This window comes from Kitasatospora sp. NBC_01246 (assembly GCF_036226505.1).
Lineage (GTDB): Bacteria > Actinomycetota > Actinomycetes > Streptomycetales > Streptomycetaceae > Kitasatospora.
Genome location: NZ_CP108484.1, coordinates 6,456,401 through 6,571,743 on the forward strand (window position 1 = coordinate 6,456,401; position 115,343 = coordinate 6,571,743).

Annotated in this window: 46 protein-coding genes, 1 tRNA gene, 3 rRNA genes, 4 pseudogenes and 1 riboswitch (1 of these 55 cut by a window edge); of the genes and pseudogenes, 38 read left to right on the plus strand and 16 right to left on the minus strand. The window is 73.3% G+C overall.

Annotation, left to right across the window (positions count from 1 at the left end):
* From OG618_RS27625 to OG618_RS27675, 11 genes and pseudogenes are all read left to right on the plus strand, one after another.
* Positions 1-5,945, plus strand: the 3' end of a protein-coding gene (locus OG618_RS27625; protein WP_329490244.1) for a type I polyketide synthase. Its footprint begins 10,699 nt before the window's first position; 5,945 of the gene's 16,644 nt are visible here — the last part of the coding sequence; its start codon lies beyond the left edge, outside the window; its stop codon occupies positions 5,943-5,945.
* A 31-nt stretch (positions 5,946-5,976) separates the two neighbouring features.
* A pseudogene (locus OG618_RS27630) lies at positions 5,977-20,613 on the plus strand (SDR family NAD(P)-dependent oxidoreductase); the annotation flags it as partial.
* 210 nt (positions 20,614-20,823) lie between these two features.
* On the plus strand, positions 20,824-21,660 hold the full coding sequence (locus tag OG618_RS27635) for a hypothetical protein (RefSeq protein WP_329490246.1): 837 nt from the start codon (positions 20,824-20,826) through the stop codon (positions 21,658-21,660).
* 5 nt (positions 21,661-21,665) lie between these two features.
* Entirely contained in the window at positions 21,666-24,860 is a 3,195-nt protein-coding gene (locus tag OG618_RS27640; protein ID WP_329490247.1) for a condensation domain-containing protein, read from the plus strand.
* An 80-nt stretch (positions 24,861-24,940) separates the two neighbouring features.
* Entirely contained in the window at positions 24,941-25,807 is an 867-nt protein-coding gene (locus OG618_RS27645) for a 3-hydroxyacyl-CoA dehydrogenase family protein (protein WP_329490248.1), read from the plus strand.
* Positions 25,804-26,094: an acyl carrier protein gene (locus tag OG618_RS27650; protein WP_329490249.1), complete on the plus strand. Its 291-nt coding sequence runs from the start codon at positions 25,804-25,806 to the stop codon at positions 26,092-26,094. Before OG618_RS27645 ends, OG618_RS27650 begins: the two co-directional genes overlap by 4 nt.
* A complete protein-coding gene (locus OG618_RS27655; protein ID WP_329490250.1) occupies positions 26,087-27,202 on the plus strand; it encodes an acyl-CoA dehydrogenase family protein in 1,116 nt (371 codons plus the stop codon). The genes OG618_RS27650 and OG618_RS27655 overlap by 8 nt, the downstream gene beginning before the upstream one ends.
* Before the next feature lie 45 nt (positions 27,203-27,247).
* Positions 27,248-28,354 carry an HAD-IIIC family phosphatase gene (locus tag OG618_RS27660; protein WP_329490251.1) on the plus strand — a complete coding sequence of 369 codons (1,107 nt, stop codon included), beginning with the start codon at positions 27,248-27,250 and terminating at the stop codon, positions 28,352-28,354.
* A 243-nt stretch (positions 28,355-28,597) separates the two neighbouring features.
* A pseudogene (locus tag OG618_RS27665) lies at positions 28,598-48,427 on the plus strand (SDR family NAD(P)-dependent oxidoreductase); the annotation flags it as partial.
* A gap of 63 nt (positions 48,428-48,490) precedes the next feature.
* Positions 48,491-59,314, plus strand: a pseudogene (locus tag OG618_RS27670) (SDR family NAD(P)-dependent oxidoreductase); the annotation flags it as partial.
* Positions 59,315-59,380: 66 nt separating this feature from the next.
* Positions 59,381-62,551 (plus strand): non-ribosomal peptide synthetase, encoded by a 3,171-nt coding sequence (locus OG618_RS27675; RefSeq protein WP_329490254.1) that lies wholly within the window; start codon positions 59,381-59,383, stop codon positions 62,549-62,551.
* An 80-nt stretch (positions 62,552-62,631) separates the two neighbouring features.
* On the opposite strand, the gene OG618_RS27680 is transcribed toward OG618_RS27675, so the two are convergent.
* The 3 genes from OG618_RS27680 to OG618_RS27690 form a co-directional block, all read right to left on the minus strand.
* On the minus strand, positions 62,632-63,294 hold the full coding sequence (locus tag OG618_RS27680; RefSeq protein ID WP_329490255.1) for a response regulator transcription factor: 663 nt from the start codon (positions 63,292-63,294) through the stop codon (positions 62,632-62,634).
* Positions 63,279-64,604 (minus strand): sensor histidine kinase, encoded by a 1,326-nt coding sequence (locus tag OG618_RS27685; protein ID WP_329490256.1) that lies wholly within the window; start codon positions 64,602-64,604, stop codon positions 63,279-63,281. Before OG618_RS27685 ends, OG618_RS27680 begins: the two co-directional genes overlap by 16 nt.
* Before the next feature lie 212 nt (positions 64,605-64,816).
* Positions 64,817-65,263, minus strand: a complete 447-nt coding sequence (locus OG618_RS27690; protein WP_329490257.1) for a hypothetical protein — start codon at positions 65,261-65,263, stop codon at positions 64,817-64,819.
* 355 nt (positions 65,264-65,618) lie between these two features.
* Here OG618_RS27690 and OG618_RS27695 point away from each other — a divergent pair, with 355 nt between their 5' ends.
* Positions 65,619-65,837 carry a DUF5988 family protein gene (locus tag OG618_RS27695; RefSeq protein ID WP_329490258.1) on the plus strand — a complete coding sequence of 73 codons (219 nt, stop codon included), beginning with the start codon at positions 65,619-65,621 and terminating at the stop codon, positions 65,835-65,837.
* A 309-nt stretch (positions 65,838-66,146) separates the two neighbouring features.
* On the opposite strand, the gene OG618_RS27700 is transcribed toward OG618_RS27695, so the two are convergent.
* The gene (locus OG618_RS27700) at positions 66,147-66,935 is read right to left on the minus strand and encodes a thioesterase II family protein (RefSeq protein WP_329490259.1); all 789 of its coding nucleotides are present in this window, start codon (positions 66,933-66,935) and stop codon (positions 66,147-66,149) included.
* A gap of 235 nt (positions 66,936-67,170) precedes the next feature.
* Between OG618_RS27700 and OG618_RS27705 the strand changes: the two genes are divergently transcribed.
* Positions 67,171-67,464 (plus strand): hypothetical protein, encoded by a 294-nt coding sequence (locus OG618_RS27705; RefSeq protein ID WP_329490260.1) that lies wholly within the window; start codon positions 67,171-67,173, stop codon positions 67,462-67,464.
* A gap of 562 nt (positions 67,465-68,026) precedes the next feature.
* Positions 68,027-68,944 carry a ParB/RepB/Spo0J family partition protein gene (locus tag OG618_RS27710; RefSeq protein WP_329490261.1) on the plus strand — a complete coding sequence of 306 codons (918 nt, stop codon included), beginning with the start codon at positions 68,027-68,029 and terminating at the stop codon, positions 68,942-68,944.
* A 59-nt stretch (positions 68,945-69,003) separates the two neighbouring features.
* Here OG618_RS27710 and OG618_RS27715 read toward each other — a convergent pair whose 3' ends face one another.
* Positions 69,004-69,957 carry an ABC transporter ATP-binding protein gene (locus OG618_RS27715; RefSeq protein WP_329490262.1) on the minus strand — a complete coding sequence of 318 codons (954 nt, stop codon included), beginning with the start codon at positions 69,955-69,957 and terminating at the stop codon, positions 69,004-69,006.
* A 566-nt stretch (positions 69,958-70,523) separates the two neighbouring features.
* On the opposite strand from OG618_RS27715, the gene OG618_RS27720 reads away from it, so the two are divergent.
* Together OG618_RS27720 and OG618_RS27725 are read left to right on the plus strand one after the other, a co-directional pair.
* The gene (locus OG618_RS27720) at positions 70,524-72,020 is read left to right on the plus strand and encodes a sensor histidine kinase (RefSeq protein WP_329490263.1); all 1,497 of its coding nucleotides are present in this window, start codon (positions 70,524-70,526) and stop codon (positions 72,018-72,020) included.
* A 325-nt stretch (positions 72,021-72,345) separates the two neighbouring features.
* Entirely contained in the window at positions 72,346-73,161 is an 816-nt protein-coding gene (locus OG618_RS27725) for a 4'-phosphopantetheinyl transferase family protein (protein WP_329490264.1), read from the plus strand.
* Positions 73,162-73,178: 17 nt separating this feature from the next.
* Here OG618_RS27725 and OG618_RS27730 read toward each other — a convergent pair whose 3' ends face one another.
* Positions 73,179-74,111, minus strand: a complete 933-nt coding sequence (locus tag OG618_RS27730; RefSeq protein WP_329490265.1) for a LuxR C-terminal-related transcriptional regulator — start codon at positions 74,109-74,111, stop codon at positions 73,179-73,181.
* A 287-nt stretch (positions 74,112-74,398) separates the two neighbouring features.
* On the opposite strand from OG618_RS27730, the gene OG618_RS27735 reads away from it, so the two are divergent.
* From OG618_RS27735 to OG618_RS27745, 3 genes are all read left to right on the plus strand, one after another.
* The gene (locus OG618_RS27735; protein WP_329490266.1) at positions 74,399-74,668 is read left to right on the plus strand and encodes a hypothetical protein; all 270 of its coding nucleotides are present in this window, start codon (positions 74,399-74,401) and stop codon (positions 74,666-74,668) included.
* An 855-nt stretch (positions 74,669-75,523) separates the two neighbouring features.
* Positions 75,524-78,241 carry a helix-turn-helix transcriptional regulator gene (locus OG618_RS27740; protein WP_329490267.1) on the plus strand — a complete coding sequence of 906 codons (2,718 nt, stop codon included), beginning with the start codon at positions 75,524-75,526 and terminating at the stop codon, positions 78,239-78,241.
* 147 nt (positions 78,242-78,388) lie between these two features.
* Positions 78,389-79,336, plus strand: coding sequence for a hypothetical protein (locus tag OG618_RS27745; protein WP_329490268.1), 948 nt, complete (start codon positions 78,389-78,391; stop codon positions 79,334-79,336).
* 174 nt (positions 79,337-79,510) lie between these two features.
* Here OG618_RS27745 and OG618_RS27750 read toward each other — a convergent pair whose 3' ends face one another.
* Both OG618_RS27750 and OG618_RS27755 read right to left on the minus strand, forming a co-directional pair.
* Complete coding sequence (locus tag OG618_RS27750; RefSeq protein WP_329490269.1) at positions 79,511-82,081, minus strand: AfsR/SARP family transcriptional regulator; 2,571 nt, start codon at positions 82,079-82,081, stop codon at positions 79,511-79,513.
* A 121-nt stretch (positions 82,082-82,202) separates the two neighbouring features.
* Positions 82,203-83,141, minus strand: coding sequence for an AfsA-related hotdog domain-containing protein (locus tag OG618_RS27755; RefSeq protein ID WP_329490270.1), 939 nt, complete (start codon positions 83,139-83,141; stop codon positions 82,203-82,205).
* A 235-nt stretch (positions 83,142-83,376) separates the two neighbouring features.
* On the opposite strand from OG618_RS27755, the gene OG618_RS27760 reads away from it, so the two are divergent.
* A complete protein-coding gene (locus OG618_RS27760; RefSeq protein ID WP_329490271.1) occupies positions 83,377-83,985 on the plus strand; it encodes a DNA polymerase ligase N-terminal domain-containing protein in 609 nt (202 codons plus the stop codon).
* Positions 83,986-84,449: 464 nt separating this feature from the next.
* Here OG618_RS27760 and OG618_RS27765 read toward each other — a convergent pair whose 3' ends face one another.
* A complete protein-coding gene (locus tag OG618_RS27765) occupies positions 84,450-85,337 on the minus strand; it encodes a Rieske 2Fe-2S domain-containing protein (protein WP_329490272.1) in 888 nt (295 codons plus the stop codon).
* A gap of 302 nt (positions 85,338-85,639) precedes the next feature.
* Here OG618_RS27765 and OG618_RS27770 point away from each other — a divergent pair, with 302 nt between their 5' ends.
* Positions 85,640-85,876, plus strand: a complete 237-nt coding sequence (locus OG618_RS27770) for a DUF6296 family protein (RefSeq protein ID WP_329490273.1) — start codon at positions 85,640-85,642, stop codon at positions 85,874-85,876.
* 548 nt (positions 85,877-86,424) lie between these two features.
* Positions 86,425-86,997, plus strand: a complete 573-nt coding sequence (locus OG618_RS27775) for a type 1 glutamine amidotransferase domain-containing protein (protein WP_329490274.1) — start codon at positions 86,425-86,427, stop codon at positions 86,995-86,997.
* An 87-nt stretch (positions 86,998-87,084) separates the two neighbouring features.
* Here the strand turns inward: OG618_RS27775 and OG618_RS27780 are convergent, their stop codons facing one another.
* Positions 87,085-87,996 carry a SigB/SigF/SigG family RNA polymerase sigma factor gene (locus tag OG618_RS27780; RefSeq protein ID WP_329490275.1) on the minus strand — a complete coding sequence of 304 codons (912 nt, stop codon included), beginning with the start codon at positions 87,994-87,996 and terminating at the stop codon, positions 87,085-87,087.
* 1,152 nt (positions 87,997-89,148) lie between these two features.
* Here OG618_RS27780 and OG618_RS27785 point away from each other — a divergent pair.
* A complete protein-coding gene (locus OG618_RS27785; protein WP_329490276.1) occupies positions 89,149-89,790 on the plus strand; it encodes an HAD family acid phosphatase in 642 nt (213 codons plus the stop codon).
* A 184-nt stretch (positions 89,791-89,974) separates the two neighbouring features.
* Here the strand turns inward: OG618_RS27785 and OG618_RS27790 are convergent.
* From OG618_RS27790 to OG618_RS27800, 3 genes are all read right to left on the minus strand, one after another.
* Positions 89,975-90,048 (minus strand) — tRNA-Ile (locus OG618_RS27790).
* A gap of 260 nt (positions 90,049-90,308) precedes the next feature.
* The gene (locus tag OG618_RS27795; RefSeq protein ID WP_329490277.1) at positions 90,309-90,911 is read right to left on the minus strand and encodes an isochorismatase family protein; all 603 of its coding nucleotides are present in this window, start codon (positions 90,909-90,911) and stop codon (positions 90,309-90,311) included.
* A gap of 286 nt (positions 90,912-91,197) precedes the next feature.
* Positions 91,198-92,181, minus strand: coding sequence for a GlxA family transcriptional regulator (locus OG618_RS27800; RefSeq protein ID WP_329490278.1), 984 nt, complete (start codon positions 92,179-92,181; stop codon positions 91,198-91,200).
* Between the two features lie 822 nt (positions 92,182-93,003).
* Here OG618_RS27800 and OG618_RS27805 point away from each other — a divergent pair.
* From OG618_RS27805 to OG618_RS27820, 4 genes and pseudogenes are all read left to right on the plus strand, one after another.
* Positions 93,004-94,527: ribosomal RNA gene (locus OG618_RS27805) — 16S ribosomal RNA — on the plus strand.
* A 282-nt stretch (positions 94,528-94,809) separates the two neighbouring features.
* Positions 94,810-97,930, plus strand: a 23S ribosomal RNA gene (locus OG618_RS27810).
* An 85-nt stretch (positions 97,931-98,015) separates the two neighbouring features.
* Positions 98,016-98,132, plus strand: a 5S ribosomal RNA gene (rrf, locus tag OG618_RS27815).
* The 16S, 23S and 5S rRNA genes sit together here, the layout of an rRNA operon.
* 237 nt (positions 98,133-98,369) lie before the next feature.
* A riboswitch (cobalamin riboswitch) is annotated at positions 98,370-98,493 on the plus strand.
* 13 nt (positions 98,494-98,506) lie between these two features.
* Positions 98,507-99,284, plus strand: a pseudogene (locus tag OG618_RS27820) (NAD(P)-binding domain-containing protein); the annotation flags it as partial.
* Between the two features lie 328 nt (positions 99,285-99,612).
* Here the strand turns inward: OG618_RS27820 and OG618_RS27825 are convergent.
* Positions 99,613-100,845: an acyl-CoA dehydrogenase family protein gene (locus OG618_RS27825; RefSeq protein ID WP_329490279.1), complete on the minus strand. Its 1,233-nt coding sequence runs from the start codon at positions 100,843-100,845 to the stop codon at positions 99,613-99,615.
* A 19-nt stretch (positions 100,846-100,864) separates the two neighbouring features.
* The gene (locus tag OG618_RS27830) at positions 100,865-102,043 is read right to left on the minus strand and encodes an acyl-CoA dehydrogenase family protein (protein WP_329490280.1); all 1,179 of its coding nucleotides are present in this window, start codon (positions 102,041-102,043) and stop codon (positions 100,865-100,867) included.
* Between the two features lie 520 nt (positions 102,044-102,563).
* On the opposite strand from OG618_RS27830, the gene OG618_RS27835 reads away from it, so the two are divergent.
* The 11 genes from OG618_RS27835 to OG618_RS27885 all read left to right on the plus strand — a co-directional run bounded on the left by OG618_RS27835 (position 102,564) and on the right by OG618_RS27885 (position 114,133).
* Positions 102,564-103,724 carry an isopropylmalate synthase gene (locus OG618_RS27835; RefSeq protein WP_329490282.1) on the plus strand — a complete coding sequence of 387 codons (1,161 nt, stop codon included), beginning with the start codon at positions 102,564-102,566 and terminating at the stop codon, positions 103,722-103,724.
* Positions 103,725-103,797: 73 nt separating this feature from the next.
* Positions 103,798-103,983 (plus strand): lysine biosynthesis protein LysW, encoded by a 186-nt coding sequence (locus OG618_RS27840; RefSeq protein ID WP_329490283.1) that lies wholly within the window; start codon positions 103,798-103,800, stop codon positions 103,981-103,983.
* A 4-nt stretch (positions 103,984-103,987) separates the two neighbouring features.
* On the plus strand, positions 103,988-104,839 hold the full coding sequence (locus OG618_RS27845; RefSeq protein ID WP_329490284.1) for an ATP-grasp domain-containing protein: 852 nt from the start codon (positions 103,988-103,990) through the stop codon (positions 104,837-104,839).
* Positions 104,836-105,891: an N-acetyl-gamma-glutamyl-phosphate reductase gene (argC, locus tag OG618_RS27850; RefSeq protein ID WP_329490285.1), complete on the plus strand. Its 1,056-nt coding sequence runs from the start codon at positions 104,836-104,838 to the stop codon at positions 105,889-105,891. The genes OG618_RS27845 and argC overlap by 4 nt, the downstream gene beginning before the upstream one ends.
* On the plus strand, positions 105,888-106,691 hold the full coding sequence (locus tag OG618_RS27855) for an amino acid kinase family protein (protein ID WP_329490286.1): 804 nt from the start codon (positions 105,888-105,890) through the stop codon (positions 106,689-106,691). The genes argC and OG618_RS27855 overlap by 4 nt, the downstream gene beginning before the upstream one ends.
* A 12-nt stretch (positions 106,692-106,703) precedes the next feature.
* Positions 106,704-107,267, plus strand: coding sequence for a type 1 glutamine amidotransferase (locus tag OG618_RS27860; RefSeq protein ID WP_329490287.1), 564 nt, complete (start codon positions 106,704-106,706; stop codon positions 107,265-107,267).
* Positions 107,268-107,373: 106 nt separating this feature from the next.
* Positions 107,374-108,489: a Glu/Leu/Phe/Val dehydrogenase dimerization domain-containing protein gene (locus OG618_RS27865; protein ID WP_329490288.1), complete on the plus strand. Its 1,116-nt coding sequence runs from the start codon at positions 107,374-107,376 to the stop codon at positions 108,487-108,489.
* Positions 108,486-110,135: an AMP-binding protein gene (locus OG618_RS27870; protein ID WP_329490289.1), complete on the plus strand. Its 1,650-nt coding sequence runs from the start codon at positions 108,486-108,488 to the stop codon at positions 110,133-110,135. Before OG618_RS27865 ends, OG618_RS27870 begins: the two co-directional genes overlap by 4 nt.
* A 67-nt stretch (positions 110,136-110,202) precedes the next feature.
* Positions 110,203-111,516, plus strand: a complete 1,314-nt coding sequence (locus OG618_RS27875; protein ID WP_329490290.1) for a pyridoxal phosphate-dependent aminotransferase — start codon at positions 110,203-110,205, stop codon at positions 111,514-111,516.
* Between the two features lie 13 nt (positions 111,517-111,529).
* Positions 111,530-112,423 carry a fumarylacetoacetate (FAA) hydrolase gene (locus OG618_RS27880; protein WP_329490291.1) on the plus strand — a complete coding sequence of 298 codons (894 nt, stop codon included), beginning with the start codon at positions 111,530-111,532 and terminating at the stop codon, positions 112,421-112,423.
* A gap of 489 nt (positions 112,424-112,912) precedes the next feature.
* The gene (locus tag OG618_RS27885; RefSeq protein WP_329490292.1) at positions 112,913-114,133 is read left to right on the plus strand and encodes an MFS transporter; all 1,221 of its coding nucleotides are present in this window, start codon (positions 112,913-112,915) and stop codon (positions 114,131-114,133) included.
* Between the two features lie 347 nt (positions 114,134-114,480).
* Here the strand turns inward: OG618_RS27885 and OG618_RS27890 are convergent, their stop codons facing one another.
* Complete coding sequence (locus OG618_RS27890; RefSeq protein WP_329490293.1) at positions 114,481-115,191, minus strand: response regulator transcription factor; 711 nt, start codon at positions 115,189-115,191, stop codon at positions 114,481-114,483.
* Positions 115,192-115,343: the final 152 nt, after the last annotated feature.

Below are 115,343 nucleotides of genomic sequence, written 5' to 3' on the forward strand. Positions count from 1 at the left end.
CCCAGGCGCTGCGCTCCGGCGAGTGCTCGATGGCGCTGGCCGGCGGTGTCACCATCCTGGTGTCCCCGGAGGGCTTCGTCGGCTTCAGCGAGCAGAGCGGACTGGCGGCGGACGGCCGCTGCAAGGCCTTCTCGGCCGACGCGGACGGGATGGGCTTCGCCGAGGGCGCGGGCGTCCTGGTGGTGGAGCGCCTGTCCGACGCGCGGCGCAACGGGCACCAGGTGCTCGCGGTGCTGCGGGGCAGCGCGACCAACCAGGACGGTGCGTCCAACGGTCTGACGGCGCCGAACGGTCCGTCCCAGCAGCGGGTGATCCGGGCGGCGCTGGCGAACGCCGGCCTCACGGCAGCCGATGTGGACGCCGTCGAGGCGCACGGGACGGGTACCAGGCTGGGTGACCCGATCGAGGCGCAGGCGCTGTTGGCGACCTACGGGCAGGATCGTGGTGCCCAGAAGCCGCTGTGGCTGGGGTCGGTGAAGTCCAACATCGGGCACACCCAGGCGGCCGCGGGTGTGGCGGGTGTGATCAAGATGGTGCTGGCGTTGCAGCACCAGGAGCTGCCGAGGACGCTGCACGCGGACGAGCCGTCGCCGCACGTGGACTGGTCCGCCGGTGAGGTGGAGCTGCTGACGGAGGCGGCGCCCTGGCCGAGCAACGGCCGGGTGCGGCGAGCGGGGGTGTCCTCGTTCGGTCTGAGCGGCACCAACGCGCACGTCATCCTGGAGGAGGCCCCGGCGGTCGCCGAGCCGGCCGATGCCGGGAACGACGCCGGGAACGACGGCCGGGGCGACCTCCCGAACAAGGTGGTCGAGCCCGGTGCGGTGGGCGCCTGGCTGGTGTCGGGCCGCTCGGCCGAGGGCCTCACCGCTCAGGCGGGCCGGCTGTACGACTGGGCCGTGGCACGGCCGTCGGTGGAGCCGGCGGAGGTGGCGTGGTCGCTGGCGACGACGCGGTCGGTGTTCGAGCACCGGGCGGTGGTGGTCGGCGCCGATGGCGGCGAACTGCTGTCCGGCCTGCAGAATTTCGCGGCCGGTGTGCCGTCGGGTGCGGTCGTGTCGGGTGTGGCGCGGCCGGGTGCGCGGGTGGTGTTCGCCTTCGCCGGTCAGGGTTCGCAGTGGGTCGGCATGGGGCGTGAACTCGCCTCGTGCAGCCCGGTGTTCGCGGCGCGCCTCGCGGAGTGCGAGGCGGCGCTGGCGCCGTATGTGGGGTGGTCGCTGAGCGACGTCCTGGCGGGTGCCGAGGGTGCCCCCGCACTGGAGGCGGCGGATGTCGTCCAGCCGGCGTTGTGGGCGGTGATGGTGTCGCTGGCGGCGGTCTGGGAGGCCGCGGGCGTCACGCCTGCTGCGGTGGTGGGGCATTCGCAGGGTGAGATCGCGGCGGCGACGGTGGCAGGGATGCTGTCGCTGGAGGACGGCGCGCGCGTCGTGGCGCTGCGTTCGCGGTCGTTGAAGGTGCTGGCCGGGCTCGGCGGGATGCTGTCGGTGAGCCGGAGTGCTGCGGTGGTCGAGGAGCGGATCGCCCGGTTCGGTGAGCGGCTGTCGCTCGCGGCTGTCAACGGCCCTTCGGCGGTGGTGGTTTCGGGTGAGCCCGAGGCGCTGGATGAGTTGAAGGCGGAGTTCGAGGCCGAGGGCGTCCGGGCTCGGATGGTCGCGGTGGACTACGCCTCGCACTCGGCGCAGGTGGACCGCCTCGAAGCTGAGATCACCGAGGTTCTCGCGGCGGTGGCTCCGCGTCGGGGCCGGGTGCCGATGGTCTCGGCGATGACCGGTGAGACGCTGACCGGTGAGGAGTTGGACGCCGCCTACTGGTACGGCAGCCTGCGCGCCACGGTGCACTTCGACCGCGCGGTGCGCACGCTGGCGGGCCAGGGGCACCAGGTCTTCGTCGAGGTGACTCCGCACCCGGTGCTGCTGGGCGCGATGAACGACACGCTCGAAGAGGTCGCGCTGGACTCCGCCGCGCTGCCGGCGGCCGTCTGCGGCACGCTGCGCCGCGACGACGGCGGTGCCCAGCGCCTGCTGGCCTCACTCGCCGAGGCTCATGTCAACGGCGTGGCGGTCGACTGGACGACGGTTCTGCCCTCCGCCGACCTCGTCAAGCTGCCGACGTACGCCTTCCAGCACGAGCGGTACTGGCCGCGCGCGGCCGGACCGGCCCTGGGCGGGGACGCGGTGTCGCTGGGTCTCGGTGCGGTCGGTCACCCGCTGCTGGGTGCGGCGGTCGAGCTGGCCGGCGGTGCGGGCCTGGTCTGCACCGGGCGGCTGTCCGTGCGGACGCACCCGTGGCTGGCCGATCACGCGATCGGTGGGGCGGTGCTACTGCCGGGGACCGGCTTCGTCGAGATGGTGGTCCGGGCCGGTGACCAGGTGGGCTGCGGCCTGCTGGAGGAACTGACCCTCCAGGCGCCGCTGGTGCTGCCTGCCGACGGCTCCGGTGTGCAGGTCCAGGTCGTGGTGGCCGCCGCCGATGCGGACGGCCGTCGGACGGTCGAGGTGTTCTCCCGCCCCGACGGGCAGGAGGAGTGGACGCAGCACGCCGGTGGCGTCGTCGCTCCCGCCGGGGAGGCGCCGGTCGCGGAGGAGGACTTCGCGGTCTGGCCTCCGCGCGGGGCCACGGCGGTCGACGTGACCGGCATCTACGAGGCCGGCGCCGGGGCGTCCTACGGCTACGGCCCGGCGTTCCGGGGGCTGCGCGCGGTGTGGCGCCGGGGCGAGGACCTCTTCGCGGAGGTGGCACTGCCCGAGGGTGTGGCCGCCGATGCGGGTGCGTTCGGTCTGCACCCGGCGCTGCTGGACGGCGTGCTGCACGCCAGCGCCCTGGTCGCCGGGGCCGAGGACGAGGGCCAGGTGCGGTTGCCGTTCGCGTGGACGGGTGTCGAGCTGCACGCGGCGGGTGCCTCCGTGCTGCGGGCCCGGCTGCGCCGTGATGCGCAGGGCAGTCTGGTGCTGTCGGCGGCGGATGCCACGGGTGCTCCGGTGGTCTCCGTCGAGTCGCTGATCACCCGTCCGGTGTCGGCCGAGCAACTCCGGTCGAACGATGCCGGGGTGGCGGATTCCCTGTTCACCGTCGAGTGGGCCGCGGTGAGCGTTGCCGAGGCTCCGGTCGGGGCGTGGGCGCTGATCGGCGCCGATCGCTTCGGCCTCGCCGAGGCGCTGGCCGGGGCCGGGGTACCGGTCCGCTCGTTCACGGACCTGGCCGGTCTGACCGCCGCCGCCGAGGCGGGGGAGATCGAGCCCGCCCTGGTGCTGGCCTGCGCCGGTGACCAGGCGGAGGGCGACAACGCGGCCGAGGCCGCCCGCCGGGCGACCGGCGACGCCCTGGGCCTGGCCCAGACCTGGCTGGCCGAGGAGCGTCTGGCCGAGGCCCGGCTGGTGGTCGTCACCCGGGGAGCTGTCGCTGCCGCGGCCGGGGAGCGGGTCGCCGATCTGCCTGCCGCCGCCGTCTGGGGGCTGCTGCGCTCGGCGCAGTCGGAGAACCCCGGCCGGCTCGTCCTGGTCGACCTGCCGACCGGCGCGGGCGCCGAGCAGATCGCCCTCCTCCCGACGGCACTCGCCACCGGCGAGCCGGAACTCGCCGTTCGCGGCACCCTGGCCCACGCACGGCGCCTGGCGCGCCCGGCGGGCGAGCTGGCGGTGCCCGAGGGCCCGTGGCGGCTGGAGCCCGATGCCGGCGGCTCGCTGGAGGGCCTCGTGCTCGCGGCGGCGCCGCAGACGGGCGACGCGCTGGAGCCCGGGCAGGTTCGGGTGGCGGTCCGCGTCGCCGGGCTGAACTTCCGGGACGTGCTGATCGGCCTGGGGATTTACCCGGGCGGCGGTGTGATGGGCAGTGAGCTCGCCGGAACGGTGCTCGAAGTCGGCTCCGGAGTCTCCGGACTGGCCGTGGGCGACCGGGTGATGGGTGTCGCCGAGGGCGCGTTCGGGCCGGTGGCGGTCACGGACGCCCGGCAGCTGGTGCGGATCCCGGAGGGCTGGACCTTCGCCGAGGCGGCCTCCGTCCCGAGCGCGTTCATGACGGCCTGGTACGCCCTGGTCGAACTGGCCGAGGCCGAGGCCGGCCAGCGGGTGCTCGTGCACGCGGGTACCGGTGGCGTCGGCATGGCGGCGGTGCAGCTCGCCCGGCACCTGGGCCTGGAGGTGTTCGCGACCGCGAGTCCGGCCAAGTGGCCGGTGCTGGCCGCGATGGGCCTGGACGAAGCGCACATCTCCTCGTCCCGCGACGCCGGGTTCGAGGCGGAGTTCCTCGCCGCCACCGGCGGCGCGGGTGTGGACATCGTGGTGAACTCCCTGGCGGGCGAGCTGACGGACGCCTCGCTTCGGCTGCTGCCGCGCGGCGGGGCCTTCGTCGAGATGGGCCGCACCGACCTCCGGGACCCGGAGGCCCTGGCCGTCCAGTACCCGGGGGTCTTCTACCGGCCCTTCGACCTGGGCGAGGCCGGGCCCGAGCGGATGGGCGCGATGCTCGGCCGGATCGTCGACCTGATGGCCGCCGGCACGCTGACGAAGCTGCCGGTCCGGGCCTGGGACGTGCGGCGGGCGCGTGAGGCGTTCCGCTTCATGCAGCAGGCGCGCCACACCGGCAAGCTCGTCCTCACCGTCACCGCCGGCCCGGCCGAACCCCGCGAGCGCGGCAGGTCGGCGCTGGTCACGGGTGGCACGGGCACGCTCGGCGGCCTGGTGGCCAGGCATCTGGTGACCACCGGGCGGGCCGACGGGCTGGTGCTGACCGGCCGTTCCGGCCCGGCCGCGCCGGGTGCGGCCGCGCTCGCCGCGGAGCTGGCGCTGTCGGGCGCGTCGGTGGACGTGCTCGCCTGCGACGCGGCGGATCGCGACGCCCTGGCCGCCGTCCTGGCCGGAGTCCCGGCCGGGGCTCCGCTGACGACCGTGGTCCACACCGCCGGTGTCCTGGACGACGCGACCATCGCGTCGCTGACCCCCGAGCGGGTGGCCGCCGTGATGCGGCCCAAGGCCGACGGTGCCTGGAACCTGCACGAACTCACCCTGGGGCTGGACCTGGAGCACTTCGCCCTGTTCTCCTCGGCCGCGGCGACCTTCGCCAGCCCCGGTCAGGGCAACTACGTGGCGGCCAACGCGTTCCTGGACGCGCTGGCGGCCGACCGCCGGGCGGCCGGACTGCCCGCCACCTCGCTCGCCTGGGGCATGTGGGCCGAGGCCAGCGCACTGACCGGGCGGCTCAGCGACTCCGAGCGCGCCCGGATCAACCGCGGCGGCGTCGCCGCGCTCAGCGCGGACGAGGGCCTGGCGCTGCTGGACCTGGCGCTCGCCAGGGACGAGGCGGTGCTGGTCCCGGCCAAGCTGGACCTGGCCGGGCTCCGGGCCCAGGCCGGCCGCGCCGCCGACGTCCCGCCGCTGTGGCGGGCCCTGGTCGGCGGCGGGACGGGCCGGCGCCACGCCGCCTCGGGCGCCGTCGGTGCGGACTCGCTGCGCAAGCAGCTGGCCGGGGTGTCGGAGCCGGAGCGGCTGCGGCTGCTCGTCGACCTGGTCCGGGCCCACGTGGGCGCCGTGCTGGGGCACGCCTCCGTCGAGGCGGTCGAGTCCACCCGGGCCTTCACCGACCTGGGCTTCGACTCGCTCACCGCAGTCGAACTGCGCAACCGCCTGGGCACCGCGAGCGGACTGCGGCTGCCGGCCACTTTGGTGTTCGACTACCCCAACCCCACGGAACTGGCCGGGCTCCTGCTGGAGAAGCTGCTGCCGGAGCTCGCCGAGCACGGCGAGGCGGACGCGGCCGAGGAGAAGCTGCGGAAGGCCCTCGCGACCGTCCCGCTGTCCAGGTTCCGCGATGCCGGGCTGATGGAGGCGCTCATGCGGCTCGCCGACGTCCGGGACGCCGCGCTGATCGGCGACCAGGGCGAAGAGGCCGAGGCCATCGACGAGTTGGACGCGGACAGCCTGATCCGCCTGGCCCTGGACGGCGAGTCGGAGTGATGTTGATGATGCTCGATGCGTGGAGGCAGCGATGACCGGACAGGCCGACAAGCTCCTTGAAGCGCTGCGTGCCTCCGTGAAGGAAACCGAGCGGCTGCGACAGCGGAACCGCCAGCTCGTCTCGGCGGCCTCGGAACCGCTGGCGATCGTCGGCATGAGCTGCCGCTACCCCGGGGGCGTGACGACCCCCGAGGAACTGTGGGAGCTGCTCGCCGCCGGCGGGGACGCGATCTCCGGGTTCCCGGACGACCGCGGCTGGGACACCGAGGGCGTCTACGACCCCGACCCCGACCACCAGGGCACGTCCTACGTGGTCGAGGGCGGGTTCCTGCGGGACGCGGCCGGCTTCGACGCCGGGTTCTTCGGGATCTCGCCGCGTGAGGCGCTGGCGATGGACCCGCAGCAGCGGCTGCTGCTGGAGACGTCCTGGGAGGCGCTGGAGCGGGCCGGGGTCGACCCGGCCTCGCTCCGGGGCTCGCAGACCGGCGTGTTCGTCGGCGTCGCCCCCTCCGACTACGTCGCGCACCAGTCCCTGCAGACCATGGAGGGGCTCGACTGGCACCTCATGACCGGTGGTGCGGCCAGCGTGATGTCCGGCCGCATCTCCTACCTGCTCGGTCTGCAGGGGCCGGCGGTCTCCGTCGACACGGCGTGTTCGTCGTCGCTGGTGGCGCTGCACCTGGCCTGCCAGGCGGTGCGCGCCGGGGAGTGCTCGCTGGCGCTGGCCGGCGGTGTCACGGTCATGGCCACCACCATGGGCTTCGTCGGGTTCTCCCGGCAGCGCGGCCTGGCCGAGGACGGGCGTTGCAAGGCGTTCTCGGCCGACGCGGACGGCATGGGGATGGGCGAGGGCGCCGGCATGGTCGTCGTCGAGCGCCTGTCGGACGCGCTGCGCAACGGGCACAAGGTGCTCGCGGTGGTGCGCGGTTCGGCCGTGAACCAGGACGGCGCGTCCAACGGTCTGACGGCGCCGAACGGTCCGTCCCAGCAGCGGGTGATCCGCGCGGCCCTGGCCAACGCGCGGATCTCGGCCGCCGACGTGGACGCGGTCGAGGCGCACGGCACCGGCACCACGCTGGGCGACCCGATCGAGGCGCAGGCGCTGCTCACCACCTACGGCCAGGACCGTCCGGAGGGACGGCCGCTGCTGCTGGGGTCGGTGAAGTCCAACATCGGTCACTCCCAGCAGGCGGCGGGTGTCGCCGGTGTGATCAAGATGGTGCTGGCCCTCCAGCATGAGCAGCTGCCGAAGACCCTGCACGCGGACGTGCCGTCGCCGCACGTCGACTGGACGGAAGGCGAGGTCCGGCTGCTGACCGAGGCCGTGCCGTGGCCGGCCGGCGAGCGGGCCCGCCGGGCCGGGGTGTCCTCGTTCGGCCTGAGCGGTACCAACGCGCACATCATCCTGGAGGAGGCCCCGGCCGGGGGCGCCGAGGCCCAGGAGGGCGACACCCCGGCGACGGCGCCGGTGGTGTCGGGGGCGGACGCCTGGCTGGTGTCGGGCCGCACGGCCGAGGGCCTGACGGCGCAGGCGGAGCGGCTGCACGCGTGGGTGTCGGCGCGGCCGTCGGTGGAGCCGGCGGAGGTGGCGTGGTCGCTGGCGACGACGCGGTCGGTGTTCGAGCACCGGGCGGTCGTGCTGGGTGGCGGGCGCGGCGAGCTGGTGGCCGGGTTGGAGAGTCTGGCGTCCGGTGTGCCGTCGGGGTCGGTGGTGTCGGGTGTGGCGCGGCCGGGTGCGCGGGTGGTGTTCGCGTTCGCGGGGCAGGGTTCGCAGTGGGTGGGGATGGGCCGTGAACTGGCCCTGTCGAGCCCGGTGTTCGCGGCGCGGTTGGCGGAGTGCGAGGCGGCGCTGGCGCCGTATGTGGACTGGTCACTGGCCGATGTCCTCGCGGGTGTAACGGAGTTGAAGGCGGCGGATGTCGTCCAGCCGGCGTTGTGGGCGGTGATGGTGTCGCTGGCGGCGGTCTGGGAGGCCGCCGGTGTCAAGCCTGCTGCGGTGGTGGGGCATTCGCAGGGTGAGATCGCCGCGGCGACCGTCGCGGGGATGCTGTCGCTGGAGGACGGCGCCCGGGTGGTGGCGCTGCGTTCGAAGTCGTTGAAGGTGCTGGCCGGTCTCGGCGGGATGCTCTCGGTGAGCCGGTCGGCGGCCGTGGTCGAGGAGCGGATCGCCCGGTTCGGTGAGCGGCTGTCGCTGGCGGCGGTCAACGGGCCTTCGGCGGTGGTGGTTTCGGGTGAGCCCGAGGCGCTGGAGGAGTTGAAGGCGGAGTTCGAGGCGGAGGGCGTGCGCGCCCGGATGGTCGCGGTGGACTACGCCTCGCACTCGGCGCAGGTGGACCGCCTCGAAGCGGAGATCACCGAGGTCCTGGCCGGTATCGCGCCGCGCCGGGGCCGGATCCCGATGGTGTCCGCGATGACCGGGGAGACGCTCACCGGCGAGGAGCTGGACGCCGCCTACTGGTACGGCAGCCTGCGCGCCACGGTCCACTTCGACCGCGCGGTGCGCACGCTCGCCGGTCAGGGCCACCAGGTTTTCGTCGAGGTGACTCCGCACCCGGTGCTGCTGGGCGCGATGAACGACACGCTCGAAGAGGTCGCGCTGGACTCCGCCGCGCTGCCGGCGGCCGTCTGCGGCACGCTGCGCCGCGACGACGGCGGGGCCCAGCGCCTGCTGGCCTCACTCGCCGAGGCCTTCGTCAACGGTGCCCCCGTGGACTGGCGCACGGTGCTCCCGGCCGCCGAGTCGGTGGAGCTGCCCACCTACGCCTTCCAGCACGAGCAGTTCTGGCCGCCGGCTGCGGCGCCGTCCCTCGGTGGGGACGCGGTCTCGCTCGGCCTGGGCGCGGTCGGTCACCCGCTGCTGGGCGCGGCCGTCGAGCTGGCCGGCGGCGCGGGGCTGGTCTGCACCGGGCGGCTGTCGCTGCGGACGCACCCCTGGCTGGCCGACCACGTGGTCGGCGGGGTCGCGCTCCTGCCGGGGACCGGCTTCGTCGAGATGGTGGTCCGGGCCGGTGACCAGGTGGGCTGCGGCCTGCTGGAGGAACTGACCCTCCAGGCGCCGCTGATCTTCCCGGCGGACGGTTCCGGGGTGCAGGTCCAGGTCGTGGTGGCCGCCGCCGATGCGGACGGCCGTCGGACGGTCGAGGTGTTCTCCCGCCCGGACGCCGCCGACGCGCAGCAGGCGTGGCTCCAACACGCGAGCGGTCTGGTCGCCCCCGCCGGTGAACCCGCGCTCGCCGACGAGGACTTCGCGGTCTGGCCTCCGCGCGGGGCCACGGCGGTGGACGTCAGCGGTATGTACGAGGCGCTGGCCGGGACGCCCTACGGCTACGGCCCGGCGTTCCGGGGGCTGCGCGCGGTGTGGCGCCGGGGCGACGAGGTCTTCGCCGAGGTGGCGCTACCCGAGGGTGTGGCCGCCGATGCGGGTGCGTTCGGTCTGCACCCGGCGCTGCTCGACGGTGTGCTGCACGCCAGCGCCCTGGTCGGCGGTTCCGAGGAGGGCGATTCCGGGCAGGTGCGGCTGCCGTTCGCGTGGACGGGCGTCGAGCTGCACGCGGCGGGTGCGTCCGTGCTGCGGGCCCGGCTGCGCCGTGATGCGCAGGGCAGTCTGGTGCTGACGGCGGCGGACGCCACGGGTGCTCCGGTGGTCTCCGTCGAGTCGCTGATCACCCGTCCGGTGGCGGCCGACCAACTGAACTCCGCTGCCTCGACGGTGGCGGATGCCCTGTTCACCGTCGAGTGGGCCCCGGTGAGCGCTGCCGAGGCTCCGGTCGGGGCGTGGGCGCTGATCGGCGCCGACCGCTTCGGTCTGGCCGAGGCGCTGGAGGCCTCCGGCGTTCCGGTCCGCTCGTTCACGGACCTGGCCGGTCTGGCCGCCGCCACGGAGGCGGGGGAGATCGAGGCCGCCCTGGTGCTGGCCTGCGCCGGTGACCAGGACAGTGGAAACCCGGCGCAGGCGGCCGCGCGTGTGACCGGTGAGGCGCTCGGCCTGGCCCAGACCTGGCTGGCCGAGGAGCGTCTGGCCGAGGCCCGGTTGGTGGTCGTCACCCGGGGAGCCGTCGCTGCCGCGGCCGGTGAGCGGGTCGCCGATCTGCCTGCCGCCGCCGTCTGGGGCCTGCTGCGCTCGGCGCAGTCGGAGAACCCCGGCCGACTCGTCCTGGTCGACCTGCCCGCCGGTGAGTCCGGTGCGCCCGCCACGGTGCTGCCGTCGGCGGTGGGCAGCGGTGAGTCCGAGCTGGTCGTCCGCGCCGACCAGGCCCACGGGCGGCGTCTGGCGCGCCCGGCGGGCGAGTTGGCGGTGCCCGAGGGCCCGTGGCGGCTGGAGCCGGACGCCGGCGGGTCACTGGAGGGGCTGACACCGGCGCCGGCGCCGCAGACGGGCGACCCGCTGGAGACCGGACAGGTCCGGGTGGCGGTCCACGCGGCCGGGCTGAACTTCCGCGACGTGCTGATCGGCCTGGGGATGTACCCGGGCGGCGGTGTGATGGGCAGTGAGCTCGCGGGTACGGTGCTCGACCTCGGCCCCGAGGTGACCGGCCTCGCGGTCGGCGACCGGGTGATGGGCGTCGCCGCAGGCGGGTTCGGGCCGGTGGCGGTCACGGACGCCCGGCAGCTGGTGCGGATCCCGGAGGGCTGGACCTTCGCCGAGGCCGCGTCGGTGCCCGTGGCGTTCATGACGGCCTGGTACGCGCTGGTGGAGCTGGCCGAGGCCGAGGCCGGCCGACGGGTGCTCGTGCACGCGGGCGCCGGTGGCGTCGGCATGGCGGCGGTGCAGCTCGCCCGGCACCTGGGCCTGGAGGTGTTCGCGACGGCGAGTCCGGCGAAGTGGCCGGTGCTGGCCGCGATGGGCCTGGACGAAGCGCACATCTCCTCGTCCCGCGACGCCGGGTTCGAGGCGGAGTTCCTCGCCGCCACCGGCGGCGCGGGTGTGGACATCGTGGTGAACTCCCTGGCGGGCGAGCTGACGGACGCCTCGCTTCGGCTGCTGCCGCGCGGTGGGGCCTTCGTCGAGATGGGCCGTACCGACCTCCGTGACGCGGAGGCCCTGTCCGTCCAGTACCCCGGGGTCTTCTACCGGCCGTTCGATCTCGGCGAGGCCGGGCCCGAGCGGATGGGGGCGATGCTCGGCCGGATCGTCGACCTGATGGCGGCGGGCGAGCTGACGCGGCTCCCGGTCCGGGCCTGGGACATCCGGCGGGCGCGTGAGGCGTTCCGCTTCATGCAGCAGGCGCGCCACACCGGCAAGCTGGTCCTGACCGTCCCCGCCGAACTGCGCGCCCCCCGCCCATCCGGGCGGACGGCGCTGGTGACGGGTGGCACGGGCACGCTGGGCGGTCTGGTCGCGCGGCATCTGGTGACCGCGGCCCAGGCGGACGGTCTGGTGCTGACCAGCCGTTCCGGTCCGGCCGCCGCCGGGGTGGCCGTGCTGGCGGCGGAGTTGGCGCGGTCGGGTGCGTCGGTGGACGTGGTCGCCTGTGACACGGCGGACCGTGAGGCGGTGGCCGCGCTGCTGGCGGCGATTCCGGCCGGGCGTCCGCTGCGGAGCGTGATCCACACCGCCGGAGTGCTCGACGACGGGACCATCGCGTCGCTGACGCCCGAGCGGGTGGCCGCGGTGATGCGGCCGAAGGCCGACGGCGCCTGGAACCTGCACGAGCTCACCCGGGGTCTGGACCTGGACCGGTTCGTGCTGTTCTCCTCGGCCGCGGCGACGTTCGGCGTCCCGGGTCAGGGCAACTACGTGGCGGCCAACGCGTTCCTGGACGCGCTGGCGGCCGACCGGCGGGCGGCCGGACTGCCCGGCACCTCGCTGGCCTGGGGCCTCTGGGCGGAGGTCAGCGGCCTGACCGGGCAGCTCTCGGACTCCGACCGGGCCCGCCTGACCCGCGGTGGCGCCGTGGCACTGAGCGCGGCCGAGGGCCTGGCCCTGCTGGACCAGGGGACCGCCCGCTCCGAGGCGCTGCTGGTGGCGACCCGGCTGGACCTCGCCGGGCTGCGCGCGCAGGCCACGCGGAGCGCGGAGGTCCCGCCGCTCTGGCGGACCCTGGTCACGGCCGGGACCGGCCGGCGGACCGCCGCCTCGGGCGGCGTCGGCGCGGACTCGCTGCAACGGCAGCTGGCCGGCCTCTCCGAACAGGAGCGCACCCGGCTGCTCACCGACCTGGTCCGGACCCACGTGGCGGCCGTGCTGGGGCACAGCTCCGCCGAGGCCGTCGAGCCGGGCCGGGCCTTCACCGACCTGGGCTTCGACTCGCTCACCGCGGTCGAACTGCGCAACCGCCTGGGCACCGCGACCGGTCAGCGGCTGCCGGCCACCCTGGTCTTCGACTACCCCAACCCGGTCGCGCTGGCCGGTCACCTGCGGGCCCGGCTGCTCGGTGACGCCGAGCAGCCCGTGGACCTCCTGCCGGTCCGCCCGGCGGAAGCGGGATCCGACGAGCCGATCGCGATCGTCGGAATGGCCTGCCGGCTCCCCGGCGACGTGAACGACCCCGACGGGTTCTGGCAACTGCTCACCACCGGGGCGGACGCGATCTCCCGCTTCCCGGACGACCGCGGCTGGAACGTGGAGGGCCTCTACGACCCGGACCCCGAGAGTGTCGGCACCTCCTACACCCAGGAGGGCGGCTTCGTCGCGGACGCCGGCGGCTTCGACGCCGGGTTCTTCGGGATCTCGCCGCGTGAGGCGCTGGCTATGGACCCGCAGCAGCGTCAGCTGCTGGAGACGTCCTGGGAGGCGCTGGAGCGGGCCGGGATCGACCCCGCGACACTGCGCGGCAGCCAGACCGGCGTCTTCGTCGGCGGGTTCGCGTCGGCCTACGGGCTCGGACTGGCGACCGGCGGCGAGGGAGCCGAAGGGCACCTGACGACCGGCTTCGCGACGAGCGTGATGTCCGGCCGGGTGTCCTACACGCTGGGCCTGGAGGGCCCGGCGGTGACCATCGACACCGCGTGCTCGTCCTCGCTCGTGGCGCTGCACCTGGCCACCCAGGCGATCCGCGCCGGGGAGTGCTCGATGGCGCTCGCCGGCGGGGCCACCGTGATGGCGACCCCCGACGGCATCGTCGGGTTCAGCCAGCAGCGCGGTCTCGCGGTGGACGGCCGCTGCAAGGCCTTCTCGGCCGACGCGGACGGCATGGGCTTCGCCGAGGGCGCCGGCATGGTGGTCCTGGAGCGGCTCTCGGACGCGCGGCGCAACGGGCACCGGGTGCTCGCCGTGGTGCGCGGCTCGGCGGTGAACCAGGACGGTGCGTCCAACGGTCTGACGGCGCCGAACGGTCCGTCCCAGCAGCGGGTGATCCGCGCGGCGCTGGCGAACGCCGGCCTCACGGCCGCCGATGTGGACGCCGTCGAGGCGCACGGGACGGGTACCAAGCTGGGTGACCCGATCGAGGCGCAGGCGCTGCTGGCGACCTACGGTCAGGACCGTGGTGCCCAGAAGCCGCTGTGGCTGGGGTCGGTGAAGTCCAACATCGGGCACACCCAGGCGGCCGCCGGTGTGGCGGGTGTGATCAAGATGGTGCTGGCGTTGCAGCACCAGGAGCTGCCGAGGACGCTGCACGCGGACGAGCCGTCGCCGCACGTGGACTGGTCCGCCGGTGAGGTGGAGCTGCTGACGGAGGCGGCGCCCTGGCCGGTGGGGGAGCGGCCGCGTCGGGCCGGTGTGTCCTCGTTCGGGATCAGCGGCACCAACGCGCACGTCCTGCTGGAGGAGGCGCCCGCCGAGGCCGGTACCGCGACCGACGCGGAGCCGGTCGAGCCGGCCGCTGCCCCGTCGGTGGTCGAACCCGGCGGGGTCGGGGCCTGGGCGGTCTCGGGGCGTTCCGCCCAGGGGCTGACGGCGCAGGCGGAGCGGCTGCACGCGTGGGTGTCGGCGCGGCCGTCGGTGGAGCCGGCGGAGGTGGCGTGGTCGCTGGCGACGACGCGGTCGGTGTTCGAGCACCGGGCGGTCGTGCTGGGTGGCGGGCGCGGCGAGTTGGTGGCCGGGTTGGGGAGTCTGGCGGCCGGTGTGCCGTCGGGGTCGGTGGTGTCGGGTGTGGCGCGGCCGGGTGCGCGGGTGGTGTTCGCGTTCGCGGGGCAGGGTTCGCAGTGGGTCGGCATGGGCCGTGAACTGGCGGCGTGCAGCCCGGTGTTCGCGGCGCGGCTCGCGGAGTGCGAGGCGGCGCTGGCGCCGTATGTGGACTGGTCACTGGCCGATGTCCTGGCGGGTGTGCCGGAGTTGACGGCGGCGGATGTCGTCCAGCCGGCGTTGTGGGCGGTGATGGTGTCGCTGGCGGCGGTCTGGGAGGCAGCCGGTGTCGCGCCGGACGCCGTGGTCGGTCACTCGCAGGGTGAGATAGCGGCGGCGACGGTGGCCGGGATGCTGTCGCTGGAGGACGGCGCGCGCGTCGTGGCGCTGCGTTCGCGGTCGTTGAAGGTCCTGGCGGGCCTGGGCGGCATGTTGTCGGTGAGCCGGAGCGCCGCGGTGGTCGAGGAGCGGATAGCGCGCTTCGGTGAGCGGCTCTCTCTTGCGGCCGTCAACGGCCCTTCGGCGGTGGTGGTTTCGGGCGAGCCCGAGGCCCTGGAGGAGCTGAAGGCCGAGTTCGAGGCGGAGGGAGTCCGGGCCCGCCTTGTCGCGGTGGACTATGCCTCGCACTCGGCGCAGGTGGACCGCCTCGAAGCGGAGATCACCGAGGTCCTGGCCGGTATCGCGCCGCGCCGGGGCCGGATCCCGATGGTCTCGGCGATGACCGGCGAGACGCTGACCGGTGAGGAGTTGGACGCCGCCTACTGGTACGGCAGCCTGCGGGCGACGGTGCACTTCGACCGCGCGGTGCGCACGCTCGCCGGTCAGGGGCACCAGGTTTTCGTCGAGGTGACTCCGCACCCGGTGCTGCTGGGCGCGATGAACGACACGCTCGAAGAGGTCGCCCAGGAGGCCGGCCCGGGCATCGTGCCCGCCGCCGTCTGCGGCACGCTGCGCCGCGACGAGGGCGGCGTGACCCGGCTGGTCACCTCGCTCGCCGAGGCCTTCGTCAACGGCGCCTCCGTGGAGTGGACTTCCGTCCTCCCCTCCGCCGAGCGGGTCGAGCTGCCAACGTACGCCTTCCAGCACGAGCGGTACTGGCCGCGTGCGGCCGGACCGGCTCTGGGTGGGGACGCGGTGTCGCTGGGTCTGGGTGCGGTCGGTCACCCGCTGCTGGGTGCGGCGGTCGAGCTGGCCGGTGGTGCGGGCCTGGTCTGCACCGGGCGGCTGTCCGTGCGGACGCACCCGTGGCTGGCCGATCACGCGATCGGTGGGGCGGTGCTACTGCCGGGGACCGGTTTCGTCGAGATGGTGGTCCGGGCCGGTGACGAACTCGGTTGCGGCCTGCTGGAGGAGCTGACGCTCCAGGCGCCGCTGGTGCTGCCCGCCGACGGCGGAGGGGTGCAGGTCCAGGTGGTGCTGGCCGAGGCGGACTCCGAGGGTCGTCGGACGGTCGAGGTGTTCTCCCGCCCCGACGGGCAGGAGGAGTGGACGCAGCACGCCGACGGCGTCCTCGCTCCCGCCGGGGAGGCGCCGGTCGCGGAGGAGGACTTCGCGGTCTGGCCTCCGCGCGGGGCCACGGCGGTGGACGTCAGCGGTATGTACGAGGCCGCGGCCGACGGCCCGTACGGCTACGGGCCGGCGTTCCAGGGCTTGCGGGCCGCCTGGCGCCGGGGCGACGAGGTCTTCGCGGAGGTCGCGCTGCCGGACTCGGTGACCGCCGATGCGGGTGCGTTCGGTCTGCACCCGGCGCTGCTGGACGGCGTGTTGCAGGCCAGCGCCCTGGTGTCGGAGGCCGGGGACGAGGTGCGGTTGCCGTTCGCGTGGACGGGTGTCGAGCTGCACGCGGCGGGTGCGTCCGTGTTGCGGGCCCGGCTGCGCCGGGATGCGCAGGGCAGTCTGGTGCTGTCGGCGGCGGATGCGACGGGTGCTCCGGTGGTCTCCGTCGAGTCGCTGATCACTCGTCCGGTGTCGGCCGAGCAATTCCGGTCGAACGATGCCGGGGTGGCGGATTCCCTGTTCACCGTCGAGTGGGCCGCGGTGAGCGCTGTCGAGGCTCCGGTCGGGGCGTGGGCGCTGATCGGCGCCGACCGCTTCGGCCTCGCCGAGGCGCTGAAGGCCTCCGGCGTTCCGGTCCGAGCCTTCACGGACCTGGCCGGCCTGGCCGCCGCCACCGAGGCGGGGGAGATCGAGCCCGCCCTGGTGCTGGCCTGCGCCGGTGACCAGACGGAGGGCGACAACGCGGCCGAGGCCGCCCGCCGGGCGACCGGCGACGCCCTGGCCCTGGCCCAGACCTGGCTGGCCGAGGAGCGTCTGGCCGAGGCCCGGCTGGTGGTCGTCAGCCGGGGAGCCGTCGCTGCCGCGGCCGGGGAGCGGATCGCCGATCTGCCCGCCGCCGCCGTCTGGGGGCTGCTGCGCTCGGCGCAGTCGGAGAACCCCGGCCGGCTCGTCCTGGTCGACCTGCCGACCGGCGCGGGCGCCGAGCAGATCGCCCTCCTCCCGACGGCACTCGCCACCGGCGAGCCGGAACTCGCCGTTCGCGGCACCCTGGCCCACGCACGGCGGCTGACGCGTCCATCCCGTTCCACGGAGGCAGTTGAACAGCTGCCGGGCCGACAGACCGGGCGGACGGCGCTGGTGACGGGTGGCACGGGCACGCTGGGCGGTCTGGTCGCGCGGCATCTGGTGACCACGGGGCGGGCGGACGGTCTGGTGCTGACCAGCCGTTCCGGTCCGGCCGCCGCCGGGGTGGCCGTGCTGGCGGCGGAGTTGGCGCGGTCGGGTGCGTCGGTGGACGTGGTCGCCTGTGACACGGCGGACCGTGAGGCGCTGGCCGCGCTGCTGGCGGCGATTCCGGCGGGGCGTCCGCTGCGGAGCGTGATCCACACCGCCGGTGTCCTGGACGACGGGACGATTCCGTCGCTGACGCCCGAGCGGGTGGCCGCGGTGATGCGGCCGAAGGCCGACGGTGCCTGGCACCTGCACGAGCTCACCCGGGGTCTGGATCTGGACCGGTTCGTGCTGTTCTCCTCGGCCGCGGCGACGTTCGGCGTCCCGGGTCAGGGCAACTACGTGGCGGCCAACGCGTTCCTGGACGCGCTGGCGGCCGACCGGCGGGCGGCCGGACTGCCCGCCACCTCGCTCGCCTGGGGCCTCTGGGCGGAGGTCAGCGGCCTGACCGGGCAGCTCACCGACGCCGAGCGGTCCCGGATGACCCGGAGCGGGACCAGCGGGCTGAGCGCGGCCGAGGGCTTGGCCCTGATGGACCTGGCGCTCGGCCGGGACGAGGCGGTGCTGGTACCGGCCAAGCTGGACCTGGCCGGGCTGCGGTCCCAGGCGGCCCGCACCGGTGACGTCCCGCCGCTCTGGCGGGCACTGGCCGGCCGACCGGCCCGGCGCACCGCCGCCGCCTCCGACGGGGCGGGCGCGGACTCGCTGCGGCAGCGGCTCGCCGCACTGCCCGCCGCGGACGGCGACCGGATGCTGCTGGACCTGGTCCGGGCCCACGTGGCGGCCGTGCTGGGGCACAGCTCCGCCGAGGCCGTCGAGCCCGGCCGGGCCTTCACCGACCTGGGCTTCGACTCGCTCACCGCCGTCCAGTTGCGCAACCGCCTCACCACCGGGACCGGACTGCGGCTGCCGGCCACCCTGGTCTTCGACTACCCCAACCCGGCCGTGCTGGCCGGGCACCTGCGGGGCCGGCTCGGCGGCGGAGCCTCGGCGGCCGTGGCACCGCCGGCCCCGGTCGGGGCGGCGGCCCACGACGAGCCGATCGCGATCGTCGGCATGAGCTGCCGGTTCCCGGGCGGTGTGACGGGGCCCGAGGACCTCTGGCGGATGATCTCCGAGGGGCAGGACGCGATCTCGCCGTTCCCCGCCGACCGCGGCTGGGACCTGGACTCCCTCTACGACCCGGACGCCGCGCACATCGGCACCTCGTACACCCAGGCGGGCGGGTTCGTGCAGGACGCCAGCGCCTTCGACGCCGGGTTCTTCGAGATCAGCCCGCGTGAGGCGCTGGCCATGGACCCGCAGCAGCGACTGCTCCTGGAGCTGTCCTGGGAGGCCATCGAGGGGGCCGGGATCGACCCGGTGTCCCTGCGCGGCAGCCAGACCGGCACCTTCGTGGGCGGCTACACCTCCGGCTACGAGATGAGCGTGCTGGCGCACGGCGGCGCGGAGGCCGAGGGCCACCTGATGACCGGGATCGCGACCAGCATCCTGTCCGGCCGGCTGGCCTACACCTTCGGCCTGGAGGGGCCGGCGGTCACGGTCGACACGGCGTGCTCGTCGGCGCTGGTGGCGCTGCACCTGGCGGCCCAGGCACTGCGGTCCGGCGAGTGCACGATGGCGCTCGCCGGGGGCGTGACGATCATGGCCACGCCGGGGACGTTCGTCGAGTTCTCCCGCCAGCGCGGGCTGGCCCCGGACGGCCGCTGCAAGGCGTTCGCCGCCGCGGCGGACGGCACCGGCTTCGCCGAGGGCGCGGGCGTGCTGGTGGTCGAGCGGCTGTCCGACGCGCAGCGCAACGGGCACCGGGTGCTCGCGGTGCTGCGGGGCAGCGCGACCAACCAGGACGGTGCGTCCAACGGTCTGACCGCCCCCAACGGGCCCTCGCAGCAGCGGGTGATCCGGGCCGCGCTGGCCAACGCCGGCGTCCGCGCCGACGAGGTCGACGTGGTGGAGGCGCACGGCACGGGCACCAGGCTGGGCGACCCGATCGAGGCCCAGGCGCTGCTGGCCACCTACGGCCAGGACCGGCCGGAGGACCGGCCGCTCTGGCTGGGGTCGGTGAAGTCCAACATCGGACACACCCAGGCCGCGGCCGGCATCGCCGGAGTGATCAAGATGGTGCTCGCCCTGCGGCACGGCCGGATGCCCGCCACGCTGCACGTCGACGAGCCCACGCCGCAGGTCGACTGGACGGAGGGCCGGGTGCGGCTGCTGACCGAGCCGGTGCCGTGGCAGCCGAACGGGCGGCCGCGCCGGGCGGGCGTCTCCTCGTTCGGGATCAGCGGTACCAACGCGCACGTCATCGTGGAGGAGGCCCCCGCGCCGGCCGCGCCCGTCGCCCCGTCGGCAGCGCCGGCGGTGGTGCCGTGGGTGCTGTCCGGGCGGACCGAGGAGGCACTGCGGGCCCAGGCCGGGCGGCTGCGCGACTTCCTCCTCGACCGGCCGGACGCGGACCCGGTGGACATCGGGTTCTCCCTGGCCACCACGCGCACGGTCTTCGACCACCGGGCGGTCGTACTGGGCGCGGACCGGGACGGCCTGCTCGCGGGCCTCGCGGTGGCCGCCGCCGGCGTGCCCACCAGGGACGTGCTGACCGGCACCGCGACGGCGGGCCACCGGCCCGTGTTCGTCTTCCCCGGCAGCGAGTCCCGGTGGCTCGGCTGCGCCGCCGCGCTGCTGGACGAGGCGCCGGTCTTCGCGGACCGGATCGCCGCGTGCGAGCGGGACCTGGCCCCGTACGTCGACTGGAAGGTCACCGAGGTGCTGCGGGAGGGCCCGGCCGGTCCGGCGCTCGACCGCCCCGAGGTCCTCCAGCCGGTGCTCTGGGCGGTGATGGTGTCGCTGGCCGCGCTGTGGCGCTCGGCGGGCGTCCACCCGGCGGCCGTCGCGGGCCACGCGGTGGGCGAGGTCGCGGCCGCCCAGGTGGCCGGTGTGCTGTCACCGGCGGACGCGGCCCGGATCGCGGTGCTGACCGGCCGGTCGGCGGCCGGCGCGGCCGCCGACCGGGCGGAACTCGCCGCCGTCCGCCCGCGGGCGGGCACGGTGCCGCTGTTCTCCACCCGGGCGATGGCCTGGGCCGAGGGCGCCGGACTGGGCGCCGACCACTGGGTCCGGAGCCCGCAGGAAACCCTGCCGGCCGAGGAGTTGGCGGCGGCCCTGGCCGACGGCGGCTTCGGTGCGTACATCGAGGTCAGCGCCGACCCGGTGCTCACCGCGGCCCTCGCCCGGGCCCTGGACGACCGGGGCCTGCGGACCGGGGCGGGCGCCACCGTCACCGGGACGCTGCGCCACGGGGAAGGGGGCCTGCGGTCGTTCACATCCGGGCTGGCCGCCCTCCACGTCCTCGGCGTCCCCGTGGACTGGGCCGCGGTCCTGGGCGGCGGGCGCCGCGTCGACCTGCCGACGTACGCGTTCCAGCGACAGCCCTACTGGCCGCAGCCGCCGGCCCGCAGGCCCGGCGCGGAACCGGTCGCGGCCGGCTCCGCCACCCCGGGCGAGCAGCGCTTCTGGGCCGCTCTGGAGGGCGGGGACATGGCCGCTCTGGCCGAAGTCCTCGGCCTGGCCGAGCCGTTGCGGGAGGACATGCCGCTGGGCACGGTGCTGGCGCGGCTCTCGACCTGGCGTCAGCAGGAACGCGAGCAGGCGCAGCTCGACGGCCCCGACGGGCCCGCCGACGGCTCCGGTGACCTCGACTGGCTCCGGCAGCTGGCCGGCCTCGGCGAGGCCGAGCAGCGGGAGCTGGTGCTCGACCTGCTCCGCCAGGAGATCGCCACGATGCTCGGCTACGCGTCGGTCGATTCGGTCCGCCCGAACGGCGACGTGTTCGAGATGGGCATGACGTCCATGTCGGCCGTTCAACTGCGGGAAAGAATTACCGGGCTGACCGGCCTTAAGCTGCCGGAGGGCTTCATCTATGACCTCTATCTGCCGGAAGCGATCGCGGATTTCCTGCTCGGCGAGCTGACGGCGGTCCTCCGGGAAAGCGCCGACGGGCAATGAGCCGACGGGCCATGAGCCGGGGGCCGATGAGCGGCCCCCGGCGCTCCGGGGCCGTGCCGGTGTCCGACCGGTTCTTCGAGGAAATGTTCCACGGGCTGTGCCGCAGGGAAACCAGCCGTCCGACTCCGAAGATGGGATGAGAAAGTGCCGAACGAGAACGCCTGGAGCGTCATAACCGCCCCGACGTCGAAGTCCCTTGTTCTCGGAATCGATTTCCCCGCCGCCGGGCGGCGCGAGGCCGGATTCGAGGACCTCGCACGGAAGATGGGCCCGGCCTGGGCCGGGCACGGGTTCCTGCAGACCACGCCCCCGCCGGTCCGCCTGGCCGACCGCCCGGCCGGCGACTACTACACCGAGCACTGGCTGAACGCCGGCGAGTGGGAGAAGTACGAGGTGGTGGCCGTGCTCGGCTACTGCGTCGGCGGCGTCTACGCCGGTGAGATCGCCGACCGCCTGGCGCAGCGTCAGGGCACGGCCCCCAAGGTGGTCCTGTTCGACCCGCAGGTCACCGACCTGCAGCTGCTGGAGTCCGAGATCCACAAGATGATCGCGCTGGCCGGCCCGGTCTTCACCGCGGAGGAGGCGGAGCACGCCCGCGAGCGGGCCGCCGAGATCGTCGGGACCCCGTCGATCGGCCTGCTCGACGCCGCCGTAGAGATCGTCGGCCTCTACCGCGAGATGGCCTCCATCGCCTTCCGGCGGATCGGTCTCGCCGACGCCCGCCGGGACGAGGTCGTGCTGCTCTTCGAGTCGTACATGACGTGGCTCTCCGCCGCCTCCCAGATCGACCCGAGCCGGGCCTGGGGCGAGGCGCTCGCCGTCACCTCCTCCGACTACGCGGAGCTGGAGCGGACCGGCGCGGCGACGGTGGTCAACGCCAGCAAGGTGCTGGGTCGGCGGCTCTCGCTGGAGATCGGCCACGTCGACCTCCTGCGGGACGACTCGACGGTCCGGCTCCTCCTCGACAACGCCGAATTCTGAGGGCGATGAACTCCGACCTGGGCGCGTCCGGCCGGCCGCCGGAACCGGACCGCGCGAACGCACCGACGAACGCACCGACTACCGCGACGACGAACGCACCGACGACCTCGGCGCCGACCGCGACGACGAGCAAGGAGAAGGCCCTCTGGCTGCTGGAGCAGCTGGTCCCGGAGACCGGGGTCAACAACCTGGGGCTGGCCCTCCAGGTGAGCGGGCGGCTGCGGCCGGACGCGCTGCGGGCGGCCCTGGCGATCGTGGTCGGCCGGTACGAGGTGCTGCGGACCGTCTACCGCACCACCGGGGCGGACCTGGTCAAGGAGGTCGTCCCCGCGAGCGGGTTCGCCGTGGAGATCGAGCCGCTCGACCTGTCGGGCGACCCGGTGGAGCGGCAGCTGACCGCGTTCGCGGACCGGCCGTTCCGGCTCGACGGCCGGCCGCTGGTCAGGATCGGGCACGCCGTCCGTCCGGACGGCGACGTGCTCTGCGTGGCCGTGCACCACCTGGTCTTCGACATGGTCTCGGTGGCCCTGTTCCTCCAGGCGTTCATCCCGGTCTACGACGCGATCGCGGCGGGCCGGCCGGTGCCGCCACAGGCCACCGCACCGGCCCCGGCGCTCGCCGAGCCCGAGCCGCGGCCCGCCGACCTCGCCTACTGGCGGGAGACCCTGGAGGGCTTCGACCCGGCCGGGCTGGAGCTGTGGTGCGGCACCCCGCGCGACCGGCAGCCGCGGCTGCGGGGCGATACCGCGAGCCGCGCGCTCTCCCCCGGGGCGCAGCAGGCCGTGCTGCAGTTGCAGCGTGCGGTCAGGGCGCCGCTCGGCGCGGTGATGCTGGCCGCCTACGCGGCCCTCCTCGCGGCGCACGGCGCCGGACCGGACCTCGTCATCGGCTCCCCGGTCAACGTCCGCGGGGCGAACACCGCCGCCATCGGCTACCACGTCAACGTCGTGCCGATCCGGATCCGGGTGGACCTCGCCGAGGGCTTCCGGGCGCTGGCCCGGCAGGCCCGGGACGCGTTCCTCGGGGCGATGGCGCACGCCGACACCCCGGTCGACGAGCTGACCGGGGAGCTGCCGGGGATCGGTACGTCCTGGCAGACCCAGCTCTTCCGCCACCTGTTCAACTTCCTGCCCGAGGCGCCGGCCGGCGAGCTGTCGGTCGGCGGCATGGCGGCCCGGGTGCTGACGGTGGAGAACCCGCACAGCAAGTTCGACCTGGAGCTGGTCGGCTCGCCGTCCCGGGCGGAGATCGTGTTCCGCCACTCCGAGACGCTGGCCCCGGCCGAGGTCGAGGCGATGCTGGACCGGTTCGACGCCCTGCTGGTCGCGGCCGCGCAGGACCCGGACCGGCCGCTCGCCGGGACGGCGGGCTGGAGCGACGCCGACCGCCGGGCCGTCGACCGGGCCGACGGGACGGCCGCCCCGGCCGTGCGCCCGACGGTGCCCGCGGCGTTCCGGGCCTGGGCGGAGAAGACACCCGAGGCCCCGGCCGTGACCGACGGCGACCACGGCGTCGACTACCGGCAGGTGGACGGGGCGGCATCCGCCGTCCGCGCGCTGCTGGCCGGTGCCGGCATCGGGCCGGGCGACACGGTGGCGATCGCCGTGCCGCGGCGCGAGGCCGCGGCCGCCGCCCTCGGCGTCTGGCGGGCCGGCGCCGTCTGCCTGCCGCTCGACGCCGGACACGACCCGTCCTGGCTGACCCGGCAGCTCACCCACGCGCGGGCGAAGGCCGTCCTCACAGGGACGGGTGTCCGGCTGCCCGACGACGCCGACCTGCCGCCGGTCCTGACGTCGGCCGACGCCCCTGCGCCCGGTCCCGCCGGACCGGACGCGGACGGCGAACCGACCGCGCCCGCCTGCGTGTTCTACACCTGCGGGGAGGCCGGAGAACCGGTCGCCACCGTGCTCAGCCACGCGGGCCTCGCGGACGCGGTCGGCCACTTCGCGGCCGAGCTCGGCGTCGGGCCCGGCACCGGTGTGCCGACGCTCGCCGCGCCGGCCGGCTTCGACGCGCTCTTCGAGACCTTCCTGGCGCTGGGCGCGGGCGGCCGCTGCGTGGTCCTGCCCGATGGCGCCCGGACCGACGCGACCGCCCTCCGGGCCGCCGTCGACGGGCTCGACGCGACCGTCGCCGTCGTCCCGCCGGGCACCCCGGCCCGACTCCTGGCGGACCCGGCCGGGCAGCTGCCCGGACTGACGGTGCTGGCCAGGGGCGACGAGCTGACCGCCGAGGTGGCGGAGCGGCTCCTCGCGGGCGGCTGCCGACTGCACAGCGGCCTCGGCATTCCGGGGACCACCGGCTGGGTGCTGTCCGGCCGGGTGGAGAGGCCCGACGGGCTGACCCGGGGGCGGCCGGTGGCCGGCACCCGGGCCTTCGTCACCGCCCCCGACGGGCGCGAGCTGCCCGTCGGACTGCGCGGTGAACTCCGCCTCGCGGGAACGGCTGCGGCCCCGAGCGGGCCGGACGGTCCGGCGGTCGCGACCGACGCACGGTACGGGCGCCACCACCGCACCGGCGAACTCGCCCGCCGGCGGTCCGACGGGGCGATCGAGTGGCTCGGCCGGGCCGACCGCCGGGTCACCACCGAGGACGGCCCGGTCGACCTCGGCCGCGTGAAGGCCGACCTGCTCGGCCGGGCCGGGGTGACGGCGGCCGCCGCGCTGGCCGTGCCGCGGCCCGACGGCGGGCACACCGTCGTCGCCTTCGCCGAGACGACCACCGAGACGGCCACCGAGGCGTCCACCGACCCGACCACCGAGGCGTCCACCGACCCGACCACCGACCCGACCACCGGGACAGTCGCCGACCCGGCCGTTGCCCCGGGCTCGGCCACCGACACCGGCGCCCCCGCCGGGTCCCGGCTGTTCGTCCGCCTGGCCGCGCTGCCCAGGACACCGGACGGCCGCCCCGACCACGAGGCCCTCCGCGCGCTGGCCCGCAAGGCCGTCGAGCAGGGCGCCGACCGGCCGGACCCGGCGGAGGACGACGCGCTCGTCCGCAGCCTCGTCGGGATCTGGGGGCAGCTGCTGAGCACCGACGCCACGGCACAGACGAACTTCTTCGACTCGGGCGGCCACTCGCTGCTCGCGGCCGTCCTGGCGCAGCGGGTCGAAGAGCTCACCGGCAGGAACCTCGAACTCGCCGACGTGTTCAAGCACCCGACCCCCGCCGCTCTCGCCGCGCTGCTGCGCGCCTGAGCGGCGGACCACACCGGGCCGCGTCACCACGACCGGGCCGGCCGACAGGAACCGGCTCACGAAACAGCAGGGAAGAATCCATGAGCACTGCTCTTGAGGAGCACCGCCTCGCCATCATCGGCGCCGGTGTGATGGGTACCAACATCTCGGCGCTTGCCCTCGGCCACGGCGTCTCCGTCGTCCTGGTCGACGTCGACGAGACCGTGCTGGAGACGGCCCGGCAGACCATCCGGCAGAAGCTGCGGCACGCCCAGCTCATGGGCGTCCTGCCGGCCGACCGCCCGCAGGGCACGCTGACCACCAGCGTCAACCTCGACGACATCGCCGAGGCCACCACCGTGGTCGAGGCCGTCACCGAGGTCGACAAGGTCAAGCAGGAGGTGCTCTCCGCGGCCTCCCGGGTCGTGACGCCCGGCACCACCCTGATCTCCAACACCTCGTGCATCCCGATCGACGAGATGGCCGAGTGGATCGTGCGCCCCGAGGACCTGGTGGGCGTGCACTTCATGAACCCCTCCTACATGATCAAGATGGTCGAGGTCATCCGCGGCCCGCGCACCGACCCGGCCGTCCTGGAGCAGGCCACCGAGCTGCTCACCGTCCTCGGCCGCGAGGCACTCGTCATCGAGGACTCGGCGGGCTTCGTGATCAACCGCCTGCTCCACCCGCTGATCAACACCGCGGCCATGCTCGTCCAGGAGGGCGTCGCCTCCGTCGAGGTCGTCGACGGCCTGCTGGAGGGCTGCCTCGGCCACTCCACCGGCCCGCTGCGCACCGGCGACCTGATCGGCCTGGAGAACCTGGTCGACTCGCTCAACGTGCTCTACGAGCGCCGCGGTGACGAAAGCTGCCGCCCCTGTGACCTCCTGCTCGAAAAGGTGCGGGACGGCCACCTCGGCCGGAAGACCGGCCGGGGCTTCTACGACTACGGAAAGGTCGCGTCATGACCGTCCACGGGGACAACACTCCGCTGACCGCTGAGACCCTCCAGAAGGAGATCCTCGGCTTCCTCGCCGAGCGCATCAAGACCGACGTCGAGCTGGACCAGGACCTCTTCGCCTCCGGCGTGGTCTCCTCGATGTTCGCCATGCAGCTCGTCGTCCACCTGGAGGACGCCTACGACATCGCCATCGTCGGCGGCGACCTCAAGCTCGACAACTTCCGCACCGTCGGGGGCATGGCCGGCCTCGTGCTGCGCCTGCGCGGCGACGCGGTGGCGGCCGGGAATGCCTGACCGACCGGCCGACGAGCGCGCCCTCATCGGCGAGCTCGTCGGCTCCCGGGCCGGCTCCTGGGACGTCGCGGGCGAACTGCCCCTCGACGTGCTGCGCACGCTCGGCGCCAAGGGCCTGCTGTGCGCGCAGGTGCCGGCCTCCTACGGCGGCCTCGGGCTGAGCAGCCAGGACAACGGCGAACTCACCGCGTACGTGGGGAGCCTGTGCAGCTCCCTGCGGTCCATCATGACCTCGCAGGGCATCGCGGCCTGGACCATCCAGCGCTTCGGCGACCGCGAGCAGCGGCGCACCTTCCTGGCGGAGCTGACCGGCGGGAAGCTCACCGCGGTCGGCTTCAGCGAGCCGGGGGCCGGCAGCGACCTGGCGGCCATGCGCACCCGGATCAAGGCCGACGGTGACGGGTTCGTCATCGACGGCGAGAAGAAGTGGGTCACCGGCACCCGGTACGCCGACTTCGTCGTCGTCATCGGCCGGCAGGGGGACAGCGACGGCGCGGCCGCCGCGATCGTCCCCGTCGACGCGCCGGGCGTGCACATCGACCTGGTACCCCAGCCGATGGGCTGCCGGGCCGCCGGCCACGCCAACATCCGCCTGGACAACGTCCGGCTGCCGGCCACCCACGTGCTGGGCGGCGGCGGACAGCCCCTGTCGATGCTCTTCACCACGGCGCTCTCCTACGGGCGGGTGTCGATCGCGTGGGGCTGCGTCGGCATCCTGCAGGCCTGCCTGAGCGCCGCCACCCGGCACGTGAAGCACCGGCACCAGGCGGGCGTGGCGCTCGCCGAGCACCAACTCGTCCGCGGGCACCTCGCGGAGCTGCTCGTCGCCGAGCAGGTCTCGCGGCGCAGCTGCGAGCACGCCAGCCGGCAATGGGACTCCGCCGCCCCGGACATGGGGCTCACGGCGGTCCTCGCCAAGCACGTCAGCGCGAACCACGCGGCCCGCGGCGCCGCCACCGCGGTCCAACTGCTCGGATCGACCGGTGCCGAGGACGGCCACGTGGTGGCCCGCGCGTTCCGGGACGCCAAGCTCATGGAGCTCATCGAAGGCAGCAACGAGATCTGCCGGCTGATCCTGGCGGACCACGCCCTGTCGATTTCCGACTGACGTCCATCCGACCGAAGTCCGACCGAAAGCTGGTAGGAGACCCCCGTGGCTGAGAAGCCAACCCTCGTGAAGTGCCTGGTCTGGGACCTGGACAACACCGTCTGGGACGGCACGTTGCTGGAGGACCCGACCGTCGAACTGTTCCCCGGAATCCACGACACCATCGTCGAGCTCGACTCCAGGGGAGTCCTGCACTCGGTGTCGAGCAAGAACGACCACGACCTCGCCTGGAAGCGGCTCGAAGACCTGGGCCTCGCCGAGTACTTCGTGCATCCCCAGATCGGGTGGGGGCGCAAGTCCGACGCGGTCAGGCTGATCGCCGAGCGGCTGAACTTCGCGGAGACGGCCGTCGCCTTCATCGACGACCTGCCCACCGAGCGCGCCGAGGTCAACTACCACGCGCCCGACATCCGTTGCTACCCGGCCGAGCGGGCGGCCGAGCTGACCGCACTGCCCGAGTTCAGCCCCGAGATCGTCACGGTCGACGCCCGGCGCCGCCGGGAGATGTACCAGGCGAGCTTCCGCCGGGACGCCGAGAAGGACACCTTCAGCGGCCCCGACGAGGAGTTCCTGCGCACCCTCGACCTCGTCATGGAGATCAAGCGCGCCGACCAGGAGGACATCTCGCGGGTCGAGGAACTGACCCTGCGCACCAGCCAGATGAACGCGACCGGCGTCCACTACTCGGACGCCGCGCTGCGTGCGCTGCTGGTCGACCCGGACCACGAGGTCCTGACCGTCAACCTCACCGACCGCTTCGGTCCGCACGGCGCCGTGGGCGTGCTCCTCCTGGAGCGCCACGCGGATCTGTGGCACCTCAAGCTCCTCGCGACCTCGTGCCGCGTGGTGACCTTCGGTGCCGGCGCGGTCATCCTCAACTGGCTGATCGACCAGGCGGCCCGCTCCGGCGCCCACCTCGTCGCCGACTTCCGGCGCACCGAGCGCAACCGCATGATGGACATCGCCTACCGGTTCGCGGGCTTCGCCGACGACCCCTGCGCCTGCCAGGCCGTCCTCGGCGAGCCCGCCGGGGAGGGCGTCCAGCGCCTGCACCTGGTCGCGGACCGCCGCGAGGGGCCGACGACGATGCGGCTGGACTCGCCCGAACTCGCCGCGGCCGCCCCCGAGAAGGACGCCGTCGCCCGAGGGTGAGCGGTACCGGGACTCCCCGGCCGAACGGAAAGGCGCGCCGATCAACCGGCGCGCCTTTCTCGGTTGAACACGTGGTCCTCCGGACGGACCGGCTCATATCCTGACCGTCGGGGGCTCCGGCGGGCCATTTCCCGGATTTCCTCGCACAGCTCCAGTGCGGTTCTTCGACAGCTTTCTGTGCGGCCGTTCTGTTCAGCCCTTTTGCATTGCTGTTTCTCCTTGGCTGAAAGACATTCGACCAGGTATCGCACTCCCAGACTCCGGAATGCCGAGGGATTTGTGAACGAGACTGATGGGCCGGCCCTGACGGAACGTGCCGCAGCCGGTGCGGAGCCGTTGGCGATCGTCGGCATGAGCTGCCGCTACCCCGGCGGGGTCCGTTCGCCCGAGGACCTGTGGAGTCTGCTGGCCGAACGCCGGGACGCCCTCTCCGACTTCCCCGCGGACCGGAACTGGAACCTCGAATCCCTCTACGACGCCGACCCGGAGAGCGCCGGGAGGACCTACCTCACCCGGGGCGGCTTCCTCGACGACGCCGCCGGTTTCGACGCCGCCTTCTTCGGCATCCCGCCGCGCGAGGCGCTGGCGATGGACCCGCAGCAGCGGCTGCTGCTGGAGACCTCGTGGGAGGCCCTGGAGCGCTCCGGCATCACCCCGTCCGCGATCCGGGGCACCCGGACCGGCGTGTTCGTGGGCGCCGAGCCGAGGGAGTACGGCCCCCGGCTGCAGGAGGCGCCGGAGGGCGTGAAGGGCTACCTGCTCACCGGCACCACGACCAGCGTGATGTCCGGCCGGATCTCGTACCTGCTCGGGCTGCACGGGCCGTCCCTCACGGTGGACACCTCCGCCTCCAGCTCCCTGGTCGCCATCCACCTCGCCGTGCAGGCGCTGCGGTCCGGCGAGTGCTCGCTGGCGCTCGCCGGCGGCGTGTCCGTGATGGCCACCCCGGGGAACTTCGTCGCGTTCAGCGGGCTGCGGGCGCTGTCCTCGGACGGCGTCTGCCGCCCGTTCTCGGCCGCCGCCGACGGCACCGTCTGGTCCGAGGGCGCCGGCCTGATCGTCCTGGAGCGGCTGTCCGACGCCCTGCGTAACGGCCACTCCGTGCTGGCCGTGCTGCGCGGCTCGGCGATCAACTCCGACGGGACCAGCGACGGCCTGACCGCCCCGAACGGCCGCGCCCAGCAGGCGGTCATCCGCCGCGCCCTGGCGAACGCGAGCCTGTCCGCCGCCGACGTCGACGCGGTGGAGGCACACGGCACGGGCACCCGGGTCGGCGACCCGATCGAGGCGGGCGCACTGCTCGCCACCTACGGCCGGGAGCGCCCGGAGGGCCGGCCGCTGTGGCTGGGGTCGGTGAAGTCCAATATCGGGCACACCCAGGCGGCCGCCGGTGTGGCCGGGGTGATCAAGATGGTGCTGGCGCTCCAGCACGGCGAGTTGCCCGCGATGCTGCACGCGGAGGAGCCGTCGCCGCAGGTGGACTGGTCGGCGGGTGAGGTGCGGCTGCTGGCCGAGCCGGTGCCGTGGCCCGCCGGGGAGCACACGCGGCGCGCGGGCGTGTCGGCGTTCGGGATCAGCGGGACCAACGTCCACGTCGTCCTGGAGGAGGCACCGCCGGCTGTCGAGACCGCGGAGGCGCCCGACGTGGCGCCGGTCCTCCAAGGCGCCGGTGCGTGGCTGGTGTCGGGCCGGACGGCCGAGGGGCTGACGGCCCAGGCGGAGCGGCTGCGCGACTGGGTGACGGCCCGGCCGTCGGTGGAACCGGCGGACCTGGCGGCGTCGCTGGCGACCACCCGGTCGGCGTTCGAGCACCGGGCGGTCGTGCTCGGGACCGAGCGCGCCGAGCTGGTGGCCGGCCTGGAGAACCTGGCTGCCGGGACGCCGTCGGGTTCGGTGGTGTCGGGTGTGGCGCGGCCGGGTGCCCGGGTGGGTCTGGTCTTCGCCGGTCAGGGCTCGCAGTGGGTCGGGATGGGCCGGGGGCTGTACGAGGGCAGCGCGGTCTTCGCCGAGGTCTTCGACCGGGTGTGCGGGCTGCTGGAGCTGGAGTTGGGCGTCTCGGTCCGGGACGTCGTGCTCGGCGCCGAGGGTGTGGACGAGGCGCTGGCGAACCAGACCTTGTACGCGCAGGCCGGTCTGTTCGCCTTCGAGGTGGGCGTCGCGGCGGTGCTGGAGGCCGCGGGCGTGACGCCGGACGCGGTGGTGGGTCATTCGGTGGGCGAGGTCGCGGCCGCGTATGTGGCCGGGGTGCTGTCGCTGCCGGACGCGGTGCGGCTGGTGGCGGCGCGGGCTCGGTTGATGCAGGCGCTGCCGAACGGCGGGGCGATGGCGGCGGTCAACGTCCCGGAGGCCGAGGTGCTGGCCGAGCTGGTGCCCGGGGTGGTGATCGCGGCGGTCAACGGCCCGGAGTCCGTGGTGGTTTCGGGTGAGGTCGAGGCCGTCGATCAGGTGGTGGAGCTGTGGCGGGAGCGGGGTCGCCGGGTGCGGCGGCTGCGGGTCTCGCACGCCTTCCACTCGCCGGCGATGGACCCGGTGATCGACGAACTCACCGCCGTCTCGGCCGGGTTGGAGTACCGCCGCCCGAACATGATGTGGGCGGGCGCGCTCACCGGTGAACTGGTCACCGAGCCCGAGGCGGGCTACTGGCCGGCCCAGACGCGGGGAGCGGTTCGCTTCGCGGACGCGGTGGCGACGCTGGCCCGCGAGGGCGTCTCGGTGTTCCTCGAGGTCGGTCCGGACGGGTCACTCTCCTCGCTCGGCGCGGACATCGTGGCCGGCACCGCGAAGGACGAGCCCGTCTTCGTCCTGCTCCAGCGGCGCGACGACGAAGGCACCACGAGCCTGGTGACGGGCCTGGCCCGCGCCTTCGTGCACGGCGTGCCGGTGGACTGGCGTGCGGTCCTGCCCACCGGGAGGCCGGTGGAGCTGCCGACGTACGCCTTCCGGCACAAGCGCTTCTGGCTCGACAGCGGCCCCTCCGCGCAGGTGATGGAGCTGCCGCACGCGGCGGACGACACGGCCGGGGCGCCTCCCCTCGACGCCGCCGAGGGCTTGCTGCGCCGGCTCGCGGGCCTGTCGCGGCCCGAGCAGGACCAGGTGGTCCTCGACCTGATCGCGGCGCACGCCGCGGCCGTCCTCGGACACCCCTCCGCGCAGGCGCTCGACCCCGCGCAGACCTTCAAGGAACTCGGCTTCGACTCGGTGACCGGGGTCGAGCTGCGCAACCGGCTGAGCAGCGCGGTCGCCCTGCGGCTGCCCACCACACTGATCTTCGACTACCCGACCCCGGTGGTGCTGTCCGAGTACCTGCGGGCGCAGACGCTGGGGCACACCGACGACACCACGGCGGCGGCCCGGACGGCAGCGGCCGCCGACGAGCCGATCGCGATCGTGGCGATGAGCTGCCGCCTCCCCGGTGACGTCAGCGCCCCCGAGCAGCTCTGGGACCTGCTGGCCACCGGCGGCGACGCGGTCGGCGAACTCCCCACCGACCGCGGCTGGGACCTCTCGCAGCTCTTCGACCTGGACGCGGAGCGAGCCGGCACCTTCTACACGCGCGGCGGCGGATTCATCACCGGAGCCGGGGAGTTCGACGCCGGGTTCTTCGGGATCAGCCCGCGTGAGGCGCTGGCGATGGACCCGCAGCAGCGGCTGCTCCTCGAACTGTCCTGGGAGGCCTTCGAGCGGGCGGGCATCGACCCCAGGCGGCTGCGCGGCTCGGCGACCGGCGTCTTCGTGGGCGCCTCCTCGTCCGGCTACGGCGCCAACGCGCCCGAGGAGCTCGAAGGGCACCTCCAGTCGGGCATCGCGCCCAGCGTGATCTCCGGCCGGGTGGCCTACACGCTCGGCCTCGAAGGGCCGGCGCTCACCGTCGACACGGCGTGCTCGTCCTCGCTGGTGGCACTGCACCTGGCAAGCCAGTCGCTGCGGTCGGGGGAGTGCTCGCTGGCACTGGCGGGCGGCGTCACCGTGCACGCCACCACGGCGTGGCTCGCCTGGTTCAGCCGGCAGCAGGGCCTCGCGGCGGACGGCCGCTGCAAGGCGTACTCGGAGCAGGCCGACGGCATGGGTATGGCCGAGGGCGCCGGCATCGTCGTGCTGGAGCGGTTGTCGGACGCGCTGCGCAACGGGCACAAGGTGCTCGCGGTGGTGCGGGGTTCGGCGGTGAACCAGGACGGTGCGTCCAACGGTCTGACGGCGCCGAACGGGCCGTCGCAGCAGCGGGTGATCCGGGCGGCCCTGGCGGGCGCCGGGTTGTCGGCGGCCGAGGTGGACGTGGTCGAGGGCCATGGCACCGGGACCAGGCTGGGTGACCCGATCGAGGCGCAGGCGTTGCTGGCGACCTACGGCCAGGACCGGCCGCAGGACCGGCCGCTGCTGCTCGGCTCGCTGAAGTCCAACATCGGGCACACCCAGTGGTCCTCGGGTGTCGCGGGCGTGATCAAGATGGTGCTCGCCCTGCAGCACGAGCAGGTGCCCCAGACGCTGCACGCCGACGAACCCTCCTCGCACGTGGACTGGGAGTCGGGCGCGGTCCGGCTGGCGACATCGGCGGTGGCCTGGCCGCACTCCGAGGAGCGGCCGCGACGCGCGGGTGTGTCGTCGTTCGGCATCAGCGGGACCAATGCGCACGTGATCATCGAGCAGGCGCCGGAGCAGGACGCTCCGGTCGCCCGTTCCGGTGGTGTTGACCTGCCGGTGGTGCCGTGGTCCCTCTCGGGGCGGTCGGCGGAGGGTCTTGCCGGTCAGGCGGAGCGGCTGTCGGCGTTCGTTGAGCGCTCCGATGCTGATGTCCTGGACGTGGGTTGGTCGTTGGCGGTGTCGCGGGCGGCGTTGGAGCAGCGGGCGGTGGTCCTCGGTGCGGACCGCGAAGAGTTGCTGGCCGGTCTTGCGGCGCTGGCCGGGGGCCGTGAGGTTCCGGGTGTGGTGACCGGGTCCGTGGGTGGTGCGGGCAAGGTCGGGTTCGTGTTCACCGGTCAGGGTGCGCAGCGCGTCGGTATGGGGCAGGGGCTCTACCAGGCTTTCCCGGTGTTCGCCGAGGCGTTCGACGCGGTGTGCGCGGGGCTGGCCGAGCACTTGGACGGTTCCCTCGCCGCTGTGATCCGGGGTGAGGGCCCGATCGACGAGACGGGGTGGGCGCAGCCCGCACTGTTCGCGGTCGAGGTTGCCCTTCACCGTCTGCTGGAGTCGTGGGGTGTGAGCCCGCAGGTGGTGGCCGGTCATTCGATCGGTGAGCTGGCCGCGGCGCATGTGGCGGGGGTGTGGTCGCTGGAGGATGCCTGTGCGGTGGTGGCCGCACGCGGCCGGCTCATGCAGCAACTGCCGTCCGGTGGTGCGATGGTGGCCGTCGAGGCGGCCGAGGAGCAGGTTCTCGAAGTGATCGCGGGCCGGGCCGGTGTCGGTATCGCCGCGGTGAACGGCCCCAAGGCTGTGGTGATCTCCGGTGTCGAGGGCGAAGTCCTGTCTGTGGCAGCACAGTTGGTCGCGTCCGGCGCACGTACGAAGCGTCTCCAGGTCTCGCACGCGTTCCATTCCCCGCTGATGGAGCCGATGCTGGAGGAGTTCGCCCGCGTCGTCGCCGCCGTCAGCTACCGCGCGCCCAAGCTGACGATGGTCTCCGCCCTGACCGGTCTCCCGGTGACGGACGAGGTCACGGACCCCGCTTACTGGGTGAAGCATGTCCGCGAGGCGGTCCGCTTCCACGACGCCGCGCAGTCCCTTCGCGCCGCCGGTGTGCGGACGTTCGTCGAGATCGGCCCTGACGGTGTGCTGTCCGGCATGGGCCCGCAGACCCGCGCGGATGCCGAGGGCGAGCCCGAGCTCTGGCTCCCGCTGCTCCGTCGCGGCCGTGACGAGCCCCGTGCCCTGTTCACCGCGCTTGCGAAGCTCTTCGTGCGGGGTGTGCCGGTCGCCTGGGAAGAGGTCTACGCGGACACCGGTGCCCAGCAGGTCGACCTGCCCACCTACGCCTTCCAGCGTCAGCGTTACTGGTTGACCGCGACGGCGGGCAGCCGCGCCGAGGACCTCGGACTGGAGAACCCCGGACACCCGCTGCTCGGCGCGGCCGTCACCCTGCCGGCCACCGGCGGCGTCGTTCTGACCGGAAGGCTGTCACTCGCCGCACAGCCCTGGCTGGCCGATCACGTGGTCGCCGGGCAGGTCGTCGTCCCCGGCGCCGCGCTGGTCGAGATGGCCGTGCGCGCGGGCGACGAGGCCGGCTGCACCCGGGTCGAGGAGCTGGTCATCGAGGCGCCGCTGGTCCTCCCGGCGCAGGGTGGCGTCCGGGTCCAGGTGACGGTGGACGGTCCCGACGAGTCCGGTCGCCGGGAGCTCGGTGTCTACGCCCAGGCCGAGGAGGCCGCGCCCGACGGGGAGTGGACCCGGCATGCGTCGGGCACGCTGTCGGTCGCCACGGCGTCGGCCGACAGCCTGCCGGCCGAGTGGCCCCCGGCAGGCGCCGAGGCGGTGGACCTCGAAGGGTTCTACCCGGCGCTGGCCGCCAGCGGCCTCGCCTACGGACCGGCGTTCCAGGGGATACGGGCGGCCTGGCGGCGCGGCGAGGAGCTGTTCGCCGAGGTCGCGCTGCCGGACGGCGTGAGCGCCGCCGACTTCGGGCTGCACCCCGCCCTGCTGGACGCCGCCCTGCACGTGATCGTGGGCACGGGCGAGCGCCGGGACCGGCTTGAGGTCCCGTTCTCCTGGGGGAACGTCGACCTGCATGCCACCGGCGCCGCCCTGGCACGGGTCCGGGTGACCCCGGAGCTGACCGGTGAGGGCGTGTCGCTGACCCTGGCCGACGCGACGGGCGCGTTGATCGCCTCGGTCGGTTCGCTGGTCCTGCGGCCCTTCGCGGGCGCCGCGGCACCCGCGAGCGACGGCCTGTTCGGCGTGGAGTGGGTCCCGGCTGCCCTGGACGGCGCCACAACGGAGGGCGGCCGTTGGGCCGTCCTCGGGACCATGGAACTGCCGGGCGCGGAGTCGTTCCCGGATCTGGCGGCGCTGGTGGCGTCGGCGGAGGCCGTGCCCGAGGTCGTGGCGGTGCGGGTCGTGCCGGAGCCGGGTGACGTCCCGGCCGGGGCCCGTCGCGCAGCCGCCGACGTGCTGGGTCTGGTGCAGGAGTGGTTGGCTGCGGAGTCCTTGTCCGCGTCCCGTCTGCTGGTGGTGACCGAGCGGGCCGTCGACGCCGGTCCGGAGGCGCCGACGGAGGTCGCGGCCGCTCCGGTGTGGGGCCTGGTCCGGGTGGCGCAGGCGGAGAATCCGGGCCGGATCGTCCTCGCCGATGTCGAGGACGTCTCCATGGAGGTGCTGCGCCAGGGTGTGGCCTCCGGTGAGCCGCAGTTCGCGGTGCGGGCCGGCCAGCTGCGGGTGCCCCGGCTGGCGCGCGTCGCGGAGGGGTTGCCGGTCCCGGCGGAGCGGGTGTGGAGCCTGGGCTTCCACGAGCGCGGCACGCTGGAGAACCTCACCCTGCTGGGTGCCGAGGAGGCGGGTGCGCTCGCCGCCGGTCAGGTGCGGGTCGCCTTGCGTGCGGCGGGCGTGAACTTCCGCGATGTGCTCAACGTGCTGGACATGTACCCGGGCGACGCGGGCCGGCTGGGCCTGGAGGGCGCCGGTGTCGTGCTGGAGGTCGGTCCGGGCGTGACCGGGCTCCGGCCGGGCGATGCGGTGATGGGCCTGTTCACGGGCGCGTTCACCACCGAGGCGGTGACCGACCAGCGGCTGCTGGCCCCGGTGCCGTCCGGATGGACGATGGCGGAGGCGGCCGGTGCGCCGCTGGTGTTCCTGACCGCCTGGTACGCGCTGGTGGAGCTGGCCGGCCTGCGGCGGGACGAGCGGGTGCTGGTCCACGCCGCCGCCGGTGGCGTGGGCATCGCGGCGGTGCAACTGGCCCGGCAGCTGGGGGCGGAGGTGTTCGCGACCGCGTCGCCCGCCAAGTGGGCGGCGGTGCGCGGACTGGGTGTCGGTGCGTCGCACATCGCGTCGTCCCGCACGACCGACTTCGAGGAGACCTTCCGGACCGCGTCCGCCGGCCACGGGGTGGACGTGGTGCTGGACTCCCTGGCCGGGGAGTTCGTGGACGCGTCGCTCCGGCTGACCCGCGCGGGCGGCCGGTTCGTCGAGATGGGCAAGACCGACATCCGTGACGCGGAGCAGGTGCGCCGCGACCACGGGGTCGCCTACCGGGCGTTCGATCTGCTGGACCTGGACCCGGACGTGCTCGGCCGGATGCTGCGGTCGCTGACCCTGCTGTTCGAGGAGGGCGCCCTGCGGCCGCTGCCGGTGGCCTGCTGGGACGCACGCCGCGCGGTGGACGCCTTCCGGTTCCTGAGCCAGGCGCGGCACATCGGCAAGGTCGTCCTGACCCTGCCCGCGACGGCCGCCGGTGCGGGCACGGTCCTGGTGACCGGCGCGTCCGGTGCGCTGGGCGGTCTGGTGGCCCGGCACCTCGCCGAGAGCGGGCGGGCCGAGCACCTGGTGCTGGTCTCGCGTCGTGGCATCGAGGCCGCCGGGATGCCGGAGCTGGTCGCCGACCTGGAGGCGCTGGGCGCCGAGGTCACGGTGGCGGCCTGCGACGTGGCCGACCGCGACGAGCTCGCGGCCGTCCTGGCGGGTGTGCCGCTGACGGGCGTCGTGCACGCCGCCGGGATCGTCGACGACGGGATCGCGGCCTCGCTGAGCCCGGAGCGGTTGGCGGCGGTGATGCGGCCGAAGGCCGACGCGGCCTGGCACCTGCACGAGCTGACCCGCGGCCTCGACCTGGACATGTTCGTCCTGTTCTCCTCGATCGCCGGCGTCTGGGGCAACCCGGGCCAGGCCAACTACGCGGCCGGGAACACCTTCCTGGACGCGCTGGCGGCCTCCCGCCGCCGGGCCGGTCTGCCCGCCGCGTCCCTGGTGTGGGGGCCGTGGGAACACGGCATGACCGCCAAGCTCGACCGGGCCGACTGGCAGCGGATGTCCCGCCAGGGGCTGAAGCCGCTGCCCGCGGCCGACGGTCTCGCCATGCTGGACACGGCGGCCCGCGCCGCCGACGCCCTGACGGTGACGGCCAAGCTGGACCTCGCCGCCCTGCGCCGCTCGGGCGAGGTGCCGCCCTTCCTGTCCGGTCTGGTCCGAACCGGGCATGCGGGCCCGCCCGCCCGGCGCACGGCCGGCGGTCCGGCCGCCGACGGCCGGAACGCGCTGAGCACCAGGCTCCTGGCGCTCGGCCCCGCCGAGCGGACCGCCGCCGTCCTTGACGTGATCGCGGCGCAGGCCGCCCTGGTGCTGGGCATGGCCGGACCGGAGAGCATCGAGGCCGGCCGAGCCTTCCGCGAGACCGGCTTCGACTCGCTGACCTCCGTGGAACTGCGCAACCGGCTGAACTCGGCGACGGGCCTGCGCCTGTCGGCGACGACGGTCTTCGACTACCCGACGCCGGCGGCGCTGGCCGGTTTCATGCTGGGCGAGCTGGTCGGCGCGGCCGAGCCCGGCCCGGCGGGGGCCGCGCCCGCGGTCACGGGCGGCGTGCCCGCCGACGAGGACCCGGTGGTCATCGTCGGCATGGGATGCCGGTTCCCCGGCGGGGTGTCGTCCCCCACCGAGTTCTGGGAGCTGCTGGAGGCGCGCGGGGACGCGATCGGTCCGTTCCCGACGGACCGCGGCTGGGCGCCGGACGTCCACGATCCGGACCCGGAGGCGGTCGGCAAGAGCCTGTCCGGCGAGGGCGGATTCCTCTACGACGCCGGGGAGTTCGACGCCGGTTTCTTCGGGATCAGCCCGCGTGAGGCGATCGCGATGGACCCGCAGCAGCGACTGCTGCTGGAGACGTCGTGGGAGGCGCTGGAGGACGCCGGGATCGACCCGAACACATTGCGCGGCTCCGCGACCGGTGTCTTCGCCGGCCTGATCTACCACGACTACCTGCCGTTCGGCGCGGTGTCCGAGAACGTCGAGGGCTATGCCGGCACCGGCGGCTCGGGCGGGGTCGCCTCCGGGCGGGTGGCGTACGCGCTGGGGCTGGAGGGCCCGGCGGTGACGGTGGACACGGCGTGCTCGTCGTCGCTGGTGGCGCTGCACCTGGCCTGCCAGTCGCTGCGGTCGGGCGAGAGCACGCTGGCCTTCGCCGGCGGCGTCAACGTGATGTCGACGCCCGGCACCTTCATCGACTTCACCCGGCAGGGCGGTCTGGCCGCCGACGGGCGCTGCAAGGCGTTCGCGGAGTCCGCGGACGGCACCGGGTGGGGCGAGGGCGTCGGCGTCCTGGTGCTGGAGCGGCTGTCGGACGCACGCCGCAACGGTCACAAGGTGCTCGCGGTGGTGGCCGGTACGGCGGTGAACCAGGACGGTGCGTCCAACGGTCTGACGGCGCCGAACGGGCCGTCCCAGCAGCGGGTGATCCGGGCCGCGCTGGCCGGCGCCGGGTTGTCCGCGGCCGAGGTGGACGTGGTCGAGGCCCATGGCACCGGCACGCGGTTGGGTGACCCGATCGAGGCACAGGCGCTGCTGGCGACCTACGGCCAGGGGCGACCGGAGGACCGGCCGCTGCTCCTGGGGTCCGTGAAGTCCAACATCGGGCACGCCCAGGCGGCCGCCGGCGTGGCGGGTGTCATCAAGATGGTCGCGGCGATGCAGCGCGGTGTGGTGCCGGCGACCCTGCATGTGGACGCGCCGTCCTCGCACGTGGACTGGGAGGCGGGCGCGGTCCGGCTGGTCACCGAGGCACAGCCGTGGCCGGATGCCGGGCATCCCCGGCGGGCGGGCGTGTCCTCGTTCGGGTTCTCCGGGACCAATGCGCACGTGATCATCGAGCAGGCGCCGGAGCAGGATGCTCCGGTCGCCCGTTCCGGTGGTGTCGAACTACCGGTGGTGCCGTGGTTCCTCTCGGGGCGGTCGGCGGAGGGTCTTGCCGGGCAGGCGGAGCGGCTGTCGGCGTTCGTTGAGCGCTCCGATGCTGAAGTCGTCGATGTGGGTTGGTCGTTGGCGGTGTCGCGGGCGGCGTTGGAGCAGCGGGCGGTGGTGCTGGGCTCGGACCGCGAGGAGTTGCTGGCCGGTCTTGCGGCGTTGGCCGGGGGCCGTGAGGTTCCCGGTGTGGTGACCGGGTCCGTGGGGGGTGCGGGCAAGGTCGGGTTCGTGTTCACCGGCCAGGGTGCGCAGCGCGTCGGTATGGGGCAGGGGCTCTACCAGGCTTTCCCGGTGTTCGCCGACGCCTTCGACGCGGTGTGTGCGGGGCTGGCTGAGCACCTGGACGGTTCCCTCGCCGCTGTGATCCGGGGTGAGGGCCTGATCGATGAGACGGGGTGGGCGCAGCCCGCACTGTTCGCGGTCGAGGTGGCGCTTCACCGTCTGCTGGAGTCGTGGGGTGTGAGTCCGCAGGTGGTGGCCGGTCATTCGATCGGTGAGCTGGCCGCGGCGCATGTGGCGGGGGTGTGGTCGTTGGAGGATGCCTGTGCGGTGGTTGCCGCGCGTGGCCGGCTGATGCAGCAACTGCCGTCCGGTGGTGCGATGGTGGCCGTCGAGGCGACCGAGGGCGAGGTTCTCGAAGCGATCGCGGGTCGTACCGGTGTCGGTGTCGCCGCGGTGAACGGCCCTCGCGCTGTGGTGATCTCGGGCGTCGAGGACGAAGTGCTGCAGGCCGCCGAACAGTTGGCTGCATCCGGCGCACGTACGAAGCGCCTTCAGGTCTCGCACGCGTTCCATTCGCCGCTGATGGAGCCGATGCTGGAGGAGTTCGCCCGCGTTGTTGCCGCCGTCAGCTACCGCGTGCCCAAGCTGGCGATGGTCTCCGCCCTGACCGGTCTCCCGGTGACGGACGAGGTCACGGACCCGGCCTACTGGGTGAAGCATGTCCGCGAGGCGGTCCGCTTCCACGACGCCGCGCAGTCCCTTCGCGCCGCCGGCGTCCGGACGTTCGTCGAGATCGGGCCCGACGGTGTGCTGTCCGGCATGGGCCCGCAGACCCGGATCGACACCGAGGGCGAGGCAGCCGCCGAGGTCTGGCTGCCGCTGCTGCGCCGGGGCCGTGACGAACCGCGCGCTCTGCTCACCGCCCTCGCGAAGCTCTTCGTGCGCGGTCTGGCGGTCGAGTGGGGCGAGGTCTTCGCAGGCACCGGCGCCCAGCGGATCGACCTGCCCACCTATGCCTTCCAGCGGCAGCGTCACTGGCTGCCGGCCGCTGCCGCCGCGGTGGACGCGGCCGGGCTGGGCCAGTCACCGGCGCGTCATCCGCTGCTGGGCGCGGCGGTGACCCTGCCGGCCAGTGGGGGTCTCGTGCTGACCGGGCGGCTGTCGCTGGCCGGACAACCGTGGCTGGCCGATCACGTGGTCGCCGGGCAGGTGGTCCTGCCGGGGACGGCGCTGGTCGAGATGGCCGTGCGGGCCGGAGACGAGACCGGGTGCGGGCGGGTCGAGGAACTGGTGATCGAGGCGCCGTTGGTGCTCCCGCCGCAGGGCGCGGTCCGGGTGCAGGTGACGGTGGACGAGGCGGACGAGTCCGGCCGCCGTGCCGCGGCCGTCTACGCCCAGGCCGAGGACGCGGCGTTCGGGGAGGAGTGGACCCGTCATGCGTCGGGCACGCTGACGCCGGTCGCGCCGGAGGCGGGGGAGGCGCTGACCGAGTGGCCACCGGCGGGTGCCGAGGCGGTGGACCTCGAAGGCTTCTACCCGGCCCTGGTCGACAGCGGTCTCGCCTACGGTCCGGTGTTCCAGGGGATACGCGCGGCGTGGCGGCGTGGCGAGGAGCTGTTCGCCGAGGTCGCGCTGCCGGACGGTGTCAGCGCGTCCGGGTTCGGGCTGCACCCCGCTCTGCTGGACGCCTCCCTCCACGTGATCGTGGGCACGGGCGAGCGCCTGGCGCGGCCGGAAGTGCCGTTCGCCTGGGGCGATGTGGTGGTGCATGCTGCGGATGCGGTGGCTGCCCGGGTGCGGGTCACGCCTTCGGGTGAGGGCGTGTCGCTGACCCTGGCCGATGCCACGGGTGCGTTGATCGCGTCGGTGGGTTCGGTGGTCCTGCGCCCCTTCGCAGCGGTGGCGGCGCCGGCCCATGGTGACCTGTTCGGTGTGGAGTGGGTTCCGGTTGGTCCGCTCGGCGCCGCGACGGAGGGTGGTCGGTGGGCTGTCCTCGGGACGGCGGAGCTGGCGGGTGCGGAGTCGTTCCCGGATCTGGCGGCGCTGGTGGCGTCGGCGGAGGTCGTGCCCGAGGTGGTGGTGGTGCGGGTTGTGCCGGACGCCATGGACGAGGTCCCGGCTGCGGCCGGTCGCACAACCGCTGACGTGCTGGGTCTGGTGCAGGAGTGGCTGGCGGCGGAGTCCCTGGCCGGGTCCCGTTTGCTGGTGGTGACGGACCGAGCGGTGGACGCCGGTCCGGAGGCGCCGATGGACGTCGCGGCGGCTCCGGTGTGGGGTCTGGTCCGGGTGGCGCAGGCGGAGAACCCTGGCCGGATCGTTCTCGCCGATGTGGACGAGGTGTCCGCAGAGTGGTTGCGCGTGGGTGTGGCGTCGGGTGAGCCGCAGTTCGCGGTGCGGGCCGGCCAGGTGCGTGTACCCAGGCTGGCGCGGGTGCCGTCGACGCCTGCTCCCGTTGCCGGGGGTCGTCCGGGCACGGTGCTGATCACCGGTGCATCGGGTGTGTTGGGTGGTCTGGTGGCCCGGCGTCTCGCGGAGAGCGGGCAGGCCGAGCACCTGGTCCTGCTGTCGCGTCGGGGCATCGAGGCCCCCGGAATGTCGGAGCTGGTCGCCGACCTGAAGGGCCTGGGTGTCGAGGTCACGGTCGCGGCCTGTGACGTGGCCGATCCCGAGGAACTCGCCGGCGCCCTGGCGGGTGTGCCGCTGACGGGTGTCGTCCACGCGGCCGGGATCGTCGACGACGGGCTCGTCGCCTCGCTGACCCCGGAGCGGGTGGCGGCGGTGATGCGGCCGAAGGTCGACGCGGCGTGGCACCTGCACGAGCTGACCCGCCACCTGGACCTCGACATGTTCGTCCTGTTCTCCTCGGTGGCCGGTGTCTGGGGCAACCCGGGGCAGGCGAACTACGCGGCGGGGAACACGTTCCTGGACGCGCTGGCCGCCCACCGGCGGCACGAGGGCCTGGCCGCGGTGTCGCTGGCCTGGGGCCCGTGGGAGGACGGCATGGCCGGCGGTCTCACCGACGCCGACTGGCGCCGGCTGTCCCGCCAGGGGCTGAGGCCGCTGCCCGCGGCCGACGGGCTCGGCATGCTCGACGCGGCCGCCCGCGCCGCCGCGCCGCTCGTGGTGACGGCCAGGCTGGACCTGGCCGCCCTGCGGAACTCCGGCGAGGTGCCGCCGCTGCTGACCGGTCTGGTCCGCGCCGGGCACCAGGGCTCCCGCACCCGCCGCCCGGCTGGACGGGCCGCCGTCGGCGCCCAGAACGCGTTGGCCGCGCGGCTGGCCGGGCTGGGGCCGGACGAGCAGCGGGAGGTGGTGCGGGAGCTGGTGCTGTCGCAGGCCGCTCTGGTGCTGGGGATGGCCGGTCCGGCCGGCCTGGACGCCGAACGTTCCTTCCGGGACGTCGGTTTCGACTCGCTCACCGCCGTCGAACTGCGCAGCCGACTGAGCAATGTGACGGGCCTGCGGCTCTCGGCGACGATCGTGTTCGACTACCCGACACCGGCGGCCCTGGTCGGCCACCTGGTGGGCGAGCTGGTCGGTGGGGCCGATCCCGTGTCGGCGGGCTCCGCACGGTCCGTGGTCCGACGCGCGTCGGCCGAGGACGACCGCGTGGTGATCGTCGGGATGGCGTGCCGGTTCCCGGGCGGGGTGTCGTCGCCAGGTGAGTTCTGGGAGCTGCTGGAGTCGCGCGGGGACGCGATCGGCCCCTTCCCGACGGACCGCGGCTGGCCCGGCGACGTGGTCGATCCGGATCCGGACGCGGTGGGCAAGAGCGTGTCCGGTGAGGGCGGGTTCCTCTACGACGCGGGGGAGTTCGACGCGGAGTTCTTCGGGATCAGTCCGCGTGAGGCGGTGGCGACGGATCCGCAGCAGCGGTTGTTGCTGGAGGCGTCGTGGGAGGCGTTGGAGGACGCGGGGATCGACCCGACGGGGCTGCGGGGCAGTGCGACGGGGGTGTTCTCGGGGCTCTTCTACCACGACTACCTGCCGTCGCACTTCGTGCCGGAGGAGGTCGAGGGGTATCTGGGGACGGGTGGCACGGGTTCGGTGGCCTCGGGGCGGGTGGCGTATGCGCTGGGGCTGGAAGGTCCGGCGGTGACGGTGGACACGGCGTGTTCGTCGTCGCTGGTGGCGCTGCACCTGGCCTGCCAGTCGCTGCGCTCGGGGGAGAGTTCGCTCGCGCTGGCCGGTGGTGTGACGGTGATGTCGACGCCCGGCACGTTCATCGACTTCTCGCGACAGCGCGGTCTTGCGGCCGACGGCCGGTGCAAGGCGTTCGCGGAGTCCGCGGACGGCACCGGCTGGGGCGAGGGCGTCGGCGTCCTGGTGGTGGAGCGCATGTCCGACGCGCTGCGCAACGGGCACCGCATCCTGGCCGTCGTCGCCGGTACGGCGGTGAACCAGGACGGTGCGTCCAACGGTCTGACGGCGCCGAACGGGCCGTCCCAGCAGCGGGTGATCCGGGCCGCGCTGGCCAACGCCGGTCTGTCGGCGGCCGAGGTGGACGTGGTCGAGGGCCATGGCACCGGCACGCGGCTGGGTGACCCGATCGAGGCGCAGGCGTTGCTGGCGACCTACGGCCAGGACCGGCCGCAGGATCGGCCGCTGCTCCTGGGGTCCGTGAAGTCCAACATCGGTCACGCGCAAGCCGCCGCCGGTGCCGCGGGGATCATCAAGATGGTCGCCGCGATGCAGCACGGCGTGGTGCCGGCGACGCTGCACGCGGACGAGCCGTCCTCGCGGATCGACTGGGAGTCGGGCGCCGTCCGACTGGTGACCGAAGCGGTGCCGTGGCCGGATGCCGGGCACCCCCGGCGCGCGGGTGTTTCGTCCTTCGGGTTCTCCGGGACCAATGCGCACGTGATCATCGAGCAGGCGCCGGAGCAGGACACTTCGGGCTCCGGTTCCGGTGGTGTTGACCTGCCGGTGGTGCCGTGGTCCCTTTCGGCGCGGTCGGCGGAGGGTCTTGCCGGTCAGGCGGAGCGGCTGTCGGCGTTCGTTGAGTGTGCTGATGCTGATGTGCTGGACGTGGGTTGGTCGTTGGCGGTGTCGCGGGCGGCGTTGGAGCAGCGGGCGGTGGTCCTCGGTGCGGACCGCGAAGAGCTGCTGGCGGGTCTTGCGGCGTTGGCCGAGGGCCGTGAGGTCCCCGGTGTGGTGACCGGGTCCGTGGGTGGTGCGGGCAAGGTCGGGTTCGTGTTCACCGGCCAGGGTGCGCAGCGCGTTGGCATGGGGCAGGGGCTCTACCAGGCGTTCCCGGTGTTCGCCGACGCGTTCGACGCGGTGTGTGCGGGGCTGGCCGAGCACTTGGACGGTTCCCTCGCCGCCGTCATCCGGGGTGAGGGCCCGATCGACGAGACGGGGTGGGCGCAGCCCGCACTGTTCGCGGTCGAGGTGGCGTTGTTCCGTCTGCTGGAGTCGTGGGGTGTGAGTCCGCAGGTGGTGGCCGGTCATTCGATCGGTGAGCTGGCGGCGGCGCATGTGGCCGGGGTGTGGTCGCTGGAGGACGCCTGTGCGGTGGTGGCCGCACGCGGTCGGCTGATGCAGCAACTACCGTCCGGTGGTGCGATGGTGGCCGTCGAGGCGACCGAGGAGCAGGTTCTCGAAGCGATCGCGGGCCGTACCGGTGTCGGTATCGCCGCGGTGAACGGCCCCAAGGCCGTGGTGATCTCGGGCGTCGAGGACGAAGTACTGCAGGCCGCGGCCCAGTTGGCTCAGGCGGGCGCGCGCACGAAGCGTCTCCAGGTCTCGCATGCGTTCCACTCGCCGCTGATGGAGCCGATGCTGGAGGAGTTTGCCCGCGTCGTCGCCGCCGTCAGCTACCGCGTGCCCAAGCTGGCGATGGTCTCCGCCCTGACCGGTCTCCCGGTGGCGGACGAGGTGACGGACCCGGCCTACTGGGTGAAGCATGTCCGCGAGGCGGTCCGCTTCCACGACGCCGCGCAGGCCCTGCGTGCGGCCGGTGTGCGGACGTTCGTGGAGATCGGGCCTGACGGTGTGCTGTCCGGCATGGGCCCGCAGACCCGCGCGGATGCCGAGGGCGAGCCCGAGGTCTGGCTCCCGCTGCTCCGTCGCGGCCGTGACGAGCCCCGCGCCTTGTTCACCGCGCTTGCGAAGCTCTTCGTGCGGGGCGTGCCGGTCGCCTGGGAGCAGGTCTACGCGGACACCGGTGCCCAGCAGGTCGACCTGCCCACCTACGCCTTCCAGCGTCAGCGCTACTGGCTGACCGCGACGGCGGGCAGCCGCGCCGAGGACCTCGGCCTGGAGAGCGCAGGGCACCCCCTGCTGGGCGCGGCGGTCACCCTGCCGTCGAGTGGGGGCGTGGTCCTGACCGGAAGGCTGTCATTGGCCGCACAGCCCTGGCTGGCCGACCACGTGGTGGCCGGGCAGGTCGTCGTCCCCGGCGCCGCGCTGGTCGAGATGGCCGTGCGCGCGGGCGACGAGGCCGGCTGCGCCCGGGTCGAGGAGCTGCTCATCGAGGCACCGCTGGTGCTGCCGCCGCAGGGCGGAGCGCGGGTGCAGGTGACGGTCGACGAGGCGGACGAGTCCGGCCGCCGCGTGGTGGCCCTCTACGCTCAGGCCGAGGAAGCGGCTCAGGAGGAGGAGTGGACCCGGCACGCCGCCGGCGTTCTCGCTCCGGCCGACACGTCTGCCGAAGTTCACGGCGATCTGGCGCAGTGGCCCCCGGCTGGTGCCGAGGCGGTGGATCTGGACGGGTTCTACCCGGGGCTCGCCGCCAGCGGCCTTGCCTACGGTCCGGTGTTCCAGGGGGTGCGTGCGGCGTGGCGGCGTGGCGAGGAGCTGTTCGCCGAGGTCGCGCTGCCGGACGGGGTGAGCGCCGCTGACTTCGGGCTGCACCCCGCTCTGCTGGACGCCTCCCTCCACGTGATCGTGGGCACGGGCGAGCGCCTGGCGCGGCCGGAAGTGCCGTTCGCCTGGGGCGATGTGGTGGTGTATGCCGCGGATGCGGTGGCTGCCCGGGTGCGGGTCACGCCTTCGGGTGAGGGCGTGTCGCTGACCCTGGCCGATGCCACGGGTGCGTTGATCGCGTCGGTGGGTTCGGTGGTCCTGCGGCCCTTCGCAGCGGTGGCGGCGCCGGCCCATGGTGACCTGTTCGGTGTGGAGTGGGTTCCGGCTGACCTGACCGGTGTCGCGACGGAGGGTGGTCGGTGGGCTGTCCTCGGGACGGCGGAGCTGGCGGGTGCGGAGTCGTTCCCGGATCTGGCGGCGCTGGTGGCGTCGGCGGAGGCCGTGCCCGAGGTCGTGGCGGTGCGGGTCGTGCCGGAGCCGGGTGACATTCCGGCTGCGGCTGGTCGTACGGCTGCCGGTGTGCTGGGTCTGGTGCAGGAGTGGCTGGCGGCGGAGTCCCTGTCCGCGTCCCGTCTGCTGGTGGTGACCGAGCGGGCCGTCGACGCCGGTCCGGAGGCGCCGACGGAGGTCGCGGCCGCTCCGGTGTGGGGTCTGGTCCGGGTGGCGCAGGCGGAGAATCCTGGCCGGATCGTTCTGGCCGATGTGGACGAGATTTCCGCAGAGTGGTTGCGCGTGGGTGTGGCGTCGGGTGAGGCGCAGTTCGCGGTGCGGGCGGGCCAGGTGCGTGTACCCAGGTTGGTGCGGGTGCCGTCGACGCCTGTTCCCGTTGCCGGGGGTCGTCCGGGCACGGTGCTGATCACCGGTGCGTCCGGTGTGTTGGGTGGTCTGGTGGCGCGGCGTCTCGCGGAGAGCGGGCGGGTCGAGCATCTGGTCCTGCTGTCGCGTCGTGGTATCGAGGCCGCCGGGATGCCGGAGCTGGTGGCCGATCTGAAGGGGCTGGGTGTCGAGGTCACGGTCGCGGCCTGTGACGTGGCCGATCGCGAGGAACTCGCCGACGCGCTGCAGGGCTTGGCGCTGAACGGTGTCGTCCACGCGGCGGGTGTCCTGGACGACGGGCTCGTCGCCTCGCTGACCCCGGAGCGGTTGGCGGCGGTGATGCGGCCGAAGGTCGACGCGGCGTGGCATCTGCACGAGCTGACCCGTCACCTGGACCTCGACATGTTCGTCCTGTTCTCCTCGATCGCGGGTGTGATCGGTAACGCGGGGCAGGCGAACTACGCGGCGGGGAACACGTTCCTGGACGCGCTGGCCGCTCACCGGCGGTACGAGGGCCTGCCGGGGGTGTCGTTGGCGTGGGGTCCGTGGGAGAACGGCATGGCGGGTGAGCTCTCGGAGGCGGACCGCCGCCGGATGGGCCGGCAGGGTCTGCGGCCATTCTCCGACGCACGCGGGCTCGCCGTCCTGGAGTCGGCCGTCGGCCGGCCCGAAGCACTCTTCGTCGCGGCCGAGTTGAACCTGGCCGCCCTGAGGGGATCCGGCGAGGTCCCGCCGCTGCTGTCCAGTCTGGTGCGCGGATCGCGGGCCGGTGGGTCGGCCCGTCGATCGGTCGCGGAGCTTGCCGCCGACGGTCGGAGCGCCCTGGCCGCGCGTTTGGCCGGGCTGGGGCCGGACGAGCAGCGGGAGGTGGTGCGGGAGCTGGTGCTGTCGCAGGCCGCCCTGGTGCTGGGGATGGCCGGTCCGGGCAGTCTGGACGCCGAACGTTCCTTCCGGGACGTCGGGTTCGACTCGCTCACCGCCGTCGAACTGCGCAACCGGCTGAACAGCGCCACCGGCCTGCGGCTGCCGGCCACGGCGGTCTTCGACTACCCGAGCCCGACGGCCCTGGCCGACTTCCTGGCTCAGGAGACCTTCGGGTCGGTCGCCGAGGTGTCGGGCGCCCTGGCGGCGTACTCCGGACTCGACCGGCTCGAAGCCTCGGTCACCGAGCTCCTGGGAGACGAAGACGCCCGGGCCCGGGTCACGGCGCGGCTCAAGGACATCCTCTCGGCGCTGAGCGACACCGCCGGGTCCGGCGAGGGCGACGAGGGCGCCTCGGTCGCCGAGACGATCCAATCGGCCAGTGACGACGACATGTTCGACTTCATCGACAACCAGCTCGGGCTCTGAGTACGTCGCCGTACCACCGTGCGAAATGAGGAAGGCGTCCATCGGATGGCGAACGAAGAGAAGCTCCGTGACTACCTCAAGCGGGTCACTACCGACCTGGCGCAGACCCGGGAGCGCCTGCGCGAGGTGGAGGGCCGGCAGCAGGAACCCGTGGCCATCGTCGGTATGGCCTGCCGGTTCCCGGGCGGGGTGTCGTCACCGGAGGAGTTCTGGCAGCTGCTGGCCTCGGGCGGGGACGCGATCGGCCACTTCCCGACGGACCGCGGCTGGCCGGGGAACCTGGTCGATCCGGATCCGGACGCGGTGGGCAAGAGCGTCTCCGGCGAGGGTGGATTCCTCTACGACGCCGGGGAGTTCGACGCCGGGTTCTTCGGGATCAGCCCGCGTGAGGCGATCGCGATGGACCCGCAGCAGCGACTGCTGCTGGAGACGTCCTGGCACGCGCTGGAGGGTGCCGGGATCGACCCGACGGGGCTGCGGGGCAGCGCGACGGGCGTGTTCGCCGGCCTCTTCTACCACGACTACCTGCCGTTCTACCCCGTACCGGAGGAGGCCGAGGGCTATCTCGGCACCGGGGGCATGGGGTCGGTCGTCTCCGGGCGGGTGGCGTATGCCCTGGGGCTGGAGGGCCCGGCGGTGACGGTGGACACGGCGTGTTCGTCGTCGCTGGTGGCGCTGCACCTGGCCTGCCAGTCGCTGCGCTCGGGGGAGAGTTCGCTCGCGCTGGCGGGCGGTGTGACGGTGATGTCGACGCCCGGCACGTTCATCGACTTCTCGCGACAGCGCGGCCTTGCGGCCGACGGCCGGTGCAAGGCCTACGCGGAGTCCGCCGACGGCACCGGCTGGGGCGAGGGCGTCGGCGTCCTGGTGGTCGAACGGCTGTCGGACGCACGCCGCAACGGTCACAAGGTGCTCGCGGTGGTGACCGGTACGGCGGTCAACCAGGACGGTGCGTCCAACGGTCTGACGGCGCCGAACGGCCCGTCCCAGCAGCGGGTGATCCGGGCCGCGCTGGCCAACGCCGGAGTCGGCGCCGACGGCGTGGATGTCGTCGAGGGCCACGGCACCGGCACGCGGTTGGGTGACCCGATCGAGGCGCAGGCGTTGCTGGCGACCTACGGCCAGGAGCGGCCGGCCGACCGGCCGCTGCTGCTGGGCTCGGTGAAGTCGAACATCGGGCACGCCCAGGCGGCCGCCGGTGTGGCGGGTGTCATCAAGATGGTTGCCGCGATGCAGCACGGTGTGGTGCCGGCGACGCTGCACGCGGACGAGCCGTCTTCGCGGATCGACTGGGAGTCCGGCGCCGTCCGACTGGTCACCGAGGCGCAGCCGTGGCCGGAGACGGGTGAGCGGCCGCGTCGGGCGGGTGTGTCGTCGTTCGGGTTCTCCGGGACCAACGCACACGTGATCGTCGAGCAGGCGCCCGCCGAGGAGGCTGTCGCGCCGAGGGGCGAGGGCTGGACGCTGCCGGTGGTGCCGTGGTCCCTCTCGGGGCGGTCGGCGGAGGGTCTTGCCGGGCAGGCGGAGCGGTTGGCGGCGTTCGTTGAGCGCTCCGATGCTGATGTCCTGGACGTGGGTTGGTCGTTGGTGGTGTCGCGGGCGGCGTTGGAGCAGCGGGCGGTGGTGCTGGGCTCGGACCGCGAGGAGCTGCAGGCGGGGCTTGCGGCGCTGGCCGGGGGCCGTGAGGTTCCCGGTGTGGTGACCGGGTCCGTGGGTGGTGCGGGCAAGGTCGGGTTCGTGTTCACCGGTCAGGGTGCGCAGCGCGTTGGCATGGGGCAGGGGCTCTACCAGGCTTTCCCGGTGTTCGCCGACGCCTTCGACGCGGTGTGTGCGGGGCTGGCTGAGCACTTGGACGGTTCGCTCGCCGCTGTGATCCGGGGTGAGGGTCCGATCGATGAGACGGGGTGGGCGCAGCCCGCACTGTTCGCGGTCGAGGTGGCGTTGTTCCGTCTGCTGGAGTCGTGGGGTGTGAGCCCGCAGGTGGTGGCCGGTCATTCGATCGGTGAGCTGGCGGCGGCGCATGTGGCGGGGGTGTGGTCGCTGGAGGACGCCTGCGCTGTAGTGGCCGCACGTGGCCGGTTGATGCAGCAACTACCGTCCGGTGGTGCGATGGTGGCCGTCGAGGCGACCGAGGGCGAGGTTCTCGAAGCGATCGCGGGCCGGGCCGGTGTCGGTATCGCCGCGGTGAACGGCCCTCGCGCTGTGGTGATCTCGGGCGTCGAGGACGAAGTACTGCAGGCCGCCGCGCAGTTGGCCGCGTCCGGCGCACGAACGAAGCGTCTCCAGGTCTCGCACGCGTTCCACTCCCCGCTGATGGAGCCGATGCTGGAGGAGTTCACCCGCGTCGTCGCCGCCGTCAGCTACCGCACGCCCAAGCTGACCATGGTCTCCGCCCTCACCGGCCTCCCGGTGACGGACGAGGTCACGGACCCGGCCTACTGGGTGAAGCACGTCCGCGAGGCGGTCCGCTTCCACGACGCCGCGCAGGCCCTTCGCGCCGCCGGGGTCCGGACGTTCGTGGAGATCGGGCCTGACGGTGTGCTGTCCGGCATGGGCCCGCAGACCCGCACGGACGACCAGGGCGAGCCCGAGGTCTGGCTCCCCCTTCTGCGCCGGGGCCGTGACGAACCCCGCGCCCTGTTCACCGCCCTCGCGAAGCTCTTCGTGCGGGGCGTGCCGGTCGCCTGGGAGCAGGTCTACGCGGACACCGGTGCCCAGCAGGTCGACCTGCCCACCTACGCCTTCCAGCGCCGGCGCTACTGGCTGCCGACCGGTTCCGGCGTGGTGGACGCGGCCGGGCTGGGCCAGTCACCGGCGCGTCATCCGCTGCTGGGTGCGGCGGTGACGCTGCCGGCCAGCGGGGGTCTGGTGCTGACCGGGCGCCTGTCACTGGCTGCACAGCCCTGGCTGGCCGACCACGTGGTGGCCGGGCAGGTCGTTGTCCCAGGGGCGGCGCTGGTCGAGATGGCCGTGCGCGCGGGCGACGAGGCCGAGTACAGCCGGGTCGAGGAACTGCTGATCGAGGCGCCGCTGGTGCTCCCGCCGCAGGGCGCGGTCCGGGTGCAGGTCACGGTGGACGAGGCGGACGAGTCCGGCCGCCGTGCGGTCGCGGTGTATGCCCAGTCCGAGGAGGCGGCCTTCGCGGAGGAGTGGACCCGGCACGCGACGGGCGCGCTGACACCGGTCGCGCCGAGTGCCGACACTGTGCTGCCGGGCGAGTGGCCGCCGGGGGGCGCCGAGACCGTAGACCTGGACGGGTTCTACCCACGCCTGGCCGCCAGTGGCCTCGCCTACGGTCCGGTGTTCCAGGGTATGCAGGCAGCCTGGCGGCGTGGCGAGGAGCTGTTCGCCGAGGTCGCGCTGCCGGACGGTGTCGGCGTGTCCGGATTCGGGCTGCACCCCGCCCTGCTGGACAGCGCGCTGCACGTGGCGGGGTTGGATGACGACGGGGACGGCCTGACGCTGCCGTTCGCGTGGAGTGACGTCGAGGTGCACGCATCGGGTGCGGTGGCGGCCCGGGTGCGTGTGGCACCGGCTTCCTCGGGCGAGGGCGTGTCGATCACGTTGGTCGATGCTGCGGGCGAGCTGGTGGCGTCGGTCGGTTCGTTGGTGCTGAGGGCGGCCTCGGCCGAGGGCCTGGCGGGTGGCACCGGGGCGGCGAATGAGTCGATGTTCGGTGTGGAGTGGGTTCCGGCTGACCTGACCGGTGTCGCGACGGAGGGTGGTCGGTGGGCTGTCCTCGGGACGGCGGAGCTGGCGGGTGCGGAGTCGTTCCCGGATCTGGCGGCGCTGGTGGCGTCGGCGGAGGTCGTGCCCGAGGTGGTGGTGGTGCGGGTTGTGCCGGACGCCGTGGACGAGGTCCCGGCTGCGGCTGGTCGTACGGCTGCCGGTGTGCTGGGTCTGGTGCAGGAGTGGCTGGCGGCGGAGTCCTTGTCCGGGTCCCGTTTGCTGGTGGTGACGGACCGAGCGGTGGACGCCGGTCCGGAGGTGTCGATGGACGTCGCGGCTGCTCCGGTGTGGGGTCTGGTCCGGGTGGCGCAGGCGGAGAACCCTGGCCGGATCGTCCTCGCCGATGTCGAGGACGCCTCCATGGAGTGGCTGCGCCTGGGCGTTGCCTCGGGTGAGGCGCAGTTCGCGGTGCGGGCGGGCCAGGTGCGTGTACCCAGGCTGGTGCGGGTGCCGTCGACGCCTGCCGCCGACTCGGGGGGTCGTCCGGGCACGGTGCTGATCACCGGTGCATCGGGTGCGCTGGGTGGTCTGGTGGCCCGGCGTCTCGGGGAGAGCGGGCGGGTCGAGCACCTGGTCCTGGTGTCGCGTCGTGGCATCGAGGCCGCCGGAATGTCGGAGCTGGTCGCTGACCTGAAGGGCCTGGGTGTCGAGGTCACGGTCGCGGCCTGTGACGTGGCCGATCGCGAGGAACTCGCCGACGCGCTGCAGGGCTTGGCGCTGAACGGTGTCGTCCACGCGGCCGGTGTCCTGGACGACGGGCTCGTCGTCTCGCTGACCCCGGAGCGGTTGGCGGCGGTGATGCGGCCGAAGGTCGACGCGGCGTGGCATCTGCACGAGCTGACCCGTCACCTGGACCTGGACATGTTCGTCCTGTTCTCCTCGATCGCGGGTGTGATCGGTAACGCGGGGCAGGCGAACTATGCGGCGGGGAACACGTTCCTGGACGCGCTGGCCGCCCACCGGCGGCACGAGGGCCTGGCCGCGGTGTCGCTGGCCTGGGGCCCGTGGGAGAACGGCATGGCGGGTGAGCTCTCGGAGGCGGACCGCCGCCGGATGGGCCGGCAGGGTCTGCGGCCATTCTCCGACGCACGCGGGCTCGCCGTCCTGGAGTCGGCCGTCGGCCGGCCCGAAGCGCTCCTCGTCGCGGCCGAGTTGAACCTGGCCGCCCTGAGGGGATCCGGCGAGGTCCCGCCGCTGCTGTCCGGCCTCGTCCGTGCGACACGCGCAGGCTCGCGTACCCGCCGCACGGCCGGACTGCCGAGCGCCGACGGTCGGAGCGCCCTGGCCGCGCGTTTGGCCGGGCTGGTGCCGGACGAGCAGCGGGAGGTGGTGCGGGAGCTGGTGCTGTCGCAGGCCGCTCTGGTGCTGGGGATGGCCGGTCCGGGCAGTCTGGACGCCGAACGGTCCTTCCGGGACGTCGGTTTCGACTCGCTCACCGCCGTCGAACTGCGCAACCGGCTGAACAGCGCCACCGGCCTGCGGCTGCCGGCCACGGCGGTCTTCGACTACCCGACCCCGGCGGCCCTGGTCGGCTTCCTGCTGGGTGAGCTGGTCGGTGGCAACGACCCCGTCTCGACGGGTACCGCGCTCCCGGCCTCCGGGCGCGCACGGGTCGAGGACGACCCGCTGGTGATCGTCGGGATGGCGTGCCGGTTCCCGGGCGGCGTGTCGTCCCCGGCCGACTTCTGGGAGTTGCTCGCCTCGGGTGGGGACGCCATCGGGGAGTTCCCCACCGACCGGGGCTGGGCGACGGACGTCTACGACCCCGATCCGGCGGCCGCAGGCCGGAGCGTCTCGCGGGAGGGCGGGTTCCTCTACGACGCGGGGGAGTTCGACGCGGAGTTCTTCGGGATCAGTCCGCGTGAGGCGGTGGCGACGGATCCGCAGCAGCGGTTGTTGCTGGAGGCGTCGTGGGAGGCGTTGGAGGACGCGGGGATCGACCCGACGGGGCTGCGGGGCAGTGCGACGGGGGTGTTCTCGGGGCTCTTCTATCACGACTACCTGCCGTCGCACTTCGTGCCGGAGGAGGTCGAGGGGTATCTGGGGACGGGTGGCACGGGTTCGGTGGCCTCGGGGCGGGTGGCGTATGCGCTGGGGCTGGAAGGTCCGGCGGTGACGGTGGACACGGCGTGTTCGTCGTCGCTGGTGGCGCTGCACCTGGCCTGCCAGTCGCTGCGCTCGGGGGAGAGTTCGCTCGCGCTGGCCGGTGGTGTGACGGTGATGTCGACGCCCGGCACCTTCATCGACTTCTCGCGGCAGGGCGGTCTGGCCGCCGACGGGCGCTGCAAGGCGTTCGCGGAGTCCGCGGACGGCACGGGCTGGGGCGAGGGCGTCGGCGTCCTGGTGGTCGAACGGCTTTCGGACGCACGCCGCAACGGTCACAAGGTACTCGCGGTGGTGGCCGGTACGGCGGTGAACCAGGACGGTGCGTCCAACGGTCTGACGGCGCCGAACGGGCCATCCCAGCAGCGGGTCATCCGGGCCGCGCTGGCCAACGCCGGTCTGTCGGCGGCCGAGGTGGACGTGGTCGAGGGCCATGGCACCGGGACCAGGCTGGGTGACCCGATCGAGGCGCAGGCGTTGCTGGCGACCTACGGCCAGGACCGGCCGGCCGACCGGCCGCTGCTCCTGGGCTCGGTGAAGTCGAACATCGGGCACGCGCAGGCGGCCGCCGGTGTGGCGGGTGTCATCAAGATGGTCGCCGCGATGCAGCACGGGAGCGTTCCGGCGACGCTGCACGTGGACGAGCCGTCCTCGCACGTGGACTGGGCGGCGGGCGCGGTCCGGCTGGTCACTGAGGCGCAGCCGTGGCCGGAGACGGGTGAGCGGCCGCGTCGGGCGGGCGTGTCGTCGTTCGGGTTCTCCGGGACCAACGCACACGTGATCATCGAGCAGGCTCCCGAGCAGGACATTCCGCGCCCCCGGGCGGACCACCGGACGCTCCCGGTGGTGCCATGGGTGGTATCGGGGCGGTCGGCGGAGGGTCTTGCCGGTCAGGCGGAGCGGCTCGCGGACTTCGTACAGCGGTCTGACGCTGATCTTCAGGACGCTGGTTGGTCGTTGGTGGTGTCGCGGGCGGCGTTGGAGCAGCGGGCGGTGGTGCTGGGCTCGGACCGCGAGGAGTTGCTGGCGGGTCTTGCGGCGTTGGCCGGGGGCCGTGAGGTTCCGGGTGTGGTGACCGGGTCCGTGGGTGGTGCGGGCAAGGTCGGGTTCGTGTTCACCGGCCAGGGTGCGCAGCGCGTTGGCATGGGGCAGGGGCTCTACCAGGCGTTCCCGGTGTTCGCCGACGCCTTCGACGCGGTGTGTGCGGGGCTGGCCGAGCACTTGGACGGTTCCCTGGCGGGTGTGATCCGGGGTGAGGGTCCGATCGATGAGACGGGGTGGGCGCAGCCCGCACTGTTCGCGGTCGAGGTGGCGCTGTTCCGTCTGCTGGAGTCGTGGGGTGTGAGCCCGCAGGTGGTGGCCGGTCATTCGATCGGTGAGCTGGCCGCGGCGCATGTGGCGGGGGTGTGGTCGCTGGAGGACGCCTGTGCGGTGGTGGCCGCACGCGGCCGGCTGATGCAGCACCTTCCCTCCGGTGGTGCGATGGTGGCCGTCGAGGCCACGGAGGAGCAGGTTCTCGAAGCGATCGCGGGCCGGGCCGGTGTCGGTATCGCCGCGGTGAACGGCCCCAAGGCTGTGGTGATCTCGGGCGTCGAGGACGAAGTCCTTTCTGTGGCAGCACAGTTGGTCGCGTCCGGCGCACGTACGAAGCGTCTCCAGGTCTCGCACGCGTTCCATTCCCCGCTGATGGAGCCGATGCTGGAGGAGTTCGCCCGCGTCGTCGCCGCCGTCAGCTACCGCGCGCCCAAGCTGGCGATGGTCTCCGCCCTGACCGGTCTCCCGGTGACGGACGAGGTCACGGACCCCGCTTACTGGGTGAAGCACGTCCGCGAGGCGGTCCGCTTCCACGACGCCGCGCAGTCCCTTCGCGCCGCCGGTGTGCGGACGTTCGTGGAGATCGGCCCTGACGGTGTGCTGTCCGGCATGGGCCCGCAGACCCGCACGGACGACCAGGGTGAGCCCGAGGTCTGGCTCCCGCTGCTCCGTCGCGGCCGTGACGAGCCCCGTGCCCTGTTCACCGTGCTCGCGAAGCTCTTCGTGCGGGGTGTGCCGGTCGCCTGGGAGCAGGTCTACGCGGACACCGGTGCCCAGCAGGTCGACCTGCCCACCTACGCCTTCCAGCGTCAGCGTTACTGGTTGACCGCGACGGCGGGCAGCCGCGCCGAGGACCTCGGACTGGAGAACCCCGGACACCCGCTGCTCGGCGCCGCCGTCACCCTGCCCGGCACCGGCGGCGTCGCCCTGACCGGGCAGCTGTCACTGGCCGCGCAACCGTGGCTGGCCCAGTCGCTCCTCAGGGACCGGGTCATGGTCCCCACGGCGGCGCTGGTCGAGATGGCCGTCCGCGCGGGCGACGAGGTGGGGTGCGGACGGGTCGAGGAACTGACCGTCGAGATGCCGGTCGTGCTGCCGGAGCGCGGCGGCGTGCGCGTCCAGGTGACCGTCGGGGAGAGCGGTCCCGCCGGGCGGCGGGAGGTCGCGCTGTTCGCGCGGGCGGACGGCGGGGAGTGGGTGCGGCACTCGTCCGGCACCCTGGCCCCGGACGAGCCCGGCGAGCCGGCCGGCCACTCCGGAGCGGACACGGCGGCGTGGAGCGTGCAGTGGCCGCCGGTGGGTGCCGAGGCGGCCGACGTGGACGCGATGTACGCACGGCTGGCGGCGGCCGGGCTCGGCTACCGGCCGGCGGTCCGGGCCGCGTGGCGGCGCGGCGACGAGGTGTTCGCCGAGGTGGCGTCGGCCGAGGGGACCGAGGTGTCCGGGTTCGGGGTGCACCCCGCCCTGCTGGACGCCGCGCTGCACCTCATCGGCCTGGAACAGGCCGCCGAGGAGGGGCCGCTGCTGCCCCTCGGGTGGGCCGACGTGACGGTCCACGCCTCGGGCGCCCCGGCGGCGCGCGTACGGGTGGCGCCGTCGCCCTCGGGTGAGGGCGTCTCGGTGGCCCTGGCCGACCAGTCCGGACAGCCGATCGTCTCGGTCGGCTCGGTGGTGCTCGGAGCGCCGGCCGCCGGCTTGCTGGACCGGGCCGCGGGGGCGGTCGGTGACGGACTCTTCCGGGTGGACTGGGTGCCGGTCGCCGCGCCGGAGACGGCCGGCGAGCCGGGTCGGGCGTGGGCGGTGCTGGGCGACGACGGTGGCCTGGCCGTGCCCGGCGCCGCGGCGTACGCGGACGTGGCGGATCTGGTCGCCGCGGTGGAGGCGGGGGCTGCGGTCCCGGACGTCGTGCTGGTCTGCGGCGTTCCCGGAACAGCACCCTTCGGAACAACCACCGGCGAAGGCGCGGACGACGTCCCGGCCGCGGCGCGGGCCGCCGTGCTGCGTGTGCTGGCGGTGCTCCGGGACTGGCTGGCGGCGGGTTCGCTCGACGGGACCCGGCTGGTCGTGGTGACCGAGCGCGGTGTGGATGCCGGCTGCGGCGCGAGCGTGCGACTGGACAGCGCGGGCGTGGTCGGACTGGTGCGGGCGGCGGCCGGTGAGCATCCGGAGCGGATCGTGTCGGCGGACGTGGCGGAGCTGGCGGGCTCCGGGCCGCTCGTCGTGGCCGGAACGGCGCTGGGGGAGCCCGGGTTCGCGGTGCGGGACAGCACCGTGCGAGTGCCGCGCCTGACGCGTGCGGCCGATCAGGACCGGCAGGAGCCGGGCGAGCAGGCCTCCAACCGGAACGACCGGAACGACCGGAACGACCAGAACAATCGGAACAATCGGAACAACCAGAACGGCCAGAACGGCCGGGACGACCGGCACCGGCTCCACGCCACCGACCGCCCGCGCACCGTCCTCGTGACCGGCGCCTCCGGTGCCCTGGGCGGTCTGGTCGCCCGGCACCTGGCGGCGAGCGGACAGGCCGGACGGCTCCTGCTGGCCTCCCGTCGCGGCCCGGCCGCCGCCCAGCTGTCCGCGCTGGCGGCCGAGTTGGCCGGTGCCGGGACGAGCGTGCGGGTGGTGGCGTGCGACGCCGCCGACCGCGCGCAACTGGCGGGCGTACTGAACGGCGAGCCGCTCACCGGGGTCGTCCACACGGCGGGCGTTCTCGACGACGGTGTCGTCGGCTCGCTCACCGACGACCGCGTCGAGCGGGTCATGCGGCCGAAGACCGACGCCGCCTGGCACCTGCACGAGCTGACCCGCCACCTGGACCTGGACACCTTCACCCTCTTCTCCTCGGTGGCCGGTGTCTGGGGCACCCCGGGGCAGGCCAACTACGCGGCCGGCAACACCTTCCTGGACGCGCTGGCCGCCCGCCGGCGGCACGAGGGCCTGCCCGGTGTGTCGCTGGCGTGGGGCCCCTGGGAGCAGGGCATGGCCGGTGAGCTCACCGAGGCCGACCGCCGTCGGATGGCCCGGCAGGGCCTGAAGCCGCTGTCCGCCTCCGAAGGGCTCGCGCTGCTCGACGCGGCCGCGCACGCCGTCGACCCCCTGCTGGTCGCGGCCCGGCTGGACCTGCCCGCGATGCGTCGCCCCGGGAGCGTCGTGCCGGCGCTGGTGACCGGGCTCGTCCGCCCCGGTCGGCGCTCGGTGGGGCGCGGGGCCGGTCCGGAGGGCGGGAGGAGCCTCCTGAACCAGCTGGTCGCGCTCCCGCCGGAGCAGCTGGAGGGCGCGGTCCTGAACCTGGTGCTGACCCAGGCGGCCCTGGTGCTCAACCGGCCGGGCTCCGAATCCATCGAGGCCGGCCGGTACTTCCGTCAGCTCGGCTTCGACTCGCTGACGGCGCTGGAGTTCCGCAACCGGATCAGCGGCGCCCTCGGGCTGCGGCTGCCCGCGGCGGTGGTCTTCGACTACCCCACCCCCGCGGAGCTGGCCCGGTACCTCCGGGACCGGGTCGCCGAGCAGGAGATCGACTACGAGCCGGTGCTGGGCGAGCTCGACCGGCTCAAGTCCCTGTTGACCGCGATCGCCCGGCGGGGCGGCGGCCAGAACGCGAAGATCACGAGCCGTCTCGAACTGCTCCTGGAGGAGTTCCGCGGTGCGGACGCGAACGGCGCGCCCTCCGACGAGGACATCACCGGGGCGACGGACGACGAGATCTTCGACCTGATCGACAAAGAGCTGGGGATCTGAGCGGTCGGGCAGCAGCGGGAACGCCGGCGGACCCAACGGACTGGTAACGGGTAGAGGAGTGACGTGATGATTTCCGCGGAAGGGCGTACGCCTGCGGATCCGGCTGACGACGCGGGAGTCTCCCCCAGGGAAGAGGCGCTGTGGCTGCTGGAGTCGCTGGTGCCGGGCACGCCCGTGAACAACGTGTCCGCGGCGTTCGCCGTCGCGGGCCGGCTGGACCCGTTGCGGCTGGACGCGGCGCTGGCCGTCGTGCTGCGGGGCCACGCGGCCCTGCGCACCGTCTACCGCGTCGACGGCACCCGGCTGACCAAGCGGGTGGTCGCCGCGGCCGACTTCCGGCTGGAGCTCGTCCAGGTCGTGCTGGCGGGCGAACCCGGTGAGGCCGACCTGGCATCGGTGGCCGCCGTGCCGTTCCGGCTGGACGGGGGGCCGATGCTGCGGGCGGTGCTCCTCCGCTCGCCGGAGTCGGACGTCCTCTGCGTCACGGCGCACCAGCTGGTCTTCGACGAGGTGTCCGTCCCGGTGTTCCTGGCGGACCTGGCATCGGCCTACGAGAACGCCGACGCCGCCGCCGACACCGAGAGGAACGCAGCGCCCGCGCCCGTGCCCGGCTGGACCGAGCCGGATCCGACCCCGGAGAGCCTCGCCCACTGGCGCGCGGAGCTGGCGGGCGCGAGCACCGGCACCATGGAGCTGGCCTGCACCGAGCCCGAGCCGGACCGCCCGACGCTGGCGGCGGCGCAGCTCGACCGCACCCTGCCGCCCGGTACGGTGGCCGGGGTCCGCCGCCTCGCCGAGGACCTCGGCGTCCCGGAGTCCGCCGTCCTGCTGGCCGCCTACTACGTGCTGCTGGAGGCGTCCGGCGCCGGGCCCGACCTGCTGGTCGGGTGCCCGGTCGATCTCCGGCCGCCGCACGCCGCCCGCACGATCGGGTACCACGTGACCCATGTGCCGCTGCGGCTGCGGCTGGACCGCGCGGAGAGCGTCCGCGCGCTGGTGCGCCGCAGCGGCGAGCGGCTGCGCACGGGCGCGGCGCACGCCGACGTGGCCGTGGACGCCCGGGCGGACCTCATGCCCGCGGCGCGGACCGGCCGGTGGTCGCTGCCCTTCCGGCACGTGTTCGACCACCGGACGGCGAGCGGCGCCGCCGCGCCGGCCCTGGACGGGCTGCCGGTCAGGCCGATCGCCGTCGGGAGCGGCTTCGGCAAGTTCGACCTCCAGCTCTGCGCCACCTCGACGGCGGACGCCGTCTCGCTGCGGGCCGTGTACCGGACGGAGCTCTTCGAACGGGCCCATGCCGAGCTGCTGTTGGGCCGCTTCGAGGCGGTGCTGGCCTCCTTCGCCGAGGACCCGGACCGCGCGGTCGGCGACGTGCGGTGCTGGAGCGACCGGGACCACGCGATCATCGGCGCGGCGAACGACACCGCCCGGCCCGTGCGGCCCGGCTCCGTCCTGGAAGCCGTCCACGCCCAGGTCCTGCGCTCGCCCGACGCGGTCGCCGTCGTCGAGGGCGACCGTTCGGTGCGGTACCGGCAGCTGTGGAGCGCGGCGCACGCGATGGGCGCCCTCCTCCGGGGCGCCGGGGTCCGGGCCGGCGACGTGGTGGCGACGGCCCTTCCGCGCGGGCCCGAACTGGTCGCGTCCGTCCTGGGGGCGTGGCTCGCGGGTGCGGCGTACCTGCCGGTCGACACGGCCCACCCCGAGGAGCGGATCCGCCACCAGCTCTCCGACTCCGGCGCGAAGGTGCTGGTCGCGGGCCCGGCCGGGGCCACGGGCGGGACCGGTGGCCCGGAGCAGGCGGCCGGGACCGGCCCGGTGGTGCTGACCGCGCCGGCCGTCGAGGACGCGCCGGACCGGGCGCCGGCCGAGGCCCGGCCCGCGGCGGTGGATCCGGCGGCCTGCGCGTACCTGATGTACACCTCGGGCTCGACCGGCCTGCCCAAGGGCACGCTGGTCGACCACGCGGCGCTGGCCAACGCGGTCGCGCACTTCGCCGAGCAGTTCGGCGCGGCGGCCGGTGACACGACGCTGTGGACGACCACCTTCGCGTTCGACATCTCCGGCCTCGAACTGTTCGTGTCGCTGAGCTCCGGCGGCCGGCTGGTGGCCGCCCCCGACCGGGCCAGGAGCGACGGCCGGGTCCTGCGGGAGCTGATCGAGCGGTACGGGGCACGGTTCGTCCAGGCGACGCCGACCACCTGGCGGCTGGTGATCGACCGGGTGGCGGACTGCCTGCGCGGCCGCGGCGTCGTCGTGGGCGGCGAGCCCGTGCCGCTGTCCCTTGCCCGGCGGCTGGTGGCGGCCGGCTGCGTGCTGCACCACGCCTACGGGCCGACCGAGACGACCATCTGGTCGACGTCACGCGTCGTCACCGAGGCGCCGGCCGGCCGCCTGGACGTCGGCGCACCCATCCGCAACACCCGGGTCCACGTGCTCGACCGCCACGGCCGCGAGCTGCCGGTCGGCATCCGCGGCGAGCTCTGCATCTCGGGCGTCGGGGTGGCGATCGGCTACCACGGCCGGCCGGACCTCAACGCCCAGCGCTTCGGCGAGCACCCCGGGTTCGGCCGGTTCTACCGGACGGGCGACGTCGCCTGCTGGCGCGCGGACGGCCTGCTCGACCTGTTCGGCCGCAGCGACCGGCAGGTCAAGCTCCGGGGCAACCGCATCGAACTGGGCGAGATCGAGGCGACCCTGCTGGCGCACCCCGAGGTCGGCGGCGCCGCGGTGGTCATGGTCGGTGACCCGAGCGCGGACGCCGTGCTGATCGGCTGCCTGGAGCCGGCCGCCGGGCCGATCGACACCGGGAGCGTCTGGGCGCACGCCCGCGCCCGGCTGTCCCGGTCGATGCTGCCGGGGGACCTCGTGACGGTCGACTCGCTGCCGGTCAACGGCAGCGGGAAGGTCGACTACCCCGCGCTGCAGCGGATGGTCGAAGCCCGGCGCGCGGCCGCCACCCGGTCCGGCCCGGACCGCCCGGAGCGGCGCGACGTCGACGACCTGACGGCCGAGCTGACGGGGCTGTGGCGGAGCATCCTGCGGGACGAGGCGCTCGACGCCGACACCGACTTCTTCGCCAACGGCGGGAACTCCATGCTCGCCGCGCTGGCGATGCAGGAGTTCCAGAACATCAGCGGGGTGTCGGTCAGCCTGGCCGAGGTGTTCGAGCGCCGTACGCCGCGTGAACTGGCCGCCGCCGTCCGGGACTCGGCACGGGCGCAGGCGCCGGCCGGCTGACCGTCCCGCGCACACGGCAGCGGCCCTGCGGGAGGACATCCCGCAGGGCCGCTGCCGTGTGCCGTCCGGCTGCCCGGTGCTCAGTCCTCGCCCTGCCCGTCGGCGCCGAGGTAGGTGAGGACGGCGCGGACCCGGCGGTTGGTGTCGTCGTCGTTGGCGAGCCCGAGCTTGGCGAAGATCGCCGTCGTGTACTTGCTGATGGAGCCCTCGCTGAGGAACAGCTGGTTGGCGATCGCCGTGTTGGAGAGCCCCTCGGCCATCAGCGCGAGGACGGAGCGCTCCCGTTCGGTGAGGGTGGCGAGCGGGTCGGCCCGCATCGGCCGGCCCAGCAGCTTGGCGACCACCGTGGGGTCGAGCGCGGTGCCGCCGTCGGCCACCCGCTGGACCGCGTCCATGAACTGGTTGGCGTCCAGGACACGGTCCTTGAGCTGGTAGCCGATGCCGCCGTGGCCGTCGGCGAGCAGCTCGCGCGCGTACAGCTGCTCCACGTGCTGGGAGAGGATCAGCACCGGCAGCCCGGGGACGACCCGGCGGGCGGAGAGCGCGGCCTGGAGTCCTTCGTCGGAGAACGTCGGCGGCAGCCGGACGTCCACGATCGCCGCGTCCGGTTTGTGGGTGACCAGCGCGTCGAGCGCGGCCGGCCCCGAGTCGACGGCCGCGACGACGGTGTGGCCGTACGCCTCGACGAGGCGCACCAGCCCGTCGCGGAGCAGGAAGAGGTCTTCGGCTACGACAATTCGCACGGCACCGCCACGGTGATACGAGTGGGTCCACCGGCCGGGCTGTCGATCTCCAGACGTCCGCCGAACGCCGCCATGCGGCGCTCGATGCCACTCAGCCCGGACCCTGTGGATGCGGCCGCTCCGCCGATTCCGTCGTCGCTCACGGTAGCAGTCAGCAACCGTGCCGCGTAGTTCAGTTCGACCTTGACCCGTTCGGCGCGGGAGTGCTTCGCGACGTTCGCCAGCAGTTCCGCGACGGAGAAGTAGACGGCCGACTCGACGGGGCGTTCGGGCCGGGCCGGCACCTCGCTGAAGACGTTGACCTTCACCGAGGAGTCCAGGGCCAGGGCCCGCAGGGCGTCGACCAGTCCGCGCTCGGCGAGGACGGGCGGGTTGATGCCGCGGACGAGCGAGCGCAGCTCGGCGAGCGCGGTGGCGGAGGTGGCCCGGGCCTCGGCGAGGATCGCCTTCGCGGCGTCGGGGTTGGTGTCCACCAGCTGCTCGGCGGCGCCCATCGACATTCCCATGGCCACCAGCCGGGCCTGGGCGCCGTCGTGCAGGCCCCGTTCGATGCGCTCCAGCTCGGCGGCCTGGGTCTGGGTCAGGTCGGCGCGGATGGCCTCCAGCTCCTCGACCCGCCGCCCGAGCCGGGTGCTCGGGACCGGCCCGAGGAACCGCCGGCCCATCGGGCCCAGGATCCGCCAGGCGAATGGGGCGCCGACCAGGCCGGCCACGATCACGGCGACGCCGTAACCGGTGAGGGCGGGCGTCAGCGCCATGTAGCCGCCGTAGCCGATCGCGAGCAGCGGCAGGGCCGCGACCGGGAGCACGGTGACCGAGGCGACCAGGGACCAGACGCCGTCCCAGTGCAGCTGCGGGTCGTGGAACCGGGCGTGCACCTTGGCCCGCCGGCGGGCCTCCCGCTCGGACTTGTGGTACTCGTGACCGTCCCACCAGAAGCCCGTGGCCATCCTGGTGACCGGCGGGACGGGGCGGTAGGCCACCCGGATCTCCAGGTCGAGCCACTTCTTCGCGCAGTGGCGCGCGCCCCTGGCGAGGGCCCGGCTGGTCAGCGGGTGGACCACCCAGAGCGACACGGCGACCCAGAGGACCACCACCAGGGTCTCCCCGAGGGTGGCCAGCGCGCGGACGGCCAGCGGGGCGGACAGTCCGTCGGACCAGGAGTAGGCGAGGGCGGAGCCGGCCACCGCGACGGGCACGGCGACCAGGGCCATCACACAGGTGAGGCCGGTCAGCACGACGGACCGGTACAGCCCGAGCCCGATCCCGGCGCCCCACCGCAGGGGATTGCCTCCGAGCGGTATCCGCATCTGCCAGTTCCTTTCGCAAGGGTGATCATTGTGTCAGCCGGGCGCCGGTTCCTCAGGCGGTACCTGCGAACGTACGCCGGGCGGGTCCCCTGCCGGGGTTGCCGGTACGCCACCCGCGCGGGTGTCCCGCGCGCACCGGGGGCCCGGACGCCGGATGGCCGGATGCCCAGGGGGGTCCGGCCATCGGAGGGGTGGAGCAGGTCCTCAGCACGTCACTTCTTGTCGGGGGCGGGGAAGACGGCGCTCAGCGCGGAGCCGCGGGTGAGGACGGCGACGCCGATCAGGGCCAGCGCGGACAGGCCCTGGAGGACGGCGTACCAGACCGGGCAGAGGCCGGGGATCAGGTCGACGACGATGATCGCGATCGGCATGATCGTGGAGAGGGTGCGCACCCGGTCGAAGGCCTTGTAGGAGCCCTGGGCGGCGCGGGCCGTCATCCGGTGCAGCAGGAAGGTGATCAGGAAGAGGATCGCGCCGCGGATCCACATGAACGGCGAGGCCTCGTGGCCGGTGAACGCCATGACGGCGACCGTGCCCAGGACGATGGCGCCGACGGCGCCGAAGAGCGTGATGCACTTCTTCACGGTGTCGAATGCGTCCTGCGTGCGGGACTCGCCGAGCTGCGCCGCCGAGGCCGTGATGTCGCTGGTGTTCGCCATGGTTCCTGCTCCTTCGTGTCGTTGTGCTAACGACATTACGGATCGCCGGCCCGCCCCGACATGGGTCTGTCCGTACGGGTGGGTGGGTCTGGACCCACTCCCCGCGGAGCCCTCCCGAGCAGGCCGTTCGACTGTTCAACTGCCGCGCTGCCAAGGGCGATTGGGATTGTTACGATCATGCGCAAGGCCAGGGCCGGGTGCGCTCCCCCGAAGCACCCGGCCCTTCCCTCTTCCGGCCGGGCCGACCCGGCCCCGGGGGAGAGCGGAACCACCGCGCGCGCCTCGTCGAGGGACGTCGAGGAACCGAGACCGGAGAAGAACAGGAATCCCGAACCCCAGAGAAGTGAGGGTGATCATGAACGACAACGGTGCACCCAACGTGTTCCTCACCGGCGCCCCCGTGCTCACCGGTGCGGAGCGGCTGCGCCATGTGGCGGATACCGGTGCGACCAAGGTGAAGGTCCCGCTCGGCAACCGCTACGAGCACTTCGAGGCCAGTTCCGAGACCACTCTCGTCGACGACCGCGAGCTGCGGGTCTTCGTCTGGACCCACAGCACGTACGTGGCCGAGTAGCGCGACCGGGACGCCGAACGACCCGCACGTCGACGGCGTACGGCAGAGCGGAACCGTGCACCGGAGCCGTGCACCGACCGGGACCGTCCGGTCGGTGCACGGCTCCGGCGTGTCCGGGGTCCGCGGGCGGCCGGCGTCGATCGGCCGGCGAACCGTCGGCGAGCCGGCGGAGCGCGGCGGGTGCGAAGGGGTGCGGCGGGACGGACGGCGAAGGCCCCGCAACCGCCCGGACGTGCCGGGCGGTTGCGGGGCCTGAGGACCATGGAGGCCCCGGGGGGGCGGGAGTCGCCGGGTGGTGCGGCCGGACCGTCAGCCGGCGGTCCGGGCGCCCGCACCCCGGAAGTGCTCGACGAGGACCTGCATGACGTCCTTGCTCCGCTCGCTGATGAAGAAGTGCCCGCCCTCGAACACCCGCAGGTCGAGCTCCGCCGTCGTGTGCTCGGCCCAGGCCTTCGCCTCGTCCAGGGTGGTCTTGGGGTCGTTGTCGCCGGTCAGCACGGTGATCGGGCTGTTCACCGTGATCCCGGGCGCGCAGCGGTAGCCCTCGACCGCCGTGTAGTCGGCCCGGAGGGCGGGCAGCGCGGCCCGCATCATCTCCTCGTCCCCGAGCAGGGCCGACGCGGTGCCGCTCAGCCGGCGGACCTCGGCCAGGATGGCGTCGTCACTGCGGAAGGTGTTCTCCTGCCGGACCGTCGACGGCGCGCGGCGCCCGGAGGCGAACAGCCGCACCGGAGCGTGCCCGTCGGCCTCCAGTCGACGGGTCAGCTCGAACCCGATGACGGCCCCCATGCTGTGTCCGAGGAAGGTGAGCGGGAGTTCCGGCTGGCGCCGGAGCACCTCGTAGAGGCGGTCGACGAGGACCGCCAGGTCGTCGATGGCCGGCTCCATCCGCCGGTCCTGCCGTCCCGGGTACTGGATGGCGAGGACGTCGACCGCGGGGCTCAGTGCCGCCGAGACCGGAAGGTAGAAGGAGGCCGAGCCGCCCGCGTGCGGGAGGCATACGAGTCGGGCGGTCGCGTTTTCGGCAGGGTGAAAACGTCGGCACCACAGTTCATCTCCGGGCGAAGGCCGAGACATGCCACTCCAGAAGGTCGTCATACCGGATTGTCAATTGAACCCGAACATAGCGAATTGCCGGAACGGCGGCAAGGAGATCTGCGGGCCCGGCCCCGCGTTATCCGCTCAACCGGCGAGCGGGCGGCAGTTGAACGGTGGCCGGGCGGCCGGCCGACTGGTATTCCTTTGGACCGAGGGAGCGTGGCTGCCTGTTGCGTTGCCCCGATGATCCCGGTTACTGTTCCAAAATACGCGGCGACATTGAGAGGTGACGTACGTGGGACACAAGTTCTCTCTGGTGCTCAGTCGGGAGATCTCCGACGAGGAATCGACGATCCTGCAGGACGCGGGTTTCGCCGGCGCGACTTTCTCGACCGATGCGCTTCCGACCAACGCGGAGGTCCCGGTCACGAGGATCGAGTTCGACGACGAGGTCGCGCCCTCCCTGGCCGAGGCCATCGAGTCGGCCCTGGAGACGGTGAAGACGGTTCCGGACCTCACGGTCCCGGGCCTCAGCGTCCCGGCGGTGCCGCAGGCGCCGGTCGAGGAGGCGGCCGCCGAGGCGGCCTAGCCTGTCGGCACGAGACGAAGAAACCGCCCAGGTGGCGGTGGGTGTGAACGCGGCGGAGCTCCGGCCGAGGGTGAACTTTCGAGTCACCCCGACCGGAGCTTCGCCGCGTTTTCCGTGCGGTCGGCGGTGGCCGCCGCGGTCACCCCGTGGAGCACCTCCGGCCACGCCGTGGAGCACCCCCTGCCACCCCGTCGAGCACCTCCGACCCTCCCCGGGCAGGGGCCGGCCGCGGCCGGAGCAGGCCGGTAGGAGGGGGGAATCGGGGGGCCCTTACATCCGGTGAGGGGACCCCTATATCCCCAGGCGGAAGCTTCCGGGGCGGTGTCCGGGGCTGCTAGCGTGCGGTTCTGGTTAATCCGATCGAACGCTATTGACTTTTGGGGGTCGGTGCGACGTTCCTCCGGCTGCCGACCTGCCGGAACAGACAGCTTCCGCTTCCGCTGCAAATGACTCGACCGAGTTGTCATGGGGGTGCAGTATGGGACTTCTAGCCCACAGTGTCATGCCGCTCAGAATTGATGAGCACTGGATTGGCGAGTCGGAAATCGTCTCGGTTCCGATCATGCAGATCCTGCCCGGGGACTCACCGCGTCTGGAGGGTGAGGACAAGATTCACGTCCTGCGGCTGGCGGCGATCGAGAGTCCGCTGCCGCCGATTCTGGTCGACCGGCGGACGATGCGGGTGATCGACGGAATCCACCGGCTGATGGCGGCCTCCCTCAAGGGGCGTCACGCGATCGACGTCAGGTTCTTCGACGGCAGCAGCGAGGAGGCGTTCCTCAAGGCGGTCGAGTCGAACATCGAGCACGGCCTTCCGCTGTCGCAGGCCGATCGCAACGCGGCCGCGCTGCGGATCCTCAAGTCGCACCCCACCATGTCGGACCGCGCCGTCGCCAAGTCGACCGGACTGGGCGCCAGGGCGGTCGCCGAGCTGCGCCGCTCCTCCGACTGCGTGCCCGCCTCGAACTTCCGGGTGGGGCGCGACGGCAAGGTCCGACCGCTGAACGGCGCGACGGGGCGGCTGCGGGTGGCGGAGCTGATCAGGGAGAACCCCGAGGCCTCGCTGCGCCAGGTGGCCCGGTCGGCCGGCGTCTCGCCCGCGACGGCGCTCGACGTGCGCCGGCGGCTGGAGCGCGGGGAGGGTCCCGTGCCCTGTCAGCGGACCCCCGCCGGTACCCCGGCGGGCTCCGCCCGGGAGCAGCAGCCGGACCGCACCCCGGTCGTCGTCGGTCCGCCCTCGACCGTCACGCTGGAGAAGCTCATGCGGGACCCGTCGCTGCGGCAGAACGAGCTGGGCCGGCGGCTGCTGCGGATGTTCAAGGAGAACGTGCTGGGCGCCAAGGAGATGTCGGACATCTGCGCGTCCGTGCCCTCGCACTGCATCGAGCTGATCGTCCAGCTCTCCCGTCAGAACTCCCAGATCTGGGAGGACTTCGCCCAGGAGCTGAACCGGCGGGCCCAGGTCGTCGCCGCCGAGTAGGGCGGCACCGGGCCGGACGGTGTCCGGGGGCGCCGCGGTCCGCGCGCCCCCGTGCGGGCTCAGGCGGAGCGCCTGCTGATCAGACCGAGGAACGCCTCCAGGGCGTCCTGGTCGACGCGGAGGTTCTCGGCCAGGACCTGGTGCCGCGCCAGCAGCGAGGTGACCTTCCCCAGCGCCTCGTCCGTGCCGGTCACCACGACGTGGTCGCCCTGGCGGTTGACGCCGCTGACCTCGGGCAGCCGCGCCAGCAGGCGGTGGTCGAACGGGGCGGACGGGCGGAACTGGATCCGCTGCCCGCTCCGGACGCGCTCCAGCAGCCTGGCCGGCGTGTCGGTGACGGTGAGCCGGCCCCGGTCGATCAGCGCGACCCGGTCGCACAGGCGCTCGGCCTCCTCCCAGGAACCGGTGACCAGCAGGATGGTGACGCCACTGGCGCGAACGGCCTCGATCAGCTCCCAGGTGTCTCGCCGCGACCGCGGGTCCAGCCCGGTGGTCAGCTCGTCGAAGACCGCCACCTTCGGGTTCCCGACCTGCTCCAGCGCGCTCGCCAGCACCTGGTCCGGTCGCTGGTCCGGCCGCTGGTCCGGCCGACCGGACGCCGGACCGGTCACCTCGGTCCCGTTCCCGGCGGTCTCGGTCCCGTTCCCGGCGGTGAAGCCGAGCGCGTCCATGAGCCGCTGCCAGTCGCCGGGGTCGCGGTAGAACGAGCTGAAGAGCGACAGCGCCTCCGCGATCCGCGGGTGGTCGGGTGCCCGGTCGTCCTGGAGGCGGGCGTCGATCTGCCGCGTCACCCCGGTCCGTTCCGGCCGGGGATCGCGGCCGAGCACCTCGATCCGGCCGCCGTCCCGGTCCCGGAGCCCTTCGAGGCATTCCAGGATCGTGGTCTTGCCCGCACCAGCCGGCCCGAGAATCCCGAAGATCTCACCTTCCTCGACGGAGAAGGAGACGTCATCGACCGCGACCCGGTCACCGTACGTCTTGTGCAGGTTCCGCACCTCGATCACCACGGACATCGGTTGTCCTTTCGAATGCTGGCTGCGCGTGCCGGTGTCGGCCCGGACTGGAGAACCTACGGTTCGCCCGGCCGCCCGGCCACCCCGCTATGCCCCGTACGCAGTGGGCCTACCCCCACCGGCTTTCCTGACTGTTCGATTTCAAGACGCCCCAGGGATATCCCACCGAATCGATTCCGTGCGCAAGACGACCGGTGGAATGGGCAGGAGGAGGGAAAACGATCGGAAATCGCCGAATCCGGGGGAGGGGCGAGTGTGCTCCCGGCGGATCGGTCGAACGGACCGGCGAGCGGAACGACCTCGGTGCACGAACCACGGGAAGGCGCGGGACCGGACACCGGGCGCCGGCCGTGCGGTGGCGAACCCCTGACTTCGCGACGGGCACCCCTGTTCCGGGGCCCGCGAACAGGGGTCGGGGCCGCCGCTACCCCTAAGGGGTGGCCGAGTGGCTCCTGGCCGCCGCCCGTGCGCCCTACTGTCGGAGCCGAAGGTCCCGGAGCGACCACCGCAGTGGACGGCGTCGAGCGGACGCTACCGAACCGACCGCCGGAGGAGCCGTGAGCAGCATGCCGTCCCCAGCGGCCGAGCGGCCGACGGGCCTGCCCGCCGTCGCCCGGGCGCGGGGGCACGCGACGGCCCTCGGCCGGCTGGCGGTGCTGGCCGTCCTCGTCCCGCCCGCGCTCGGACTGCTCGTCACGACCCTGATCGGCTTCGTGCTCTGGTTCTGCCTCGGGGTCTTCCCGCTGTTCCCTGCGGTCACCGGACTCACCAGGGCGGCGGCCGGCCTCGCCCGGCGGCTGGCCGGGGCGTGGTCCGGGGTGCCCGTGCCGTCGCCCTACCTGCCGCGCCCGGAGCGGGAGCGCCCGGCGCCCCTCCGGAGGACGACCGCGGGGGAGCACCAGCGGAGCGGCCGGCCCACCGGGGACACCCGCACCGTCCGCTGGCTCTGGACCGACCCGGCGACCTGGCGGGACTACCTCTGGGTGCTGCTGAACCCGCTGATCGGCGGCGCGACCGCCGCCGTCCCGCTGCTCCTGGTCGGCTGCGGCCTGGCCGGCCTCGCGCAGCCGGCCCTGCACACCGCCTTCCTCCCGCTGGACGGCGCCGACACCGCGCTCCTCGGCTTCGCCCTGGCGGCGGCCGGCCTCGGTCTGGCGGAGCGGGTGCTGCGCCTGCACGGCCGCTGGACCCGCGCCCTGCTCGGGCCCACCGAGCAGGCTGCGCCGACCTTCCTGCTCGGGCCCACCGAGCGGGCCGCGCCGACCTCCCTGCTCGGGCCCACCGAGCAGGCTGCGCCGACCTCCCTGCTCGGGCCCACCGAGCAGGCTGCGCCGACCTCCCTGCTCGGGCCCACCGAGCGGGCCGCGCCGACCGGCCGGGGCGGGCCGCCGGTCGGGGGCCGTCCGGACCTCGGCGAGACCCGGGCTCCCGAACTGCGCCGGATCGAACGCGACCTGCACGACGGCGCGCAGGCCCGGCTGGTCGCGGTCGGTCTGCGCCTCGGCGCGGTCGGGGCGCTGATCGACCGCGATCCGCAGGCGGCGAAGGAGCTGGTGTCGGAGACCCAGGCGAACGTCGTCCGGGCCCTCCAGGAGCTGCGCGACCTGGTCCGGGGCATCCACCCCCCGGTCCTCGCCGAGCGGGGACTCGTCGCCGCGGTGCGCGCCCTCGCCCTGGACGTCCCGCTGAAGGTCGAGGTGCGGGCCGACGTCCCCGGCCGGGCCGAGGCGCCGGTCGAGTCGGCCGTCTACTTCGCCGTCAGCGAGGCGCTCGCCAACGCCGTGAAGCACGGCGGTGCCCGGCGCGCCAGCGTGGAGTTCTCGCACGCCGCCGGGCGGTTGCGGGCCGAGGTGGCCGACGACGGCCACGGCGGCGCGGACCCCCGGCTGGGCAGCGGACTGCGGGGCATCCAGTGCCGGCTCGCCGCGTTCGACGGCACGCTCACCCTGAGCAGCCCGCCCGGCGGCCCGACCCGGCTGACCATGGACCTGCCGTGCGCGCTGTCCGCGCTGTCCGCGCCCGGGGCCGCCACCTCGGGCGGGGCGGGCCGCCCCTGCCGCTGACCGCCCACGGGTTCGCGGCCGCCCCGGGCACCGATCGCGAGAAATCCCCCACCTAAGCGGGGCTTTAGCGGTCCGCGCGACCATCGGGGCGTATGACGGGCCCGGTGTGCGGGACCCGCAGGACCGGAGACGACCCGAGGGGTGTCATGTCACGTTCCGTCAGCACCGCCGGGCGCGCGCGGGCCCGGGCCGTCGTGCGCTGCGCTCCGGGGCGTCGACGGACCCCGCCCACCGCACGATCACCCGTCACCGCGGCCACCCCTCACCGCGCCCTCCCGCAGGCGCGCGGCCCCGCAACGACCCACCCAGTTCTGGAGCGACGAGCATGACCGACCCGGGAAACTCCACGATCGGACCGCCGGTCGGCCGGCCCAGGCGGGTGGCCGCCCTCGACGGGTCCTGGGACGGGGTGCGCGCCGACCTGGCCGCGTACGGCACCGCCGTGGTCCACGCCGACCTCGCCGACCTGGTGCCCGTCCCGCCGGGCGGCGGGGAACCGCGCGGGCCGCTCGACCGGGACCGGTCGCGCTACCTGGACCTCGCCCACCCCGAGGTGCGCCACCGCCACGCCGCCTCCAGGGCGCTGCTCGAACACGCCGCCGCCGCCCTCCCGGACGGTGGCCCGGACGCCCCGGAGCTGGCGTACGGCCCCACCGGCCGGCCGTACCTGCGCGGCTGCGACCGGGTGGACATCAGCCTCAGCCAGGCCGACGGCCTGCTGCTGCTGGGCATCACCACCCGGGGCCTGATCGGGGTGGACGCCGAGCCCGCCGAGCGCCCGATGCACCAGGGCGGCCTGAGCCGCCAGGTGTGCACCGCGTACGAGCTGATCACGCTGGCGGCGCAGGCCGAGGAGGAGCGCAACCCGGCCCTGGTGCGGCTGTGGACCCTCAAGGAGGCGTACCGGAAGGCGACCGGGCAGGGCATGCGGTTCGACTTCACGGAGTTCGGCTTCGGTCCGGACGGCCGGCCCGTCCCGGTACGGCGACCCGACGGCAGCACCGGGACCGGCGAGGAGTGGGGGTTCCACACCTTCGAGCTGGACAGCGGGTACCGGGTCGGCGTCGCGGTCTACGACGCCGGGCCCGACCCCCTCGAAGACATGAATATGACAATCGGGCCCGACCACGGCCGCGCGTGATGCGAGCCCGTGACGGGTCAGGCGGGCGGCTTCGGCGGCGGTTCGGCGCCCGCTGGACCCTTCCCGAGCAGACCCGCCATCGCCACGTTGTACCCGGCCTGGAAGCGGCTGGTGGCCTCCAGCTCCTCGGTGATCTCCGATATGTGACGACGACAGGTGCGCACCGACATGCCCAGCCGGCGTGCCACCATCTCGTCCTTGTAGCCCCGGGCCATCAGCCGGATGATCGACTGCTTGAGGTCGTCCGTGGTCGGGGTGTCGTAGACGAACGGGGTCGCGCTGTCCCACAGGTGCTCGAACACCGCGCAGAGGAAGGCCACCAGGGTCGGCTCACGGACGATCGCCGCGCCCGTCGACTCCTCCTCGTCCGCGGTGCGCACCGGCAGGAACACCGTCTCGCGGTCGTAGATCAGCATCCGGTCGATCACTTGGTCCGCGGTGCGGATCTCGGCACCCATCGCGGTGACGTCACGGACGTACGCCTTGGTCGGGAGGTCGCTGCGGGCGGTGTGCTGGTAGATGGTGTGCATCCGCACCCCGCGCTCCAGCATGCCCTCGGCGGACTTGCGCGCGGCCGGCAGCAGCGTGGAGGGGCGGGCGCCGCCCGGCTGGACGGTGAGCACCTCCTTGCGACAGGTCTGCCCCAGGTGGTCGAGCATGTTCTGGATCGCGTCGACGTCGGTGACCACGTCGAACGCCTCGAACCGGTTGCGCAGCCGGCGGCCCTCGAAGTACAAGGGGCTGAGCGACAGCAACTTGCTGCGGACGTCGGTGACCGCCTGCCGCAGGTCGCGGATCTGATGCTCCGCCGGCCCGACCAGGTCGGCCGCGGCCACGTCCGGGCTGACCGGCACCAGGACGTTCGGGTCGCCCGGTCTCGGCTGCAGCAGGTGCATCAGCCGCAGCACCTGCTCGATGCGGCTGACCTCGGCCTCGTCCAGTTTCAGCACGGCGGCGATGGCATTCCGGTCGAAGCGGCCCGACTCGACGGCGTGTCCATAGGCGCTCGCACTCAGATCGTCTAGTTCGGCGAAGCCGGTCTGAAGCTGTGGGTGTCCGAACACTCTGAAGCCCCCGTCGGAATGCGAAGTTCCTGCCATGCAACTTTACGCCATGGTGATCCGCTCGGACCGGGCGTTGTCCGCGCGGCAGAGTAGAGCCCAGGCAAGCGGTGAAAGGCTGTGCGGCCGTCGCCCTGCCGGAGTTTCCGACCTGTTCCGACTGCTTGGGGGACAAGATGAAGGTCTCGACCATCAGGATTCGGGTGGCGGCGAAGAGCGCCCTGCTCGCGGTGGGTGTCGCAACCCTGCTCGGGCTCGGCCACAGCTCGGCCTCCGGCGTCGGTGTCACCGGCCCCGGAGACGACCGCTGGGGGATCACCCACCTCATACCGTCCCCCGTCGCGAGCGACGACTGGGGCCTGAAGAAGGAACTGCTCATCAAGGCCGCCGACGCGCGCCTGGGCTTCAAGGTCACCGCGACCGAGGACGACGACCGCTGGGGCTGATCCCCCGCGAACACCCGTCGGACCGGCCGGGGGTGCGGGGCAGTGCCCGGATGCCCCCGGCCCGGCCGGCGGCCGCCCGGCGGCGCCCCGCCCGCCGGCTGACGGACCACCGGGGCGGGCGCGGTGAGTCGTTCCCCGCCCGCCGTTCCGGGCCGCGCGCTCCACCCGTCGTCGGTGGGTCCGCCGCCGACCGGCCGGAGCGCGCCCCCGCCCGCCGATCACGACCCGCTCCGAGCGCCCCGAGGTGTGTACTCCCTCGCCCCGGCGCTCGCGCCGCCGCCGGTGCCCTTCCCGGCCCGCGGCCCCCGCTCCGCTCTCCGGTCCCGGCCCGCACGTCACGCACCGGGTGGCCCGGCGGTCCGCCGTCCAACTCCGCGCTGCCGCAGCCCGACCGGTCGTCGCCGCCGACGTGGGCCGACCCGCCGACGCGCGTCCCGGACCTGACGGCCACTCGCCCCGGACGGGGTGCCCGGCAGCCTCCCGCCCGCCGGTGCGCCGGCGCCCGGGTGCCACCCCTTCCCCGACACCCGCCGGAACCACCGCGTCCGGTTGAGGGCAGGCCGGCCCGCACCCAAGTCGCTACGCACGCAGGCCGGTCGGGCCCCGCCGTACCCGACCCGACCCCTCGTCACCCCGCCCCGGACAGCCCCCGTCGAGGCGGGGGGAAGTTGTTGCCGTGCAGCTTTCGGACGGCCCTCGGCGCCCCGTCCGGACGGTCCCGCCTGCCTAGACTCGAACCGCCGGCGGATCACTTTCCGGGTGGCAAGTCTCAACCGCGCCCACGACTCTCCGGCGATCGCCGTGAGGCGGGCGCGCCGACCGTGACGCGGACGAAGCCGGGGGCCGAAAGTGCTGATGGACCGTGAACGAGAACTGGCCGTACTGGACTCCGCCCTCGCGGACAGCCTGCAGGGAACCCCCAGGATCGTCCTGATCGAGGGCGCGGTCGGCTGCGGGAAGAGCGAACTCGTCGAGACGGTCGCCGAACGCGCGGCGGCCTCCGGTGCGATGGTGCTGCGCGCCATCGGCACCGCCGTCGAGCACGACCTCCCGCTCGGTGTGCTGGGCCAGTTGCTCGCCGCCGCCCCCGCCGGATCCCTGCCGGACCCGGCGGGGGCGCCGGACCCGTCCCGGATCGACGTGATGCAGTCCCTGTGCGCCGCCGTGCACCGGCTGGCCGAGACCACGCCGGCCGTGATCTGCATCGACGACCTGCACCACATCGACGACCTGTCCTGCCAGTACCTGCTCCACCTGGTCCGCCGCACCCGCGCCGCCCGCGTCCTGCTGGTCTGCACCGAGTCGGTCCACGAGCGCGGCGACGACCCCGTCTACGGCACCGAGTTGCTGCGCCAGCGCAGCTTCGTCCGGATCCGGGCCGAGCGGCTGCGCCCCGAGGCCGTCGACCGGCTGGTCCGCACGGAACTCGCCGCCTCCCCGGCCGACGGCAGAACCCCGCCGCCCGCCGACGCCGCCGGCGGCAACCCGCTGCTGCTGCGCGCCCTGATCGAGGAGCACCGGGCCGGCGGCCGCGCCCCCGAACTCGGCGGCGCCTTCACCCAGGCCGTCCTCGCCTGCCTGACCCGCTGCGGACCGCTCGCGCGCCGCCTCGCCGAGGTGGTCGCGGTCCTCGGCGAGCTCGGCTCGCGCGAACTGGCCGTCCGCCTGCTCGGCGGCACCGACGGCGCCGTCGTCCGGGGCAGCGCCACGCTCGGCGCCGCCGGCATCCTGGACGGCTACCGCTTCCGCCACCCCGTCGCCCGGCAGGCGGTGCTCGACCGGATGGACCCGGACGACCGGGCCGCCCTGCACCGCCGCGCCGCCGAACTCGCCTACCAGGACGGCGCCCCGACCACCGCCGTGGCCGCCCAGCTCCTCGCCGTCGGCCCCACCGAGCTGCCGTGGGCGGTGGCGGTGCTCTCCACCGCCGCCGAGCAACTGCTCGCCGACGGCGCGACCGACCGGGCCGCCGCCTGCCTCGAACTCGCCCACCGCGGCCGGGCCGACGACGAACAGCGCGCCCAGTTCCGCACCATGCTCGCCGCCATCACCTGGCGGACCAACCCCAGTGCCGCCGAGCGCAGCCTCGCCGGACCGCTGGAGACCCTCAGGGCCGGCCGGCTCGGCCCGGCCCGGCTCGGACCGCTCGCCCGGCTGCTCACCGAACAGGGCCGGATCGACGAGGCCGGCCAGGCCCTGGAACGGCTGGCCGCCGCCCGCGAGGCCGAGCGCGCCGGACAGCCCGCCCGGCTCGGCCGCGGCGCCGACCCGCTGGACGGCCTCTCGGCGTTCCCCCGGTGGGCCGGCCCGGCCCCGTCGGCCGCGGGCGCCCGGCCCGGCGAAACGCTGCCCGCCCGCACCCAGGGGCCCGCCACCCTGTGGGCGGTCCCCGAGTACACCGCGGACGGGGCGGCCGGGGCCGCGGCCGAGACCTTCCTGCGCGGCGCCACGCTCGGCGACGGCACCGCCGCCCCGATCGTGCAGGCCGTCCGGGCGCTGCTCGCCACCGACGGCCCGGCCCGCGCCCTGCCCTGGTGCCAGGTGTTCCTGGAGGAGGCCGTCCGGCGCGGCGCACCCGGCTGGCAGACCACCTTCACCGCCCTGCACGCCGAGGCCCTGCTCCGGCAGGGCGACCTGGCGGGCGCCCAGCGGCGGGCCGAGGCCGCCCTGGCCTTGCTGCCCGAACGCGGCGGCAGCGTCTACGCCGGGGGCGTGGCGGCCACCCTGATCCGGGCCGCCACCGCCGCCGGCCGCCACGACACCGCCGCCCGCGAACTCGGCCGCCCGCTGCCCGAAGGCCTGACCGGCAGCATCCACGGTCTCGCCCACCTGCGGGCCCGCGGCGAGTACCACCTCGCCACCCACCGCTTCCACGCCGCACTCGGCGACTTCCTCGACATCGGCCGCAGCCTGAAGCGCTGGGGCCTGGACCGGCCGCTGCTGATGCCCTGGCGCAGCGGCGCGGCCGAGGCACTGATCCGGCTCGGCGAAGTCCCGCAGGCCGCCCGGCTCATCGCCGAGCAGCTCGCCCACCGGGACGCCGCCCACCCGTGGATCTGCGGCCTCACCCTGCGCGTACGGGCGGGCCTGTGCGAGCCCCGCGAGCGGCACGCGCTGCTCGCCCGCGCGGTGGACGAGCTGCACGAGGCCGAGGACCGCTACGAACTCGCCCGCACGCTCGCCGACTTCGCCCGGGTGCTGAAGGAACTCGGCGACACCAACCGGGCCGGCATGGTCGGCCGCCGCGCCTGGCAACTCGCCAAGGAGTGCGGCGCCCAGGCCCTGTGCGAGCAGATCGCCCCCGGCCCCGGCGGACCCGGCGGGCCGTCCGAGGACACCCGGTGCGGGGGCGTCGACTTCGCCGAACTCCACGCCAGACTCAGCGACTCGGAGAAGCGGGTGGCGATGCTCGCGGTGCACGGCCACACCAACCGCGAGATCGCGATGAAGCTCTACATCACCGTCAGCACGGTCGAGCAGCACCTCACCCGGGTCTACCGCAAGCTCAACATCACCTGCCGGCGGGAACTGCCCGCGGAACTCCACCTGCTCGGCTCGGGCGGCCGGGTGTGACGGCCCGGCGGACCGGGTGACGGGAGTCCGGCACCGCGGTGAACAGCCAGGACCGGCGGCGGGAGCCCCCCGGGCCCGCGGCGTCGGCCGGACCGGCCGACCGCCGGACCGGCCCGGTGCGACGCCGCGCCTACCCACGGAGACACCATGACGACGCACACCGGTCCGCCGGACGCGGCCCTGCCCGAGGTGCTGCGCACCGGCATGCTGGCCCGGGTCGAGGAGCGGCTGCGGGGTCAGCTCCATGCCGAGCACGCTCGCTGCCGGGCCGTCGACCCGCCGGCCGCGGGCATGGTGGAGGCGCTGGCCGACCTGGTCACCGCCGGTGGCGAACGGATCCGGCCGACCGTGCTGCTCACCGGCTACCTCGCGGCGGGCGGCGATCCGGCGGGCGGCCCCGCCGTCGACGCGGCGGCGGCCCTCGAACTCCTCGACACCTGCTACCTGATCCGCCGCGACGCCCGGGAGAACGCCCCGCTCCGGCAGGGCGCGCCGACCCTGCACGTCCGGCACGCGGCCGAGCACGAGCGCAACGGCTGGTGCGGTGACGCCCAGGGGTTCGGCGTCGGCATGGCCTCCCTGATCGGGGACCTCGCGACGGCCCTCGCCGACCGGCTCGCCGCAGGCCTGCCGGACGCCGCCCGGCAGGTCTGGCACGACCTGCGGATCGGCCGGCTGGGCGGCAGTTACGTCGACTCCGAGCTGTCCAGCAGCTACCTCGCCGACCCGTGGCCGGCCGGCTGCCTCGCGGGCTGCGCCCGAGGCTGCGGCACCGGCTGGTACGCGCTCCAGCACCCGCTGCTGATGGGCGCCGCGCTGGCGGGCCGCGGCGACCTGGCGGTGGTGTACCAGGACTACGCCCGCCTGCTGCACGCCGCCTGGCGGGTGCGCGGCTTCCTCAACGGCAGCGGGGACCGCGACTGGTACGGCGACCTGCTGCGGGAGATGCTGCTGGGCGGCGAGGACCCGGACCGCGCCGAGCGCACCATCGGCCACCTCCTCGACCGCACCCGGCGGGTCGTCGCCGCAGCCCCGCTGACCATCGCCTGGCGCACCGAACTCACCACCCTGGCCACCCGCCTGGCCGCACCCTGACCGGCCCGGCCGGCGTGTGATCTCGCCCGCCCGCCGCCGGGGCACTCGGCCCGGTCCCGACGGTCGGCGCTCCGATGCCCCTCGTTCCCGGGGCCGTTCTCGCTCGACCGCCTGGCCGTCCTCGCCCGCCCTCGGACCGGCCGGCCCACCCCGCCGGGGCCGCCCGTCCTTCGGCTACCCCGCCGGCTCGGCCCGGCGGCCGGGGGCGGGCAGGCGCCAGACGCCGGGGCGGACCTCCAGGTGGTCGCCCGGGCCGGGCCGGGCGGTGCGCAGGGCGCGGTGGGCGAAGGACTCCAGCCGGCGGTCGTGGAGGGTGCGGGCGAGGTCCAGGCAGTCGGTGAAGCGGGCGTGTGCCCGGGCGTGGTCACCGTCCGCGAGCGCGTGGAGTCCGAGGGCGCGCAGCACGTCGAACCGGGCCCGCGGGTCGGCCGGTCCGGAGTCGTCGGCGAGCGCGGTGGCGTGGGCGGAGGCGAGCAGGGCGTCGGCGTCGGCGCCGTCCCCGGCGTCCATCCGCAGTTCGGCCAGGCCGACCAGGGCCCGGCTCAGCTCGGCCCGGTGACCGGACTCCTCGGCGACCCGGCGGGCCAGCCCGTAGTACTCCCCGGCCTCCTCCGGGCGCCGTTGCTGCCAGGCGAGATCGCCGAGCGAGCGGAGCGTCCGGGCCTCGGCCCCGCGGTCGCCGCAGCGCCGGGCCGCGTCCAGGGCGAGGGCGTGCGTCTCGGCCCAGGCGTCCCAGGCGGCGTGCGTCTCCAGGTGGCCGTCCAGCGCCGCCACCAGCCGGACGACGGCGGCCGGCCGCCCCGCCCGGTGGGCCTGCCGGACGGCGCGGACGAGCGCCTCCCGCTCACGGGTGAACCAGCCGGCGGGCTCGTGCGGCTCCTGCCCGGTGGGCCGGGCGTGCGTCAGCACGGCGGTGACCCGCTCGGCCGCGCGCGCGTGCTCCGCACAGAGCCGCTCGATCGCGTCCCCGGTGTCCTGGGGGTCCTCCTCCTCGGTGAGCCGTTCGACGGCCAGGACCCGCAGCAGCTCGGGGAGGTGGTGGCCGGCCCGGTCGGCGGCCAGCAGCCGGTCGTCGAGCAGCCCGTCCAGCAGGCGAGCGGTCTCGGCGGGGGAGCGGCCCAGCACCGCAGCGGCCGTCGCGCGGTCGAACCGGCCGGCCGGTAGCAGCCCGAGCAGCCGGAAGGCCTGCCGCAACTCCGGCCGGGCGTCCCGGTAGGCCCGCAACAGCGGCTCCCGGACGTCGAGTTCGCCGATCCGCAGCTCGCCGAGCCGGTACCGTTCGTCCCGCAGCCGGTCCACCAGGCAGGCGACCTTCCAGTGCGGGCGCGCCGTCAGCTGGGCGGCGGCGACCCGGACGGCCAGCGGCAGCCGCCCGCACAGCTCCAGCAGTTCGCGGACGGCGGCGGGCTCGGCCGCCTCCCGCTCCGGGCCGGCGGCCGCCGCGAACAGCAGCCGCGCCTCCTCGGGGTCGAGGGTGTCCAGCAGCACCGGCCGGATGCCGCCGAGCCCGGCGGGCAGCCGGCGGGCGGTGACGATCGCGCTGCTCCCGCCGGTGGTCGGCAGCAGCGGGCGCAGCTGCGCCTCGGAGTCGGCGTTGTCGAGGACCAGCAGGAGTTGACGACCGGCCAGCTGGGCCTGCCAGGCCTCGCGGAGCTCGCCCGCCCCGGCGCCCTTCGCCGGCCGTACCCCGCGCCGTCGCAGCAGGGTGGACATCGCCTCGGTGGCGCGCAACGGCCGCCCTCGTTCGGGGTGGAGGTCCAGGAAGAGCCGACCGTCGGGGAAGGACGGGTCACTGCGGCGGGCGGCCTCCAGGGCGAACGCGGTCTTGCCGACCCCCGGCTGCCCGGCGACCGCGACGAACGATCCGGCCGGGGCGTCCCGCAGCAGCTCCTCGACCTGGGCGAGGGCCGTGCCGCGGCCCGCGAAGACCGGGTCGGCGGGCGGCATCGCCCTCTCGTGCCCGGGCCGGACGGCCACGGCGACGGCCCGGCCGCCGCTCGCCGCCGTGCGCAGCAGCCCTGGATCGCCCGCCAGGATCCGCCGGTGCAGCCGTTGCAGCGGCGGCGCGGGTTCGATCGCCAGCTCCGCGACCAGCGTCCGGCGCAGCTCGGCGAAGGCCTCCAGCGCCTCGGCCTGCCGCCCGGCCCGGTACAGGGCCAGGATCAGGTGGCCGTGCAGTTCCTCCCGCAACGGGTGTTCGGCGGCCAGCGACCGTAGTTCGGCGATCAGTTCGTGGTGCCGGCCGAGTTCGAGGTCGGCCCGGATCCGCTGGTCCAGGGCGGCGACGCCGGCCTCGGCGAGCCGGGCGGCGGCCCCTTCGAGCAGCGGCCCGTGCGGGGTGTCGGAGAGCAGCGGGCCGCGCCGGAGCGCGAGGGCCCGGCGCTGGAGGTCGGCGGCGGCGCGGTGGCGGCCGGCGGCGAGTGCCTCCCGGCCGCGCCGGTGCAGTCGCTCGAATTCGGACAGGTCGAGCCGGTCCGGCGGGACGCAGAGCCGGTAGCCCGGGGACTGGGTGCGCAGCAGCTCCCGGCCCCGGTCGGGGTCGGCGGCGTGCAGCAGCTTGCGCAGCTGCGAGACGTAGACGTGCACGGTGGCGGTGGCCGTGCGGGGCGGCTCGTCCCGCCACAGCTCGGCGACCAGGCTGTCGACCGAGACCACCCGGTCGGCGTGGACCAGCAGGGTGCCGAGGACGACCCGCAGCTTGGCCGCCCGCGGTGTGTGCGGGCCCGTGCCGCCCTCGATCTCCATCGGTCCCAGGATCCGGAACCTCACCGGGCCCACCCCCCGTACTCGCTGTGCTCTCGTGCGCCGGGTCCCCGGCAGTGACGACGGTGACGGCGGTGATGGTGGCCCGCCGGCCGGCGGCGGGTCAGAAGTCCTGCACCACGGTGGTGCGTGCCTCGGCGACGGTCCGCCGGTGCTGGGTCAGCGTCAGGGTGACCGGGACGGCCGGCCGGCCCGCCGTGTCCCGCCCGACCGGCCCGGCGACGGCCGCGCAGTGCACCGGCGGGTCCACCTCGGCGAGGCCGCGGACGCGCACGTCGCAGGAGGCCGGCAGGGTCCGCCCGGGGACCAGCCCGCCGGCGCGCCCGGCGACCAGCACCGAGGCCTGCCGCACCGCCTCCAGCAGTAACGGAGCCGGGAGCCGGCCCTCGGCCGGGCGGTCCCGGCGGAGGAGGACCCAGGTGTCGAGCCGGCCACGGGAGTCCCGGGCGGGCTCGCTCAGCACCACGTCCGCCGCCGAGGCGAGGCCGACCGAACCGGGGTCGGCCGGGGCGCCCGCCGGCCCGGGGGCGGCGCGCACCGCCCACCGCCCGGCCCGCTCGCGGGGCGGCCCTGGCGGGTCGAACGCCAGGCTCGCGGTGCCCGTCGCGCACGGTACGTCGTCGAGCGACACCTCCAGGCGGAGGTCGAGGCCGCGCGGTACCCCGTCGACCGTCGCGGTCGGCGTGGCCCGCAGCTCGGCGGTCAGCCGGGCCGGACCGCGCCCGGCCCGCCAGGCGGCCACCTCGGTCACGTCGAGTCCGAACCGGCGGAACCATCCGGCCCGGTCCGGGGGCCCGCCGAAGTACTGCCGTCCGACGAACTCGGCGGTCTCCCGGACCGCCTCGGCGACCAGCAGCGGATCGTGGAAGTGGCCCGGCCCGTCGTCGGCCCCCGGGACCTCCCCGATCAGCCGGAACCGCTCCTCACCGCGGCTCGGCGCCTCCAGCAGGCAGTGGTCCCAGGACGGCGGACAGTGGACCAGGTGCCGGGCGGCCCCCGACCCGGGCGCCCCGCGGTCCCGCACGGTGCTCCCGACGGCCATGGCCGCGCCTCCCCGGGTCGTCCGACGGCCGCCCCCTCGACAGCCCTCCCCCCAGCATGGCCCCACCGAGCGGTACGTGGACATCCCGCCCCCGTGGCAGCAAGTTGCGCGACCGCTACTCCCACCCGGCCCGTGCGGGGCCCGTGCCGGGGCCGCTGGACCGGGAACCGGGCGGGCGCGCGGGTCGGGGCGCGGGAGCGCGGGTAGGCGCCGTACGGGGTGGAGGGAGGACGGGATGGGCGGCTCGGACGCGCTGTCGGACTACCACCGCAAGCGCGACTTCGACAGGACCGCCGAACCCGAGGGCGGCGGCCGCGCCGCACCGGGCGCGCGGCCCGGGTTCGTGGTGCAGATCCACGACGCCCGCACCCTGCACTTCGACTTCCGCCTGGAGGTCGACGGCGTGCTCAAGTCCTGGGCGGTCCCCAAGGGGCCGTCCGGTGACCCGCACGACAAGCGGCTGGCGATGCCGACCGAGGACCACCCGATGGAGTACCGCGACTTCGAGGGGGTCATCGCCGAGGCCGAGTACGGCGGCGGCACGGTGATCATCTGGGACGAGGGCGGATACGAGAACCGCAGTACGGACCGGCGCGGCCACGAGCTCCCGTTCGCGGAGGCGCTTGACGCCGGTCACGCGTCGTTCCGGCTGGCCGGCCGCAAGCTGCGCGGGGACTGGGCACTCACCCGGTTCCGCGAGGACGGCACCGGCGAGCGCGCGGCCTGGCTGCTGGTGCGGCACGGCCACGGTGGTGGCCGGCCCGCCCCCGACCCCCGGCGGGCCCGCTCGGTGCGCAGCGGACGGACGCTGCGGCAGGTCGCCGAAGAGGCGGGCGGGGCCTGACCACGACCGGCCTCCAGGAGCGCCTCGGCGCAGGGGCTCCCCGGCGGCGACCGCCGCCGGGGAGCGCTCGCCGATCGCGGGCCCGCGGGCGGGCCCGGACAACGAGACCGGTCAGAAGACGGGTTCCGGTGCCGGGCCCGGGCCCGGGAGGGGGCCGGGGCGGGGGTGCGGATCCGGTCCCGGGGCGGGTGTCGGCTGCGGGTCCGGTCCGGGCCGGGGCGGTGCGGGCGGTACCGGGTCCGGCCCGCCCGGGCCGGGAACCGGACCGGGCAGGGGACCGGGCTGCGGGCCGGGGCCGGGGCCCGGAGCCGGTGTGGGACTGGGCGGTACGGGGTCGTTCGGGGGTGTCCCCATAGGGCTGCTCCTGGGCTCGATTCGATCGTTCGGCATCGTCTTCCTCGGCACCGCCTACCCGGGCTGCGCCCGGGGACACGGGGCCGAACGGGGTTCGGCGGGCCCGTACGTCAGCCGGCCCCCGGCAGCCGTACCTCCAGGTGGCCCGAGAGCACCCTGGTCTCCAGGACCGGCTGGGGCGCGGTGGCCGGGCCGCGCACCACCTCGCCGTCCCGCAACCGGAACTCGCTGCCGTGCCAGGGGCAGCGCAGGCAGCCGTCCACCACCGTCCCGGCGGACAGCGGCCCGGACAGGTGGGCGCAGCGCTCGGCGAGCACGTGGTAGCGCTCGCCCTCGTGGACCACGACCACCGTCAGTTCGCCCGCCGTCCGGCGGACGGGCTCGCCGTCGGGGAAGTCGTCGACCGGACCGAGGCCGACCCAGTCGGGCGGCGCCAGCCGGGGCACCGCGGCGGACCGGTCGGGCCCGGCGGCCAGCCGGTAGGAGAGGTGCCCGCCGAGCGCCCCACCGACCGAGACGGCGGTCAGCCCGGCCAGGCCGAGCATCCGGCCGCGGGCGCGGTGCCCCCGGCAGCGGGCCAGCAGCGATCCGGCGTACAGCAGCACACCGGTGGTGTTGGACAGCGCGTGCACCAGGCCGGTGCGCCGGCGCGGCGGGTCGAGTCGCGCCCAGTCCACCCAGCCGGCGAGCGCGGCCGGCCCGGCGGTCAGCAGCCCGGCCGCCACCAGGGTGCCGGCCGCCCGGCGGCCGCCCGGGGTGAAGTCCAGCAGACCCGCGGACATCCAGCAGCCGATCGGGAGCTGGACCAGCACGGGGTGGAGCGGGTGGCCGAGCCACACCCCGTGCAGGGCGTCGCGGGACGGCCCGAGCGGGACGGACTCCACGGCGTCGGCGAGCGAGGAGGCCGGGGCGTCGAGGAACTCCCAGTGCGCCGGGGCGTCCAGCGCCCGGCGCAGTCGGCGGGACCACGGGTGCAGGTGCAGAGCTGAGGCATCCATAACGGGCGGCTTGCCGGGCACCGCTCCGCCAAACTCGAATCCGGCCGCCGGTGAAGCGACACGCGGTCGAGTCCACACCGCCGGGTGTATCGCCGTCGGCGGCGTTTGGCCGGGCCGCTACGGGGGACCCGCCCGGGTACCGGAGGAGTTCCGGAAGGCCCGGAGGTCCGGACGGCGGTCCCGACCGGATCGCCGGCCCGTCGGCGTCGGCCGTGGTGCCGGGTGATCGTGCCCGCCCCCGACCGGGTGCCGCGGGTACGGGTACGGGCCGGTCAGCCGGGGGTGGGGAGCAGGAGCCCGCCATGCGAAGCCTCGAACGCCGTTACGCGGTGACACTGCCCGGCCCGGTCGGCGGCCACGCCCCGCCCACCACCGTCGTCGTCCACGCGACCGACGCGACGGGCCCCGACGGCGAACCGGTCTGGGAGAGCGCGGACGGGAGCCTGCGGGTGGAGATCACCGGCGGCGTGGCCACCGTCCTCACGGCGCCGGCCGGCAGCGGCCGGCACCCCTGCCTCCAGGCGTACGCGCTGCCGTGATCGACGGTGCGGCGACAAACGGTGCCGTGACCGACGGCGCCGGGAACCCGACACCGTCGGTCGACGCGGGCCTCCGGCCGGTGCCGGGGCCGCCCTCAGGGTGCGGCGCTGTCGGCGGCCGGAGGCACCGGCCGGTCCTCACCGCGCCCCGCCGCCGGTGCGCCGGCGGACGACGGGGCGGCGGCCGGTGGGCCTGTGCCGTCCGTCGGGCGCCGTCGCAGGCCACCCGCACCACCTGCGCCACCCGCACCGTCCTGCTCCCGGCCGGACCGGTTCTGCACCGCCAGGGCCCAGGACCGTCGTCTGATGCTCACCACTGCCTCCCGGTGGTCCGGAGCGGGCGCCACCCGCTCGCCGATGCCGCGCGGCTACCCGAACCGGACGCCACCAATCCGGCATGCCGGGCGCGAAGCCGGGTACCCGCCGGCTCCCGGGGCGCGGAGGGGTGCCGGCGTCCGCGTCCCCGCCCACCGGCTGCGCCCGCCCACCGATGGGCCGAGCCCCGAGGAACGTCTCCGCCCACCCAGTCCCGACCTTCAGGAGGAACGATGACCAGCGACACCAAGGTCCTCGCGATCGTGACGAACTACGGGGTCGAACAGGACGAACTCCTCGTCCCCGCCCAGCACCTGCGCGACGACGGCGTTCGAGTCGACATCGCCGCCCCCACCGCGGACGACATCCGCACGCTCGTCGGGGACGAGGAGCCGGGGGAGCGGGTGCGCCCGACCCACACCCTCGACGAGGTCGACCCCGCCGACTACGACCTGCTGCTCATCCCCGGCGGGACCATCAACGCGGACACCCTCCGACTCCACCGGAAGGCGGTCGAGGCGGTGCTCGCCTTCACCACCTCCGGCCGCCCGGTCGCCGCCATCTGCCACGGGCCCTGGCTGCTCGCCGAGGCGGGGGTGGCGTTCGGCAAGCGGCTCACCTCGTACCCGTCGCTGCGCACCGACCTCGCCAACGCCGGCGCGACCTGGCTCGACGAACCGCTGGTCACGGACGATGCCAACGGCTGGCGACTGGTGACCTCCCGCAATCCCGGTGACCTCGACCACTTCCTGCGGGGCATCGACGTCGCCCTGCGGGTGACGGCCGGGGCCGCCGGTCCGTCCTGACCGTGGTCCGTCCCGACCGGGCGCGTTGAGGCGGCCCGCCCCACACGAGGGGCGGGCCGCCTCGACGCCTGGCGGCGCCGGCCCGGATCAGTCCGGGTGGGGCTCGTGCGGGAGGTCGTCCCAGCCGGGGGCGTCCTGGTCGTCGAGCTGCTCGCGCAGCCGGGCCAGGGTGGTGGTGAGCAGCCGGGAGACGTGCATCTGGGAGACGCCGATGCGTTCGGCGATCTCGGACTGGGTGCAGCCGTCCCAGAACCGGAGCTTCAGGACGGTCTGTTCACGGGCGGGCAGCTGGGCCAGCAGCGGCCGGACGGCGGTGCGGAAGTCGGCGAGTTCGATGCCGGGGTCGCAGATGCCGATGCGGTCCAGGATGGCGCTGCCGGTCTCGTCGGTGTCCTGGTCGCGCGGGGCGTCGAGGGAGTCCGGCCGGTACACGCGGCCGGCGACGAGCCCCTCGGTGGCCTGGTCCACGGTGAGGTGGAGGTCCTCGGCGATCTCCTCGGGCTGGGGGAGGCGGCCGAGCCGCTGTTCGAGGCGGTCGGAGCCGCGGGCGACGGTGAGGTAGAGCTCCTGCATGCTGCGCGGTACGCGCACGGGCCAGGAGGTGTCGCGGAAGAAGCGCTTGATCTCGCCCGCGATGGTGGGGATCGCGTAGGTGACGAACTCGACGCCGCGGCCGGGATCGTAGCCGTCGACGGCCTTGATCAGGCCGATGGTGCCGACCTGCAGGATGTCGTCCATGTCCTCGGCGCGGTGCCGGAAGCGGGCGGCGATGAAGCGCACCAGCGGCATGTTCAGCTCGATGACGGTGCCGCGCACGTAGCTGTAGGCGTGCGACTCCCGGGGCAGCGCGATCAGGCGGTCGAAGAGCGCGTCGCTCAGTTCGCGGGCCTCGGTCTTGCCCATCGAGCGCAACTCGGCCTCGGTCGGCCGGGGTGGCAGGTCGGCCGGCAGGCCGGGGGGCACGGGGGCTCGGGGAACGTTCTCCAGGGTGGTGGACACGTGTATCTCCAGGGCATCGGGTGAACGCCCGGCGGCGGCGCGTGACGTGCGCCGACCCCGGGTCTCTTTCCCTCCGGGACCGGTGGCCGGATTCGGCCGGAGGTCCCGGTGGCACCCGGCAGGGTGCGGAGCGGCGTAGGCCGGGCGAACGCCGCACGGGTGTTCTACCCGACATACGACACCTGATTCACGTTTTGCGCGATTTATATCGTTCTATCCGATTCACCCCTTTCGGGGGCCCGGTGGCCCGCACGGTCGAGACCGTCCGCCCCCGGCCGCCCGCGGGCCCGCCCTCGGCCGCCTACCGGCCCGAGACCCGCCGTCTATGGGGCCGAGACCCGCCGCCGCCGATCGGAGGCGGCCCGGAGAAGTACGGTCGCGAGCGCCCCGTCCAGCGCGGCCCTCCGGCGCGTCCTCGGCCACCTCGCCGCCGACTCCTTCGACGAGCGCTTCGAGTACGGCCTCACCGCGATCCTCGGCGGCGCTCCGGGCCGGCGGTGACGGGCGCGCCGACGGTCGCGCCGACGGGTCGTCCGAGGCCGGCGACGGCGCCCGGGCGCCCGGTGGTGAGGGCCCCGTAGGGTCCGGCGGTGACGGCCCCGGCGTCCGGTGGTCTCGGCCCCGCAGCGTCCGGTGGCGGCGCGTCGTACGAGGCCGGATCGTGCGGCGTGCCGTCGGGGTCCGGAGTCCCGCCGATGGATGTTCGCCCGCCCGCCGGTTCTCTGTTACCCGCGGGTATTGGCTCGCCCCGTCGGCTGGTGTACGTTCTCGCCCGGGCGGAACGACTGCCCCGGGTTCAGGGACCTTCCGGTGGACCGCGCCTGACGCCCCCTCATGGGACGCCGGGCCCGGCCGCGCGGGGCGACCCGGCTGTACTGACCCGGTCGGCGGCGACTTCGGCCCCCTCCCGACCGGCTCCCGCCGGACGGAAGGCGCTCGGCCCCCCGGTGGCGACTCCTGCCGACAGCCGGCCGTTCGGCATGCCCTCGACCCTCCGTCGACCGGCGCCCGCGGCGGCCCCGTCGAGCGAGGACCTCGTCCGAGGGAGGCCCGCTCCGCCCGGCCACAACGTCGTCGCGACTCGCGCCACCGACCGACCCCCACCGCCGCGCCGACCGACGACCCCCACAGACGAAAGGCCACCTCCCCGATATGAGCATCAAGGCACGGCTCGTTGCCGCAGCGGCCCTCACGGCCGCGATCACCGCCGGTCTCGCCACCCCGGCGGTCGCGGCCCCGAAGGCCCCGGCGGCCCCGGTTGCTCCGGTCAAGGCCCCGGCCGTCGCCGCCGCCGCGAGCAGCGGTGCGGTGACCGAGGCGCAGTGGCTGGCCGACGTCGGCGCCGCGATCGCGCCCGCCCGCGCGTACGTCGAGCAGCGCACGGCGTCGCCCACCGGCGAGAAGCCCGCGATCGTGTTCGACATCGACAACACCACGCTCGCCACGCACTTCCACCCGTTCGCGATGTCGGGCATCGCGCCGGTCGTGGAGCTGGCGCAGTACGCCCACAGCCGGGGGGTCGCGATCATCTTCGTCACCGCGCGGGTGGACTTCATCGACCCGATCACCCGGCACAGCCTGGCCGCGGCCGGTTACACCGTGGACGAGCTGCACGGGCGCGACCTGTGTGACCTGTTCAAGCCGGTCCAGCAGTACAAGACGGACGAGCGGGTCGAGGTCGAGAACGAGGGCTACACGATCATCGCCAGCGTCGGCAACAACTGGACCGACCTGGACGGCGGCCACGCCGAGCGCACCTTCAAGCTGCCGGACTACAACGGCCTGCTCTCCTGACCCACCCCGCCGGGCGGTCGCCCCACGCCGTCCGGCGGACCGACACCGCCCGGGGCGGGTGGGCACGCCGAGCCCCGGGCGGGACGCGGACGCGGTGCCCGGGGCGGGAGGCCGTGCCCGGGGAGAGGCAGCGCGACGGGCAAAGAAGAACCCCCGGACGACAGACGTCCGGGGGTTCCAGCGGTGGGCCTAACAGGACTTGAACCTGTGGCCTCTTCCTTATCAGGGAAGCGCTCTAACCGTCTGAGCTATAGGCCCGCGCTGATGTTGCCCGCCAACATTAGCAGAGCTCGGACCGAGCCCCGACCGGGTTAACCCCGGCCCCGGCCGGCCCCCGGATGGGCCCGGCGCCCGGCCGACTCCGCCGTGGGCCGTCGCGGCAGCACGGTGGTGGCCGGGCCGACGCCGCGCAGCTGTGTGGACCCGGGGCGGCCCCGGCCCCTGTCCCGACCCCCGAGCGAAACAGGGGCGCTGCCGACCGTCGGCCCGGCGGGCCTGGGGTCGGCAGCGCCGACGTGTCAGCCGGCGAGCTGGTTGACGGTGGGGACCACGATGCCGAAGAGGTCGGTGATCGTGGTCAGGCTCGCCGCCTGCAGTCCGGCGGCGGGCACGGGGCCGCCCTCGGGCGCGGCCAGCGAGCGGGTGGCGGTCGCCTCGGCGACGACGGTGGGCCGGTAGCCGAGGTTGAACGCCCCCTGAGCGGTGAAGGTGACGCACATGTGGGTCATGAACCCGGCCAGCACCAGGTCGAGTCCGGAGCCCAGGTCGCGCAGTGTCTTCTCCAGCTCCGTCTGGTGGAAGGCGTTGGGGAACTGCTTGACGACGACCGGCTCGCCGTCGATCGGTGCCACCTCGGGGCTGATCGCACCGATCTCGGCGCGGATGTCATAAGGGGTGCCCTCGCCGCCGTCGTTGACGATGTGGACGACCGGCGTGCCGGCCGCGCGGGCGGCGGCGAGCAGACGGGCCCCGGCGGCCAGGGCGGGCTCGACGCCGTCGAGCGCCATCACGCCACCGCGGTAGGTGTTCTGGAAGTCGATCATGATCAGGGTGCTCTCGCCGAGGCGCGGCGGCGTGTTGTCGAGGCCGATGACGTCACGCAGGGTGGTGGAGGCAGACATGGCTGGGGTGTCCTTTCGGGCGGATGACGGATTCGGTCGGAAGCCGGACCGGAAGGTGCGACGCCGGACCGGAACGGGGTGGACGTGAGAAGGGGTGGACAAGGGCGGATTCGGGCGGCCCGTATCCGTGCCGGTGCCGGGAATCAGGCATGGCGGAGCCTCGGCCGCGACGACTCGCGTGCCGCGGTGGCCGGGTGAGGGAGCGGTCAGGGCGTCCGGTGATCCCGACGCAGGGGCGACGAGACCGGTGCGACCAGGACGCCGGTGCGATCAGGACGTGGTGCGATCAGGACGTGGTGCGGAAACGGCGACGGTAGGAGGCCGGGGTGGTGCTGATCTGCTTGCGGAAGGCGCGGTGCAGCGTTTCCACCGAGCCCATCCCGATGCCCGCCGCGATCTGCTCCAGTGGTTGGTCAGTGGTCTCCAGCAGGCGGCGGGCCGCCTCGACCCGGGCCGCCTCCACGTAGGCGGCCGGGCTGGTGCCGGTCTCCTGGCGGAAGACCCGGGCGAAATGGCGCTCGCTCAGGCACATCCGCGCGGCCAGGACGGGGGCCGACAGGTCCTCGTCGAGATGCTCGGTGATGAAGACGCGCAACTCGTCGATGTCCCTGCGGGCCGGGGCGGGCCGGCTCAGCGGCACGCTGAACTGGCTCTGGCCGCCCTGCCGCCGCAGATACATCACCAGCTGGCGGGCCACGGCCAGGGCCAGGTCCTCGCCGTGGTCCTCGGCGACCAGCGCGAGCGCCAGATCCATGCAGGTGCTGATGCCCGCGCCGGTCCACACCCGGCCCGAGCGGACGAAGATCGGGTCGGCGTCGACCCTGACCTTCGGGTGGTCGGCGGCGAGCTGGGCCGCGGTCGACCAGTGGGTGGTCGCCCGCCGCCCGTCCAACAGCCCGGCGGCCGCCAGCAGATGCGCTCCCACGCACACCGAGGCGATCCGCCGTGCGTGCGGTGCCGTCTCCCTCACCCACTCCACGACGGCCTCGTCGACCCGGGCCACCGGACCGTCGGGGCGCAGCTCCACCGCGCCGGGCACCAGCAGCGTGTCCACTGCGGCGCCCACTTCGGAGAAGGAGAGGTCCGCGACCAGGCGGACCCCGGCCGAGGTGACGACCGGCCCGCTGTCGGGGCCGGCCAGCCGGATCTCGTAGCCCGCCCGGCCGCCGGTCTCCCGGTTGGCCAGGGCGAAGACCTCGGCCGGACCGGTGACGTCGAGCAGGTCGACATCGGGGAAGACCGCGATGACGACACGGTGTGGAGTGGGCATGCATCCATCGTCACGGCAGCACCCGGACGACTGCAATGACGGCGATCTGTCACATCCGGCCATCGGGCGTCCGGGCCGCCGACGTCATTCCGGGGGCTCTCCAGGGCTCTGGCAGGCTCTGGCGGGCGGACCGCCGAGCCCCCGGTCTGGGCCGGCCGGGGAGGTTTGCCTCTGCCGCCAGGGGCGGGTAGTGTTTCCTAGTCGCTCGGCTGGGAGCACCGGACACGCAATCGCGCGGACGGTCCCGGGGCGGCCAATCCTCTTGTTCACACCTCTCTTCCCGGCTGGGTCGCCTTTCAGTGCGTCTCCGCTCGAATTGTTGTGCGTGTTTAAGTCGGTTGCGGTCGGATTCGCTTTGTGAAGCGCGGTTCGGCTAGAGTTCAACACGTCGGAGAGGCCCCCGGGTCGATAATCCGACAACCTCCGGAAAGCCGGAAGCGCGGAAAGACGAAGCAGAGCGATCTGCTAGAGTCGGAAGCGCCGAAAGGCCGAAGGAAAGCAAATCAGGTGAACGAAGCGCCGGTAAACGGAGCGGAAAACATCTGGTAAGCTGGAAACACGAAAGAACGAAGCGCCCGGAGGGCCCGCTGGAAGGCGGTCCGAAGGAAGTGTCCGTTCCTTGAGAACTCAACAGCGTGCCAAAAGTCAACGCCAGATATGTTGACATCCCCGGCCTTGGTCCTTGCGATCGGGGTTGGAGATTCCTTTATGAAGTAAACACTAGCGAGGACGCAGTGCGCGGGGCCGCCCTATTCCGGTGGTTGCCGTGCCGCTCGACGCGAGTGCAGCCCGCGCTCTTCATTGAGCACAGTCGGGAAGACATTCACGGAGAGTTTGATCCTGGCTCAGGACGAACGCTGGCGGCGTGCTTAACACATGCAAGTCGAACGGTGAAGCCCTTCGGGGTGGATCAGTGGCGAACGGGTGAGTAACACGTGGGCAATCTGCCCTGCACTCTGGGACAAGCCCTGGAAACGGGGTCTAATACCGGATATGACCTTCCTCCGCATGGGGGTGGGTGTAAAGCTCCGGCGGTGCAGGATGAGCCCGCGGCCTATCAGCTTGTTGGTGGGGTAATGGCCTACCAAGGCGACGACGGGTAGCCGGCCTGAGAGGGCGACCGGCCACACTGGGACTGAGACACGGCCCAGACTCCTACGGGAGGCAGCAGTGGGGAATATTGCACAATGGGCGAAAGCCTGATGCAGCGACGCCGCGTGAGGGATGACGGCCTTCGGGTTGTAAACCTCTTTCAGCAGGGAAGAAGCGCAAGTGACGGTACCTGCAGAAGAAGCACCGGCTAACTACGTGCCAGCAGCCGCGGTAATACGTAGGGTGCGAGCGTTGTCCGGAATTATTGGGCGTAAAGAGCTCGTAGGCGGCCTGTCGCGTCGGATGTGAAAGCCCGGGGCTCAACCCCGGGTCTGCATTCGATACGGGCAGGCTAGAGTGTGGTAGGGGAGATCGGAATTCCTGGTGTAGCGGTGAAATGCGCAGATATCAGGAGGAACACCGGTGGCGAAGGCGGATCTCTGGGCCATTACTGACGCTGAGGAGCGAAAGCGTGGGGAGCGAACAGGATTAGATACCCTGGTAGTCCACGCCGTAAACGTTGGGAACTAGGTGTTGGCGACATTCCACGTCGTCGGTGCCGCAGCTAACGCATTAAGTTCCCCGCCTGGGGAGTACGGCCGCAAGGCTAAAACTCAAAGGAATTGACGGGGGCCCGCACAAGCAGCGGAGCATGTGGCTTAATTCGACGCAACGCGAAGAACCTTACCAAGGCTTGACATATACCGGAAACGGCTAGAGATAGTCGCCCCCTTGTGGTCGGTATACAGGTGGTGCATGGTTGTCGTCAGCTCGTGTCGTGAGATGTTGGGTTAAGTCCCGCAACGAGCGCAACCCTTGTTCTGTGTTGCCAGCATGCCTTTCGGGGTGATGGGGACTCACAGGAGACTGCCGGGGTCAACTCGGAGGAAGGTGGGGACGACGTCAAATCATCATGCCCCTTATGTCTTGGGCTGCACACGTGCTACAATGGTCGGTACAAAGGGCTGCGATGCCGCGAGGCGGAGCGAATCCCAAAAAGCCGGCCTCAGTTCGGATTGGGGTCTGCAACTCGACCCCATGAAGTTGGAGTTGCTAGTAATCGCAGATCAGCATGCTGCGGTGAATACGTTCCCGGGCCTTGTACACACCGCCCGTCACGTCACGAAAGTCGGTAACACCCGAAGCCGGTGGCCTAACCCGTAAGGGGAGGAGCCGTCGAAGGTGGGACCAGCGATTGGGACGAAGTCGTAACAAGGTAGCCGTACCGGAAGGTGCGGCTGGATCACCTCCTTTCTAAGGAGCACATGGCCGCTTGCAGGCGAATGTTCTGCACGGTCGCTCATGGGTGGAACGTTGACTATTCGGCACGTAGTGAGAGCACTTGCTAGTACTGCCTTCGGGCGTGGAACGCTGGTTGTGATTACTCCGTGTCGGGCACGTTGTTGGGTCCTGAGGGAACGGCCGTAAGGCTGTTGCTTCAGAGATGCCGGTCTCACTTGAGGCAGCCTGTAGGGGTTGTCGATGGTGGGTGACTGGTCGTTGTTTGAGAACTGCACAGTGGACGCGAGCATCTGTGGCCAAGTTTTTAAGGGCGCACGGTGGATGCCTTGGCACCAGGAACCGATGAAGGACGTGGGAGGCCACGATAGTCCCCGGGGAGCCGTCAACCAGGCTTTGATCCGGGGGTTTCCGAATGGGGAAACCCGGCAGTCGTCATGGGCTGTCACCCATACCTGAACACATAGGGTATGTGGAGGGAACGCGGGGAAGTGAAACATCTCAGTACCCGCAGGAAGAGAAAACAACCGTGATTCCGGGAGTAGTGGCGAGCGAAACCGGATGAGGCTAAACCGCGATGGTGTGAGACCCGGCAGGGGTTGCCATCGCGGGGTCGTGGGATTCTTCTTGATCGGTCTGCCGGCCGGTCGACGAGTCAGAAACCGTATGGGTAGTCGAAGGACATGCGAAAGGTCCGGCGTAGAGGGTAAGACCCCCGTAGACGAAATCTGTACGGCTCGTTTGGAGAACACCCAAGTAGCACGGGGCCCGAGAAATCCCGTGTGAATCTGGCGGGACCACCCGCTAAGCCTAAATATTCCCTGGTGACCGATAGCGGATAGTACCGTGAGGGAATGGTGAAAAGTACCGCGGGAGCGGAGTGAAATAGTACCTGAAACCGTGTGCCTACAAGCCGTGGGAGCGTCGTTCATCAGCTTGCTGATGGGCCGTGACTGCGTGCCTTTTGAAGAATGAGCCTGCGAGTTTGCGGTGTGTAGCGAGGTTAACCCGTGTGGGGTAGCCGTAGCGAAAGCGAGTCCGAATAGGGCGTTTGAGTTGCATGCCCAAGACCCGAAGCGGAGTGATCTAGCCATGGGCAGGTTGAAGCGGAGGTAAGACTTCGTGGAGGACCGAACCCACCAGGGTTGAAAACCTGGGGGATGACCTGTGGTTAGGGGTGAAAGGCCAATCAAACTCCGTGATAGCTGGTTCTCCCCGAAATGCATTTAGGTGCAGCGTCACGTGTTTCTTGCCGGAGGTAGAGCACTGGATAGGCGATGGGCCTCACCGGGTTACTGACCTTAGCCAAACTCCGAATGCCGGTAAGTGAGAGCGTGGCAGTGAGACTGTGGGGGATAAGCTCCATGGTCGAGAGGGAAACAGCCCAGAACACCGACTAAGGTCCCTAAGCGTGTGCTAAGTGGGAAAGGATGTGGAGTCGCAGAGACAACCAGGAGGTTGGCTTAGAAGCAGCCACCCTTGAAAGAGTGCGTAATAGCTCACTGGTCAAGTGATTCCGCGCCGACAATGTAGCGGGGCTCAAGCACATCACCGAAGTCGTGTCATTGCAGCATATAGGGCCAACGCCTGCTGTGATGGGTAGGGGAGCGTCGTGTGCCGGGTGAAGCGGCGGTGGAAACCAGTTGTGGACGGTACACGAGTGAGAATGCAGGCATGAGTAGCGATACAAGAGTGAGAAACTCTTGCGCCGATTGACCAAGGGTTCCTGGGTCAAGCTGATCTGCCCAGGGTAAGTCGGGACCTAAGGCGAGGCCGACAGGCGTAGTCGATGGACAACGGGTTGATATTCCCGTACCCGCTTTGAAGCGCCAACGTCGAACCAGGTGATGCTAAAGCCGTGAAGCCGGCCCGGAGTCTTCGGACAAAGGGACGTGGTGGAGCCGCTGATCCAAGTCTGTAGTAGGTGAGCGATGGGGTGACGCAGGAAGGTAGTCCAGCCCGGGCGGTGGTTGTCCCGGGGTAAGGGTGTAGGCCGAGTGATAGGCAAATCCGTCACTCATTAAGGCTGAGACCTGATGCCGAGCCGATTGTGGTGAAGTGGATGATCCTATGCTGTCGAGAAAAGCCTCTAGCGAGTTTCATGGCGGCCCGTACCCCAAACCGACTCAGGTGGTCAGGTAGAGAATACCGAGGCGTTCGGGTGAACTATGGTTAAGGAACTCGGCAAAATGCCCCCGTAACTTCGGGAGAAGGGGGGCCATTCCTGGTGATGAGTCTTGCACTCTGAGCTGGGGGTGGCCGCAGAGACCAGCGAGAAGCGACTGTTTACTAAAAACACAGGTCCGTGCGAAGCCGTAAGGCGATGTATACGGACTGACGCCTGCCCGGTGCTGGAACGTTAAGGGGACCGGTTAGCTTGGATTCGTCCGGGCGAAGCTGAGAACTTAAGCGCCAGTAAACGGCGGTGGTAACTATAACCATCCTAAGGTAGCGAAATTCCTTGTCGGGTAAGTTCCGACCTGCACGAATGGCGTAACGACTTCTCGACTGTCTCAACCATAGGCCCGGTGAAATTGCATTACGAGTAAAGATGCTCGTTTCGCGCAGCAGGACGGAAAGACCCCGGGACCTTTACTATAGCTTGATATTGGTGTTCGGTTCGGCTTGTGTAGGATAGGTGGGAGACTTTGAAGCAGCAACGCCAGTTGTTGTGGAGTCGTCGTTGAAATACCACTCTGGTCGTGCTGGATGTCTAACCTGGGTCCGTGATCCGGATCAGGGACAGTGTCTGGTGGGTAGTTTAACTGGGGCGGTTGCCTCCTAAAGAGTAACGGAGGCGCCCAAAGGTTCCCTCAGCCTGGTTGGCAATCAGGTGTTGAGTGTAAGTGCACAAGGGAGCTTGACTGTGAGACTGACGGGTCGAGCAGGGACGAAAGTCGGGACTAGTGATCCGGCGGTGGCTTGTGGAAGCGCCGTCGCTCAACGGATAAAAGGTACCCCGGGGATAACAGGCTGATCTTCCCCAAGAGTCCATATCGACGGGATGGTTTGGCACCTCGATGTCGGCTCGTCGCATCCTGGGGCTGGAGTAGGTCCCAAGGGTTGGGCTGTTCGCCCATTAAAGCGGTACGCGAGCTGGGTTTAGAACGTCGTGAGACAGTTCGGTCCCTATCCGCTGTGCGCGTAGGAGTGTTGAGAAGGGCTGTCCCTAGTACGAGAGGACCGGGACGGACGAACCTCTGGTGTGCCAGTTGTCCTGCCAAGGGCATGGCTGGTTGGCTACGTTCGGGAGGGATAACCGCTGAAAGCATCTAAGCGGGAAGCCTGCTTCGAGATGAGCACTCCCACCTCCTTGAGAGGGTAAGGCTCCCAGTAGACGACTGGGTTGATAGGCCGGATATGGAAGCCTCGTAAGGGGTGGAGTTGACCGGTACTAATAGGCCGAGGGCTTGTCCTCAGTTGCTCGCGTCCACTGTGTTGTTCTGAAACAACGACCCCCATGACATGGCCTGTCGTGGGTGCGGTGATAAGTTTCATAGTGTTTCGGTGGTCATAGCGTGAGGGAAACGCCCGGTTACATTCCGAACCCGGAAGCTAAGCCTCACAGCGCCGATGGTACTGCAGGGGGGACCCTGTGGGAGAGTAGGACGCCGCCGAACAATCATTCCAAAGAACCCCCCGGTCCGTAAGGATCGGGGGGTTCTTTGCGTTTCCGGAGAAAGACGCCACCAGCCAGGTGCCGACGCGGCCGGCCCAACTGCGGCCTCCCCCCGGGCTCGACCACGGAGCGTCACAGCAGGAGGTCCGTCGCCCGTAGGGCTGCCCGGACCGGCGCGGCGGCACCCTGGAACTACTAGGACGCCCGACTAAATGGTCGTGAACAAGGCCCGCAGTGCAGGGAAGCCGGTGTGAATCCGGCACGGTCCCGCCACTGTGACCGGGGAGTGCGTTGTCGCAGTGCCAGTCACTGGTGCCCAGCCGGGAAGACCGGGCGGCGCGCAGTGATCCGGGAGCAGGCCTGTGATGATCCGTGGCGGAGACGGCCGGTTTCGTCGCGGCGGCCTCGGCGGCCTTGGCGGTGCGCGACGCCGAGGTGGTGGTCACCGTGCTACCGGCCGGCCACCACCTGCTGGCGGCCTACGCGGACCTGCTGCCCGCCGCCCGCCCGGGCACGCTCTTCGTCGACTGCTCCACCGTCGACGTGGGCGATGCCCGGTCCGCCCACGAGCTCGCGGACGGCCCGGGCACCGGGCGATCGGCGCGCCGGTCTCCGGCGGCGTGCCCGGCGCGACCGCCGGGAGCCTCAACTTCATGGTGGGCGCCGCGGCGGCGGACCTCGCCGCCGCCGGACCGGTGCCGCCGGCGATGGGCGCCAAGGTCGTGCACTGCGGCCCCTCGGGCGCCGGGCAGGCTGCGAAGATCTGCAACGACATGATCCTCGGGATCTCGATGATCGCGGTCAGCGAGGCGTGCGTGCTGGGGAGAGCCTCGGACTCAGCCACCAGGCGCTGTTCGACGTCGCCTAGACCGCCTCCGGCCAGTGTGGGGCGCTGACCGGCAACTGCCCCGTCCCCGGCCCGGTGCCGGCCAGCCCCGCCAACCGTGACGACCGGGCCGGCTTCGCCGCCGCGTTGATGGCCAAGGAGCTCGGACTGGCCGCCGGAGCGGTCAAGGCCGCCGGCCTGTCGGTGGAACTCGGCCTGAGGGCAGCGGAGTTGTATGCGGACTTCGCCGCCGCCGAGGGTGCGGGGCTGGACTTCTCGGCCATCATCACGACCCTCCGGGAGGGGGGCGAGCAGACCCGTCGGTGAATACCGGCCGACCGGCCGGGGCCGCCTCGCGAATGGCCCCGGCCGGTCGGCCCCGGGAAATGCCCGGGAGTGCCGGGAAGCCGACCGGCGGGTCGGCCCGGAATCCCGCCACCGGTTCGAGCCACGTATTCCCCTCACGGATACCCGGCACGGATACCCGGCACTACGCCGGAGGAATGTACCCGTGGTGTTGCCGGAGATGAATTCGCCGTGACGAATTCCGGTCCGCCGGGAATTCGACCGGCCGGCCGGTCCCGGTATCCGGGGGTTCTTCCGGCCCGCCGCGGGCCGGGCCGGAAGAACCCCTGGGTGGTGCCGGACCGCGGAGCTACGCGGGAACGGCCCCGGCGGGCCGGGTGAGGCCGTCGAAGCCCGCCGGATCGGTACCGAGACCGGCCGGTGCCACCCAGTCGAACGGCCGGTAGACCGCCGGGCCCAGGCCCAGGCTCTCGGCGACCGTCTCCCGCAGCCGGTTCGAGGTGAACCCGCCGATGACGTTCATCTGGGCGTCCCGGTAGAGGCGCTCCACCTCGTGGCCCCGGGTGACGCCGGCCGCGCCGTGGATCTGCACGGCGCGGGCGGCGACCTCGACGGCCATCTCGGTGGCGTAGATCTTGAGCATGGCGATCGCCTCCCGGGCCGACCGGCCGGCGGCGAGCTCGGTCACCGCCCGGCGGGCCAGCACCCGGGCGGCGTCGATCTGGGCCCGGGATTCGGCGAGCTGGGTCTGCACGCCCTCCATGTGCGCCAGGGGCCGCCCGAAGGAGACCCGCTCACCCGCGTACCGGACCGAGGCGTCCAGTGCGGACTCGGCGATGGCGATGGCCGAGACGGAGATCAGCAGCCAGCCCCAGGCCATCAGTTCGGCCAGCTCACCGGCCAGTTCGCCGAACGGCACGGGCACCACGTCGGCCTCGGAGACGGTGGCCTCGGTGAAGACGATGCCGCCCCAGGGCATGCCGCGCAGGCCCATCCGCGGCGTCTCGTAGCGGCGGACGCCGGGCTGGTTCAGGTCCACGAAGGCGAGGCACCAGTCGTGGCCCTCGTCGCCGGGGGCCTTCTGCCGGCGGGCGAGTGTGACGGCCACGTCCGCGTCCGGCGCATTGGTGATCTTGGCCTTCTCGCCGTTGATGACGAACCCCTCGCCGGGGGCTCCGGCCGGCCGGACCGTGGTGGTGTAGGTCCCGGCGTCGCTGCCCGCGGGCGGTTCCACGATGGCGAAGCAGGCCAGCTTCTCGCCGGAGATCAGCGGCTTCAGCAGCCGGTCGTACTCGCTAGGCCGGCTGTAGCGGGAGATCAGCTTGCCGCACAGCAGGCCGGACACCGTGGCGGTCCAGTAACTGCCCGGGCAGGCGCGGGCGAGCGCCTCCATGGCCGCCAGCTGGGTGAGGCCGTCGGCGCCGCTGCCGCCCGAGGACTCCGGGTGGAACAGCCGCAGGTAGCCGCTGTCGATGATCTCCGTCCAGTTCGGCGAAGGCATCCGGCCCGCCGCGTCGGTCTCGGCGGCTCGGGAGGCGGTGCCCGGGAAGCTGAGGACGGTGCCGTGTGGTGTGTCGGTCATGTCGGTATCGGTCCTCACGTCAGCCGAGCCCGAGCAGGGACGCGGCGATCACCGGGCGCAGCACCTCGGTGCCGCCCCCGGTCTCGGCGAAGAACAGGGCGTCGCGGTGGGCCCGCGCGATCAGGTGGTCGCTGGTCAGCGCGAGCGGGCCGGACAGGCGCGCGGCCCCCTCGGCCACCGTCCGCGCGGCGGCGGCCACGAAGAGCCGCGCGGTGGCGGCGTCCTGGCGGGTGGGCCGGCCGCCGGAGTCGAACTGTCCGGCGGCCCGGTAGAGCAGTCCGGAGGCCAGCTCGCAGCGGGTGGCGAGGTCGGCCAGGGTGAACCGGGCGGACTGGGCGTGCACGAGGGGCCGGCCGAAGACCCGGCGCTCGCCGACGCCGTCGACGGCGTCCCGGACCAGGGCCCGCATGACGCCGAGCCAGGGCGCGCTGGAGAAGACCCAGTCGAGCGAGGCCAGCAGCGGCTCCACCTCGGTCCCGGCGCCGCCGACGCTGCCCAGCACCGCGTCGTCCGGGACGTGGCAGCCGTCCAGCACGAGGCGTCCCCAGGCGCAGGTGCGCATGGCGGCCGGCGCCGACTCGGTGATCAGCAGTCCGGGGGTGGAGCGGTCCAGGACGAAGGCCGTCCGGCCGCCGCCGTCGTGCGTGGCGACGACCAGGAAGTGGTGGGCCACCGGGCCGCCGGCGACGAGGTCCAGCTCGCCCGTGAGCACCCAGCCGCCGAGCCCCGGGGTGCCGGGGCGGGCGGTGACGGTCGGGGCGAGGGCGGCGCCCTGGGTCTGCCGCAGGGACACCGCGCCGATCCAGTCACCGGATGCCATCAGGGGCAGGTAGCGCTCGCGCTGGCGGGGGCTGCCGAAGGCGCGCAGTGGCACGGTGGCGAGCACCGCGTGGACGCCGACGGCGAGGGCGAGGCCCGGGTCGCGGGCGCCTTCGCCGAGGCCTTCGAGGAGGGCACAGGTCTGGGTGGCGCTGAGGCCGCCGCCGCCGAGGGCGCGCGGGACCAGCGGTCCGGCGAGGCCGGGGCCGGGCCGGGCGCCGGCCAGTTCGGCGAAGAGGGCCGGGTCCCAGCGGTGGTCGCGGTCCCGCTCGGCCGCGGTCGGCCGCGCGACGCGCTCGGCCAGCTCGCGGGCCGCGGCGGCCGACGACGGATCGCCGGACCCCTGAGGGGCGGGCTTGAGTTCCAGTGGAACAACCATCGGAAGTTCTCTCCTTTCTACGGGCGGTGCTCAGTTCGGTAAGTGGTCGCTTCCCCCGGCACTGCGGGGTGCGTGCGCACGGTTCGACCGGTCCGTTCTCACGTGTCCATGGCTCCGTTCTCGGGTGGAGGGGGGTGCGGCGGTACGGGGCGGCACACCGTCGGGGGCGCTCGAACGACTCGCGGGGCAATGCCGCCGGCCTCCCGCCGCTCGGCGCGGATTTCGCGCGCCTATTCAGCGATACAGGTGCCCTCGGAGGCTGTCCAGGAAATTGTCGGCATGCCGACGAGAAGTCCGCACAGCTCACCGTCCATGACGTTCCATCACAGTCCTTGACAAGCTCCTGACATTGGCAGTGTTGTCCCTTCACAGCGCGATCGACCACCATATTCGTCGAGCGCACTGCGCATCGTCGCTCTTTCGGCCCTGCTCCATTCGTACATGCCGCATCGCGAGAATTCAGGCCGGAGCCGAGGTCAGCGCGAATGGGAACCCGGCTCCGGAAAAGGAGGGAACGCACATGGCACCAGCAGAGCACCTGAAGGAAGACGTGCCCCCGCAGGGGCTGCCCCACCTGTCCGACGCGACCTTGCGGGACTCCGCGCACATGGCAGGCGTCGAGTTCGGCCCCAAGGACGCCGCCCACATCGCCGACCTCCTGGTCCGCACCGGCGTCGAGCTGGTCGAGGTCGGGATGATCTCCGGCCCGTCGACCAAGGACGCCGACCTCATCCTCGCCACCCACGAGTCGGTGGGCCCGGAGCGCTCGCTGAGCCTGGTCGTGGTGCGGGACCGCCAGCAGGTGGTCACGGCGCTGGACGAGGCCAAGCGGCTCGGCGTGCGGTCCGTGATGTTCTCGATCCCGACCTCGGAGCAGCACGCGGCCCTCAAGCTGAGCTCCTCCAGCACCAAGTACCTGATCGCGGTGGCCCGGGCGGCGATCGTCGCGGCCAAGGAGCGCGGCTTCCACGTCACCTTCAGCGGTGAGGACGGTGCCCGCACGCCCAGGGAGCGGCTCGTCCCCTACGTCGAGGCGGGCTTCGCGGCCGGCGCCGACCGGTTCCGGCTGGCGGAGACCGTCGCCTACCTGTCGCCGTGGCAGATGGAGCGTCAGATCCGCAGCATCACCGAGATCGACGGCTCCGAGATCGAGATCCACTCGCACAACATGCTGGGCATGGCGGTCGCCAACTCGCTGGCCGCCTACCGCGCCGGGGCGAAGTGGATCTCCGCGACGGCCGGCGGCATCGGGGAGCGCGGCGGCAACGCCCCGCTGGCCGAGCTGCTCACCTCGCTGCGGGTGGTCTACGGCGACACCCGCTTCGACCTGAGCCACCTCACCGAGCTCACCAACGCCGCGCTGCGCGGCGCCCGGCTCGGCGACGCCTTCCAGTCCGGCCCCACGGCCCCGCACGCCTTCGCCTACGAGCTGCCCGGCCAGCTGACCCACCCCGAGGCCTACGAGACGCTGGCCCCGGAGATCGTCGGGAACTCCCGCGAGCTGCGGGTGCGCACCCGGCTGACCACACCGCTGGTCACCTGGGCGCTCGACGAGCTGGCCGAGTCGGTCGACGTCGCCGCCTTCACCTCCTGGCTGACCGTCCGTCAGGAGCGCGACGAACGCGACCTGCTGGACCGCGACGCGATCCGCAAGGCGGCCGTCGAGTTCCAGTCCGTCTGACCGGTCCCACCCCGGTCCGGCTTTCCACCACCACCGGATCCACATCCACCAGAGAACGACTACGGAGATGACAATGTCTGCTGGCACGTTGACCGGTCTGTGCCCCGAATGCGAGACCGATCTGACCACCCCGCCGATGGTGCAGGGCGAGACCATCGCCTGCCCCGAGTGCATGCTGACGCTCCGGGTGGAGGACGTCGTGGAGGGCCGGCTCAGCCTCCAGATGGTCGAGGTGCAGCTTCGCGATTGGGGTCAGTAAGCCCATGGAGCGAACTGTCGCCATCGTCGCCGACCGGGTCGGCTGGGAAGAGCGCCGGCTGATCGACGCGGCCGCGGGCCTGGGCCTGAGCGTCGAGTGGGTCAACGACGAGTCCCTCGCCCTGGGTGACCAGGAGTCGGCCTCGCTCGGGGGCTACGCCGCCGTGCTCGTCCGCAGCCGCAGCTACACGCGGGGCGGTCTGATCGCCACCGTCGCGGAGGCGGCCCGGATCCCCACCCTGAACACCGTCTCGGCCATCCAGGCCTGCGAGAACAAGCTGACGCTGCGCGCCCAGCTGCGTGCCGCCGGCGTGCCGGTGCCCGACTTCCGGCTCGTGCTGTCCCGCCGGGACTTCGAGAAGGCCCTGGCCGAACTGCCGCCGCCGGTCGTGCTGAAGCCGGTCTTCGGCGGCATGGGCAAGCGGGTCACCCTGCTGCGGGACGCGGACTCCGCGCACTCGGTCTACGACTACGTCGAGGACCTCGGGCACGGCTTCGAGCAGGCCTCGCTGATCGAGCCCTACCTGGCCGGCGGATCCTCATTGCGCTGCTTCGTGGTCGGCCGCGAGCTGGTCGCCATCGCCGAGTTCCACAGCGCGGGGACGGACTGGCGCAGCAACGCGGCGCTGGGCAACCGCAACCGCGCCGTCGACCTCGACCCCGAGGTGCAGAAGATCGTCGACGGGGTGCTGGACGTCCTCGGCGAGGGCATCTTCGGCATCGACCTCTTCGCGACGCCCGACGGCTACGTGGTCAACGAGGTCAACCACGCACCGGCCTTCCGGGCGGTCGCCTCGGCCACCGGGGTGGACATCGCCACGGCCATCGGCCGCTACGTACGGGAGGAGATCGGATGATCCGGGTCGGCATCATCGGGGCCTCCGGGCTCGCCGGCGGTGAACTGATCAGGCTGATCACCCAGCACCCCGAGCTGGAGCTGACCTTCCTCGGCGGCAACGCCAGCGCGGGGCGCCGCCCGGCCGAGCTCCACCCGGGCCTGCGGCTGGACCTCGGGCTGACCATCGAACCGGTCGGCACGGACCTCAGCGGCCGGTGCGACGTCGTCCTGCTCGCCACGCCCGCGACCGCCTCGGCGGAGCTGGCGGCGCGGCTGGCCGACGAGGTGCCCTGTGTCATCGACCTCAGCGGCGCCTTCCGGATCCAGACGCCGGCGCTGCACGACCGGTGGTACCCGGACGTGCACCGTGCCGACGGCCTGGCGGACCGGTTCGTCTACGGCGTCCCGGAGCTGGTCGGCGACCAGCTGCCCGGCGCCGCGCTGATCTCGCTGCCGGGCTGCTTCGCCACCGCGATCACCCTCGGGCTCGCCCCGCTGGTGATCGGCCTCGGCCTCAACCTGAGGACCGTGGTGGTGGACGGCAAGACCGGCTCCAGCGGCGGCGGCCTGTCCCTGCGGACGGCCGACCTGCACCCGCTGCGCAACGGCGCCATCGCGCCGTACGCACCGGCGGGGCACCGGCACGCGGCGGAGGTCAAGGACTTCCTGGAGCGCAGCAAGCCGGGCGGGATCGACTCGCTCAGCATGTCGGCGTACGGGGTGTCGCACGTGCGCGGCCTGATGGCCAGCACCTACGTCTTCACCGACGACGAGGTGGACGCGCGCAGCCTGCACCGCGCGTACCTGCGCTTCTACAAGCAGCGCCCGTTCGTGCGGGTCCGCCGGCACAACGAGACGCTGATCCCGGTGCCGGACCCGCAGGCCGTGCTGGGTTCGAACTTCTGCGACGTGTCGGTCCTGCACGACGAGGAGGCCGGGCGGATCGTCGTCCTGGCGGCGCTGGACAACATGGTCAAGGGCGCGGCGGGCCAGGCGATCCAGGCCCTCAACCTGCGCTTCGGCCTGCCCGAGGAGACCGGGCTGACCCAGCAGCCGGTGATGCCGGCATGACCGGGACGGCAGCCACCGACACCCCGACCGTCGTCAAGCTCGGCGGCAGCACGGTCGACGACCTCGCCGGCACCTGGTGGGACGACCTGGCCCGGTTCGGCCGGGACCGCCCGCTGGTCCTCGTGCACGGCTGGTCCAAGCCGCTGAAGAACCTCAGCCCCCGCTACCACGAGCCCTCGGCGATCCTGCGCGACCGGTACGGCAACCAGAGCCGGTGGACGACGCCCGAGGTCATCGAGGACATCAAGACCGTCAGTGCCGAGCTCGCCGAGGACGTCCTGCGACGCCTGGAGCAGCGCGGCATCACCGCCGAGCGGGTGCTCGGCAGCGACGGCCTGGTGACCGCCGGCGAGGGTGAGCGCTGGTGGTGGAAGGAGAAGCAGCTCGTCGAGCTGGAGAACCTCGTCGGCCCGATCACCGGGGTGGACCCGGCGGTGCTGAAGAACCTCAAGGCCGGCCACGCCTACCTCGTCACCCCGCTCGCGCGGGACGCGGCGGGCCGGGAGGTCAACACCGACGGCGACCGGGCCGCTGCCGCCGTCGCCGGCGGCATCGGGGCCGAACAGCTGGTCCTGGTCACCGATGTCGCGCACCTGCTGATCGACGATCAGCCGGTGCGCCGGATCACGGCGGAGGCCGCGGCCCGGTTCCGGGACAAGGGCGCCACCGGCGGCATGCGCAAGAAGCTGCGCGCCGCGGGGGAGGCCCTGGACCGGGGAGTGGACCGTGTCGTCATCGGCAGCGCACCCGTGACGGACCTGATCGCCGAGCGCACCGGAACCGTCATCACACGAGCGTGAGGAGCAGGGTACGTGGCGAAATCCCGTGTGCTAGTCGTCAACAACGGAACGCTGTCGCTGAAGCAGCTCCGCGGCCGCTTCGAGGAGCTGGGTTCGGAGACGGACGTCGTCCGAGCCGAGGAGGTGCCCGCCGACCTCGGTGGCCGCTACCAGGCGATCGTGCTGAGCGGTACCAAGGTGCGGGCCTATGACAGCGACTTCTACCGGCCGCTGATCGACCTCGTGACCCATGCCGACGTCCCGGTCTTCGGGATCTGCGGCGGCATGCAGATCATCGCCGTCGCGGCCGGCGGCCGGCTCGCCGAGGGGCCGCAGCGGGTGGGCGGCTACGAGGTGCAGGTCGACAAGGAGGAGCCGCTCTTCACCCATGTGAAGCCGACCGTGACGGTGTTCCACCGGCACACCCTCTACCTCCAGGAGGCGCCCGAGGGCTTCCGCTCGATCGGCCGCTCGGAGCACGCCCCGGTGGAGTTCATCCGCTCCGAGGACGGGCGGATCCACGGGGCCCAGGCACATCTGGAGTTCCGCGCCGACGGTCTGGAGATTCTGCGAGGCTTCGCACAGCTCTACCAGTGACGATCCGTCAGCAGGCGCGTACGGCCGAGCCGTCCGCGGCGGCCGGCGCGCCTGGCTGACGGACCGTCACACCATGAACCCATCTAGGTACCGAAGGAATGCGCACATGACTGTGGAAGAGACCCAGGCGCCGGCATTCGCCGTTCACCTCAACGGCAGCGGTGGTGCGATCAAGGGCTGGGTGGTCGTCGACTCCCTCGTCGACGGCCTGGCCATGGGCGGCACCCGGATGACCACCGGGGTCACCGAGGAGGAAGTGGCGGGCCTGGCCCGCGACATGACCGACAAGTTCACCCTCGCCGGGCTGCGCATCGGCGGCGCCAAGGCCGGCATCGTCTCCGACGGCACCGACCGCGAGGAGACCTTCCGGACCTTCGGCCGGACGGTGAAGCCGCTGCTGCACGGCGGCATCCACCTCGGCATCGACATGGGCGTCACCCCCGCGGACCGGGCGGTGTTCTTCGCGGAGGCCGGTTACGACCCGCGCTTCCGGCTGGGTGCCCCGGACATGCCGATCGACTGGCGCACCTACTACGAGCCGCTGATCGACTGCACCGGGCACGGTGTGGGGGTGGCCGCGGTCACCGCGCTGGAGGCCAGTGGCCGCACCGGGTCGGCCCGGGTCGTGGTGCAGGGCTTCGGTGCGGTGGGCCGTGCCGTCGCCCGGTTCCTGGAGGACCGCGGCCACACCGTGGTGGGCGTCGCCGACGTCCAGGGCACCATCAGCGCGGACCGGCTGCCGGTGGCCGACCTGGTCGCCATCACCGACGAGTTCGGCCGGATCGACCGCTCCCGCCTGCCGCAGGGCGTCACCCAGTCCGGCGAGCCGGACGCCTGGCTCGACGTCGACGCCGACCTGCTGATCCTGGCGGCGCAGAAGCACGCCATCAACGCCGACAACGCGCACCGGCTGCGCTCGCGCCTGGTGGTGGAGGGCGGCAACCTCGCCTCCAGCGCCGAGGGCAAGGCCAAGGTGCTGGCCGCGGGCGCCACCGTCGTCCCCGGCGTGATCGCCAACATCGGGGGCGCCGGCTCGGCGGCCCTCGCCGTCACCCGGGTCGTGCCGTTCCACCTGGAGGCGGAGGCCCGCAAGGCCTGGGTCTTCGACTGGGTCGGCGACCGGGTGCGGCAGAACACCCGCGACCTGCTGGAGATCGCCGCCGCCCGCGCCGGCGACCCGCTGCCCGAGCTGCTCGCCGCCCGCCGCAAGGAGCGCGGATGACCGCCGGCCCGTCCGTCGGCCCGGACCAGGCCCCGCCCCGGGGCAGCGCGGCCGAGTACCTGCGGCGCGGCTGGTGGCGCGAGGAGACCTTCCTCGACGACCTGCGCCGCCAGGCCCGGCTGCGGCCGCGCAAGCTCGCCGTCGCGGCCCGCCGGATCGGCGAGGCGCGCACGGACACCCTGGACTACTCCGAACTGGCGGTGCTGACCGACCGCTTCGCCCTGGCGCTGGTGGAACTCGGCGTCGAGCGCGGCGATTTCGTCGCCGTCCAGCTCCCCAACCGGTGGGAGACGGTGCCGCTGCTGTTCGCCTGCATCCGGGTCGGCGCGGTCATCTGCCCGATCGACCCGGTCTGCCAGGAGGAGGAGCTGCGGCACCGCCTGGAGCTCACCGGCGCCCGGGTCTGCATCACCGTCCCGGAGTGGAACGGCTACCCGCTGGCCGCCCACCTCACCGCGCTGAAGGCCGAACTTCCGCTGGAGCACGTGGTGGTGGTCGGCGGCCGGGACGCCGGGACGCTCTCCTTCGACGAGCACTTCGTCGGCGTCCCGTGGGAGGAGCAGCGCGCGGGCGAGCTGGACGGGCGCGAACTCACGCCCGACGAGCCGTTCGTGGTGCTCTTCACCTCGGGCACCACCGGGGTGTCCAAGGGCGTGCTGCACAGCCAGAACACCATCTACGCGGCCGTCCGGGGCTACGCCGACACCTTCCTGCTCGACGACAGCCTGGTCGCGGCCGTCACCACCCCGCTCGTCCACTACTCCGGCTTCGGCCAGGGCATCCTGACCGGCGTCATGCTCGGCGCCACCGTCGCCTTCCAGGACGTCCGGCGCAACTCCGCCCTGCTCGACCTGGTCGAGCGCTACGGCGCCACGCTGGTCTACGGTCCGCCGTCCACCCTGGCCGACATCGCCAGGTCCCAGCGGGAGGACCCGCGCGACGTCTCCACCCTGCGCCACGCCGTCACCGGCTCCGCGCCGGTGCTCCAGGAGCTGGTGGACGAGGTGCGCGAGACCCTCGGGGCCCGGACCTACTCGGTGTGGGGGATGTCCGAGTTCGGGCCGGTCACCATCACCCGGCTCGACTACAACCCGGACTGGGCGGCCAGCAGCAACGGCGGGCCGATCGACTCCATGGAGCTGCGCGTCGACGACCGCGACGACCCGGGCAAGCGCGCCCCGGTCGGCCGGCTGCGGGTGCGCGGCGCGGCGCAGGCCCTCGGGTACTACAAGCGCGAGGACGTGTTCGCCGCCGAGTTCAACGCCGAGGGCTGGTTCGACACCGGGGACTACGCGCGCGACGACGGCCGCGGCGGCATCCGCATCCTCGGCCGGGCCAAGGACGCCCTGATCCGCGACGACACCGTCGTCCCGATGACGGAACTCGAAGCGATCATCTCCCGGCACCCCGAGGTGACCGAGACCGCGCTGGTCGGGACCACCGGGCGCAGCGACGACCCGATCCTCGCGGTGGTCGTCACCGCCGGCGCGCAGCCGGGGCTGGAGGAGATCCACGCCGTGCTGCGCGAGGCCGGCCAGGACCCGCGCTTCTTCCCGGAGCGCGTGGTGGTCGTCGACGCCCTGCCGAAGACGCTCACCGGCAAGGTCCGCAAGGCCGAGTTGCGCCGCCGCTACGGCGGGCAGTGACCCACGCCGGATCGCCCCGGTCCCGCCCCGCCGACCACCAGCCCCCTCCGATCCCTGGAGCACACCCATGCCCGAGCCCGCGAAGGTGACCCTGTCGGCGACGCTGGCCGCCGACGAGGCCCTCGCCCGCAGACGCGCCGCCGGCGAACAGGTCCTGATCATGGCCAGCGGCGAGATCGGCCTGCCGGTCCACCCCGAGCTGAGAGCCCGGCTGGCGGCCGCCGCCGACCGGTCCACCTACGGCCCGGTGGCCGGCAGCCCGGAGCTGCGGTCGGCGGCGGCCGGCTACTGGCAGCGGCGCGGTCTGGCCGCCGACCCGGAGCTGGTCGTCGCCGGACCGGGCAGCAAGGCCCTGCTGTTCGCCCTGATCATGGCGGTCGGCGGCGACGTGGTGATCCCCCGGCCCAGCTGGGTCAGCTACGCCGCCCAGGCCGAGCTCGTCGGCGCCCGCGTCCTCAAGGTCCCCGTTCCGGCGGGGGAGGGCGGCGTACCGGACCCGGACCTGCTGCGCGAGACGGTCCTGGCGGCCCGCGCCGCCGGGCACGACCCGCGCTCCGTCGTCGTCACCCTGCCGGACAACCCCACCGGCGCCGTCGCCACGCCCGACACCGTCCGGCGGCTGGGCGAGGCGGCCCGGGAGCTGGACCTCGTCATCATCTCCGACGAGATCTACTGCGACCTGGTCTTCGACCCGGCCACCCCGGCGGTCTCCCCGGCCGCGTTCGCACCCGAGCGCACCGTGGTCACCACCGGGCTGACCAAGAACCTGGCGGTGGGCGGCTGGCGGACGGGCGTCGCCCTGCTGCCCGAGGGCGCCGCCGGGCGCCGGCTCCACGCCCGGCTGATCGCCATCGCCAGCCAGATCTGGTCCAGCCCGCCCGCCCCCGTCCAGGTGGCGGCCGCGTACGCCCTCGGCGAGCCGCCGGAGATCGTGGCGCACGTGGCGGCCTCGCGCCGGCTGCACGGGATCGTCGCCGCGGCGACGGCCGAGCGGTTCACCGCCGCCGGAGCGCTGCTGGCGCCGGTCCGCGCCACCTGCTACCTGTACCCGGACTTCGAGCCGCTGCGCGAGCGGCTCCGCTCCGTCCACGGGGTGCGCACCGGGACGGAGCTGGCCCGGCTGCTCACCGACCGCTACGGCGTCGGCGTGCTGGGCGCCGAGGCCTTCGGGGAGGCCGCCGAGCCACTGCGGCTGCGCGCGGCCACCAGCCGGTTCTACGGCGAGACGGCGGAGCGGCAGCACGCCGCCCTGGAGGCCGCCGACCCGCTCGGGCTGCCGTGGATCCGGGCCGCCATCGACCGGGTCGACGAGGTCCTGACGGACCTCACCGCCCCGTCCACCACCCGGCTCCTGCCGGGCCGACCGCACCAACGAGCCTAGGAGGACCACCGAGATGTCCGTACTTTTCGAATGCGAATACCAGGGTGAGCGGTACGTGGGCTTCGAGAAGCCCGTACCCGGGCAGGCTCTGACGCTGTACCGGGTGAACGACGGCCGGCTGCAGGCCGAGTTCATCGCCGCCGAGACCGCCGAGGACGTCGTCGCCGCGATCAAGGCCGAGGTCACCCCGATCACCGTCGAGGGCGGCGAGGAGCAGGTGAAGTACCTGCCGCCGCTGCTGCCCGAGGCCAGCGGGAACGCCCTGTTGAGCGGTTTCATGCGGACCCACAAGTCGAAGTTCGAGGGCGAGCCGGGCGAGGACGAGGAGTTCGTCGCGCCGAACTGGTTCTTCAAGGGCTTCGGTTCCTGGCTGCGGCTGCCCGGCGAGACCCTGGTCGTCCCGGAGAAGTCGGTGGCGCTGATCGAGGAGCCGGAGCTGGCCCTCGTCTACGTCAACGACGACGCGGGCAACCCGCGGTACGTCGGCTACACCTTCGGCAACGACCTGTGCGACATCGGCCTGCACATCCAGAACCCGGGCTGGAACCCGTACTGCAAGCTGTGCGACACCTCGATCACCCCGTGGCTGTTCCTCGGGGAGCCGCCGGCCTCGGTGACCGGCCGGGTCGTCATCGAGCGGGACGGCGTCCCCGCCTGGGAGGGCCCGTTCGACTGCGGCGAGGACGCCCTGTACTTCAAGATCCAGGACATGGTGGACAACCTGTTCGAGTACCCGGCGCTGCGCCGCCCGGGTCTGGTCAACTACGTCCTGCTCGGCGCCGACAAGGCGAGCTTCCACGACGGTTTCCGGATCGCCCACGGCGACCGCATCACCATCGACTTCAAGAGCCACGGCGTGGTGCTGGACAACGAGGTGACGTTCACTCAGTCCAACTACCCGGCCTAGTCGTTCGGGGCTCGCCGCCGTTGGCCGGTTCCCGCCCTTCTGGCCCGATCCGCCTGCCCGGTGGGGTTGTCCGCCCCGCCGGGCAGGCGGGTTCCTGCGGAGCGTCCACCATGTGAGACGGTCTCGCCGCCGCATCGGAAGCCCCGCGGCCACCCCCGCGGCCGACTGCCCGGAGAGTCGCTCCGGGCCCGTGAGCTGCACGTTTGATGGTGCGTCAACTCTGTTCAACGCCAGGCCGAGTGCCGTCAACCGGGCTCGCCGCACCCGCTACTTCCGCCGGAACATAAATAAGTCCATCATCTCTGCGGGAAACGGGATGACCGGGCGGTCGGCGGTTGTTGCGGCTGGCAGCGCGCTGCGTGGGGGCCGGGGGGCTTTGGCGTGCGACGAACCGGCACGCGACGAACCGCTCTCCGCCCGAAGTCGGCTCACCCCGTACCGCAGCAGCGTCCTGAATCCGCATTCGTATGAGAGTTCGAGGTATCAAGCATGGCAACCTCCCAGACCGGGCTGTCGGCAAGCTCCCCTCCGGACACACCCTCCGCGGAGGAGAGCCGGAAGCTCCCGATGTCCCCCCTGCTGGCCCTGGCCACGGCCGCCTTCGTGATGGTGCTGACCGAGGCGCTGCCCGCCGGCGTGCTGCCCGAGATGGCGCGCGACCTCTCGGTCAGCGAGTCCGCGGCGGGGCAGGCGCTGACGATCTACGCGATCGCCACCGGCGTCTCGGCCATCCCGCTCGCCGCCGCCACGGCCGGCTGGCGCCGCAAGCAGCTGGTCCTGGTGGCGGTGGTGGCCTTCATCCTCGCCAACACGGTCACCGCCATCTCGTCGAGCTACGTCCTGACCATGGGGTTCCGTCTCGTCGCCGGTGTGGCCGCGGCCGCCGTCTGGGGTGAACTCGTGGTGTACGCGCGCCGGCTGGCGCCGCCGCACCTGGTCGGCCGGGCCATCGCGATCACCATGATCGGCATCCCGCTCGCCCTGTCGCTGGGCATCCCGGCCGGCACCTTCCTCGGCAAGGTCTTCGGCTGGCGCCTGACCTTCGGTCTGATCACCGCCGTCACCGTGCTGCTGCTGCTCTGGATCATCGCGTCCGTGCCCGACCACCCGGGGCAGAAGGCCGAGCACCGCGAGCCGATCCTCCAGGCCCTGCGCCTGCCCGGGGTGTCGATCATCCTGGTCGTGGTCGCCGCGTACGTGCTCGCCCACAACACCTTCTACACGTACATCGCCTCGTTCCTCGACGAGAACAAACTGGGGGACAACCGCGACACCGTCCTCCTGGTCTTCGGCCTCGCCTCGATGCTGAGCATCTGGATCACCGGTACGCTGATCGACCGCTACCTTCGCGAACTGACCATCGCCAGCTGCGTCCTGTTCACCGTGGCGGCGGTCTTCCTCGCGCTGACGCCGGGCAGCCCGGTGGCCGTCTACGGGGCGATGGTGCTGTGGGGCCTCGGCTGGGGCGGCCTGGCCACCCTGCTGCAGACCGCCGTCACCAACACGGGCGGCAGCCGCGGCCAGGCCCTGCTGGTCACGGTCTGGAACTCGTTCATGGCCGGTGGCGGCGTGGCCGGCGGGGTGCTGCTCTCGGCGGCCGGCCCGGGCTCGTTCCCGTGGACCGTGCTGGTGCTGGTGATCCCGCTGATCGCCCTCGTGTTCGCCGCCCGTACGCACGCCTTCCCGGCGAAGCGCGCGGAAGCGGTCTGATTCTCCCGGCAGATGGCAGTGGCTCCCGCCCTCGGGCGGGAGCCACTGCCATCTGCCGAACCGCTCGGTCGGTGCGCCCGGGTTCGCTCTTCGCCGGGGCTCCGCGCGCCGGTCGTCGGCCTGTCAACCGCCGGGGAAACGGTAGATGACGATCAGTCGGCCGGCCGGCGGCGCGCCTCGGGGGTGGGCCCGTGGGCTGCTGTCCGTGCGAGGTCGGTTCGTTCCCGCGCTGCGCGGGGTCGTTCGAGGAGGGTGTCGTGCGCGCCGGGGTGCCGTTCGCGCGGGGCGCTCCGGGCGGGTGCCGTCGTGTCGGTGCGGTCCTTCCGGGGCGGGCCCGTGGCCGGCCGTCAGCCGTGGCCGATGCGGTAGCCGATCCCGCGGACGGTGATGACCCAGGTGCTCGCGCCGAGCTTCGCGCGAAGGTTGCGCACATGCGTGTCGATGGTCCGGCTGGAGTCCACCCAGTCGGTGTCCCAGACCCGGGCCATCAGATCCTTGCGTGACATGACGTGGCCCTGGTTCGAGGCCAGGATGTGCAGCAGCTCGAACTCCTTGGCGGTGAGGCTCACCCGCTCGCCGTGCAGGCGGACTTCACGGGTCCTTTCGTCGACGTGGAGCGGGCCGATGGATAATATCCGGACCGGGGCCGGTCTGGGGCGGGCGCGGCGGAGCACGGCTTCGATACGGGCCGTCATCTCCCTGGGGCCGCACGAGCGGACGACGCAGTCGTCCGCGCCGGCCTGCAGGGCGAGCACCCGGTCGAGTTCGGTGTCGCGGCCGGTGAGAGTGATAATGGGCTTGTCTCCACTCGCTCGTATCGAACGGCAGACTTCCAGGCCGTCGATGTCGGGAAGATCGAGATCGAGCAGGATCATGTCCGAGTGCTCATGTGTTCTCAGCACTTCCGCGCCGGTTCCGGCAAGTCTCGTGCAGTACCCCTGTCGTCGGAGGTCATGAGCCCTTCCTTCGGCGGCGTCGTGGTCGCCGGCGACCACGAGCACCCGGATCGCCTGCGGCTCGGAGGCCTTCTCGGTCCGTCGGTACGGGATCGACACCACGGCCCGGGGCTGACCTGGTAGTTCGGTTCGAGAGGTTGTCGCCAGAGTCATAAAGTCCCCCCTGTACACCAGTTCTACACAGGATGCACCACGGGGAGGCGGCCCCGCTACAAAAATAGTGGCATTCTTTTTTTACGCCTATGGTGCGGGTG

What these genes read in the sequence shown, in the direction of transcription:
- OG618_RS27740 (WP_329490267.1), top strand. Translation starts at nt 75,524, where the DNA reads ATGGACCGTGAACGAGAACTGGCCGTACTGGACTCCGCCCTCGCGGAC.
- OG618_RS27845 (WP_329490284.1), top strand. Translation starts at nt 103,988, where the DNA reads ATGGAGCGAACTGTCGCCATCGTCGCCGACCGGGTCGGCTGGGAAGAG.
- OG618_RS27865 (WP_329490288.1), top strand. Translation starts at nt 107,374, where the DNA reads ATGACTGTGGAAGAGACCCAGGCGCCGGCATTCGCCGTTCACCTCAAC.
- OG618_RS27685 (WP_329490256.1), bottom strand. Translation starts at nt 64,604, where the DNA reads ATGCGGATACCGCTCGGAGGCAATCCCCTGCGGTGGGGCGCCGGGATC.
- OG618_RS27885 (WP_329490292.1), top strand. Translation starts at nt 112,913, where the DNA reads ATGGCAACCTCCCAGACCGGGCTGTCGGCAAGCTCCCCTCCGGACACA.
- OG618_RS27800 (WP_329490278.1), bottom strand. Translation starts at nt 92,181, where the DNA reads ATGCCCACTCCACACCGTGTCGTCATCGCGGTCTTCCCCGATGTCGAC.
- OG618_RS27785 (WP_329490276.1), top strand. Translation starts at nt 89,149, where the DNA reads ATGAGCATCAAGGCACGGCTCGTTGCCGCAGCGGCCCTCACGGCCGCG.
- OG618_RS27710 (WP_329490261.1), top strand. Translation starts at nt 68,027, where the DNA reads ATGCAGATCCTGCCCGGGGACTCACCGCGTCTGGAGGGTGAGGACAAG.
- OG618_RS27655 (WP_329490250.1), top strand. Translation starts at nt 26,087, where the DNA reads ATGCCTGACCGACCGGCCGACGAGCGCGCCCTCATCGGCGAGCTCGTC.
- OG618_RS27645 (WP_329490248.1), top strand. Translation starts at nt 24,941, where the DNA reads ATGAGCACTGCTCTTGAGGAGCACCGCCTCGCCATCATCGGCGCCGGT.
- OG618_RS27840 (WP_329490283.1), top strand. Translation starts at nt 103,798, where the DNA reads ATGTCTGCTGGCACGTTGACCGGTCTGTGCCCCGAATGCGAGACCGAT.
- OG618_RS27795 (WP_329490277.1), bottom strand. Translation starts at nt 90,911, where the DNA reads ATGTCTGCCTCCACCACCCTGCGTGACGTCATCGGCCTCGACAACACG.
- OG618_RS27875 (WP_329490290.1), top strand. Translation starts at nt 110,203, where the DNA reads ATGCCCGAGCCCGCGAAGGTGACCCTGTCGGCGACGCTGGCCGCCGAC.
- argC (WP_329490285.1), top strand. Translation starts at nt 104,836, where the DNA reads ATGATCCGGGTCGGCATCATCGGGGCCTCCGGGCTCGCCGGCGGTGAA.
- OG618_RS27755 (WP_329490270.1), bottom strand. Translation starts at nt 83,141, where the DNA reads ATGGCCGTCGGGAGCACCGTGCGGGACCGCGGGGCGCCCGGGTCGGGG.
- OG618_RS27835 (WP_329490282.1), top strand. Translation starts at nt 102,564, where the DNA reads ATGGCACCAGCAGAGCACCTGAAGGAAGACGTGCCCCCGCAGGGGCTG.
- OG618_RS27760 (WP_329490271.1), top strand. Translation starts at nt 83,377, where the DNA reads ATGGGCGGCTCGGACGCGCTGTCGGACTACCACCGCAAGCGCGACTTC.
- OG618_RS27750 (WP_329490269.1), bottom strand. Translation starts at nt 82,081, where the DNA reads ATGGAGATCGAGGGCGGCACGGGCCCGCACACACCGCGGGCGGCCAAG.
- OG618_RS27870 (WP_329490289.1), top strand. Translation starts at nt 108,486, where the DNA reads ATGACCGCCGGCCCGTCCGTCGGCCCGGACCAGGCCCCGCCCCGGGGC.
- OG618_RS27880 (WP_329490291.1), top strand. Translation starts at nt 111,530, where the DNA reads ATGTCCGTACTTTTCGAATGCGAATACCAGGGTGAGCGGTACGTGGGC.
- OG618_RS27725 (WP_329490264.1), top strand. Translation starts at nt 72,346, where the DNA reads ATGACCGACCCGGGAAACTCCACGATCGGACCGCCGGTCGGCCGGCCC.
- OG618_RS27640 (WP_329490247.1), top strand. Translation starts at nt 21,666, where the DNA reads ATGAACTCCGACCTGGGCGCGTCCGGCCGGCCGCCGGAACCGGACCGC.
- OG618_RS27690 (WP_329490257.1), bottom strand. Translation starts at nt 65,263, where the DNA reads ATGGCGAACACCAGCGACATCACGGCCTCGGCGGCGCAGCTCGGCGAG.
- OG618_RS27735 (WP_329490266.1), top strand. Translation starts at nt 74,399, where the DNA reads ATGAAGGTCTCGACCATCAGGATTCGGGTGGCGGCGAAGAGCGCCCTG.
- OG618_RS27675 (WP_329490254.1), top strand. Translation starts at nt 59,381, where the DNA reads ATGATTTCCGCGGAAGGGCGTACGCCTGCGGATCCGGCTGACGACGCG.
- OG618_RS27775 (WP_329490274.1), top strand. Translation starts at nt 86,425, where the DNA reads ATGACCAGCGACACCAAGGTCCTCGCGATCGTGACGAACTACGGGGTC.
- OG618_RS27745 (WP_329490268.1), top strand. Translation starts at nt 78,389, where the DNA reads ATGACGACGCACACCGGTCCGCCGGACGCGGCCCTGCCCGAGGTGCTG.
- OG618_RS27855 (WP_329490286.1), top strand. Translation starts at nt 105,888, where the DNA reads ATGACCGGGACGGCAGCCACCGACACCCCGACCGTCGTCAAGCTCGGC.
- OG618_RS27825 (WP_329490279.1), bottom strand. Translation starts at nt 100,845, where the DNA reads ATGACCGACACACCACACGGCACCGTCCTCAGCTTCCCGGGCACCGCC.
- OG618_RS27765 (WP_329490272.1), bottom strand. Translation starts at nt 85,337, where the DNA reads ATGGATGCCTCAGCTCTGCACCTGCACCCGTGGTCCCGCCGACTGCGC.
- OG618_RS27770 (WP_329490273.1), top strand. Translation starts at nt 85,640, where the DNA reads ATGCGAAGCCTCGAACGCCGTTACGCGGTGACACTGCCCGGCCCGGTC.
- OG618_RS27650 (WP_329490249.1), top strand. Translation starts at nt 25,804, where the DNA reads ATGACCGTCCACGGGGACAACACTCCGCTGACCGCTGAGACCCTCCAG.
- OG618_RS27720 (WP_329490263.1), top strand. Translation starts at nt 70,524, where the DNA reads ATGCCGTCCCCAGCGGCCGAGCGGCCGACGGGCCTGCCCGCCGTCGCC.
- OG618_RS27695 (WP_329490258.1), top strand. Translation starts at nt 65,619, where the DNA reads ATGAACGACAACGGTGCACCCAACGTGTTCCTCACCGGCGCCCCCGTG.
- OG618_RS27830 (WP_329490280.1), bottom strand. Translation starts at nt 102,043, where the DNA reads ATGGTTGTTCCACTGGAACTCAAGCCCGCCCCTCAGGGGTCCGGCGAT.
- OG618_RS27700 (WP_329490259.1), bottom strand. Translation starts at nt 66,935, where the DNA reads ATGACGACCTTCTGGAGTGGCATGTCTCGGCCTTCGCCCGGAGATGAA.
- OG618_RS27715 (WP_329490262.1), bottom strand. Translation starts at nt 69,957, where the DNA reads ATGTCCGTGGTGATCGAGGTGCGGAACCTGCACAAGACGTACGGTGAC.